Annotated in this window: 113 protein-coding genes (2 of these 113 cut by a window edge); 64 read left to right on the forward strand and 49 right to left on the reverse strand. The window is 55.9% G+C overall.

Translation table 11 applies throughout. The annotated features are described in order from the left end of the window. The 5 genes in view from H8K27_RS11015 to H8K27_RS11035 are tightly spaced (at most 5 nt apart) and all read right to left on the reverse strand, a layout consistent with a single transcriptional unit that may run on beyond the window. On the reverse strand, positions 1-187 hold the beginning of the coding sequence (locus H8K27_RS11015) for an SCO family protein (RefSeq protein WP_186863230.1). 398 nt of this gene lie to the left of the window's left edge; only the first 187 of its 585 coding nucleotides appear in the window; the start codon lies at positions 185-187; the stop codon falls past the left edge of the window. Then, a complete protein-coding gene (gene cyoE, locus H8K27_RS11020) occupies positions 184-1068 on the reverse strand; it encodes a heme o synthase (RefSeq protein WP_186863231.1) in 885 nt (294 codons plus the stop codon). The genes H8K27_RS11015 and cyoE overlap by 4 nt, the downstream gene beginning before the upstream one ends. Before the next feature lie 5 nt (positions 1069-1073). Then, positions 1074-2147, reverse strand: coding sequence for a COX15/CtaA family protein (locus H8K27_RS11025; RefSeq protein WP_186863456.1), 1074 nt, complete (start codon positions 2145-2147; stop codon positions 1074-1076). 2 nt (positions 2148-2149) lie between these two features. After that, a complete protein-coding gene (locus H8K27_RS11030; protein ID WP_186863232.1) occupies positions 2150-2749 on the reverse strand; it encodes an SCO family protein in 600 nt (199 codons plus the stop codon). Continuing rightward, positions 2721-3443, reverse strand: a complete 723-nt coding sequence (locus H8K27_RS11035) for an SURF1 family protein (RefSeq protein WP_230419204.1) — start codon at positions 3441-3443, stop codon at positions 2721-2723. The genes H8K27_RS11030 and H8K27_RS11035 overlap by 29 nt, the downstream gene beginning before the upstream one ends. A 68-nt stretch (positions 3444-3511) precedes the next feature. On the opposite strand from H8K27_RS11035, the gene H8K27_RS11040 reads away from it, so the two are divergent. Beyond that, on the forward strand, positions 3512-3712 hold the full coding sequence (locus H8K27_RS11040; RefSeq protein ID WP_186863234.1) for a twin transmembrane helix small protein: 201 nt from the start codon (positions 3512-3514) through the stop codon (positions 3710-3712). 191 nt (positions 3713-3903) lie between these two features. On the opposite strand, the gene H8K27_RS11045 is transcribed toward H8K27_RS11040, so the two are convergent. The 7 genes from H8K27_RS11045 to H8K27_RS11070 form a co-directional block, all read right to left on the reverse strand. After that, positions 3904-4764, reverse strand: a complete 861-nt coding sequence (locus tag H8K27_RS11045) for a cytochrome c oxidase subunit 3 (RefSeq protein WP_186863235.1) — start codon at positions 4762-4764, stop codon at positions 3904-3906. Positions 4765-4803: 39 nt separating this feature from the next. Further along, a complete protein-coding gene (locus H8K27_RS11050) occupies positions 4804-5019 on the reverse strand; it encodes a DUF2970 domain-containing protein (protein ID WP_186863236.1) in 216 nt (71 codons plus the stop codon). Next, a complete protein-coding gene (locus H8K27_RS11055; protein ID WP_186863237.1) occupies positions 5016-5606 on the reverse strand; it encodes a cytochrome c oxidase assembly protein in 591 nt (196 codons plus the stop codon). Before H8K27_RS11055 ends, H8K27_RS11050 begins: the two co-directional genes overlap by 4 nt. Before the next feature lie 12 nt (positions 5607-5618). Then, positions 5619-5726, reverse strand: a complete 108-nt coding sequence (locus H8K27_RS16395; protein ID WP_218131934.1) for a cytochrome oxidase small assembly protein — start codon at positions 5724-5726, stop codon at positions 5619-5621. Between the two features lie 48 nt (positions 5727-5774). Continuing rightward, a complete protein-coding gene (gene ctaD / locus H8K27_RS11060) occupies positions 5775-7370 on the reverse strand; it encodes a cytochrome c oxidase subunit I (RefSeq protein WP_186863238.1) in 1596 nt (531 codons plus the stop codon). A 23-nt stretch (positions 7371-7393) separates the two neighbouring features. Continuing rightward, positions 7394-8566: a cytochrome c oxidase subunit II gene (gene coxB, locus H8K27_RS11065; RefSeq protein ID WP_186863239.1), complete on the reverse strand. Its 1173-nt coding sequence runs from the start codon at positions 8564-8566 to the stop codon at positions 7394-7396. 233 nt (positions 8567-8799) lie between these two features. Further along, on the reverse strand, positions 8800-9714 hold the full coding sequence (locus H8K27_RS11070; protein ID WP_186863240.1) for a methyltransferase domain-containing protein: 915 nt from the start codon (positions 9712-9714) through the stop codon (positions 8800-8802). A gap of 80 nt (positions 9715-9794) precedes the next feature. Here H8K27_RS11070 and H8K27_RS11075 point away from each other — a divergent pair, with 80 nt between their 5' ends. The 3 genes from H8K27_RS11075 to H8K27_RS11085 all read left to right on the forward strand — a co-directional run bounded on the left by H8K27_RS11075 (position 9795) and on the right by H8K27_RS11085 (position 14042). After that, positions 9795-10553, forward strand: a complete 759-nt coding sequence (locus H8K27_RS11075) for a phosphoribosyltransferase family protein (protein WP_186863241.1) — start codon at positions 9795-9797, stop codon at positions 10551-10553. Positions 10554-10562: 9 nt separating this feature from the next. Continuing rightward, positions 10563-11033 (forward strand): tRNA (uridine(34)/cytosine(34)/5-carboxymethylaminomethyluridine(34)-2'-O)-methyltransferase TrmL, encoded by a 471-nt coding sequence (gene trmL, locus H8K27_RS11080; RefSeq protein WP_186863242.1) that lies wholly within the window; start codon positions 10563-10565, stop codon positions 11031-11033. Between the two features lie 192 nt (positions 11034-11225). Next, on the forward strand, positions 11226-14042 hold the full coding sequence (locus H8K27_RS11085) for a sensor domain-containing protein (RefSeq protein ID WP_186863243.1): 2817 nt from the start codon (positions 11226-11228) through the stop codon (positions 14040-14042). Positions 14043-14065: 23 nt separating this feature from the next. Here the strand turns inward: H8K27_RS11085 and rfaE2 are convergent, their stop codons facing one another. Next, positions 14066-14545 (reverse strand): D-glycero-beta-D-manno-heptose 1-phosphate adenylyltransferase, encoded by a 480-nt coding sequence (rfaE2, locus tag H8K27_RS11090; RefSeq protein ID WP_186863244.1) that lies wholly within the window; start codon positions 14543-14545, stop codon positions 14066-14068. 69 nt (positions 14546-14614) lie between these two features. After that, the gene (locus H8K27_RS11095) at positions 14615-15472 is read right to left on the reverse strand and encodes a ferritin-like domain-containing protein (RefSeq protein ID WP_186863245.1); all 858 of its coding nucleotides are present in this window, start codon (positions 15470-15472) and stop codon (positions 14615-14617) included. Positions 15473-15736: 264 nt separating this feature from the next. Between H8K27_RS11095 and H8K27_RS11100 the strand changes: the two genes are divergently transcribed. Next, positions 15737-16315, forward strand: coding sequence for a glutathione peroxidase (locus H8K27_RS11100; RefSeq protein ID WP_186863246.1), 579 nt, complete (start codon positions 15737-15739; stop codon positions 16313-16315). Between the two features lie 95 nt (positions 16316-16410). On the opposite strand, the gene H8K27_RS11105 is transcribed toward H8K27_RS11100, so the two are convergent. Further along, positions 16411-17034 carry a TetR/AcrR family transcriptional regulator gene (locus H8K27_RS11105; protein ID WP_186863247.1) on the reverse strand — a complete coding sequence of 208 codons (624 nt, stop codon included), beginning with the start codon at positions 17032-17034 and terminating at the stop codon, positions 16411-16413. A 38-nt stretch (positions 17035-17072) separates the two neighbouring features. Beyond that, positions 17073-17327 carry a hypothetical protein gene (locus tag H8K27_RS11110; RefSeq protein WP_186863248.1) on the reverse strand — a complete coding sequence of 85 codons (255 nt, stop codon included), beginning with the start codon at positions 17325-17327 and terminating at the stop codon, positions 17073-17075. On the opposite strand from H8K27_RS11110, the gene H8K27_RS11115 reads away from it, so the two are divergent. The 7 genes from H8K27_RS11115 to H8K27_RS11145 are packed head-to-tail and all read left to right on the forward strand — an operon-like array spanning position 17299 to position 23027. Continuing rightward, on the forward strand, positions 17299-18588 hold the full coding sequence (locus tag H8K27_RS11115; protein ID WP_186863249.1) for an NAD(P)/FAD-dependent oxidoreductase: 1290 nt from the start codon (positions 17299-17301) through the stop codon (positions 18586-18588). The two genes, H8K27_RS11110 and H8K27_RS11115, sit on opposite strands and share 29 nt — an antisense overlap. A 10-nt stretch (positions 18589-18598) precedes the next feature. After that, positions 18599-19438, forward strand: a complete 840-nt coding sequence (locus H8K27_RS11120) for a DUF1365 domain-containing protein (protein ID WP_186863250.1) — start codon at positions 18599-18601, stop codon at positions 19436-19438. After that, the gene (locus tag H8K27_RS11125; protein ID WP_186863251.1) at positions 19435-20679 is read left to right on the forward strand and encodes an SAM-dependent methyltransferase; all 1245 of its coding nucleotides are present in this window, start codon (positions 19435-19437) and stop codon (positions 20677-20679) included. Before H8K27_RS11120 ends, H8K27_RS11125 begins: the two co-directional genes overlap by 4 nt. Beyond that, positions 20676-21257, forward strand: a complete 582-nt coding sequence (locus H8K27_RS11130; RefSeq protein WP_186863252.1) for a chalcone isomerase family protein — start codon at positions 20676-20678, stop codon at positions 21255-21257. Before H8K27_RS11125 ends, H8K27_RS11130 begins: the two co-directional genes overlap by 4 nt. After that, positions 21254-21814: a DUF3833 domain-containing protein gene (locus H8K27_RS11135; protein ID WP_186863253.1), complete on the forward strand. Its 561-nt coding sequence runs from the start codon at positions 21254-21256 to the stop codon at positions 21812-21814. Before H8K27_RS11130 ends, H8K27_RS11135 begins: the two co-directional genes overlap by 4 nt. 1 nt (position 21815) lies before the next feature. Further along, positions 21816-22583 carry an SDR family NAD(P)-dependent oxidoreductase gene (locus H8K27_RS11140; RefSeq protein ID WP_186863254.1) on the forward strand — a complete coding sequence of 256 codons (768 nt, stop codon included), beginning with the start codon at positions 21816-21818 and terminating at the stop codon, positions 22581-22583. Between the two features lie 3 nt (positions 22584-22586). Beyond that, the gene (locus H8K27_RS11145; protein WP_186863255.1) at positions 22587-23027 is read left to right on the forward strand and encodes a nuclear transport factor 2 family protein; all 441 of its coding nucleotides are present in this window, start codon (positions 22587-22589) and stop codon (positions 23025-23027) included. Positions 23028-23069: 42 nt separating this feature from the next. Here H8K27_RS11145 and H8K27_RS11150 read toward each other — a convergent pair whose 3' ends face one another. After that, positions 23070-23504, reverse strand: coding sequence for a nuclear transport factor 2 family protein (locus H8K27_RS11150; protein ID WP_186863256.1), 435 nt, complete (start codon positions 23502-23504; stop codon positions 23070-23072). 42 nt (positions 23505-23546) lie between these two features. Then, a complete protein-coding gene (locus H8K27_RS11155) occupies positions 23547-25562 on the reverse strand; it encodes an NADPH-dependent 2,4-dienoyl-CoA reductase (RefSeq protein WP_186863257.1) in 2016 nt (671 codons plus the stop codon). Between the two features lie 228 nt (positions 25563-25790). Here H8K27_RS11155 and H8K27_RS11160 point away from each other — a divergent pair, with 228 nt between their 5' ends. The 3 genes from H8K27_RS11160 (at position 25791) to H8K27_RS11170 (ending at position 30077) form a co-directional block, all read left to right on the forward strand. After that, positions 25791-26336 carry a PadR family transcriptional regulator gene (locus tag H8K27_RS11160; protein ID WP_186863258.1) on the forward strand — a complete coding sequence of 182 codons (546 nt, stop codon included), beginning with the start codon at positions 25791-25793 and terminating at the stop codon, positions 26334-26336. Positions 26337-26487: 151 nt separating this feature from the next. Further along, positions 26488-27036, forward strand: coding sequence for an ECF-type sigma factor (locus H8K27_RS11165; protein WP_186863259.1), 549 nt, complete (start codon positions 26488-26490; stop codon positions 27034-27036). A gap of 80 nt (positions 27037-27116) precedes the next feature. After that, the gene (locus H8K27_RS11170) at positions 27117-30077 is read left to right on the forward strand and encodes a protein kinase domain-containing protein (protein WP_186863260.1); all 2961 of its coding nucleotides are present in this window, start codon (positions 27117-27119) and stop codon (positions 30075-30077) included. Here the strand turns inward: H8K27_RS11170 and H8K27_RS11175 are convergent. Then, positions 30042-30251: a hypothetical protein gene (locus H8K27_RS11175; protein ID WP_186863261.1), complete on the reverse strand. Its 210-nt coding sequence runs from the start codon at positions 30249-30251 to the stop codon at positions 30042-30044. The genes H8K27_RS11170 and H8K27_RS11175 overlap by 36 nt on opposite strands. Here H8K27_RS11175 and H8K27_RS11180 point away from each other — a divergent pair. Next, positions 30240-31142, forward strand: coding sequence for a hypothetical protein (locus tag H8K27_RS11180; protein ID WP_186863262.1), 903 nt, complete (start codon positions 30240-30242; stop codon positions 31140-31142). The two genes, H8K27_RS11175 and H8K27_RS11180, sit on opposite strands and share 12 nt — an antisense overlap. Before the next feature lie 127 nt (positions 31143-31269). On the opposite strand, the gene H8K27_RS11185 is transcribed toward H8K27_RS11180, so the two are convergent. Both H8K27_RS11185 and H8K27_RS11190 read right to left on the reverse strand, forming a co-directional pair. Further along, a complete protein-coding gene (locus tag H8K27_RS11185; RefSeq protein WP_186863263.1) occupies positions 31270-32115 on the reverse strand; it encodes a PhaM family polyhydroxyalkanoate granule multifunctional regulatory protein in 846 nt (281 codons plus the stop codon). Between the two features lie 63 nt (positions 32116-32178). Next, on the reverse strand, positions 32179-33459 hold the full coding sequence (locus tag H8K27_RS11190; protein ID WP_186863264.1) for a branched-chain amino acid ABC transporter substrate-binding protein: 1281 nt from the start codon (positions 33457-33459) through the stop codon (positions 32179-32181). 36 nt (positions 33460-33495) lie between these two features. On the opposite strand from H8K27_RS11190, the gene H8K27_RS11195 reads away from it, so the two are divergent. From H8K27_RS11195 to H8K27_RS11235, 9 genes are all read left to right on the forward strand, one after another. Beyond that, on the forward strand, positions 33496-34782 hold the full coding sequence (locus tag H8K27_RS11195) for a DUF3108 domain-containing protein (protein WP_186863265.1): 1287 nt from the start codon (positions 33496-33498) through the stop codon (positions 34780-34782). Continuing rightward, positions 34779-35540, forward strand: a complete 762-nt coding sequence (locus H8K27_RS11200; RefSeq protein ID WP_186863266.1) for a DUF3108 domain-containing protein — start codon at positions 34779-34781, stop codon at positions 35538-35540. The genes H8K27_RS11195 and H8K27_RS11200 overlap by 4 nt, the downstream gene beginning before the upstream one ends. 223 nt (positions 35541-35763) lie before the next feature. Beyond that, the gene (gene acpS, locus H8K27_RS11205; RefSeq protein ID WP_186863267.1) at positions 35764-36213 is read left to right on the forward strand and encodes a holo-ACP synthase; all 450 of its coding nucleotides are present in this window, start codon (positions 35764-35766) and stop codon (positions 36211-36213) included. A gap of 121 nt (positions 36214-36334) precedes the next feature. After that, positions 36335-36574, forward strand: coding sequence for an acyl carrier protein (locus H8K27_RS11210; RefSeq protein WP_186863268.1), 240 nt, complete (start codon positions 36335-36337; stop codon positions 36572-36574). Position 36575: 1 nt separating this feature from the next. After that, on the forward strand, positions 36576-37742 hold the full coding sequence (locus H8K27_RS11215) for an acyl-CoA dehydrogenase family protein (RefSeq protein WP_186863269.1): 1167 nt from the start codon (positions 36576-36578) through the stop codon (positions 37740-37742). Positions 37743-37753: 11 nt separating this feature from the next. Further along, positions 37754-38665 carry an amino acid--[acyl-carrier-protein] ligase gene (locus H8K27_RS11220; RefSeq protein ID WP_186863270.1) on the forward strand — a complete coding sequence of 304 codons (912 nt, stop codon included), beginning with the start codon at positions 37754-37756 and terminating at the stop codon, positions 38663-38665. Next, positions 38662-39654, forward strand: a complete 993-nt coding sequence (locus H8K27_RS11225) for a DUF1839 family protein (RefSeq protein ID WP_186863271.1) — start codon at positions 38662-38664, stop codon at positions 39652-39654. The genes H8K27_RS11220 and H8K27_RS11225 overlap by 4 nt, the downstream gene beginning before the upstream one ends. Further along, a complete protein-coding gene (locus H8K27_RS11230) occupies positions 39651-42170 on the forward strand; it encodes a glycoside hydrolase family 2 protein (protein WP_186863272.1) in 2520 nt (839 codons plus the stop codon). The genes H8K27_RS11225 and H8K27_RS11230 overlap by 4 nt, the downstream gene beginning before the upstream one ends. 25 nt (positions 42171-42195) lie before the next feature. Next, complete coding sequence (locus H8K27_RS11235) at positions 42196-44019, forward strand: alpha/beta fold hydrolase (RefSeq protein WP_186863273.1); 1824 nt, start codon at positions 42196-42198, stop codon at positions 44017-44019. On the opposite strand, the gene H8K27_RS11240 is transcribed toward H8K27_RS11235, so the two are convergent. Beyond that, positions 43961-45265 carry a lipopolysaccharide biosynthesis protein gene (locus H8K27_RS11240; protein WP_186863274.1) on the reverse strand — a complete coding sequence of 435 codons (1305 nt, stop codon included), beginning with the start codon at positions 45263-45265 and terminating at the stop codon, positions 43961-43963. The genes H8K27_RS11235 and H8K27_RS11240 overlap by 59 nt on opposite strands. Before the next feature lie 106 nt (positions 45266-45371). Here H8K27_RS11240 and queC point away from each other — a divergent pair, with 106 nt between their 5' ends. The 3 genes from queC to H8K27_RS11255 all read left to right on the forward strand — a co-directional run bounded on the left by queC (position 45372) and on the right by H8K27_RS11255 (position 48355). Beyond that, positions 45372-46088: a 7-cyano-7-deazaguanine synthase QueC gene (gene queC / locus H8K27_RS11245; protein WP_186863275.1), complete on the forward strand. Its 717-nt coding sequence runs from the start codon at positions 45372-45374 to the stop codon at positions 46086-46088. A gap of 94 nt (positions 46089-46182) precedes the next feature. After that, positions 46183-46926 (forward strand): metallophosphoesterase family protein, encoded by a 744-nt coding sequence (locus H8K27_RS11250; protein ID WP_186863276.1) that lies wholly within the window; start codon positions 46183-46185, stop codon positions 46924-46926. A gap of 1 nt (position 46927) precedes the next feature. Next, entirely contained in the window at positions 46928-48355 is a 1428-nt protein-coding gene (locus H8K27_RS11255) for a bifunctional serine/threonine-protein kinase/universal stress protein (RefSeq protein ID WP_186863277.1), read from the forward strand. A 21-nt stretch (positions 48356-48376) separates the two neighbouring features. On the opposite strand, the gene H8K27_RS11260 is transcribed toward H8K27_RS11255, so the two are convergent. Next, positions 48377-49597, reverse strand: a complete 1221-nt coding sequence (locus H8K27_RS11260) for an ABC transporter substrate-binding protein (protein WP_186863278.1) — start codon at positions 49595-49597, stop codon at positions 48377-48379. Between the two features lie 334 nt (positions 49598-49931). On the opposite strand from H8K27_RS11260, the gene H8K27_RS11265 reads away from it, so the two are divergent. Continuing rightward, positions 49932-50771 (forward strand): SIR2 family NAD-dependent protein deacylase, encoded by an 840-nt coding sequence (locus H8K27_RS11265; RefSeq protein ID WP_186863457.1) that lies wholly within the window; start codon positions 49932-49934, stop codon positions 50769-50771. A 30-nt stretch (positions 50772-50801) separates the two neighbouring features. Here the strand turns inward: H8K27_RS11265 and H8K27_RS11270 are convergent, their stop codons facing one another. Next, complete coding sequence (locus H8K27_RS11270) at positions 50802-51965, reverse strand: alpha-D-ribose 1-methylphosphonate 5-triphosphate diphosphatase (protein WP_186863279.1); 1164 nt, start codon at positions 51963-51965, stop codon at positions 50802-50804. 240 nt (positions 51966-52205) lie between these two features. Between H8K27_RS11270 and H8K27_RS11275 the strand changes: the two genes are divergently transcribed. Next, complete coding sequence (locus H8K27_RS11275; protein WP_186863280.1) at positions 52206-53009, forward strand: DUF1045 domain-containing protein; 804 nt, start codon at positions 52206-52208, stop codon at positions 53007-53009. A 98-nt stretch (positions 53010-53107) separates the two neighbouring features. Next, a complete protein-coding gene (locus H8K27_RS11280) occupies positions 53108-53836 on the forward strand; it encodes an alpha/beta fold hydrolase (protein WP_186863281.1) in 729 nt (242 codons plus the stop codon). 338 nt (positions 53837-54174) lie between these two features. Here the strand turns inward: H8K27_RS11280 and H8K27_RS11285 are convergent, their stop codons facing one another. Both H8K27_RS11285 and H8K27_RS11290 read right to left on the reverse strand, forming a co-directional pair. Next, on the reverse strand, positions 54175-55128 hold the full coding sequence (locus H8K27_RS11285) for an alpha/beta fold hydrolase (RefSeq protein ID WP_186863282.1): 954 nt from the start codon (positions 55126-55128) through the stop codon (positions 54175-54177). A gap of 101 nt (positions 55129-55229) precedes the next feature. Then, the gene (locus H8K27_RS11290) at positions 55230-55994 is read right to left on the reverse strand and encodes a head GIN domain-containing protein (protein WP_186863283.1); all 765 of its coding nucleotides are present in this window, start codon (positions 55992-55994) and stop codon (positions 55230-55232) included. 472 nt (positions 55995-56466) lie between these two features. On the opposite strand from H8K27_RS11290, the gene H8K27_RS11295 reads away from it, so the two are divergent. After that, entirely contained in the window at positions 56467-56877 is a 411-nt protein-coding gene (locus tag H8K27_RS11295) for a hypothetical protein (RefSeq protein WP_186863284.1), read from the forward strand. Between the two features lie 119 nt (positions 56878-56996). Here the strand turns inward: H8K27_RS11295 and H8K27_RS11300 are convergent, their stop codons facing one another. The 4 genes from H8K27_RS11300 to H8K27_RS11315 all read right to left on the reverse strand — a co-directional run bounded on the left by H8K27_RS11300 (position 56997) and on the right by H8K27_RS11315 (position 60978). Next, positions 56997-57224, reverse strand: a complete 228-nt coding sequence (locus H8K27_RS11300; protein WP_186863285.1) for a hypothetical protein — start codon at positions 57222-57224, stop codon at positions 56997-56999. Between the two features lie 231 nt (positions 57225-57455). Beyond that, positions 57456-58751: an acetyl-CoA hydrolase/transferase family protein gene (locus H8K27_RS11305; RefSeq protein WP_186863458.1), complete on the reverse strand. Its 1296-nt coding sequence runs from the start codon at positions 58749-58751 to the stop codon at positions 57456-57458. 174 nt (positions 58752-58925) lie between these two features. Then, positions 58926-60320: a sensor histidine kinase gene (locus H8K27_RS11310; protein WP_186863286.1), complete on the reverse strand. Its 1395-nt coding sequence runs from the start codon at positions 60318-60320 to the stop codon at positions 58926-58928. After that, on the reverse strand, positions 60304-60978 hold the full coding sequence (locus H8K27_RS11315) for a response regulator (protein WP_186863287.1): 675 nt from the start codon (positions 60976-60978) through the stop codon (positions 60304-60306). The genes H8K27_RS11310 and H8K27_RS11315 overlap by 17 nt, the downstream gene beginning before the upstream one ends. Before the next feature lie 181 nt (positions 60979-61159). On the opposite strand from H8K27_RS11315, the gene H8K27_RS11320 reads away from it, so the two are divergent. The 6 genes from H8K27_RS11320 (at position 61160) to H8K27_RS11345 (ending at position 67180) form a co-directional block, all read left to right on the forward strand. Beyond that, a complete protein-coding gene (locus H8K27_RS11320; protein ID WP_186863288.1) occupies positions 61160-62479 on the forward strand; it encodes a porin in 1320 nt (439 codons plus the stop codon). A 140-nt stretch (positions 62480-62619) separates the two neighbouring features. After that, the gene (locus tag H8K27_RS11325) at positions 62620-63636 is read left to right on the forward strand and encodes an ABC transporter substrate-binding protein (RefSeq protein ID WP_186863289.1); all 1017 of its coding nucleotides are present in this window, start codon (positions 62620-62622) and stop codon (positions 63634-63636) included. Next, positions 63636-64412, forward strand: coding sequence for an ABC transporter ATP-binding protein (locus H8K27_RS11330; protein WP_186863290.1), 777 nt, complete (start codon positions 63636-63638; stop codon positions 64410-64412). Before H8K27_RS11325 ends, H8K27_RS11330 begins: the two co-directional genes overlap by 1 nt. 13 nt (positions 64413-64425) lie before the next feature. Beyond that, positions 64426-65295 (forward strand): ABC transporter permease, encoded by an 870-nt coding sequence (locus tag H8K27_RS11335; protein WP_186863291.1) that lies wholly within the window; start codon positions 64426-64428, stop codon positions 65293-65295. A 203-nt stretch (positions 65296-65498) separates the two neighbouring features. Further along, a complete protein-coding gene (locus tag H8K27_RS11340) occupies positions 65499-66110 on the forward strand; it encodes a glutathione S-transferase family protein (protein WP_186863292.1) in 612 nt (203 codons plus the stop codon). Positions 66111-66376: 266 nt separating this feature from the next. Then, complete coding sequence (locus H8K27_RS11345) at positions 66377-67180, forward strand: hypothetical protein (protein ID WP_186863293.1); 804 nt, start codon at positions 66377-66379, stop codon at positions 67178-67180. A gap of 50 nt (positions 67181-67230) precedes the next feature. On the opposite strand, the gene H8K27_RS11350 is transcribed toward H8K27_RS11345, so the two are convergent. From H8K27_RS11350 to H8K27_RS11365, 4 genes are all read right to left on the reverse strand, one after another. Next, entirely contained in the window at positions 67231-67608 is a 378-nt protein-coding gene (locus H8K27_RS11350; RefSeq protein ID WP_186863294.1) for a DUF423 domain-containing protein, read from the reverse strand. Then, on the reverse strand, positions 67605-69080 hold the full coding sequence (locus tag H8K27_RS11355) for a peptide MFS transporter (protein ID WP_186863295.1): 1476 nt from the start codon (positions 69078-69080) through the stop codon (positions 67605-67607). Before H8K27_RS11355 ends, H8K27_RS11350 begins: the two co-directional genes overlap by 4 nt. 176 nt (positions 69081-69256) lie before the next feature. Beyond that, on the reverse strand, positions 69257-72856 hold the full coding sequence (locus H8K27_RS11360) for an indolepyruvate ferredoxin oxidoreductase family protein (protein ID WP_186863296.1): 3600 nt from the start codon (positions 72854-72856) through the stop codon (positions 69257-69259). Between the two features lie 294 nt (positions 72857-73150). Continuing rightward, positions 73151-73297 carry a hypothetical protein gene (locus H8K27_RS11365; protein WP_186863297.1) on the reverse strand — a complete coding sequence of 49 codons (147 nt, stop codon included), beginning with the start codon at positions 73295-73297 and terminating at the stop codon, positions 73151-73153. Here H8K27_RS11365 and H8K27_RS11370 point away from each other — a divergent pair. The 16 genes from H8K27_RS11370 (at position 73296) to H8K27_RS11445 (ending at position 92045) form a co-directional block, all read left to right on the forward strand. Beyond that, on the forward strand, positions 73296-75620 hold the full coding sequence (locus H8K27_RS11370) for a methyl-accepting chemotaxis protein (protein WP_186863298.1): 2325 nt from the start codon (positions 73296-73298) through the stop codon (positions 75618-75620). The genes H8K27_RS11365 and H8K27_RS11370 overlap by 2 nt on opposite strands. Positions 75621-75718: 98 nt before the next feature. Next, positions 75719-76570: a diaminopimelate epimerase gene (gene dapF, locus H8K27_RS11375; protein WP_186863299.1), complete on the forward strand. Its 852-nt coding sequence runs from the start codon at positions 75719-75721 to the stop codon at positions 76568-76570. Between the two features lie 8 nt (positions 76571-76578). Further along, on the forward strand, positions 76579-77238 hold the full coding sequence (locus tag H8K27_RS11380; RefSeq protein ID WP_408058443.1) for a DUF484 family protein: 660 nt from the start codon (positions 76579-76581) through the stop codon (positions 77236-77238). A 10-nt stretch (positions 77239-77248) separates the two neighbouring features. Beyond that, complete coding sequence (xerC, locus tag H8K27_RS11385; protein ID WP_186863300.1) at positions 77249-78250, forward strand: tyrosine recombinase XerC; 1002 nt, start codon at positions 77249-77251, stop codon at positions 78248-78250. Positions 78251-78514: 264 nt separating this feature from the next. Next, the gene (locus H8K27_RS11390) at positions 78515-79960 is read left to right on the forward strand and encodes an alkaline phosphatase (RefSeq protein WP_230419206.1); all 1446 of its coding nucleotides are present in this window, start codon (positions 78515-78517) and stop codon (positions 79958-79960) included. Positions 79961-79993: 33 nt separating this feature from the next. Next, positions 79994-81397 carry an alkaline phosphatase gene (locus H8K27_RS11395; RefSeq protein ID WP_186863460.1) on the forward strand — a complete coding sequence of 468 codons (1404 nt, stop codon included), beginning with the start codon at positions 79994-79996 and terminating at the stop codon, positions 81395-81397. A gap of 109 nt (positions 81398-81506) precedes the next feature. After that, the gene (locus tag H8K27_RS11400; protein ID WP_186863302.1) at positions 81507-82214 is read left to right on the forward strand and encodes a hypothetical protein; all 708 of its coding nucleotides are present in this window, start codon (positions 81507-81509) and stop codon (positions 82212-82214) included. A 258-nt stretch (positions 82215-82472) separates the two neighbouring features. Beyond that, positions 82473-82946 carry a Fur family transcriptional regulator gene (locus H8K27_RS11405; protein WP_186863303.1) on the forward strand — a complete coding sequence of 158 codons (474 nt, stop codon included), beginning with the start codon at positions 82473-82475 and terminating at the stop codon, positions 82944-82946. 16 nt (positions 82947-82962) lie between these two features. After that, positions 82963-84027 carry a CobW family GTP-binding protein gene (locus H8K27_RS11410; protein WP_186863304.1) on the forward strand — a complete coding sequence of 355 codons (1065 nt, stop codon included), beginning with the start codon at positions 82963-82965 and terminating at the stop codon, positions 84025-84027. A 196-nt stretch (positions 84028-84223) separates the two neighbouring features. Further along, a complete protein-coding gene (gene dksA, locus H8K27_RS11415; protein WP_176802073.1) occupies positions 84224-84628 on the forward strand; it encodes an RNA polymerase-binding protein DksA in 405 nt (134 codons plus the stop codon). Between the two features lie 277 nt (positions 84629-84905). Next, the gene (locus tag H8K27_RS11420; protein ID WP_186863305.1) at positions 84906-85292 is read left to right on the forward strand and encodes a hypothetical protein; all 387 of its coding nucleotides are present in this window, start codon (positions 84906-84908) and stop codon (positions 85290-85292) included. A gap of 105 nt (positions 85293-85397) precedes the next feature. Continuing rightward, entirely contained in the window at positions 85398-87398 is a 2001-nt protein-coding gene (locus H8K27_RS11425; RefSeq protein ID WP_186863306.1) for a TonB-dependent receptor, read from the forward strand. Between the two features lie 261 nt (positions 87399-87659). Continuing rightward, positions 87660-89090 carry an STAS domain-containing protein gene (locus H8K27_RS11430; protein WP_186863307.1) on the forward strand — a complete coding sequence of 477 codons (1431 nt, stop codon included), beginning with the start codon at positions 87660-87662 and terminating at the stop codon, positions 89088-89090. A gap of 247 nt (positions 89091-89337) precedes the next feature. After that, positions 89338-89874 carry an ATP-dependent protease subunit HslV gene (gene hslV, locus H8K27_RS11435; RefSeq protein WP_186863308.1) on the forward strand — a complete coding sequence of 179 codons (537 nt, stop codon included), beginning with the start codon at positions 89338-89340 and terminating at the stop codon, positions 89872-89874. Positions 89875-89931: 57 nt separating this feature from the next. Beyond that, the gene (gene hslU, locus H8K27_RS11440; RefSeq protein ID WP_186863461.1) at positions 89932-91269 is read left to right on the forward strand and encodes an ATP-dependent protease ATPase subunit HslU; all 1338 of its coding nucleotides are present in this window, start codon (positions 89932-89934) and stop codon (positions 91267-91269) included. Between the two features lie 269 nt (positions 91270-91538). Then, positions 91539-92045 (forward strand): GAF domain-containing protein, encoded by a 507-nt coding sequence (locus H8K27_RS11445; RefSeq protein ID WP_186863309.1) that lies wholly within the window; start codon positions 91539-91541, stop codon positions 92043-92045. Positions 92046-92137: 92 nt separating this feature from the next. Here H8K27_RS11445 and H8K27_RS11450 read toward each other — a convergent pair whose 3' ends face one another. From H8K27_RS11450 to H8K27_RS11470, 5 genes are all read right to left on the reverse strand, one after another. Further along, positions 92138-93136 (reverse strand): NAD(P)H-dependent glycerol-3-phosphate dehydrogenase, encoded by a 999-nt coding sequence (locus H8K27_RS11450; protein ID WP_186863310.1) that lies wholly within the window; start codon positions 93134-93136, stop codon positions 92138-92140. A 188-nt stretch (positions 93137-93324) separates the two neighbouring features. Beyond that, a complete protein-coding gene (locus H8K27_RS11455; RefSeq protein WP_186863311.1) occupies positions 93325-93774 on the reverse strand; it encodes an SH3 domain-containing protein in 450 nt (149 codons plus the stop codon). A gap of 73 nt (positions 93775-93847) precedes the next feature. Further along, the gene (secB, locus tag H8K27_RS11460; protein WP_176801700.1) at positions 93848-94333 is read right to left on the reverse strand and encodes a protein-export chaperone SecB; all 486 of its coding nucleotides are present in this window, start codon (positions 94331-94333) and stop codon (positions 93848-93850) included. 210 nt (positions 94334-94543) lie between these two features. Then, positions 94544-94810 carry a glutaredoxin 3 gene (gene grxC, locus H8K27_RS11465; protein ID WP_176801701.1) on the reverse strand — a complete coding sequence of 89 codons (267 nt, stop codon included), beginning with the start codon at positions 94808-94810 and terminating at the stop codon, positions 94544-94546. 12 nt (positions 94811-94822) lie between these two features. Next, the gene (locus tag H8K27_RS11470; protein WP_186863312.1) at positions 94823-95224 is read right to left on the reverse strand and encodes a rhodanese-like domain-containing protein; all 402 of its coding nucleotides are present in this window, start codon (positions 95222-95224) and stop codon (positions 94823-94825) included. Between the two features lie 181 nt (positions 95225-95405). On the opposite strand from H8K27_RS11470, the gene gpmA reads away from it, so the two are divergent. The 5 genes from gpmA to H8K27_RS11495 all read left to right on the forward strand — a co-directional run bounded on the left by gpmA (position 95406) and on the right by H8K27_RS11495 (position 100667). Continuing rightward, complete coding sequence (gene gpmA, locus H8K27_RS11475) at positions 95406-96152, forward strand: 2,3-diphosphoglycerate-dependent phosphoglycerate mutase (protein WP_186863313.1); 747 nt, start codon at positions 95406-95408, stop codon at positions 96150-96152. Positions 96153-96158: 6 nt separating this feature from the next. Continuing rightward, entirely contained in the window at positions 96159-97493 is a 1335-nt protein-coding gene (locus H8K27_RS11480) for a murein hydrolase activator EnvC family protein (RefSeq protein WP_186863314.1), read from the forward strand. Positions 97494-97507: 14 nt separating this feature from the next. Then, positions 97508-99019 carry a S41 family peptidase gene (locus H8K27_RS11485; protein WP_186863315.1) on the forward strand — a complete coding sequence of 504 codons (1512 nt, stop codon included), beginning with the start codon at positions 97508-97510 and terminating at the stop codon, positions 99017-99019. A gap of 37 nt (positions 99020-99056) precedes the next feature. Continuing rightward, positions 99057-99812: a HesA/MoeB/ThiF family protein gene (locus H8K27_RS11490; RefSeq protein WP_186863316.1), complete on the forward strand. Its 756-nt coding sequence runs from the start codon at positions 99057-99059 to the stop codon at positions 99810-99812. 69 nt (positions 99813-99881) lie between these two features. Continuing rightward, positions 99882-100667, forward strand: a complete 786-nt coding sequence (locus H8K27_RS11495) for a spermine/spermidine synthase domain-containing protein (RefSeq protein WP_186863317.1) — start codon at positions 99882-99884, stop codon at positions 100665-100667. A gap of 49 nt (positions 100668-100716) precedes the next feature. On the opposite strand, the gene H8K27_RS11500 is transcribed toward H8K27_RS11495, so the two are convergent. The 6 genes from H8K27_RS11500 to pabB form a co-directional block, all read right to left on the reverse strand. After that, entirely contained in the window at positions 100717-101115 is a 399-nt protein-coding gene (locus H8K27_RS11500; protein ID WP_186863318.1) for a VOC family protein, read from the reverse strand. Between the two features lie 12 nt (positions 101116-101127). Continuing rightward, a complete protein-coding gene (locus tag H8K27_RS11505) occupies positions 101128-101913 on the reverse strand; it encodes an ABC transporter ATP-binding protein (protein WP_186863319.1) in 786 nt (261 codons plus the stop codon). Next, positions 101910-103721: a branched-chain amino acid ABC transporter ATP-binding protein/permease gene (locus tag H8K27_RS11510; RefSeq protein WP_186863320.1), complete on the reverse strand. Its 1812-nt coding sequence runs from the start codon at positions 103719-103721 to the stop codon at positions 101910-101912. The genes H8K27_RS11505 and H8K27_RS11510 overlap by 4 nt, the downstream gene beginning before the upstream one ends. Beyond that, positions 103718-104779 carry a branched-chain amino acid ABC transporter permease gene (locus H8K27_RS11515; protein ID WP_186863321.1) on the reverse strand — a complete coding sequence of 354 codons (1062 nt, stop codon included), beginning with the start codon at positions 104777-104779 and terminating at the stop codon, positions 103718-103720. Before H8K27_RS11515 ends, H8K27_RS11510 begins: the two co-directional genes overlap by 4 nt. A 163-nt stretch (positions 104780-104942) precedes the next feature. Further along, positions 104943-106106 (reverse strand): ABC transporter substrate-binding protein, encoded by a 1164-nt coding sequence (locus H8K27_RS11520; protein ID WP_186863322.1) that lies wholly within the window; start codon positions 106104-106106, stop codon positions 104943-104945. A 228-nt stretch (positions 106107-106334) separates the two neighbouring features. Continuing rightward, positions 106335-108212: an aminodeoxychorismate synthase component I gene (gene pabB / locus H8K27_RS11525; protein WP_186863323.1), complete on the reverse strand. Its 1878-nt coding sequence runs from the start codon at positions 108210-108212 to the stop codon at positions 106335-106337. A 291-nt stretch (positions 108213-108503) separates the two neighbouring features. Between pabB and H8K27_RS11530 the strand changes: the two genes are divergently transcribed. Continuing rightward, positions 108504-109805 (forward strand): sensor domain-containing diguanylate cyclase, encoded by a 1302-nt coding sequence (locus H8K27_RS11530; protein ID WP_186863324.1) that lies wholly within the window; start codon positions 108504-108506, stop codon positions 109803-109805. A 29-nt stretch (positions 109806-109834) separates the two neighbouring features. Here the strand turns inward: H8K27_RS11530 and H8K27_RS11535 are convergent, their stop codons facing one another. The 4 genes from H8K27_RS11535 to argB all read right to left on the reverse strand — a co-directional run bounded on the left by H8K27_RS11535 (position 109835) and on the right by argB (position 112932). After that, positions 109835-110290, reverse strand: a complete 456-nt coding sequence (locus H8K27_RS11535; protein WP_186863325.1) for an Mpo1 family 2-hydroxy fatty acid dioxygenase — start codon at positions 110288-110290, stop codon at positions 109835-109837. A 163-nt stretch (positions 110291-110453) separates the two neighbouring features. After that, a complete protein-coding gene (gene slmA, locus H8K27_RS11540) occupies positions 110454-111029 on the reverse strand; it encodes a nucleoid occlusion factor SlmA (RefSeq protein WP_186863326.1) in 576 nt (191 codons plus the stop codon). Positions 111030-111246: 217 nt separating this feature from the next. Next, a complete protein-coding gene (locus H8K27_RS11545) occupies positions 111247-111942 on the reverse strand; it encodes a pyrimidine 5'-nucleotidase (protein ID WP_186863327.1) in 696 nt (231 codons plus the stop codon). Positions 111943-112008: 66 nt separating this feature from the next. Continuing rightward, on the reverse strand, positions 112009-112932 hold the full coding sequence (gene argB, locus H8K27_RS11550; RefSeq protein ID WP_230419210.1) for an acetylglutamate kinase: 924 nt from the start codon (positions 112930-112932) through the stop codon (positions 112009-112011). A 96-nt stretch (positions 112933-113028) separates the two neighbouring features. Here argB and H8K27_RS11555 point away from each other — a divergent pair, with 96 nt between their 5' ends. The 4 genes in view from H8K27_RS11555 to folE are tightly spaced (at most 52 nt apart) and all read left to right on the forward strand, a layout consistent with a single transcriptional unit that may run on beyond the window. Further along, complete coding sequence (locus H8K27_RS11555) at positions 113029-113607, forward strand: sigma-70 family RNA polymerase sigma factor (RefSeq protein WP_186863328.1); 579 nt, start codon at positions 113029-113031, stop codon at positions 113605-113607. Positions 113608-113610: 3 nt separating this feature from the next. Beyond that, the gene (locus H8K27_RS11560) at positions 113611-113835 is read left to right on the forward strand and encodes a zf-HC2 domain-containing protein (RefSeq protein ID WP_186863329.1); all 225 of its coding nucleotides are present in this window, start codon (positions 113611-113613) and stop codon (positions 113833-113835) included. Further along, positions 113832-114038: a cysteine-rich CWC family protein gene (locus H8K27_RS11565; protein WP_186863330.1), complete on the forward strand. Its 207-nt coding sequence runs from the start codon at positions 113832-113834 to the stop codon at positions 114036-114038. The genes H8K27_RS11560 and H8K27_RS11565 overlap by 4 nt, the downstream gene beginning before the upstream one ends. A 52-nt stretch (positions 114039-114090) precedes the next feature. Next, positions 114091-114147, forward strand: the beginning of a protein-coding gene (folE, locus tag H8K27_RS11570) for a GTP cyclohydrolase I (RefSeq protein ID WP_186863331.1). It continues 651 nt past the right edge of the window; 57 of the gene's 708 nt are visible here — the first part of the coding sequence; it begins with the start codon at positions 114091-114093; the stop codon falls past the right edge of the window.

A 114147-nucleotide genomic window follows, 5' to 3' on the forward strand; every position in this document is an offset into this window, starting at 1 on the left:
TTACGACCAGCTTGCCACGAAAATCCTGCAAGGTGCGCGGCTTTCCATAATGGTCGGTCAGGGCAAAGTCCTTGGCATAATCCAGACCGGTCAGATCAGTGTTGTTCCATTTTTCCGCCGGTTTGCCACAGGCAACCAGCATCACTGCGAGGGTTGCGATCAGGAATTTTGTGAGAAATTTCATCATTTTAAATAATGGTCGACCAACAGCGCGGCAAACAACAGCGACAGATAAATAATCGAATAAGCAAAAGTCTTACGGGCCAGAATGTCGTTATAGTGACGGTACATCTGCCAGGCATACCACAGGAAAATTGCTCCCAGAATCAGAGCGCTGATCAGGTAAATCAGTCCGCTCATATGCACTGCATAAGGCAGCATGGTCGTCGCCACCAGGGCAATCGTATACAGCCAGATATGGAAACGGGTGAATTCCGGGCCATGCGTCACCGGCAGCATCGGCAGACCGGAACGGGCATAGTCATCGCGCCGGTACATCGCGAGCGCCCAGAAGTGCGGTGGAGTCCAGACAAAAATAATCAGCACCAGCAGCCAGGCCTGCATCGGCACATCATTGGCGACCGCCGCCCAGCCCAGCGCCGGCGGCATGGCACCGGACAGACCACCAATCACGATATTCTGCGGCGTGGCTGGCTTCAGGATCACGGTATAAATCACGGCATAGCCAACAAACGTCACAAAGGTCAGCCACATGGTCAGGGGATTGACCAGCGTGTACAGCACCAGCATTCCCATGCCGCCAAGCACGCCGGAAAACACCAGCGTCTGCAAGGCACTGATTTCACCGGCTGCAGTGGCGCGGCGAGCCGTGCGGGCCATCCGGGAGTCGATCTCGCGCTCCACCAGGCAATTGACTGCAAATGCAGCGCTGGCCAGCAGCCAGATGCCGATCGTTGCAGCGATCAGAATGCGCCAGTCCGGCAAGTCGGGCGTCGCCAGAAACATGCCGATTACGGCGCAAAAGACCGCCAGCTGCGTCACGCGCGGCTTGGTCAGCGCCCAGTACTGCGCGAAACGGTTGGAGGGCAAACGGAGAGTAGTAGTCATAAGTATCAGTCATCAACGGCACGGCGTGCCTGCCGGACACGGTAGTTTAACATGCTCAGCAGCAGCACCAGTGCAGCAGCTCCGCCATTGTGCAAAACCGCCAGCAACAGTGGCCACGCAAAAAATACAGTGGAAATACCGATTGCCAGCTGAAGTCCGATCACTATTGCCAGATAACGGGCAAGGCGACTGAATTCAGCTACGCGAGCGGCGCCCCAGGCGGCATACAACACAGCAACCAGCACCAGTAAGGCGAAATTCCGGTGTACCCAGTGTATGGCCACCAGTGCGGCAAACGGCAAATATTCCCCACTGACCGTTTGTCCGAGTTGCCGCCAGAGACTGAAGCCATGTCCGAAATCCATGGCCGGCATCCAATTCCCCTGACACAGAGGATAGTCGTGACAGGCAAGTGCTGCATAGTTAGTGCTGACCCACCCGCCAAGGGCAATTTGCATAAATACCAGGATCAGCGCGATTCGTGCCGGCCAGGCCAGCGACACGGCCTTCGCTGCGGCAATCATTGTTCTGGGGCGTTGCTGCTCCAGCGCAGCAGCCAGCAATGCCAGCAAACCCATTGCCAACAGCAGGTGAGAAGTGACGATGACGGGCTGTAATTTCATCGTGACCGTCCATTTGCCGAATGCTCCTTGCAGGCAGACAAAGAAAAGCAGGAAAGTCGCTAACCACGGTGAGATTCCGGTTTCACGTCTTTTTTTCCATGCCAGCACGACCTGGGCAATAATCAGCAGCCCGACACTCATGGCCAGGTAACGGTGAATCATTTCTATCCATGCTTTCTGGACGGTGACCGGCCCGCTCGGCATCGCTATTTCAGCGGCCCGGATATCAGCATGTGATTGCAGCGGATTGGCCTGCCCGTAACAGCCCGGCCAGTCAGGACAACCCAGTCCGGAATCGGTGAGCCGGGTAAATGCCCCGAACATGATTAATTCAAACGTCAGGGCGACAGTAACGGCAACCAGCTTGCGATGTTTGCTGGGATCACGGGAAAAATAAACTATGGACAATGGCAGCAGGGCGACGCCGATTCCAATCAGAGCAAGTTGCAGCAGCATCATCAGCCTATCGCGGAAGCACGGAGTAATTTTGCCAGATCTTTTTTGATCTTATTCGGGTCTGCATCCTTTGGGAAACGCATCATCAGATTACCCAGCGGGTCAATCAGATAAATATGATCGCTGATCTGTGTACCGGTATCTGCTGGCAACCAGTGCTGCAATTCAGCAGGGGCAGTTTTCAGAATATGCATGCCATCGTATTCGCGCAGCAGGCTGGTGCTGACCGGCTGCTCATCCGTCACCATCCAGACGCGCTCGATGCGATCCATTTCTTTTCCCTGAGCCAGACGCAATTGCCGCATGTCGTACAGCCGCTTCTGACAGGTTTCCGTGCAATCGCCGGTACCGACAGTCAGCATGACCCATTTGCCCTGATAAGCGCTCAGTCCTTTCCCTGCATCCGCACTGCCAAGCAGCGTGGTCTGCATGAGCGGCATCGGATACTGACGCGGATCCAGTATGGTGCCGTAATTGGTGCGCCCGGCAGGTTTGATGATGTAATAAGCGAGATAGGAACAGATCATGGGTGCGGCGCAAATCGCCAGCACCAGAAACAATTTCCTGCGCCCGTTAATTTTTTGTTTGCTGTTTTCTTCCACGTCGGATTCCTGTCACCACAAAAAAAACCACTGTCATCACTGACAGCGCATACCACTGTAATGCATACGCCCGGTGTTTGCCGGCACCGGTATCCGGTCGCGGCCAGGTGCGCTCCAATCCGTCATCGGCCGCGGACGTCTGCATCACCAGCGCGGGAGAGAATGTCAGACCGGATGCGGCTGCCAGCGCTGGCAAATCAAGATTCTGCAATAACACTCCGGGGCGCACCACATCAGGCTGCCCCAGCTGCATCACATGATCGGGCTGCGTCCGGATGCTGCCTTCAATTTCCACCATCCCTGCCGGAGTCCGCAACGGCAACACGCGGTTACGATCCTGCGGGTCGCGCGGCTGCCAGCCCCGCATCACCACGACAGCCTGCTGACTGCCTTCCGGCAGGAAAGGCATCAGTACATAGCGGCCGGATACACCGTTCAACGGACGGTTATCCAGATACAACGGCCACTGGCTTATAAACTGACCGCGCAACAATACCTTACTGAACTGCGGCAGCTGGGCCAGCTCCGTCCATCGTTGCACTCTGGCCGCCGGCATCTGCTGGCGCAACGCCATCTGACGGGTGATGGCTTCTTTTTCCAGTGCGCGGCCAGTTTGCCATTGTCCCAGCCAAATACCCGCTGCTGTCAGCGCCAGAGTCAGGATCAGGGGAAGCAGTCGGAAGCGTTGGAACATGGGCATTCGCAGATTACTGTATTACAATGGGCTAATTATGAATTGTTTACCGGAGAGACAGGATCAGCATGAAAATTTTTGTTGCGATTGCATTTTTCCTCATTATTTTCAGCATGGGATCAGCACTGGTCTATCTGATGAAAGATAAGGGACGCAGTAACCGGACAGTCTGGGCACTGGCGTTCCGGGTCGGTTTTTCCATCACTTTATTTATCCTGATACTGCTTGCCAATCACTTTGGTCTGATACAACCGACCGGAATCCGCTGAACTCACTGACTCAACTGACACGGATACGGCACAGGCCCCATTCACCGGGCAGATGATTGTACTGTGAGATACCCCCCAGTACATCCACTGACCTCCGCTACATCTCTGACTGCCGGTGCAACTGCTCATTCAGGTCATAAGAAAAAGCCGCACTGATGTGCGGCTTTTTTATTCGTCAGTGTAGCGAGATCTTACAGCCAGTACACCACAACATACAGACCCAGCCAAACCACATCCACAAAGTGCCAGTACCATGCAGCACCTTCAAACGCAAAATGATGATCCGGAGTGAAATGGCCTTTCAACACACGGAACAGCACGACTGACAACATAATCGCCCCCATCGTGACATGGAAACCGTGGAAGCCGGTCAGCATGAAGAATGTAGAACCATAAATACCGGAAGTCAATTTCAGATTCAGCTCATGATACGCATGGATATACTCATAGGCTTGGAAGCCCATGAATACGGCACCCAGGACGATCGTGGCAAACAGCCAGAATGCCGTCTTGCCGCGCTGGCCGGCACGCAATGCATGATGCGCAATCGTCAGCGTGACGCCGGAAGTCAGCAATAATGCCGTATTGATCGTCGGAATAGGGAATGGCCCCATGGTCTTGAACGATTCAATCGTGCCTGCAGGACCGGCATTGCCCCACTGTCCGGAAAAATCCGGCCAGAGCACTTTGTGGTCCAGATCAGCCAGCCAGGGCATGGTGATGCTGCGCGCATAAAACAGTGCGCCGAAAAATGCAGCGAAAAACATGACTTCAGAAAAAATAAACCAGCTCATACTCCAGCGATAGGACACGTCAATCCGTGCGCTGTACTGACCGCTTTCAGATTCTGCAATCGCATCACCAAACCAGTTATACAACACCACCAGTGTCAGAAACACACCGGCCAGATTTGCGTAACTGCCCCAGCTCAGACCATTTACCCAGGCAGACGCGCCCAGCATGGTCAGCAATAAGGAAGAACCTGCCAGAACAGGCCACTTAGAAGGTCCTGGTACAAAATAATACGGTGCTTTAGCGTGCGAAGAACTCATTTCCATCTCCCGATGCATTTTAATGTACTGCTCAAATTGTTATTTTGCGACGACATACTTCACGATAAGCACCAGGGTTGAGACAAAAATCAACGCACCGATGATACCGGCAATAATGACGTGAACCGGATTCAGCTCGGCTGCATCCTGCTCATAGTCATTTTTCTTACGTATTCCCAGAAACGACCAGAACACGGCTTTGACTGTTGCGATAAAAGAAGCCTTGCGTTTTACCGCATCTTTCAATTCACTCATGTTTTACCCTGCTGTCCGGACTGCGCTACTCCGGTCTTATTGCCCACTTCAAAAAAAGTGTATGACAAAGTAATCGTTTTCACGTCTTTCGGTAACGCAGGGTCAATATAAAACACGACCGGCATCTGCCTGGCCTCGTTGGCCTCCAGCGTTTGCTGCTTGAAGCAAAAACATTCCATCTTTTTGAAGTAGCTGCTGGCTTGCTGAGGTGCATAGCTTGGTATTGCCTGCGCATCCATTTTGTAAGCCTGCTTGTTAACAACTTCATACACGATCTGCGTCATCTCACCGGGATGCACTTTCATACTGGACACCACCGGACGAAAACGCCAAGGCCCCTGCGTATTGGCATCAAATTCAATGGTCACTTCACGGCTGCGGTCTATCTGAGTATTCGAAATCTCTTTCGCCGAAATGTCTTTCGGTGTAAGGATATTAATGCCTGTGATTTCACAAATCTGCTTGTACACCGGCACCAATGCGTAGCCAAAGCCGAACATCATCACAGCTATGAGTACTAATTTAGACAGCAGCCTGGCATTGAGCTTCTGAATAAAACTTCCTGCGTTCTGCTTATTTTCCGACATCAGATTCTCAGTTCAACGCAGTAACGTCTGCTTGACAAACACACCAATGAAAAAAATCAGGGCGATCGATGCCAGTATCAATGCTGTTCTGGTGTTATCAGGTTTTTTATCGTTTTTCATAGTCGCACACTTGTCCGGAACAATGATTCCGGACAAGTGTTTCCAGAGTTATTTAACGACAGGCGGTTCTTCAAACGTATGGAATGGCGCAGGACTTGGTACAGTCCACTCCAGACCTTCCGCTCCGTCCCATGGCTTGGCAGGCGCAGGCTTGCCGCCCTTGATAGAAGGAATAACGACTGCCAGGATGAAATACACCTGCATCAGGCCAAACCAGAAAGCGCCAATTGTCGCTACCTGATTGAAGTCTGTGAACTGCGCCGGATAATCTGCATAACGGCGTGGCATCCCTGCAAGTCCGAGGAAGTGCATAGGGAAGAATGTGACGTTAAACGCAATCAGGGAGCCCCAGAAGTGAATCTTGCCACGGGTTTCGTTGTACATAAAACCGGTCCACTTCGGACTCCAGTAGTAATAGCCGGCAAACAGGGCAAACAGAGAGCCCGCCACCAGTACATAGTGGAAGTGCGCCACAACGTAATAGGTATCCTGCAACTGGATATCAATCGGCGTCACCGCCAGAATCAGTCCAGTGAAACCGCCCATGGTGAACACGAAAATAAAACCCACGGCAAACAGCATCGGTGTTTCGAAGGTCATCGAACCTTTCCACATGGTTGCAACCCAGTTAAACACTTTGACACCGGTTGGCACCGAAATCAGCATGGTGGCATACATGAAGAACAGTTGCGCCGTCACAGGCATACCGGTCGTGAACATGTGATGTGCCCAGACGATGAACGACAGAATCGCGATCGATGCCGTTGCATACACCATGGAGGCATAGCCAAACAAAGGCTTACGGGCAAAGGCAGGAACAATCTGGGAGACAATGCCGAACGCCGGCAGAATCATGATGTACACCTCAGGGTGCCCGAAGAACCAGAAGATGTGCTGATACATCACCGGATCGCCGCCACCGGCTGCATTGAAGAAGGAAGTGCCAAAATGACGGTCAGTCAGCGTCATCGTGATCGCACCGGCCAGCACAGGCATCACGGCTATCAGCAGATAGGCAGTGATCAGCCATGTCCAGCAGAACATCGGCATTTTCATCAGTGTCATGCCTGGTGCACGCATGTTCAGGATTGTTGTGATGATGTTGATCGAGCCCATGATGGAAGAGGCGCCCATGATGTGCACAGCAAAAATCGCCATGTCCATGCCAGGACCCATTTGTGTCGACAGCGGCGCATACAGCGTCCAGCCGGCAGCCGTTGCACCGCCTGGAACCCAGAAAGATGCAACCAGCAAAATCGCCGCTGGCGGCATCAGCCAGAATGAAAAGTTATTCATACGGGCAAACGCCATATCCGATGCGCCGATCTGCAGTGGAATCATCCAGTTCGCGAAACCGACGAAGGCTGGCATGATCGCACCGAACACCATGATCAGACCGTGCATGGTTGTCAGCTGGTTGAAGAATTCCGGCTGCACCAGTTGCAGGCCAGGCTGGAATAATTCGGCACGGATCATCAGCGCCAGCACACCGCCGGACAACAGCATCGTGAAGGCAAACCACAAATACAAGCTGCCGATATCTTTATGATTGGTAGCAAACAACCAGCGGCGGAAACCATGCGGATGGTCATGCGCGTGGTCGTGAGAGTGATCGTGAGCGTGATCAACGGTAGTAGAGCTCATCTTTTCTCCTGTTCTTCCTGTTATTACTTACGCGCAGCCAGAACTTCGGCTGGTTGAACGATATTTTCGGCCGACTTGTTAGACCAGTTGTTACGGGTATAAGTAATCACCGCAGCAATCTCTGTATCAGACAAAGTCGCCTTCCAGGATGGCATGCCATTCTTACCGTTCATCACAATTGCCATTTGTCCTGCCTTTTCACCAGCGACGACGGCAGAACCATCCAGCGCAGGGAACGCACCGGGAACGCCTTTACCGGAAGCCTGATGGCAGGCAACGCAATTTGCAGCATAGACTTTTTCACCGCGCTGCTTGAGTTCATCGACAGTCCAGACCTTGTTCGGATCATCTGCCTTGGCCGCCATTTCTTTCTTTTTGGTCTCTACCCATTTTTTGTAGTCTTCGTCGGACACGACATTGACGACGATCGGCATGAAGGCATGTTCCTTGCCGCACAGTTCCACGCACTGACCGCGGTAAGTACCAATTTTTTCTGCTTTGAACCAGGTATCGCGGACAAAGCCGGGAATCGCATCCTGTTTGACGCCGAAAGCAGGAATAGTCCAGGAGTGGATCACGTCATTTGCCGTCGTGATCATGCGGACTTTTTTATTCACAGGTACAACAACCTGATTATCCACTTCAAGCAGATAATTATCACCGCGGGCTTCTGTCGGTGCGACGCCCGGTGCGCCAACCTGTGTGCGTGGCGTTGCCAGCGTGGAGAGGAAAGAAATACCTTCGCCTTCGCCTTTCAGATAGTCATAGCCCCATTTCCATTGCATGCCGGTGACTTTGATCGTCAGATCGGCGTTCGAGGTGTCTTTCATGGCAACGACTGTTTTCGTGGCCGGCAATGCCATGCCGATCACGATCAGGAAGGGGACGACAGTCCATGCGATCTCGACGGCAGTGCTTTCATGAAAAGTGGCAGCTTCATGCCCCACTGATTTGCGGTGTTTGAGTATGGAGTAAAACATGACTCCGAATACTGCAATAAAAATCACCAGGCAGATAACCAGCATGAGGTTATGAATGGAATAAATCTGCTCGGCAATCTGTGTGACTGGTGTTTGCAAATTTAACTGACGTACAGCTGGACCACCCTGACTATCCACCACCGCCCAGGCCGGCAGGTTGGCAGCCAGGAGCGAGGCGCCCAGCATGAACGATTTGAATCGCTTTGCATGTTTCATGATATCCCCAAAACCCCGATTAGAATTCTTTTGAACTGTGCACCAGGACGCGGAATCATTGTTACAAAGTGCGTACTGGCAGCTTCTACAACCTCATGAGTATAAGGTGTAATGAAGCGGGATATCAAGCAGAATACAAATCAGAAATCAATGATCTGGCGCAAATGAAACATCGCTTACTGCGGATTTTCGCAGATTTTCCGATATTTCTTTGATCCAGATTAAACGTGACATCATGGCGATTTTTTAGGCAGATCGAAGCGGATAATCGATTCGCCGGCAGACGTCTTTCTGCTGACAGGACGGAATGCATGACCGTAAATCACTTCAAAAGTCAGCGCAATCCGTCCCTCTGCATTACGTTGCCGCTCCAGTGCCGCCAGCATTTTTCCGTGCGCCAGCCTGCCCATCAGTCCGGGACGGCGGCTTAGCAACGGATTGCCGCCCAGTGCCCGCACGTCGTCCAGTAATTTTGTTGTGTCCTGATAGGTCAGGGTGATTTTTTCCATATCCATGACCGGCGTTGAAAAGCCGGCGTTCACCAGCATATCGCCGAAATCATGCATATCAACAAATGGCAGTGTGTGTGGAAATTGGTCTGCTTCTGCATACGCCTGACGTAATTCGATCAGCGTATCCGGCCCGAAACAGGAAAACATCAGCAAACCTTCAGTGCGTAATATGCGCCGCCATTCGGCAAAAACCTGATCCGGCTGAGGATGCCAGTGCAGCGCGAGATTAGACCAGATCATGTCCACCGCCTGCGCCGCCAGCGGTGTTCTGGAAAAGTCCCCGCCGATCAGCGGATTTCCCTGCTCCTGCCTCAAAACGGCGGGCGTCCAGCGCGCCAGCAATTTACTCACGGCATTCATGCTGTTCTGTTGCTGCTGCCGGATCATGCCGAGCATGGCAGGCGCCGCATCCAGCCCCAGCAGCAGCGCATCGGGATAACAGCGCTGTAATTCCGGCAAGTCGGCACCGCTGCCGCAACCGGCATCCAGCACCCGCTGCGGTTGTATCCTGACCAGTTCCAGTTTTTCCCGCATTCGGGAAGCCACTTCCCGGCGCAGGAATTCCGCATGGGCCATTTTGTCTGGCCTTGAGAACAATCTTCTGACTAGTTGGGTATCAATGGGTGCGCTGAGCATAGAAAAAACAGCCGGATGCCGGAGGAATGAGATAATTCCCAGAGTTTACACGCTTGCGATACTGTCCGCAGAATTCAACAATGCCCGCATTCCGATCTCTGGCTGAAAAATCCCTGCAGCGCTTGCTGACGCACTGGCTGCCCTGCACCTGTGCGCTGTGCCGGCAAGAAAGCGCCGGAATTTTATGCGACGCCTGCCGGCATACTTATTTTCCGCCGGGTTTATCTCATTGTCCGCAATGCGGTCTGCATGTAACCGAACAGGAGCCCGGGCAAACACCTGTGCAGCGTTGCGGTGACTGTCTCAGGAATCCGCCGGCATTTGACCGCACCATTGCGGTCTGCGATTATGCGCCGCCACAGGATCAGCTGGTGCTGTCGCTGAAATTTGCACATCAGCTGGCACTGGCGCCATTGTTTGCCGGTTTGCTGCGCGATGCCATTCTGCGGCAAGCGGAACAGCACTTGCCGGACATGCTGCTGGCAGTACCGCTGGGACGCCAGCGTTTACAAGACCGTGGTTTTAATCAGGCGCTGGAGATTGCCAGACCGCTGGCGCATCAGCTCGGGATTGCGCTGTATCCGCGGGGACTGCAGCGGATCAGGGAAACCTTGCCGCAAACCAGCCTGACACCGGACGCCCGGATTCGTAACATGCGCAACGCTTTCATGCTCGATGAACGGATCACCGGCAGCCTGCGGGGAAAGCATGTCGGCATTGTGGACGACGTGATCACCACTGGCATGACCCTGCATGAAATCGCTACAATGCTGAAACGTTTCGGTGCAGCCACGGTCAGCAACTATGTGTTTGCACGCACCCAATATCACTCATCGTAAGGAAATACCTTGTTTCATGTCGTCCTGGTGGAGCCGGAAATCCCACCGAATACCGGTAACATTATCCGTCTGTGCGCCAATACAGGTGTTCAGCTGCATCTGATCGAGCCCCTGGGTTTTCCATTGGATGACAGCAAAATGAAGCGCGCCGGACTGGATTACCATGACTATGCGACCATGAAGGTGCATAAGAACTGGGAAGCATTCTGCGCCAGCGAACAGCCAGATCCGCACCGGATGTTTGCCATGACCACGCATGGCTCCGCTCCGTTTGCCAGCGTGCGTTTTGAGCCGGGAGATTATTTTATCTTCGGAGCAGAAACCCGCGGGCTGGCGCCGCAACTCAGGGAATCATTCCCGCCGGCACAGCGCATCCGCCTGCCGATGCGGCCGGATAACCGCAGCCTGAATCTCTCCAACACCGTCGCCATCGTAGTTTATGAGGCATGGCGGCAACATGGCTATGCCGGTGGCGCATAAGCACAGGCAAAGCAGCACGCAGTTCTTTTCTTGTTCCGGAAATTAGTTCAGAATGAACTGTAAGATGCAAAAATAGAAAGTTCGCATCTCGGCTGATGGTAAAGGTACAGGCAGGCATTGCCACCTGCGCCAGACCATCAGAGTGGCCGCAATCAGTGCATTCTCCTGTGATCAGCGCTGTCAATTGAGTTAATGAATAAATTTGGAACATGGACCTGGTTTGAGGAGACCGGTGAATTTCACTGGTCATCGGGTCTTTGTGCTTTATTCAACCGCGCTGACGATTCCAGCCGCATCCCGCTGCAGGAAGTGTGCGCCTGCCTGACACCGGATTCTGCACACAGCCTGCAGACAGCCTTACAGCAGGTCAGCCTATCCGGAGGCCAGTTTGAACTGGTCTGCAGCTTGCAAGACACGCGGTTGCCGGTACACTGCATCCGCTTTTGCGGCGAGTATTCGGCATCATCAACGCAGCCGCAATTACAGGGCTTTGCCGAGGGAATCGCTCCTCTGCCGGGACAGGCAGCCGCCATTCCGGACGCCCTGCCTGCCGTGGCTGCGGCGCTGCCGTTCGGTATTCTGATGCTGTCTTCACCACAACGGTTGGCGTGGATTAATCCATTGTTTTGCGACTGGCTGCAACTGCCGCAACAACCAGTCAAAACCGCTTTGCAGGCGAGACATCTTTTCGATTCTCCTTTGCTGGACATCATTGAAGCAGCCTTTCAGGGAACGCCGGCTTCCCTGACCCAGGTCTTTGCGCAACCTGACGGCAGCGAGCGCCTGCTGGCACTGGAACTGACCCCGCTCAGGGAATCAGCACAGCAGGCGGCGGCGCAAATCATGTCGCCAGTCACCGGCTGCCTGATGACGGCCACTGACGTAACCGCTTACCATCAGACCATCGCTCAACTGCGTGACCAGGAAAAACGCTGGCAAATGACGCTGGAAAGCTCCGGCGACGGCACCTGGGACTGGTATCCGCAAAGCGGCATCGAATATCTGTCCGACAAACTAAAAGCGATTTACGGCTACGCGCCGGAGGACATCGGCAATCTGCCGGAAGAACTCGATAGGCGCACCCACCCGGACGACAAATTACAGATGGAGCTGGACCGGCTCGCCCATTTTGAAGGCAGAACACCCGGCTACATCAACGAACACCGCGTGCAATGTAAAGACGGCAGCTGGAAATGGATACTCACACGCGGTATGGTCATCGAGCGCGACAGCGAAGGCCAGCCGCTGCGGGTCGTCGGCACCCATACCGACATCTCCGAGCGCAAACAGGCGGAAGTCGCCCTGCGCGAAAGCGAAGAACGGCTGCGGATGGCACTGTCAGCCACGCATCAGGGCCTGTTTGATATGAATCTGCATACCGGGATTGCGGTGGTGAATGCAGAATACGCCCACATGCTCGGTTATACCCTGCCGGATTTCCAAGAGAACCGGGCCCGCTGGTATAGCGGCCTGCATCCGGACGACCTCGAAAGAGCAGACCGGGCCTACTCCGATTATCTGAACGGGAAAACCGAGGAATACCGCGTCGAATTCCGCCAGCGGCATGCCAATGGTTCCTGGATATGGGTGCTGTCAGTCGGCGCGCTGGCAGAGTGGGATGAAAATGGCAATCCGCTGCGGATGCTGGGAACGGTGCTCGACATCACCGAACGAAAACAGTCGGAAGCACTGATCTGGACCCAGGCCAATATCGATCCGCTGACAGGTCTGCCCAACCGACGTATGTTTTACGACCGGCTGGAACAGGATATGCGGCGCAGCCGGCGCAGCCATCTGCCGCTGGCGGTTTTATTCATCGATCTGGATTTTTTCAAAGAGGTCAACGACACGCTCGGACATGCCAGCGGTGACGCCTTGCTGATTGAAGCGGCCGAGAGACTACGACGCTGCGTGCGCGACAGCGACACCGTGGCGCGGCTGGGCGGTGACGAGTTTACGATCGCCATGCCCGATCAGCACGATACCCTGCATGTGGAACAGATCGCACGCAATATCATCAGTGCCTTGTCTTCTCCATTCATGCTCGCTGAGCAGGAGATTTATCTGTCGGCCAGCGTCGGCATCACGATTTATCCGCGCGATGCCAGCACCCTGTCCGATCTGATCAAACATGCCGATCAGGCGATGTACGCTGCCAAGGATCAGGGGCGCAATCGCTTCAGTTATTTCACTCCCAACCTGCAGATCGCCGCCCAGTCAAGGCTGCGGCTCAGCAACGATCTGCGGCTGGCGGTGAATGAGCAGCAGCTGGAGGTATTTTTTCAGCCGGTCGTCGATCTGGCCAGCGGACGCATCCTCAAAGCGGAAGCCCTGATTCGCTGGCCGCATGCGCAGCTGGGCTATATCAGTCCGCTGGAATTCATCCCGATTGCAGAAAGCACCGGACTGATCTATCACATCGGGGAACAGGTATTCAAGGTCGCCACGTACTGGGTCAGGCGATGGCGCGATCTGGTGCATCCGGATTTCCAGATCAGTATCAATCAGTCACCGCTGGAATTTCAGAACGACCAGGGACGTTATGCAGACTGGCTGCAGCATTTGCGCCGGCATCAGCTACCGGGACAAGCCATCACGATTGAAATCACCGAGGGGCTGCTGCTGGATGCCAGCACCAAGGTCGCCACCCGTCTGCTGGAATTCCGCGATGCGGGGATACAGGTGGCGATTGATGATTTCGGTACCGGCTATTCTTCGCTGTCTTATCTGCAGAAATTCGACATTGATTATCTGAAGATTGACCAGTCATTCACACGCAATCTGACACCGTCCTCGAACGATCTCGCGCTGCCGGAGGCGATCATCATGATGGCGCACAAGCTGGGTTTAAGCGTGATTGCAGAGGGTGTGGAAACCGCATTGCAGCGCGATCTGCTGCGTCAGGCCGGTTGTGATTTCGCACAGGGCTACCTGTTTTCCAGGCCATTACCGCCAGAAGAATTTGAAGCGCTGTTGCTGGCACAGGAAGCAGGCCGTCACACCGGCTGACACCAGCACGTTTGCAAAACTGCTCAGCCCCGGGCTCTGACCTTTGTCAGTAATTGCGTGGTGGAACGGTCGTGTTCAAATGCAATCGCCGCCACTTTACCGCCATATGCCAGCACCGCCTGCCCTTCCGGTATGGCCTGCATATCGTAGTCGCCACCTTTGACATACACGTCCGGCTTGGCAATCAGCACTGCCTGCAAAGCCGTATCCTCCTCAAACTCCACCACCAGACTGACCGACTCCAGCGCTGCCAATACCGCCATGCGATCGGCACAGGTATTGACGGGGCGATCGTCTCCTTTACCGAGACGTCTGACCGAAGCATCGGTATTGACCGCCACAACCAGCGAAGCGCCGTGCTCCCTGGCCTGCGCCAGATAGCTCACATGCCCGCGATGCAGGATATCAAAGACGCCATTCGTCATCACGACCGGATGGGGTAATGCGGCAGCACGCTGCGCCAGTTCAGCCGGGGAACAGATTTTTTTTTCGAATTCAGGCATGGTCAACAATGGAAAATACCGCTGACAATCGCGGCAGGCAGCCGGATTGTACAACGGTTGGCGTTTTCCTCAGAGAGCCGCCGCCTGACCGGCAGCAGACAGGCGCTGTGCGACTTCCTTGCGATAACGGTTCAGGTCCTGCACGGTTTCAAAGCTGCGTTCGAACAACAGGGACAGATTGTGCAAAATCCGGTCCACCACTCTCTTTTCCCACACACCGTCAAACCTGATCTGCCCGTCCAGCCAGCGCTCCAGCCAGTCGGGGTCAGGCAGACGGCTTTGCACCGTGTCATTCGGAAACAAAGATTGATTCACATGCAGATTGGTCGGATGCAAAGGCTTTTCGGTGCGCCTTGCCGATGCCATGAGCACGCCGATTTTAGAAAATGCCGCCCGTGCCACATCGCCGACTTCCGCCAGTGATTTTTTCATGTAACGCAGATAAGCACCGCCATGACGTGCCTCGTCCTGACTGATGATTTTATAAATATGCTTGATCACCGGCTCGGAATGCCATTCGGATGCGCAACGGTACCAGTGGTTCAGGCGGATTTCGCCGCAGAAATGCAGCATCAGTGTTTCCAGTCGCGGTGCCGGATCGAATTCAAACCGGACCTGGTCGAGTTCCGCCTCAGTCGGCACCAGCTCAGGGTGAAAGCGGCGCAGATATTCCATCAGCACCAGCGAATGCTTTTGCTCCTCAAAAAACCAGATCGACATGAAAGCGGAGAAATCGCTGTCGTCGCGGTTATCGCGCAAGAACATTTCCGTCGCCGGCAAGGCCGACCATTCGGTGATCGCATTCATTTTGATGGTCTGCGCCTGTTCCGGCGTCAGCAGGGAAGCATCATATTGCTCCCACGGAATATCGGTATCCATATTCCAGCGCACCTGCTCCAGCGATTTAAACAATTCAGGATAAAGCATGGCTTACCTCGGCATCAGTTACAACTCACAAAATGTGTATTGATTGTAGCAGAGGCGTATGACTCCTTCACGACAGTACCCTGAAGGCTCATACCGCACCGGATACAGCATGCATCATCCTGTTTTGATGAAGTGCCTGCTCCCTTGGAAACAAGGTATTGTCTGTTTGCCTGCAGCATCCGGTAAAACATCCCTGTCAGCCCAGCGGCCTGCAACTTTTTTGCAGCTGGGCTACTATGTATTTCTTTCTTGAAGGAGTCAGCCATGCTGCTACGTACTGTCCTCATTTCCGCCATGCTTGCTGTCGTTTCTGCATTTTGCAGCGCGCCTGCTTTTGCGCAGTCACCGGAAGCCTGCCCTGCGATCCTGAATCACCAGTTCAACCGCCTGCAGGATGATGCGCCACAAAATCTCTGCCAGTACAAAGGCAAAGTCGCGCTGGTGGTGAACACTGCAAGTTACTGCGGCTTTACCAGCCAGTACGAAGGTCTGGAAAAAATGTATGCCAAGTACAGCAGCAAGGGGCTGGTCGTGCTTGGCTTCCCATCCAATGATTTCGGCCAGCAGGAACCGGGCAGCAGCAAGGAAATTGCCGATTTCTGTTTCAATACTTACGGCGTGAAATTTCCGATGTTTGCCAAATCTTCGGTGTCAGGCAAAGACATCAATCCGCTGCATGCGGAACTGGTGAAAGCCACCGGCACCACGCCGAAATGGAATTTCTACAAATATCTGATCGACCGCAAAGGCAACGTGGTTGCTGCGTACTCCAGCCTCACCACACCGGATAGTAAAAAGCTGGTGGCTGACGTCGAAAAAGCGCTGGCGGAAAAGGCGGAGTAAAGACGGAACCGGTACGTCCACTCTACGAAAATTCGGAAACCCTTATCAGCAATGGGTTTCCAGCCTGCGGCCATTCCGGCATCGGTATGAAAAACTTATGCCGGAATAGGGTTTGGTGCCGATAAAAAGCCGCCCATGGTCGCATGCACCATCGCATCGACAATCTGCTCGTGGCTGAGTCGCTGATCTCTCAACAGAAATTCCATGGTGGGGTCGCAGGCCCGTGAATACAGCGTATAGACCACCACATCATCCGGCACCAGCGCAGTCAGCGCGCCCTGCTCCCGCGCTTTTGCCACCAGCGCATAAAATCGCTTATTGACACGCAAAGCCACCATCACGTAATCCAGATTCAGCATCAGATTGCGCTGCAAAGTCCGGCTGGTCGATGGCAGATGCGGCACACCACCTTGCAGCCGCAAGCGCAGCGACCAGATCAGAATATGCCGGATATGGTCAATCGCGGGCATGTCTTCCGCCAGCGTATCCAGCTCTTCCTCGGTCGCCTTGAGCAAACGCGTCAGTGCAGCGGCGGCCAGCTTGTCCTTGGATGAAAAGTGCTTGTACAGGCTGCCTTTTGCAATACCGACAGCATCCGCCACATCGTCCATGGTCATCAGGTCATAGCCCTTTTCGGACAAAAGATGATTGACGGCATCGATGATCGCTTCTTCACGGGCATCGAACTGCTGCTTCTTGAAGGGGATTTTAAATTTCATGATCTTTTTCTGTACAAAATCAGACTTTGTAGTATATTTCATGACTGATGAGTCACAAAATATATTTTCCGGTCATTCTTTAATGAGGGCAGCAATGTACAGGAAGCAATCACCAGTGAATCCAAATGCTGCCCGCCTGCGTATATACCAGAGACATCGCGGCAGTTCTGCATATTTACCGGCATGGCATGGTGCACCCACAATGCTGCGGCGCTGTGAAAACTGTTTCCGGCATTCACACTTAACCCTGATGAATCAACAATCATGAAAATTGCGGTGATCGGTTCCGGCATCTCCGGCCTCTCCTGTGCTTACGAACTGTCGCGCGCCCGGCACGAAGTCACGCTGTTTGAGGCTGGCAGTTATTTCGGCGGACATACGCATACTGTGGATGTCACCCTGGAAGGACAAACTTACGGTGTCGACACCGGTTTTCTGGTGTTCAACCACAAAACGTATCCTCACCTGGTCAGGCTGTTTCAGGATCTGCAGATTGAAACCGTTGCGACAGACATGTCTTTTTCCGTCAAAATGCCCGTCGCAGGGCGAACCCTGGAATGGGCTGGCGCCAATCTCGACACGGTCTTTACTCAGCGGCGTAATCTGCTCAATCCGCGCTTCCTGCGCATGCTGCGTGACATCATGCGTTTCAATCAGCAAACCACCGCGCTGGCGCATGCGGAAACAGCGCATGACTTTCATACCCCACTGGGTATATTCCTGCAGCAGCACCGCTACAGCGAAGAATTCATCCACTGGTATTTACTGCCGATGGCTGCCTGCATCTGGTCTTGTCCGACGCAGACCATGCTGGCATTTCCCTTGTCGTCATTTGTGCGCTTCTGCCACAACCACGGTTTACTGCAGATCAACAATCGCCCGCAATGGCATACCGTCAAGGGCGGCGCAAAACACTATGTTGAGAAACTGCTGCCATACATTACCCACACTTTTTTAAACACGCCCGTCAGCGCCGTGCACAGCAGTCCCACGGGGCGGGTCAGTGTCAGCTCGGCAAGGGGTACGGAAGAATTTGACCATGTCGTCATGGCGACGCACAGCGATCAAACGCTGAAGATGCTGGGCGATATCACCGCCCCGGAACGGGACATTCTGGAAGCCATCAACTACCAGCCTAACCGTGCGGTATTACACACCGATTCCAGTTTCCTTCCTGATAAGCGCAAGGCCTGGTCTGCATGGAATTACCAGAGCGCCGATAGTAAAGAGCCACGAGTCTGCGTGCATTATCTGATCAATCAGTTGCAGCCCCTGCCATTTAAGACGCCCGTTATCGTCAGTCTGAATCCCATCGATGAGCCTGCCACCGAGAAAATCATTGCCAGTTTTGACTATGCCCACCCTGTGTTTGACACAGCGGCAGTCAAAGCACAAAGCATGTTGCATCAGATTCAGGGGAAGCGTCAGATCTGGTTTGCCGGTGCATGGACTGGATATGGCTTCCATGAAGATGGCCTGAAATCCGGTCTGCAAGCCGCCCGCAGCATCATCGCCGGCGCGGCACTGACTGAGCCCGCTGTTCTTGCCGCATAAAGCCTGCCAAATGAAAGCGATCAATCAGCAATCCGCCCCGGAACCGACAGCAAGCCCGACAGCGGCAGCGATACAGTTATGTACGGGCGAGGTCATGCACCGCCGGTTCCGCCCGGCAAAAAACACTTTCCGCTACGGAGTGTTTTTTATACGGATCCCCATACGCGCGCTGATGAACCGGCAAGCGGTGGCATGCAGCCGTTTTTTTTCACATAACCGTTTCAATCTACTGTCATTTTTTGATAGCGATCATGGCGACGGCCAGCAGACACCGACTGCCTGGCTGGACGGATTGTTGCGCAGCGAAGGGATCACCGACGCCTGCGGTGAAATCTGGCTCCAGTGTTTTCCCCGTGTGCTGGGCTATGTGTTTAATCCTGTGTCTTTTTGGTTCTGCCACCGCAGCGACGGCAGCCTGCGGGCTGTCGTCTGCGAAGTGCGCAACACCTTCGGGGAAAAGCATCTTTATCTACTGGAACACGGCGATACGCTGGAAAACGGACAGGAATTATATGCCCGGAAAATCTTCCATGTTTCACCGTTCTGCGAGGTCTGCGGAACTTACCGCTTCCGCTTTTTACAGCATCAGCAAACCATCAGCACCAGCACACACAAACGCCATATCGCCAGAATTGATTACGCGGATGAGCAGGGCATCGTCTTAATGACGTCGATCTCTGGTCTGGAACAGGCCATGACAGATCAACGGATATGGCAAGTGATGTTCCGTTATCCGCTGATGACCATCGCCGTTGTCTTCCGCATACATCTTCAGGCATTACGCCTGTGGCTGAAACGTGTTCCCTTTTTTTCCAAGCCCACTCCACCTTCCCAGGAGGTTAGCCGATGAGCACTTTCCACCCCACGCTGTCCACCGGCAGCAGTCAGGCCAGACAACTGGATACCAGGCATTTTCCTGCCGAAGCACGCTTTGTCACCGGTCTGCTCCATAAGCTGGAACATGGCAGTCTGACGATACATTTCCCGGATGGACAGATCGCGTGTTTTGGCAGAGCGGATGATGGTAACCGGCATGTGACGCTGAACCTGAGGAACTGGCAGTTATGCCGTGCCACGCTCAAATCCGGCGACATCGGTTTTGCTGAAAGCTATATTGCCGGTCACTGGACGACAACGCATCTCGCCGGACTGATTGAACTGATTACCCGCAACCGGCTTCAACTGGAATCAGTGATCTATGGAACATGGTGGGGCAATCTTCTATACCGGATCAAGCATCTGCTGAACCGTAATTCCAGATCCGGCAGTAAAAAAAATATCCATGCGCACTACGATATCGGGAATGATTTTTACCGTCTGTGGCTGGACCCCTCAATGACATATTCCAGCGCGCTGTTTTGCTCGGATCAGGTCGAGGACCTGCATGAGGCGCAGTTAATGAAATATCGCCGGATTTTGCAGCAACTCAATTTGCCGGCGGAGGCAAAAGTGCTGGAAATCGGATGCGGCTGGGGCGGTTTTGCAGAGATGGCCACGCGCGACGCACAGGCGCATGTGACGGGATTGACGCTGTCATCCGAACAGCTGCATTTCGCGCGTGACCGGCTGCAGCGTGCAGGGTTGCAGACACGCAGCAATTTGCAGATTCAGGATTATCGCGATGCGCATGGCGATTACGATGCGATCGCCTCGATCGAAATGTTCGAAGCGGTTGGTGAAGAATACTGGCCCGGCTACTTCGCCTGCCTGCAGCGCAATCTGAAGTCCGGCGGCCGCGCCTGCATACAAAGCATCGTGATTGCAGATGCCTTATTCGAACGCTACCGCAAAGGCACCGATTTTATCCAGCAATATATCTTCCCCGGCGGCATGCTTCCGTCAATAGAAAAATTCCATCAGCTTGCCGAAGCGCATGGTCTGCAGGTCATCGATACTTTTACCTTCGGTCTGGACTACGCACGTACCCTGCTCGAATGGCGCAAAGCATTTATGGAAAAATTACCCGAAATCAGGGCTCAGGGATTTGACGAAGAATTTTTACGTACCTGGGAATTTTATCTGGCGTACTGCGAAGCCGGGTTCCGTGCCGGGAATATCGACGTAGCGCAATTCACACTGGTCAAAAAATGAAATCGCCAGCCTCAGGCGCTCTCCGGCATATCGCACTGGCAGTTACCGTGCTGCTCTGTCTGGATGGTGCATTCGCCGGCAATGCACCGTCACCGGTCAGGGAAGAAATTCCGCAAGCCGTGCTGCGGGGCTCCGGCACTTATCGCTGGTTTGGCATGGTGATTTATGGTGCCGTTCTGTGGACCCTGCCGGATAGTGGAAGTGATTTCAGCCACCCTTTTGCGCTCGAACTCACGTATGCACGTGACCTGCAAGGCGGAAAAATTGCCGAAGCGAGCATAGAAGAAATCCGGAAACTGAAACTGGGAACAGCGGTAAAACAGCAGCTATGGCTGACGCAACTGAAAGCGATTTTTCCGGATGTCAAAGAAGGCAGCCGGCTGACCGGCATTCATATCCCGGGTGAAGCAATACGCTTTTATCTGAACGACAAATTTCTCGGCGAAATACGGGATCCGGAATTTGCGCGTTCTTTCTTTTCCATCTGGCTGGATGAAAACACATCGGCACCGGATCTGCGCAACAAGCTGATTGGCAAAACATCCTTTCTGACATCTTCTCTGCGGACAGCATCATGAAACCACTGCCTGTTTTCAAAAAGACGATGATGCTGATCATCTGCCTGCTGCTGGCTTCCTGCGCCAGTACGGATGATCCGTCATTGTATGCCCATGAAATGCCGCGGCTCGATTTACAGCGCTACTTCAGCGGCACGCTGGACGCCTGGGGTATGTTTCAGGACCGTTCCGGCAAAATCGTCAAGCGCTTCACCGTTGTCATTCAGTGTCGATGGAACGGTGACGTCGGCATACTTGATGAAAACTTTACTTATGCCGATGGCAGCAAACAAAAACGCATCTGGACGCTGACCAAGGTGGCACCGGATCGTTTTACCGGCAAGGCCGACGACGTCATCGGCGAAGCGCAGGGTATCCTTTCCGGTAATACCCTGCACTGGAAATACGTGCTCGCCCTGCCGGTTAACGATAGCGTGTATCACGTTGATTTTGATGACGTCATGGTGCTGATGAACGACAAGGTCATGCTGAACCGCGCGATCATGCGCAAGTTTGGCGTTGACCTTGGCAGTGTAACCCTGTCGTTCAGCAGACGCAGTGAGGCGACGGGTGGATAGCATGAATCCGCGCATTCGCGACTGGCATGGAAAACGCATCTGGATTATCGGCGCATCCACCGGAATCGGGGCTGAAGTTGCGCAACAATTGCTGGCAAAGGGAGCGCTCGTCGCACTGTCAGCCCGCAATCAGCAACAACTGTCCCGGATCGCGCAATCTCACCCACAGGCACTCACGCTGCCGCTGGACATCACCGATCATGCCAGCCTGCAGGCTGCTCACGACCAGTTGCTATTGATCTGGAAGCAGCTCGATCTGGTTCTGGTCGTTGCCGGAACCTATAATGCCATGCGCGCCACCAGCTTTAATCTGGCCGATGTCAATCATGTGCTGGATGTCAATGTACGCGGGGTTTATCAATGTCTGGCAGTGATTCTGCCGACTTTACTGCAGCAAGGTGCGGGCGGGATTGGGATCGTCGGCTCTGTTGCCGGTTATTCTGGTTTGCCAGAGGCACTGGCATACGGCCCGAGCAAAGCCGCTGTCATCAATCTGTGCGAATCACTGTACATAGATCTTCGTCCGCGAAATATTGCGGTGTATATGATTAATCCCGGTTTTGTCGCCACACCGATGACGGCAGACAATGATTTCAGGATGCCCGCCCTGATGACGGCACCGGCTGCCGCACAGGCAATGATAAAGGGCATCGAACAGGGACGGTTTCACATCCACTTCCCGGGGCGGTTCACCAACTGGCTGAGGCTGGCACGCCTTCTGCCGTATCGCAGCTATTTTTATCTGGTACATAAAGTCACAGGACTATAAACCATGAACACTCTTGACCATCAGGCCAGTCTGGATAAACTGGTCGCTTTTTTTGAATCCGTCAGTCTCGCCAGCGTGGAAAAAATTCATCACGTTTATACCGAGGATGCGTATTTCAAGGACCCATTCAATGAAGTGCATGGGATTGATCACGTCCGGCGAATTTTTGCGCATATGTTTGTGCAGGTCGGGCAGCCGCGCTTCGTGATTACCTCAACCGTGCTGCAAGGTGATGCGGCGTTTCTGTGCTGGGACTTCCTGTTCACTATGAAACGCTTTCATCCGGATGAACAATGCATACGCGGTGCAACCCATATCCGTTTTGCGGCAGATGGGCGGGTCATGATGCACAGGGATTACTGGGATGCCGCCGAGGAGCTGTATGAAAAATTACCGCTGCTCGGCAGTCTGATGCGCTTCCTGAAACGGACTGCAAACAAGTAGAACGCATTTCATCAACAGGGATGAAATGCGTTCTGGTCCGGGTCAGGCCGGCCCGGGAGTTTTATAAGCCGGCAAATACTGCGCCAGCCGCGTACCCATTTCCTGACCCAGCGCCTGCAAGCCGCTCATCGGTCTGACCATGACTTCAAATTCGACGATTTTTCCTGTCTCATCAAAACGGATCATGTCGATACCTTTGAGTTGCTTGTCGCCGACCCGGGCGCTGAACTCCAGCACGACGTTGAGTCCGTCATCACTGGCAAATTCACGATGGTAGGTGAAATCTTCGAATACATTGATCACCGTTGACAGAATCAGCACGACTGCCTGCGAACTGGCATACGGCTGATGCGCCATCGGCGAACGGAATACCGCAGCAGGATGCACCAGCCCCGGCAATGCCGTCAGATCACGGCTGGCGATCATGCTGTGCCAGTGTGCGAGCGAAGCAGCCGCCTGTGGATGCAGTGTCTTCATGTTATGGCTCCTTTGATGACCGGTGTCAGACTTGTCTCATCATCAGATGATGGCGGCCAGACGGGTTCCCTGATTGATCGCACGTTTAGCGTCGAGTTCGGCCGCCACATCGGCGCCACCGATCAGGTGCACCGTTTTCCCTGCGCTTTCCAGTGCTGCCTGCAGATCACGGCGCGGTTCCTGACCAGCACACAAAATCACATTATCGACCGGCAGGGTTTTCTGCTGGCCGTCGATCGTGACATGCAGGCCGGCATCGTCCACCTTGTTATACGTCACGCCGGCAATCATATGTACGCCGCGGTTTTTCAGACCAGTACGGTGAATCCAGCCTGTCGTTTTACCCAGGCCATCGCCGACCTTGGAGGTCTTGCGCTGTAACAGGAAAATCTCACGGGCCGGCGCCTCCACCTTGGCCTCAGTCAGGCCGCCGACACCCTGGTAGCTGGTGTCCACGCCCCACTCGGCAAAGAATTTTTCCGGGTCCAGACTCGGGCTGATACCGCTGTGACTCAGGTATTCGGCCACGTCAAAACCGATACCGCCAGCGCCGATAATGGCGACGGTTTTACCCACCGGCTTTTTATCGCGCAGCACATCCAGATAGTTCAACACCTTCGGATGGCTGACGCCTTCGATCTCCGGCACGCGCGGCGTGATGCCAGTTGCCAGCACCACTTCGTCGAAATCTTGCAGATCAGCCGCGCTGACCTTGCTGTTCAGTTTCAGCGTCACACCGCTTAATGGCAGCTGGCGGTCAAAATAGCGCAACGTTTCATAAAATTCTTCTTTGCCCGGCACCTGTTTGGCAATGTTGAACTGACCGCCGATTTCGGCTGCCGCATCAAACAGAGTCACGGCATGGCCGCGCTGGGCAGCGGTGGTGGCGAAGCTCAGGCCTGCCGGTCCGGCACCCACGACAGCAATGCGTTTGGCCTGACTCAGCGGGGCATTGACCAGTTCGGTTTCGTGGCAGGCACGCGGATTCACCAGACAGGATGTGATCTTGCCGCCGAAAGTATGATCCAGACAGGCCTGATTACAGCCGATGCAGGTATTGATCAGCTCGGCCCTGCCCTGTTCGGCCTTGCGCATAAACAATGGGTCGGCCAGCAAAGGACGCGCCATCGACACCATGTCGCAGAAATTATCTGCCAGCAATTGTTCCGCCACTTCCGGGGTGTTGATCCGGTTGGTCGCCACCAGCGGGATATTCACATGGCCTTTGAGTTTTTGCGTGACCCAGGCAAACGCGGCGCGCGGTACCTTGGTTGCAATGGTCGGAATACGCGCCTCATGCCAGCCGATACCGGTATTGATGATGGTGGCGCCCGCGGCTTCAATCGCTTTGGCGAGCTGAATCACTTCTTCCAGTGTCGAGCCACCTTCCACCAGATCGAGCATCGACAGACGATAGATGATGATGAAATTGGTGCCGACTTTTTCGCGGATGCGACGCACGATTTCGACCGGAAAGCGGATGCGGTTTTCATACGCGCCGCCCCATTCGTCGTCACGCTGATTGGTGCGTGCGGCGATGAATTCATTGATCAGGTAGCCCTCAGAACCCATGACTTCGACGCCATCGTATCCAGCCGACTGCGCCAGACCGGCACAGCGCACGAAGTCGTCAATCGTCTGGCCGACTTCTTCCGTAGTCAGCGCATGCGGTTTGAACGGATTGATCGGCGCCTTGATCGCGCTCGGCGCCACCAGCGTAGGCTGATAGGAATAGCGGCCAAAATGCAGAATCTGCATCGCGATTTTGCCGCCTTCACGATGGACGGCATCGGTCACGATACGGTGATGCGCCGCTTCTTCCTCGGTCGTCAGCATCGCGCCGCCGTGCATAGGGCGCGCACGCTCGTTCGGCGCAATGCCGCCGGTCACGATCAGCGCAACACCGCCACGCGCACGTTCGGCATAGAACGCCGCCATCCGCTCAAAACCATGATCGACCTCCTCCAGACCAACGTGCATGGAGCCCATCAGCAGGCGGTTTGGCAGAGTCGTGAAGCCGAGGTCAAGCGGCTGGGTCAGATGAGGATAAAAAGACATCGCAATTTCCTTTTTCGTGAGTCGGGACAAATCGGGGGAAAGGCATGCACATCGCAGCGCATTGCCAGTTTCTATCAACAGCTCAGCCGACCGGACGATGGAATGAGGCAGCTGAATGATGCAACTAAATATGCAACTAAGTGCATATCAGCATAATGAAATGCCTTTATTTATGCAACCAGTTGCATATAAAATTGAGACAAATTTTCCTGAGCATCCCTTCTATTCATGTCTCTACAACACGCCCTGCTGACCTCCATCGTTGAGAAACCCTGTTCCGGCTACGATCTGGCGCGGCGTTTTGACAAATCCATCGGCTATTTCTGGCATGCCACCCATCAGCAGATTTACCGTGAACTGGCACGTATGGAAGAACAGGGCTGGGTCAGCTCCAGCGAGGTGGAAGGCGGTCGTGCGGGGAAAAAACGCTTCGACATCCTGCCCGCTGGCCGGATGGAACTGCAGCGCTGGGCGGCTGAGAGCGCTGCCCCAATGCGCCTTCGCGACGACATGCTGGTGCGCCTGCGCGCCGATGCCGCCGTCGGACCACTGGGTCTGACCGGAGAACTGGAACGCCGTCTGGCGCTGCATGAGCAAGAGTTAGCAACCTATCGTGCCATTGAGCAACGCGACTTCAGCCGCCAGCCGCTGTCGCGCGAGGCAGAGATTCACTACCTGATACTGAAAGCCGGCATCAGCTTTGAAGAAGGCCGCGTGCAGTGGACAAAAGAAGCGCTTGCGATACTGCAGAAAAAGCAGCCCCCGGCGCGATAATCCACCGCTCTTCCCCGGGCAGTTCCGCCGATGTTGTTTTCTGACGCAAAGGAACAGACGCGAATTACAAAAGACTATTTGTTTTTTTAGCATGAGCAATATCTGCTCTATTAAAATACGTACTTTTGCGAACTCACTGAAAATCTTGCCTATGGATGATTTTGCCTCCTTGTGTATGCTGGCACGCGCAGGTGACGCGCATGCGGCGGAGCAGCTGATGCAAAGGATCTATCCTGAATTACGCCAGATGGCGCGCTCACGCCTGCGTCACAGCGGGCATCTGACCCTGCTCGACACCACCGCACTGATCAATGAAATGTGGCTGCGCCTGAATGCCGTCACGCAAATGCAGGCTGCCGATAAACATTATTTTCTCGGTTATGCGGCGCGCGCGATGCGTTCTATCGTGATCGACTATGCACGCCGTCGCAAAGCGGAACGCCACGGCGGTGATGCCGAGCATGTGGAACTCGAATCGCAGCTGGATCTGTCGAATCCGGATGAATCTGAACTGCTGCGGGTGCATGATGCGCTGAACGAACTGGAGCAGCTCGATCCGCGCCTCGCGCAAGTGGTCGAACTGCGTTATTTTGCCGGGCTGAGCGAAGAACAGACTGCCGATTTTCTCGGCATCGCCAGACGTACGGTACAGCGCGACTGGCTCAAGGCGCGGGCATTGCTGTTTGAGGCACTGTGCTGAACCGCCATCGCAAAGCGGATGGCGCTTTCGCTGTGTTTTTTTCGTTCTGAATGCATCCCCTTTCATCACGGAGCAACGCAGTGGAACTGAGCGGCAGCGACTGGCAGCAGCTTTCCGGCCTGTTTGATGAGGCAATGGATCTCGACCCGGCGCAAAGGCAGCGATGGCTGGAGCGTCTGGCGGCTGACCATCCTCCGCTGCATTCGCGCCTGTGCCAGCTGCTGGCAGCCCATCAGCAGGCCGAAGAACATGCCTTCCTGCTGACTGCCCCGAAAATCACGCTGCATGATGGCGCGCACCGTGCAGCGCAAACTGCGTATGCGCCGGGCATGCATGTCGGTCCGTGGGAATTAAAACAAGAACTGGGCAAAGGTGGCATGGCCAGCGTCTGGCTGGCTGTGCGGAAAAACGGCGAATTCAAACGTGAAATCGCGCTGAAACTGCCTTTTCCGGACGCGCTGAACGGCACGATCGTGTCGCGCTTCATCCGCGAACGCGATATTCTTTCGCAACTGACGCATCCGTATATCGCCCGTTTATACGATGCCGGCATCAGCGCTGAACAGCAGGCCTGGCTGGCGCTCGAATATGTCAGGGGTGAACACATCATCGATTGGTGTCAGAACAGGCAGCTCGGGCTGAAAGCGCGCCTGCAACTGATGATACAGGTCTGCTCTGCAGTGCAATATGCCCATTCGCATCTGGTCGTACACCGGGATCTGAAACCCGGCAATATCCTGGTCACGGAAGAGGGTGACGTGCGTCTGCTTGATTTCGGCATTGCGCAGATTTTGCAGGGTGCGCATAGTCCCGGCGTCGCGCAGGAGTCCGCACTGCCGGAAGACGGCACGCAGCCGATCACCTGGCGTTACGCGTCCCCCGAACAGATACGCGGCGAAGCGCCGGGCATCGCCAGCGACGTATATTCGCTGGGCGTGGTGTTTTATGAATTGCTGACCGGCAGCACTCCCTATCAACCGGCCGACCGTTCCCGCAGAGCACTGGAACAGGCGATCCTGCATGATGCGGTGGCGGTGCCGTCTTCCCGCGTACGGGAAAAAAAATCACGCCGGGCATTACGTGGCGATCTGGATGCCATCATACAAAAAGCGCTCAAGAAAACTCCGCAGGAGCGCTATGCCACCGTCGATGCCTTTGCCGATGACCTGAAACGCTATCTGAGCGGCGACCCGGTTCGTGCAAGACCGGACAGTCTGTGGTACCGCAGCAGCCGCCTGCTGCGCAAGCACCGCTGGATCGCTGCCGGCAGTCTGCTGTTCACCCTGTCGCTGTTCATCGCCACCGCCGTGTCGCTGCATCAGGCGCGTATCGCGCAGGCTGAAACCATCAAGGCCAAAGCGATGTACCAGTTTGTCGTCAGCCTGTTCAATCCGGACCAAAAACCGGATCTCGATCTGGCGCGACGCCAGATGACCCTGAAGGAGCTGGTCAGTCACGGCGTCGATCAGCTCATGAATGAACTGCATGAGCATCCCGACGAACGCGCCAGACTGCTGCACGACCTAGGGCAGTTGTCGGTACAGCTCGGACTGCAGGAAGAAGCCGCACGCATCTACACCGTCAGTCTGCAGCAGGCAAAACACCACTACGGTTCCGGCAGTAACGAATATGCGTCGGTGCTGCTGGATGCCGTCGAATGGCTGAGCGGCAATAACCGCAGCCGCGAAGCCTGTCAGTATGCCGATCAGGCGCTGGCTATTTATCAGCACAATCAGGCTGCCGCTGAAAAACTCGCGGTCGCTTACCGCAAGGCCGGCCATTGCGGCGTCAATCTGCATCCTGCCGGCTTTCCGCAGGATATTCATTATCTGGAAATGGCGGTGCAGCTGGCACGTTCTGCCGCAGATCAGGCCGAACTCTCCACCGCACTGGAAAATTTGGGACTGGCTTATCTGAACTCAGACCGGCCCGATGCCGCTTTGCAGACTTTCAGCGAATCCCTGGCGTTGCGGCAGCGCCTGTACGGTCCGCATGCCTGGCAAACGGCAGAATCACAACAAAGCGTGGCGATCAGCCTGGACAGTCTGGGAAGAACCGGAGAATCTGAAGCAGCCCGCCTGCAGGCGCTGCAAAGCATGCAAGAGATCTGGGGCAGAAATCATTATTTCGTGTCTGAAAGCAAAGCCTATCTGGCAGATATGCTGGTCGATGCTGCACGCCGCCCCGAAGGTCTGGCTTACGCACGCTCCGCCTATGACATCATGCTGCTGCCGGACTGGCGCCATCAGAAACTCGATTATCTGGAAAATGCCAGCGCCAGCTATCTGAAAATCCTGATCCGCAGCGGCAGCCTGGCTGAAGCACGCAAAGTCTGCGATCAGTTTCCCTGGAAAACGCCGGTCAGTTATCCGATCCTGCGCAATATCCTGTTGAATCATTGCGGTACCGCGTACCTGCATTTTGGCGATATCGACACCGCACGCCGGTTTGCAGATGACAATCTCCGGCTCTGGCAGCAACACTGGCCAAACCAGCCCAGCCGCGCCAGCGGCATTTATCTGCTGAAGGCTGACATTGCCCGCGCCGGGCAACATCATGTGGAAGCGATCCGGGAATACCAGCGGGCACTGCACAGCGCCGGACAAAAGAATCACTACGCCCAGACCGAAGCCTGGCTTGGGCTGGCACGGCTCGCCGGAGCAGACCAGACACTGCTGCCGCTAACGCAGATGCAAGCCGAACTGAACACCTTTCTGCAACCCGGTCAGCGTGAATACTGGGCCGGCTTTGAAGCCAGCATGCGCGAAGCGCTGGGCAATGTGTATCTGGCACGCGGTGAAACGCAGACTGCGCGAGCCGAACTGGAGGCCGCGCTCGCCATCCGCGAAAAGGCCGACGATACGCGCAATGGCCTGTGGTATGCGCTGACATTGCGCAGCCTTGCCAGCATTCTGCAATCTGACAACCCGCAACGGGCCAGACAGCTGAGGCAACAGGCCGCCGGTATCTGCCGCCAGTATCCCTCCTGCCAATGGGAGGCGATGTCACGCCCTGCCAGCCATCACATCAAGCACCCCTGAACGCCCTGCTGCGACCTGTTTTTCCTGAATCTTTAAAAAAATAATTTTACCGGTGGCGCTTTCCGGCATCCGATTTCGTTTGAACCGGGGAAGCACTCCAATGCTTGCTGCCACAACCGGGCTGGCGGTGAAATTTCTCAATTTTACAGATAAGGATTCAGTATGAAAAAACATCTTCTGGCGATCAGCCTGATCGCTGCACTCAGCGCTTGCGGTGGCGGCGGATCAACGGCCGGCAGCACCGGAAATTCAGGAAATACGGGCACCGGCGGCACGGGTGGGACCGGCGGAACAGGGAGCACCGGAAGCAGTTCATCCGGCATGACAGAGGCACTGAAAGTCTTTGCAGAGAGCTGGATCAGCGTACAAACCGTACTGAATCTGCATGACCTGGTCGTCATCGCGGGTAACAGCGGTAACTGCCCAAAGGGCGGCAGCGTGAGTTTTACCGGCTCCACCACTACGGCGAATAACTGCGTGCGCCGCTTCCCGGCAGATAATGCTTATCTGGGCAGCTTCAGTGGCGCGCCGGTACCAAACGGAACGGTCAAAACCCTGAATTTTCAGAGTTCCGGCAACCTGAGCGTGAATGTCGGCAATAATCCTGCAGTGACCGAATATGTGATGAGCAACGCCAGTTTCAACAGTACCGACAGCGATGGCGGCAGCAGTGAAACCACCCAGATCGGCAACGGCAGCGCGACCTTCACCATGAGTGCGGCCACCAGTTACAGCACGACCAGTATCGGCAGCACGGTCATCAATACCGGCAGCAGCCTGACCAGCAATGCCGGATTTTTCTACAGCAAAAACAAGGCAGCGGCGAACCGCGTCGTCACCACCCAGAATCTGGTTTTCACCAGCGACAGCAGCAGCATGACGAACCGTCCGGCAAGCGGCACTTACAACGTCGCCGTCGGCGGCACCACCGCCTGTGTGAATGTGGGTGTGCAGATGCTGGCAAATAATCAGGTGCAGATCAGTTGCAGTGCGACGAATGAGACCCGCACGGCGAACTGGAGTGATGCCGATGTCAAAGCTGCGCTGAGCGCCGCCAGCAATTAACGCAGGGAACAGGGCGGCGCAAGACAGCTTGCCGCCCGTTCAGCGCGGGGCCAATACTCGTCTGCCCAGACGGGTAATCCCGCACTAGGGCTGATGCAGACAGCCTGCCCGGCTGATGTCGCCGATGTTACCGACTGGTTTTTTTAGGTACTGGTTTGCCGTCTCCGGCTGCTGTCTTTGTGCCGGTCTTTGTGCCGGTCTTTGTGCCGGTCTTTGCGTTTGTCTTTGCAGACGCTTTCGCTGCGGTCTTGCGGATGGCGCCGGCAGACGCCGGTTTGGCCGGGCGGGCTGCGGTTCTGGCGGCACCAGCCGGTTTGCGGGCAGTCTTTTGGGCTGCCGGCTGATCGGTTCCGGCGGATTCCGGCTTGCTGCCCGCCATAAAGACCGGTTCATTTTCCATCGCCTTGCTGACAGCCTGTTTAAACTGATCCTGCAGCAAATTCCACCATGCGGCCGGATTGGCAAATGCGCCGCCGGTAACTGCTTCCGGTTTCTCTGCGGTGGCGGCGCTGGCAGCAGAGTCAGACTCAGGGGTCGTCTTGACGGATTCCGGTTCAGCGGGGGCTTCTGCTGGTGTTGCGGCATCCTCGGGAACAGCCGCGCTGGCGGCCTTGCCGGTTGGCGGCATCGGCCAGTCTGCATGCTGATTCGGCGATGCTTCCGTCTTGCTGTCCGGCGCTTTGCCGGCTTGCTGCACATGCTGGGAAAAACTCTCGCCGATCGACTGCAAAGCAGCAATGGTGGCTCGCTGGACTTCCAGTGCCTGTATCGTGCCGCGCAGCATATTCATGTTCACACTCAGCCAGGATTCGACCGTTTTCAGATCCTGGATTTTTTTATCCAGTTCATCAACCGTCATCGGCGGCGCCACCATGCCCGGCACATTCATGCTGCCCCAGAGTTTTTTGATGAACGCCAGCGGATCGCCGATGGAATTCATGCCAGGGATTTCCGTTCCGAAGGGATTACTCATCCTTGCAGCTCCTCATGAGATCATGTGTGTGATGACTGATGCGTGCGGTCCGTGCACCAGCGGCTATTTGCGCTCCATCTTGCATGAGCTGAGTAATGCCGTCAATCCGCCCGCAAAAAAGCGTTCGGTGCGAAAGCCATATCCGCTGCCTTCATTATCAAACTGCGTTCCGGGCTCTCCTTTTTTCTGCATCACCGAAACATACAGAGGCTGTATCAGCTGGTGATCCTGCGGCCGCATCCATGCCTCGTGAAAGCCGTTTGAAAAGCGGGCATTTTCCAGTGCATGCGCCACCCGGACGGCATCCGTCGTGCCGGCTTTTTCGATGGCCGTCACGAGCATCTCCAGCATCAGATGCATGCGCAGATGCACGTAGTCGTCGCGCGACTGCGGATAACGCTGGCGAAACGCGCGGTAAAAAGCATCGCTGGCCTGGCCGCCGACATTCGGATGCCATTCCGCCACAGCCCGGACCCTGCCCACACCGGCATCTCCGATGGCTGCAGGTGCGCCCAGTGCGTTGGCATAGAAAGTATAAAATTTGAGCTGCATACCGGCGTCCCGGGCGGCCTTGATCAGCAAAGTCAGGTCATTGCCCCAGTTGCCGGTGATGACGGTATCGGCACCGCTGGCCTTGATTTTGGCGAGATACGGGGAAAAATCCTTGACCTTGCCGACCGGATGCAGATCATCGCCGACAATCTGGATATCCGGCCGTTTGGCAGCCAGCATCGTCCGCGCGGAATGCGCAACCTGCCGTCCGAAACTGTAGTCCTGTCCGATCAGATACACTTTGCTGGCGCGGCTATCGTCACGGATCACGTCGGTCAGCACCTGCATGCGCATGTCGGCATGGGCATCAAAACGGAAATGCCAGAAACTGCATTTCTCATTGGTCAGCGCCGGGTCAACTGCCGAATAATTCAGAAACAGAATGCGATGCTCCGGAACCCGCTGGTTATGCCGGTTAATCGCTTCGGTCAGCGCCAGCGCTACGGCGGAACTGTTGCCCTGCACGACGAAAGGAATATGCTGATCAGTCACCTGTTTCAGCAGCAGCAACGATTCTTCCACGCCCTGTTTATTGTCCAGCACGGTCAGGCTCAGCGGATGATTGCCATCTGGCAGATGAACGCCACCGCGCGCGTTGATACGCTCAACGGCGAATTGCAGATTGCGCTGCACCACTTCTCCGGCATTGGTAAAGGCCGCGCTCATGCCGTCGATCATGGCAATTCTGACCGGTGCTGGCGCGGTGTCCTGTGCAGCATGCGCCGCGGTTGCCAGCAACATGCACGTGGCGGCAGATGCCGCCGCAAATAATATCGAGATACGTTGTTTCATAAAATAAAAAATGATGTGGAAAGGCCGGCGCTACCGATGCCAGCTGTTTCCGGTGTGCGGCATTGTACGCCGGTTGCTGGCGACAGATTTTTTCTGTCTGTCAGCGCAGCCAGCCATGACTGCGTTTACACTGATGCCATGACCACACCTGTACTCCAGATTGCACACAGACACACCACACGGCCAGCCTCAGCGCGGATGCCGGCTTACCGCTATCTGCTGTTTGCCGGTCTGGCGCTGCTGTTGCACGCCGGCGTCTGGAAATGGGCCGAAGTGCCGGCACTCAAAACCGTCCCGGCACCGCTGACACCGCGGGAAATGCAAGTCAGTCTGAAAACTGCGCCGCCTGCCGCCTCCCCGGCAGCGATCCGGCCAGCGCCGGCAGCTGCGTCCAAAACCACGACAAAACCTGTTGTCAGCGCAGTCCGGCGGCCATCGCATCCGTCACTGGACACACCGGCGCTGCAAAGCGGCGAGCCAGCCGCCGCACCGGTCGCCACGCTGTTGCAAGAATTACCTGCCGCAGCGATCGCGGTGCCAGATGTGGCAGACAATCCCGCTGACACCAGCGCTGCCAAAGCAGCCCCTGATAGCGCCAGCAACGCGTCAGCGGCAAACGTCGCGACCCCGCTGGCTGAACTCAGCACCCTGCCGCCGCCTTCGGGGACAATGCAGATGAAAGTGATCCGCACCACGCCTGACCGCAACCCGGTGTACGGTATCGGCGAAATCAGCTGGACGGTGCAGGATCAGCAATACCAGATGCAAGTCAGCGCTTCGCTCGATTTATTGCTGACCAGCCTGAATCTGTACACCCTGCGCAGTGAAGGCATTATTGGCGAACACGGCATACAGCCGCGCATCATGAGCGAAACACGGCGCGGCCGCAGTGAGACCGCGACCCATTTTGACTACAACAGCCAGACCGTGATTTTTTCCGCCACCACCAAGACAGCGACGCTGGAAAATGGCGCGCAGGACAGAGCGAGCATTTTTATGCAACTGGCAGGGCTGGGGCTGGCTGCAGAAAACCAGTTTCAGGCGGGCAAACAACTGACCGTGCAGGTCGCCGAAGACCGGGAAGCAAATCAGTTCACCTTTGTGATTACCGGCCAGGAAGAGATCACGACACCGCTCGGCAAGCTCATGACCTGGCATGTGATCCGTCCGCCACGGCCCGGCTTTTATAATTCGGTGCTGGAACTCTGGTTTGCGCCAGCCATGCACTGGTATCCGGTGCAGATACGCAATACAGAAACCAACGGTGCAGTCACCACCCAGACCGCAACCCGGATTCATTTCACCACCACGGAATCAAAATGACATTCTCTCTACGCCTGCATTCCCTTCTGCCAGCCATCCTGCTGTCGCTGCTTTCCCAGAGCGCGTTCTGTGCCGACCATGCGGCCAGCGTCGCCGCAAAATCGGCCTTCAGCCTGCCGCCTCCGGTTGAACTGCAATACAGCATCCGCGCCCGGCAAAGCGGGATTCCACTCAGCGGTTCCGCCAGCGTGAAATGGCAATGGCATGACAAAAGCTACCAGATCCAGACCGAGACACGCGCCATGCTGCTGGGAAAAATCCTGGATGCCAGCAGTCAGGGCACGATCGACGAATACGGGCTGGCGCCTGAAAAATTTATCGAAAAACGGCTCGGCAAACCACCCACCACCACCAGTTTTGAGCGGGACAGCAAAACCCTGCGCTTCTCGGCTTCGGAAGCCAGCTATGCGTTAAAGGGCGGAGAGCAGGACCGCACCAGCGCCACCTGGCAACTGGTCGCGCTGGCACGCGCAGCAGGAGACAAATTCCGTCCCGGCAGCGAATGGAAAATGTTTGTCGCCGGACGGCGCGATGCCGAGCCGTGGAGCTTTAAAGTGATCGCCACCGAAAATCTGAGCACGGCGCTCGGCGACTTCAGCACCGTGCATATCACCAAAGCGCCGCCGCCGGACTCCAAAGACCAGCAGCTCGATATCTGGCTGGCGCCGGCGCTGGACTGGTATCCGGTCAGGCTGAAATTCAGCGATGCCAGCGGCGAATTTGTGGATCAGCTGATCGAAAGCAAACATCCGCTCTGACACCGGCATCACAGACGCTCCGGGCACACGCCGCACCGCTTTCCGGCACAACACTGCGCAACAGTGTTGTGTTCCGCCAACTGATTTCCTTCAACCATTTCCATGCGGAAAATTAATGCCCCGATTTTATTCTGACTTGTCAAAAATTAACTATTTTTAACGCTCGCCTGATAGCGTTCCGTTATCCTAGAAACCTCTCATTTTTTCCAGCAGATCAGGTCACATGCATCAGGTTAAGAGGTTTTCCGCATTCACAGTCCGCCGCAGGCGGTGCCTGAACGACATTCCCCAACACCATCTGGCCATCGGCACCGATCTGGTCTGGATACCTGAGATCCGTCAATCCATGTTGCAATTCGGCGCACGTTACCTGAACCGCCTGTTTACACCGGATGAATTGAACGATTGCCAGGGCAGCGAGGAAAGCATGACTGCCAGTCTGGCGGCACGGATCGCGGCGAAGGAAGCGGTGATGAAACTGCTCGGTGTGCCTGCCGCCACGGCATTACCCTGGAAAACCATCGAAGTCCGGCGCATGGCTTCCGGACAACCGCGGCTGCAGCTATATGGCGCAGCGCGCCGGCTGGCCCGGCAAGCCGGGATCACACTCCATGCAATCAGCCTGAGTCATGAAAAAGACTATGCGACAGCGACCGTGATCGGCAGCCATTAATCGCATCAAGGCTGACGATATGCAGACAGACGGTGCGATCAGGAAAGCACCGTCCTGCAATCTGTCATCGCCGGATTCCAGGAATTTCCCAACACACAGACAACTAACCATCAGGTGCTCTATGACAAAACAAAAAATCCGGCAGGTTCTGAAAGAACAGGGAAAATTTCCTGCCGATATTGACACGCTGGCCGATGACGCCGATCTGTATGCCGCCGGCATGACATCTCATGCCAGTGTGAATGTCATGCTGGCACTGGAAGATGCCTTCGATCTTGAATTTCCAGACCGTATGCTCAAACGCAGTGTATTTGAAAGCATTAACGCCATTCATGACGCCATTCAGGAACTGACTGCCTGATATGAAAACCGAATCTCCGCTGATCCAGCTTGCCAGAAGCATTGCCCTTGAGGATGTCGCGCCGTATGCAGATGCGGTTGACCGGGAGGCGCGCTTCCCGGCAGAAGCGATCGCCGCACTGAAACGGCATAGTCTGCTGAGCGCTGCTGTTCCCGCCGCGCTGGGCGGTACCGGCGCCAGCCTGAGCGAGCTGGTCACGATCGCTGAAATACTCGGCCGGCAGTGCGCCTCGACTGCCATGATTTTTGCCATGCACCAGATTCAGGTGCTCACGCTGGTCAGGCATGGGCTCAGTGAAACCCGGTTTGACAATTACTTGCGCGAACTGGTGAGTCATCAGTATCTGATCGCGTCGGTCACTTCCGAAGCTGGTGTCGGCGGTGAAATGCGGCGCAGCCTGTGCGCGCTCGAACGCGATGGCAACGACGTTGAACTGATCAAGGATGCCACCACGATTTCCTATGGCGCCCAGGCGGATGATCTGCTGGTCACTGCACGCCGTTCACCGGATGCGGCCAACAGCGATCAGTCTCTGATCCTGTTGCGTAAGGGCAGTTACACGCTGGAACAGAAAGGTGTCTGGGACACCATGGGAATGCGCGGCACCTGCAGCCCACCGTTTCTGCTCAAGGCAAAGGGACATGCGGATCAGGTTATGGCGACACCGTTTGGCGATATGTCGGCCCAGACCGTGGTGCCGGTCTCGCATCTGCTGTGGGGCGGATGCTGGCTCGGCTGCGCCACCGCCGCAGTCAATAAAGCGCGGGCCTTTGTCCGTGCTCAGGCCAGAACCAATCCGGGCACGGTGCCGCCAACGGCATTGCGGCTGGCGGAAGCAGTCAGCATGTTGCAGGGCTTGCGCAGCGCGGTGCAGGCCTGCCTGACTGAATACGAAATCCTGTCGCAGGCAGAAGATGCTGCCAGTGGCGCATTGTCCTCGATCGCCTATGCGGTCAGGATGAACAACCTGAAAGTGGAGGCCACCCAGATGCTGCCCCAGATCGTGCTCAAAGCATTATCCATCTGCGGTATTCTGGCCTATAAAAACGATAGTCCGTACAGCATGAGCCGCCATCTGCGCGACAGCCTGTCCGCACCGCTGATGGTGGGTAATGACCGGATACTGGCCACCAATGCCAACCTCCTGCTGGTTCTGAAAGACGACTGAAAAGGCTGATCATGTCCATCGATTTTTCCCCTGAATTACTTACCGATGACCTGGTTGCTGCCGGTCATATCATTCCGGTCGGCGTTCCCGGCATTTTCGGCCGCGGTCCGGTGTTTGAAGACGTTTTGCGCCGCTTTGACGATTATGTTTCACGCGTCGCCGCACCCGATCAGGCAACCCGCATGTCCTTCCCGCCCTGCCTTGATCGCAAAGTATTGGAGCGCAGTGAATATCTCGATTCTTTTCCGCATCTGGCAGGAACTATCTTCAGTTTCAACGGCACGGAAGCGCAGCACAAAGAACTGATCGAAAACGTGCATGAGGGTCGGCCGTGGACACATCTGCAAACCATGACCGCCGTCTGCCTGACGCCTGCCGCCTGCTATCCGGTCTATCCGAGTTTCACCGGCACGCTGCCCGAGGGAGGCCGCCTCGTCGATATGCAGAACTGGGTATTCCGTCACGAACCATCGGCCGAGCCGACCCGCATGCAATCGTTCCGCGTGCGCGAATTCGTGCGCGTCGGCACGCCGGACATGGTGGTCGCCTGGCGCGATCTGTGGCTGCAGCGCGGTCTGGAAATTTTACAATCGCTGGAACTGCCGGCGCATACGGAAGTCGCCTCCGACCCGTTTTTCGGTCGCGGCGGACGCATGCTGGCAGCCAACCAGCGTGAACAGCAGCTCAAATTTGAAGTGGTGGTACCGGTGATTTCTGCCGACAAACCGACTGCAGTCTGCTCCTTCAATTATCATCAGGATCATTTCGGCAAACTGTTCGATATCCGGACTGCAGTCGGCGAAGTGGCGCATACCGCCTGCCTCGGCTTCGGTCTGGAACGCATCGTCATGGCATTATTCCGGACGCACGGGATGCAGCCTACTGGCTGGCCACAAGCCACACGCACCCAGCTTGGTCTATGAGTATTTCTGCATTACCGCACATTGATCCCGGCAGCTACCAGCCGCATGCACTGCATGCCAGCGACAGCGCCTGGCCGGAAACCAACTGCTATATCGATGTCTGGATCGAAGTGTTGCACGCCCAGCAGCTTAATCCGCTGGCCTGCCTGCCGGTCGTGTTTGCGAATGATTTCGATGGTGATCAGTGGACGTTTTACAAACCCGCGCATGAAGACCTGTTTCAGCTCTACGGCATGGATGTGCAGGAACTGAATGTCTGGCGCGGCTTGCTGGAAAACGCCAGCGAACAGTTGCGCCGTGGCCGGCTGGTGCTGAGTGAAACGGATTCCTTCTATCTGCCGGATACTGCCGGCACCGATTACCGGACCAATCATGTGAAAACCACGATTGCGATGCAGGAAATCGACATCAGTGCGCAGCGGCTCGGTTATTTCCACAACAGCCGCTATCATGAACTGGCGGGAGAAGACTTTCGTGCCATCTTCCGCTGCGGGCAAGCGCATGATCCGGCATTCATGCCCTTGTTTGCCGAATTTGTGCGCCTCGACCGCGTGCGGCCTTCAGCAGAGCGCGAACTTGCCGTTATTTCACGCACCTTGCTCAGCAAATATGTGGCACGGCGACCAGCCCATAATCCGGTCCGTGCATTTGCACCGGTTTTATTACGGGAAACAGAAAGACTGAAAGCAGAAGGGATGCCCGCCTATCACGCCTTTGCGTTTGCCACACTGCGCCAGCTCGGTGCCGGATACAGCCTGGGCGCAAGCTGCCTGCGCTGGCTGGAACAGCATCAGCAAGGAAATTTTTCAGATGCAGCAATGGCTTTCGAGACCATTTCCAGCCTCAGTAAAACCTTGCTGCTGAAACTTGCGCGGACAGTAATGAGTAAAAAGACTGTGGATCTGACGCCGCTGCTGCAGGACATGGCAGAACAATGGGACCGGGGAATGTCGCAGCTGGTACAGGCATTACAGAAACCACATTCATGACTGCCGTGACCACGCATGCTGACACTGGACAGTCCGTGCAAGACGGATGGACCATGTTCCTGCTGCCGCCGGAATCCGGCTCCTGCCTGCCATCTGCGGCACTCGCGCAAGCCGCTGTACACTGGCCTGCCAGCCTGCCTTGTACCGCTGCGTCGGTACTGCGGGATCACAACCAGCCGGTGACGGATCTTCAATATCTGGATCAGAACGATATCTGGTTCAGCCGGCTTCTCAGCATCGGCAGCGGGCAGCACTTCCTGCACTTTGAAGGACTGGCAGGTCATACAGAAATTTTCTGGAACGATCGCCTGATCCTGCGCACCGCCAATATGTTTGTCGCATACTGCATTGATCTGGATCAGCAGCAAATGCGCGGCTCCGGCAGGCTCAGCCTGCGCTTTCCTGCGCTCGACAGCCTGTTGGCGCAGCGCCGCCCGCGACCACGCTGGAAAACCCGGCTGGTTGCGCAACAACAGCTGCGCTGGCTGCGCACCAGCCTGCTCGGGCGAATGCCCGGCTGGTCGCCGCCGGTGCCGCCAGTCGGCCCCTACCGTGCGGTGCGGCTGGAAACATGCCCCCCAGTCCGGTTGGCTGAACATCAGCTGCACAGCAAACTGATGGGTGGCGAAGGCATCGTCAACGGACATTTTCACCTGAGTGCAGAGCATGCTGTGACACAGGTGAATCTGCATGTCGGCGATCAGGTACAGGAATTGTTGCTGCATTCAAATGGCACCGAAACCGTGGCGCAGGGTGAACTGGTTTTTGAAGAACCGCAATGCTGGTGGCCGCATACGCATGGTCAGCCGCATCTGTACAGCGCTTTTCTGGAAGTCAGCACCAGCCACGGAAAACATTTTCTGCCGCTGCATGATGTCGGTTTCCGCAGTATTCATGTGCAGCAAAATGACGGCGACTTCCATCTGCATCTGAATGGCGTTCCGGTCTTTTGCCGCGGCGCCTGCTGGACACCGGCTGATCTGTTCTCCCTGAATGCAGATAACGCAACGCTGCGCGCGATGCTGCAGCTGGTACGCGACGCCGGCATGAATATGCTGCGTCTGCCCGGCACCATGCTGTACGAAAGCGATGCCTTTTATCAGCTGTGTGATGAAATGGGCATCCTGATCTGGCAGGATTTTATGTTTGCCAACATGGATTATCCGGTTGCGGATCTGGAATTCGCGCTGAATATTCAGCATGAGGCGGAGTCGTTTTTACGGCGCACGCAAAACCGGCCATGCCTTGCTGTCCTGTGCGGCAATAGTGAAGTCGAGCAGCAGGCTGCGATGCTGGGCATTGCACGGGAATGGTGGCGCAATCCGTTTTTTTCGGACACGCTGCCGCAGCTCTGCCACACCCTACGGCCGGACGTGCTTTACTGGCCGTCCAGCCCGGCTGGCGGCGTGATGCCCTTCCACACGGACAGCGGGATTGCGCATTATTTCGGCGTCGGCGCCTATCTGCGCCCGGTTGACGATGCGCGCCGCAGCCATGTGCGGTTTACGACCGAATGTCTCGGCTTTTCCAATATGCCGGATGAGCAGCAGATCGAAACCGTGCTGCCGGACGGTGAAAAACCCGGGCCGCACCCGCGCTGGAAACAACGGATTCCACGCGACAACGGCACCAGCTGGGATTTTGAGGATGTGCGCGATCATTACCTCTCCGCGCTTTACCAAACTGATGCCAGTCGCCTGCGGGCAACCGACAGCGAGCGCTACACCGAACTGGCGCGCACCGTCAGCGGCGACATCATGGCGCAGACACTGCATGAATGGCGCCGGTATGGATCGTCCTGTCGCGGAGCGCTGATCTGGTTCTGGCGCGACCTGTGGGCAGGCGCAGGCTGGGGTGTCATCGATGCCGCAGGACGTCCGAAGGCAGCCTATTATTTTCTGAAACGCGCCATGGCGCCGCTGGCGGTATTTTTCAGCGATGAAGGATTAAACGGGCTGACGATTCATATCGTGAATGACCGGCCAGCGGTGTTTACCGGCTGGCTGGAACTGCATCTGTACCGAAATGGCAGCCAACGCACCGCCAGCCAGCGGATTGCGATACAGCTGTCCGGACACAGCAGCCAGATGCTGTCTGCCGACGCGCTGTTGCCGCATTTTTCGGATACCGCTTATGCATACCGTTTCGGACCGGCGGGGCATGATCTTGCGAGCACCCATCTGTACCCTGCCGATGCCGGCAGTCCGGTCAGCAGCGATTACCATTTCTGCCTGGGACAACAGGCTTTTCTGGAAACCGACCCCGGACTCAGCGCGGAATTCACGCCCGACGATGCACATTCCGGCATCCTGACGCTGGAAACCAGACGTGTTGCACTCGCAGTCTGCATCAGCGCCGCAGGAGCAACCGCCGATCATAATTTTTTCCATCTGGCGCCCGGCATCCGGCAAAGCGTACGGCTGACCACGACAGCGGATACGCTGCCCGCTGCGGTCACGCTGAAAGCGCTGAACATGCCGGTCAGACTGCGTTGTCCGCTGACTGATTTTTCATAACTTTTATACCTCTGCAGACGCTATCTTGAGCCGCACTTCCTTTCCCAGCACCGACCTTCTGTACACGCCTCAACCCTGCTGGTTCGGCGACGCACAGGCGCCAATGACAGGCTGGTATCATCCGGCACGGCGGCGCGATGCGGGCGGTGTGCGGCATTGCGGTGTACTGCTGTGTCCGCCATACGGACATGAATACATGGTCAGCTACCTGTCATACAGGCATCTGGCCACCGAACTGGCAAGCGCCGGTTTTGATGTGCTGTTTTTTGACTACAACAACACCGGCGACGCTGCCGACCACCCGGCGGCGCAGACCGGTCAGGTCGCACTCTGGCAGACCAATATCCGCGATGCGGCGCAGTATCTGCGTTCGCTGATCCAAAGCGAAACACTGGTGCTGTTCGGTACCAGACTGGGTGCGCTGCTGGCTGCCAGTGTTGCCCGCGAGACTGGCGCGGCTGCGCTGATGCTACTGGCGCCGGTCGTGTCAGGCCGCAGCTACAGCCGGGAATTGCAGATTCTGAGCCAGACCGGCGGCCCGGCATCGCCGGCCAGTCATCATGCAGGTACAGAACAGGCGCAGGTGGCCGGCTATCCGTGGAATGAGGCGCTGCGCCAGCAGATCAGCGGCCTGGATATGCTGAACATGCCTGCGCCGGAAATACCGGTGCTGATTCTGGAACGGGATGACGTGACAGGACAAGAGCAAAAAATCCTGCAGGCATGGCAGGATACCGTCCCGCTGCCGCATCTGAGCACCACACCCGGTTATGCCGCGATGATGACTGCCGATGCGCATGAAACCACCGTGCCAGCCGCATTGTGGCAGGATATCCTGACCTGGCTACAACCGCAGTTCTGTCTGCGCGACACCGGCGTTGCCAGCCTGCCGGCGTTTCAGACCGAAACCGTGTTGCCGCTGCCGCGCGCTGCCATTACTGAAAAGCTGGTGAAATTCGATGATCTGACCGGCGTCCTGAGCAGCCCGGCCAGCCCCGATACTGCACGCCCCGCAGTCATCATCGCCAATACCGGCGCCAATCACCGGGTTGGTAATCACCGGCTGTCGGTGCAGCTGGCGCGTGAACTGGCGCAGGCAGGTTTTACCGTGTTGCGTTTCGACAAGGCGGGCATAGGCTATAGCAAGGCAACACCGGATGACCTGACCAATCAGGTCTATGCCGCCTGCGGATTGGATGACCTGCGGGCTGCCCAGGCTTTTTTGCTGCATACGGAACAGATCGGCACCACGATCCTGTGCGGACTTTGTTCGGGGGCGTATTTCGCCTCACTGGCTGCCGCCGACGACCCTCAGGTGCGCGGCGTGGTGCTGATGAATCAGCTGGTCTATCGCTGGCGCGAGGGCGATACGCTGGAATCCCGGAAAAACGACTCCATCAAGTCCACCCATTTTTATGTCAAGGCGATCCGCAGCCTGCACACCTGGAAACGTCTGTTGCGCGGTCAGATCGCATTCCGCCAGATCGTGCGCAAACTGTCGCAACGGACGGCCAGACGGCTTCAGCTGCTGACTCAGCATATCATCACGCGATGGATCGACAGCCCGCATTTCCTGGGACGGATCGCACGGCAATTCCGCCAGATGGAAGCACGGGGCACGGAAATTCTGATGATCATGGATGCAGCCGACAGCAGCGTGGATCAGATGACCGAAAATTTTGGCCGCCACGGCGCCCTGCTGGGCGGAAGCCGGCGCATCCGGCTCGAAATTACCCGGAACGCTGACCACACTTTCACGCCATTATGGTCGCAGCGTTATGTCACGCAACTCATTGCGTCACATCTGTCTGAGCGTTTTGGTGGTGGCGCTGCAAACGCGGCAAAATAAAGCGCCAGACCACGACCGTTTCAAATAACTCGACCGCAATCAGTGCCATGATGGCGCCCGCCGCTGCCCAGTAAGGAATGGCTGCGTAAGTAATCGCTATCACCAGTACCAGCGTCACGCTGCCCAGAAAAAACATGGCGCGAAAAGCACCGCCGCTCATCAGCCAGGAGGTGCCGATAATCCGCACCGCATTGGTGGCGAAGTAAATTCCCCACAGCAGGATCAGCGGGTCCAGGCCGCTGTATTTACTGCCGATGACGCGCGCTTCCAGCCAGGGCAGCGTCAGCAGCAGCAGGCCGACATACGCCAGCACCACCAGTTCGATTCCGGCAATCGATGCCAGCGTCAGCTTGCGCAGTCCGCTCCAGTTATGTTCAGCCATCAGACGGCTGGCCTCAGGCCGCGCGACCCGCGACCAGGCAGCCACAGCCAGCGGAATCGGCATCAGCAGCAGGCGCGAGGCATTCAGATCGGCAATCGCCGCCAACCCCAGCCAGGCGCCGGACAGATAGACATAGCTGTAATTGGACAGCCAGCCCACCACCACGCCCAGCACCGCCCACTGACCATGTCCGCGAATGGTTTCATGATGTGCCTCCAGCACTTCGGCATCGCCTGCCTCCATCTGGGTATCGGTCGCCGTTCTTGCCAGCAGGCGCGCGCGCCCCGCCAGCGTACACAGGACGGAAGCCGCAGACAGCAACAGAAACAGATATTCAAGCGCGATCTGCTGCCACAAGTAAAGAGCGACCAGCCCCGCCACCACAGTCGCCACGTAAATGGCATCCTGGCGTAACACGCTGACGAGATCAGACTGGATAAAACCGACGGTGCGGCCATATTCGCGCAGGCCATTGCCGATCACATACGCGCCGAATGCGCCGGCCAGCAGCCAGCTGCGTTCCTGCAAATGAGTCGCTGCCGGCACCCATTTCACCACCAGCAATACCAGTGTGCCGGACATCAGCGTCCAGAATATCTGCCGCTCCCAGTAACGGCGCAGCAGGATTTTCCGCGTGTTGTCATGCACCGCGCTGGCCACCGTGGTCAGCGGCCCGGAAATCCATGAATCCACGACCAGCCCCGCCAGCAGGCCGCCCGCGTACAATTGGCCATACAGACCATAGACATCTTTGTCCACCATGCGAATCAGCAAAGCGCCGATCGCAAAATTGAGGGCGCTTAACATCGCCTGGTCAATCACCGACAGCAGGGATGACGACAGAAATTTTTTAGAAAAACTCATGGGCTTGCGTTAACATTCATCTCAACCGAACATTACCATCCTGACTGCAGAATGCACAAAGACTTTCATCACCTGCATTCCTGATCTTTTGATGACATTTTCAACTATGACCCTTTCAAATCAGCAAGACCGCGCCCTGGTACTTTTCAGCGGCGGACAAGATTCCACCACCTGCCTGGCCTGGGCGCTGTCGCGCTACGCGCGGGTCGAGACTATAGGCTTTGATTATGGGCAGCGCCATGCCATCGAGCTGACGGTGCGGCCTGCGCTGCTAGAAAAAATGCGCCGTTTTTCACCGGAATGGCAGGCGCGGCTGGGCGAAGACCACATGATCGACCTGTCACTGATTTCGCAGCTGTCCCATACCGCCATGACGGAAAACATCGCGATTGAAATGCAGGAAAACGGCTTGCCGAATACCTTTGTGCCGGGCCGCAACCTGATGTTCATGATGGTGGCGGCGACGCTGGCTTACCGGCGCGGCCTGAATGTGCTGGTCGGCGGCATGTGCGAAACCGATTTTTCAGGTTATCCGGATTGCCGTGACGACACCATGAAAGCATTACAGGTAGCGCTGAATCTGGGCATGGCAACCCGGCTGAAGCTGGAAACACCGCTGATGTGGATAGACAAGGCCCAGACCTGGGAACTGGCAGCGCAACTGGGCGGCAACATGCTGATCGACCTGATCCGTGCCGGCACGCATACCTGTTACCTGGGTGAACGCGGCCAGCTGCACGACTGGGGCTATGGCTGCGGCAGTTGCCCGGCCTGTGAACTGCGGGCGCGCGGCTATCTGCAATACCGCCAGCAGCACGGATGATTTTTCCGGATTTTTAAATCTGTTGCGCCCTGTAAGCCCTGTGTTAGGCTGATGGCTTAGGATTCATGTAAACGATTTTGATCACGGATTAACCATGTTGCTTGCCCTGATGACCGATCTGCACGCCAACCGGGAGGCTGTTTCAGCCTGTCTGGCACATGCGCAGCAGCAAAATGTGTCCCGCTATGTGTTTTTGGGAGACCTGATCGGTTATGGCGCCGATCCGGGCTGGGTGTTGCAGACCGTGATGGCGCATGTTGACCAGGGTAGCTGGGCTGTCATGGGCAACCACGACATCGCCGTCTTGCAGGACGACCGGCAAAACATGAATCCGGTCGCCCGCCAGGTCGTCGACTGGACGCGCGAGCAGCTGAATGCCGGTCAGCTCGATTTCATCCGCAAGCTGCCTTACCGCATCGAATGGCAGGATCTGCTGTTCGTTCATGCCAATGCCTGGGCGCCGGATAAATGGGAATACATCGATGGCGTCATGGAGGCCATGCGCAGCATGCACGCCACCAAGGCAGCCATCACCTTTTGCGGTCATGTGCATCTGCCGACGCTGTACCACATGACGCTGACCGGCAAAACCGGCGAATTCCTGCCGACGCCAGAAAACAGCATTCCGCTCAGTAAGCAACGACGCTGGCTGGTCATCCCCGGCTCCACCGGCCAGCCGCGCGACGGTAATCCGGCGGCCTGCTATGCCACGTTCGACACCGAGACACAGGACCTGACTTACTTCCGCGTCCCCTACGACCATGAAACCGCGGCAAAAAAAATTCTGGATGCCGGTCTGCCGGCCGCGCTGGCATCGCGCTTACTGACAGGGAATTAGCATGAGTCCGCACAGCCTGCAAACCGGAATGGAATTCGACGGCTACCGGCTGGAAGAAAAACTGCATACCGGCGGCATGGCGGCATTATGGCTGGTCACCGATCTGCGCCTGCGGCATGTCGGCAAACCGGGTCTGGAAAACGGCGTCCCGCCGCTGATCATGAAAGTGCCGTTGCTGTACTCAACGGACGATCCGACCGCGATCGTGGCATTTGAAGTCGAACAGATGATCATGCCCAAGCTGAAGGGACCGCATGTGCCGCGCTACTTCGGCTCCGGCGATTTCGATGCGCAACCGTATATCGTGATGGAACAGATTGCCGGAGAATCGCTGCGCAGCCGCTTTGAACAGGCGCCGCTGCCGGTCAGCGAGGTCGTCAGCGTCGGCATCAAGGTGGCCAATGCGCTGCAGGACCTGCACCGCCAGCATGTGATTCATCTCGATATCAAACCCAGCAACATCATGTTCCGCGACGGACTGGCTGTGCTGATTGATTTCGGTCTGTCGCGCCACGACCGCCTGCCGGATTTGCTGGATGAGGAATTCCGCCTGCCGATGGGCACCGGCCCCTATATTTCGCCGGAACAGGTACTCGGGATACGCAATGAGCCGCGCAGCGATCTGTTTTCACTCGGTGTGTTGCTGTACCACCTCGCGACCGGCGAACGGCCTTTCGGTCACCCGACATCGGTCTCCGGCCTGAAAAAACGTCTGTACCGCGACCCGGTGCCGCCCCGCAGTCATCGCCCCGACCTGCCGGGCTGGCTGCAGGAAATTATCCTGCGCTGCCTGGAAGTGGAGCCGGCAGCGCGCTTCGATACGGCGGCCCAGCTGGCGTTTCTGCTGCAGCATCCGGATCAGCTGACCTTGACCGCAAGGGCTGAAAAAAGCCAGCAGGACGGCTATCTGTCCGTCATCAAAAGAAGACTGAAGGCGTCCGGGATTGAACCTGTGGCGCAACAAAGCGTCTCGGAACAGCTGGCGAAAGCGCCGATCATCGTGGCGGCGCTGGATCTGACGCGCGGTTCGGAATCGCTGGCGGAAAATCTGCGCAACATTGCCCGCCGCATGTTGCAGACCGAGCCGGGCGCGCGGCTGGCCTGCCTGACCATCCGCAAGGTCAGCCGCATCGGCATGGATGAAAGCCTGATCCAGCAGGGCGAAAATATTCATGTGAAACAGCTGGTGGACCTGAAGCACTGGGCGCGGCCGCTGAACATGCGTTCCGATAAAATTACCTTCCATGTGCTGGAGGCTTCCGATCCGGCGACAGCCATCATCGAATACGCGCATAACAACGACGTCGATCACATCATTATCGGTTCGCGCGGCACTTCGGCGCTGCGCCGCTATCTCGGCAGCGTGTCGGCACAAGTGGTGGCAGAGGCCAGCTGCACGGTTACGGTGGTCAAGAGCAGCGACAAATAGCTGCCCCTGCGCCGGAAACGCTTACTTGGTTCTGACCATCAGGCTGCTGTTGGCATCTTCACGATAGGCGAAAGACACCCGGCCTTTGCGGATTTCCCCGGTAAACACCATGTTCTGCGCAATCGCTTCATGGTCATTTTTGGAAAATGGCTTTTTGTAGCGGGAAATCACGGTGGAAGTAGCTTCGTATTTCATGTCCTCCAGCGCATCCCGGATCTTGTCCGGCTCGGTGGAATTCGCCTGCATGATGGCCAGGCTTAAGATGCGCAGCGCATCGTAAGTCTGCGCTGCCGACACGGCAGACGGAATATGTTTGACATTATTGAGACGCAGATAAGACAGCGAAAAACTGCTGCTCCGGCTGGAATCATTTTCGATGAACGTCACCGGCATACGCGCACCATCGACGTTGGTGCTCGCCATGTCGGCAAAGCTGCGCTGCGACAGCGTCCATGACCCCGCCAGCGGCAGGCTGACTTTGGCCTTGCTCATGCTGTTGGCCACCATCGCCGCTTCCGTGGACAGGCAATACAGCATGATCATCTGCGCGCCGGACTGTTTGGCATGCATGACCTGGGTCGTCATGTCCTGATCGCCGACCTTGAAACTGCCGATGCTGACTGGTGTCATTTTACGTTTCTGCATTTCCGCCACCAGACTGTCTTTGCCGAACTGACCGTAAGGGCTGTCATCATGCAGGATGGCGATCTGGGTCAGCTTGCGCTTGTCAATCGCATCATTCAGCATCGCCACCGGCTGCAGGTTATCGCTGGCCGCGAGCCGGAAAATATAGCTGTTCGGCACTGCAGGCGGCATGAATTGTCTGGTGATCGCAGCGCCGGTTGCCACGCTGATAATCAACGGGATATGAGCTTCCTGAAAAACTTTGGCGGCAGGCAGCGCCACGCCGGTATTGGCAAAGCCGACAACCGCCACGACTTTTTCCTTTTCGATGAGTTCTTTCGCCATCGCCACACCGACTTCCGGCCTGGCCTGATCATCACGCTCCACCAGTTCGATTTTCCGGCCCAGCACGCCGCCGATCTGGTTCAGGTCGCTCTGGAACACCCGCGCACCGCCGCGCAGACTCTCTCCCATATCGGTGGACGATTTCCCGGTGAAAGGCCCGATCACACCGATACGGATCGTCGCCTCTTCCGCCCGCGCCGCATTCAGCGGACTCCACAGCATAGCGGATAAGGTTGCCACTCCCGCCACTGACATCAAAACTCGCTTGCGCATGGGTATCTCCCTCTCAATTTGAATGAATTCTGTTTTCTGTCCGGTCAGTGGCGATATGTTTTTTTTCGATGCCATACCAGCGTCAAATGCCAGAGTAAGCTAACCGCGCCCTATAGTGTTGTCAATTGGAAATGATAATTAAAAAATATTTCATCATTTTGATTTCAGGCAAAAAACATCCTGACTGGCAAGAAAATCGTGCAATGCACCGCACACGCGCATCAACAGGCACAAAAAACGGGCATTCCATGCAACGCCCTGTCATGCGATTGCCAGTGGCAGGAAAGGGTGGCAAAGTGTTGTAATCACACACTACTGCGAGTAAGCCGTGTCCATGATTCCGGAAATTCAGCTGCAACGGGCAGTCCGGCTGCTGCTGCAAGCCGATGCGCTGGTGATCGCTGCCGGGGCTGGCATGGGCGTTGATTCAGGCTTGCCGGATTTCCGTGGCGACCAGGGTTTCTGGACCCATTATCCGGCGCTCGGACGACAACAGATACCGTTTTATGCGATTGCCTCGCCACAAGCGTTCCGGCAAGCGCCGGAGCTGGCCTGGGGATTTTACGGCCATCGTCTGCAACTGTACCGGAACACCAGGCCGCATGCGGGTTTCGGGATACTCAGGGAATGGGCGGCGCAGATGCCCGGCGCATGTTCGGTGTTCACCAGCAATGTCGATGGCCAGTTTCAGAAAGCAGGCTTTGAAGAACAGCAGATGCACGAATGCCACGGTTCGGTTCATTACCTGCAATGCCTGTTGCCGTGCCGCGATGCCATCTGGCCAGCCAGTGACATCACGCCGGAAGTGGATGTCGCGGCCTGCCGTCTGCTCAGCCCGCTGCCGCGCTGCCCGCACTGCGGCGGCATCGCACGGCCCAATATTCTGATGTTTAACGACAGCCAGTGGCTGGAGCAGCGTTGTCAGCAACAGCAGGCACGCCAGCAGCGCTGGCTGGCCGCAGCAAGACGACCGCTGGTGATTGAAATCGGTGCCGGTACGGCGATTCCCTCGGTCCGGCATTTCAGCCTGCAGACCGTGCAGCGGCACCATGGGCATCTGTTGCGCATCAATCTGCGCGAACCGTCCGTAGAACGGGAATCCGATACCGGCATTGCAGCACCGGCGGCGGCCGCATTACAGGTGATTCACGAGGCATGGCAAGCCAGCCGGTAGCGGTCTGCCATACCGGAAGACACGGCGCCATCAGGCGATCTGGCGTCCCTGTTTCCAGACGCCGAGCACCACCGGAACCTCGTCGATGCAGCGGACCCGCAAAAAATCTGCCCGCAGGCCGGTGGCGATTTCGCCGCGATCATGCAGTCCGATCTGACGCGCCGGAGTGCGGCTGACGGCAGCAATCGCCTGCGGCAGCGTGTAGCCGTCCTGTTGCAACAGAAATGCGCCGTGCAGCAGGCTCGAAGGCACATAATCGGACGACAGCATGTCCAGCAGACCATGTCTGGCAAGTTCGCTGGCCGACACATTGCCGGAATGCGAACCGCCGCGCACCCGGTTCGGCGCCCCCATCACGATCGCCAGTCCGTGTTCGCGCGCAGAACGGGCCGCCTGCAGCGTGGTCGGAAATTCGGAAATGCAGACGCCGTCCCGCACCCCTTCGAGCACATGGTCGGATGTCGTGTCGTCATGCGCGGCCAGCGGCACCGGATACGGCTGCTGGCGGCACAGGCGCACCACAGCGCTGCGGTTGTGCGCAGCATGTTGCTGCTGGCGTTCATACAGCACACCGAGCATCTGCTCGACCTTCTGCTCGCTCCAGCCGCGCTTGCCGGTCACATAGGTGCGGTAATGTTCCAGATCGGCCCATTGCCGCTGCCCCGGTGTATGGTCCATCAGCGACACCAGCCGCAGCCGGTCGTCCTGTAAAAACGGGGTGAACAGGCTGAGCAGATCGGCCTCGGCCAGCTCCAGCCGCAAATGCAGATAGTGGTCGGCGCGCAGCAATCCGGCCTGCCGTGCTGAACGCAGTCCCTGCACGCAGGCATGCAGCGTCTGGGTGCGCACGCTCTCCGGATCGATATCGCCGACCCCGATCGCGTCGAGCACCGTGGTAATCCCTGCCGCCACAATCTGCGCATCATGCGCCAGAATCGCCGGCAGCACCGGCCATTGCACTTTCGGGCGCGGCATCAGATGCTTTTCCAGATTATCGGTATGCAGCTCCACCATGCCCGGCAACAGATAATCCCCCTGCCAGTCATCGGCGTTGCTGCCATTTGCCGCGGGCGAAAGCCCCGCAAACAGGCCGTCACGCACGCTGAGCGTGCCATGCAATACCTGATCTGCAGTGACGATGCGGGCATTACAGATTGAAAATCCGGGACTAGCCGGTGAATGGATGGATAACATCGTGGTCGCAATACGGGAAAAAACAGTCGGTTTGCATCAGTCTGGCTGATACAGGCAACAGCTTACCATCAGATAGCGGGCAGACCACTTATTTGCAAAATAAACAATCTTAAATCTGCTTCCGGCTTGCACTGCATCAATCTCCTGAGACGCACTGTGAAACAAAGCGAACAAAATATTCTTCCGGAATATGCAGATACTCCGTTTTTTGTATTGAGTGCAGGCTGTTAAAGTCTTTGAATGCTGCATAATCCGTCCAATACTATTCCAGGCATCCTGCCGCCCGCTGCCAGTCCGGTGCGGCTGCGGACGCCCCGTGTGACCGTTGCAGCCTCCAGTTCACCGACTCAGTTCATGACACGTTACGCCCTGTATTTTGCGCCTGCTGCAGACAGCCTCTGGTGGCAGGCCGGCTGCCGCTGGCTGGGACGCGATCCATCGTCCGGGCAGGAGGTGGAGCAAGTGCAGATCGCGGATATCGCGCCGCGCGTCCTGCATACGCTGACGGCGGATGCGCGCCGTTACGGTTTTCATGCCACGCTGAAAGCGCCGTTCCGGCTGGCGGATGGCTGTGATGCCGATCAGCTGGATGCGGCGCTCAAAGATTTCTGCCGCCGGCAACAGGTGATTGAGATTCCTGCGCCGCGCGTGGAATGGCTGGGTTCCTTTCTGGCATTGCGCCCGGGCGGCGACAGCAGCGCGATTGACCGGCTGGCGATGCAGTGCGTGAGCGAATTTGACCACCTGCGCGCACCGTTGCGCCCAGAAGAACTGGCGCGCCGCCAGCAACAGCAACTCAGTGCACGTCAACTGCGCCTGTTGCAGCACTGGGGCTATCCCTACACGGCGGAGGAGTTCCGCTTTCACATGACGCTGACCGATGGTCTGCATAACTCCGATTCCGCCGCCGCCATTGCCGCCGCCGCACAGGCTTATTTTGCGATTGACGCGCCCTTGCTGATCCAGGATCTGGCGCTGTTTGTGGAAACAACGCCCGGTGCGCCCTTTGAACTGATCCGGCGCTACCCGTTCCTGCCGGACTGATCGCCGCTGGCGGTTCGCTACTTGTCGTGGCAGTCAGCGGCGCCTAAAATCGGCGCTCCTGCTGCGGGAAAATCCGCGCCACCTGTGAACGCTGAACCATGATTCCTGAACATGCTCCCGCTGCGGCAACCGCACCGGTACATACCATCCTGATCCCCGGGTTCATGTGCGACCACACCCTATGGCAAGCCATACAGCCGGAATTACAACAATGGGGGCCGCTGCAATTCGCCAGCATCACGCAGGACAGCGATATCGGTGCGATGGCGGAACGCATCCTGCCGCAATTGCCGGCGCGTTGCGACCTGATCGGATTTTCACTGGGCGGCTATGTGGCACGCCGCATCGCGGTGCTGGCACCGGAACGGGTGCGGCGGCTGGTGCTGCTGAACACGTCGGCACGCGCCAGCACAGCCGCTGAACTGGCCGCCAACCAGCAGCAAATCCGGATGCTGCAAACGTTTCCCTTCCGGGGCCAGACCCGCAACGCAATGATGCGGGCACTGCATCCGCAACGGCCAGACGCCGCTCTGCTGGACCATCTGCAGCAGATGTCGCTGTCGCTGGGGGCGAAGGTATTCATACGCCAGCTCAGCATCGTGCGCGCCGACGGGCACGACGAGCTGCGCCGCATCACCTGCCCGGTGCTGGTGATTGCCAGCCGCGACGATCAAATGCGCAGCCTGCAAGAGGCAGACAACATGCTGGCAGCCCTACCCAACGGCAGGCTGCGCATCATCGGCGATTGTGGTCATATGTCGCCGCTGGAACGGCCTGTGCAGCTGTTGCAACTGCTGCAGGTGTTTTTACAGGCTGAATCCGCTTAAATATACTGGCAGGGAGTATATTTAAACAGCCTTGCTTCACGATGACAATCAGCCATTTTTTACTGATACTCCCCGGATTTTTTATTTTCCCCCGAAAAAAACCGGGCAACACACCCGGTTTTTCCTGTGGCGCCGGTCAAGCCATTATCAGGAGTAGGCGGCCTTGGCATAGACATGGCATAGCGACCATTGAAACCATCAGGCAAAAAGATGTGGCAAGGAAAGGTACCTGGCAAAATGCGCAAAGCAAGCAGCAGGTGTTGCCGGAAAAACGCAGCGCCGGATGCGCATTATTCAATCGTTGGCTGTCGGCACAGCAGGCGTCATCAGCCGGAAATTTATTGCAGGAAAATCCTGACTGCCGCCAGTGTGACCACCGGGCCTTCTTCTTGCGGCACGTGACCGAGTTCATCGAACATAATCAGCTTGCTGCCGCTGATCTCCTGCTGGAATCGCAGTGCGTTTTCCGGCGGAATCAGGCGGTCTTTGCCGCCCCATAAAATCAGGGTCGGGATATGAATCTGCCGGATCTGCGACGCATCCGCACCGGTATTGAGCTGGCTGAGACGCTGGCGCAACGCCCGGCGATTACCGGCACGCAGCAGCATCGCTTCGTAACGGTCGACCAGCGCAGGACTGACTTTTTCGGGGTGACCGAACACGTCGCGCACACTGCGCTCAATCGTGGAGCGCGGCAGGCAATAATCCATCAGCCAGGCCAGCGCCGGCATACGGGCAATGCGGAATCCCAGCGGCACCGACACCGGCGTGAACGGATAGCCTGCGGCATCGACCAGAATCAGCTTTTCCACCCGTTGCGGTGCAGCGGCAGCCACCTGCCATGCAATCTCGCCGCCGAGCGAATTGCCGCCCAGAATCACCCGTTTCAGGTGCAGCGCATCCATCAGGTTCAGAATGAAACGGGTATAGGCTGCATCGCTGTAATCGCCATCGGCATTCGGCCCGGTCAGACCAAAGCCCGGCAAATCCATCGTAATGACGCGGTGCTCGTTTTTGAGTCCGGCCACCCAGGGCTCCCAGGTATGCAGGCTGGATGATGTGCCGTGGATCAGCAGCATCGGCACCGGGTCCTGCTGCCAGCCCTCGTCCCGCACATGCACGGACTGTCCCTGCAGCTGGATGAATTGTGAAGGCGGCGGCGCCCATTTCGGCTTCAGCTCTTCCACGCTTTTGTCCGGCGCCCATACCACCGCCAGCGTCAGGAACAGCCCCCCCATCAGCAACATCAGCAAACACAGCAGGATCAGGGAAAGTCTTGGACGCAAACGCATGGTTCAGAAACACAGGTGAATCTTGGAAAAGCCGGAATTATAGGGCGGAGACAGCGCCTGCGGACAATTTTCTGCCGGAACAGCGCTGTCCTGCCGGAGATTTACTGTGGTGCAGCCCCCAGTGACTGGAGTTTTCCGGAGCCGCCTATGGCTTTGCTGATTTTCGGCTCACCATAATACTGTACCTCGCCCGAGCCGCCGATAGTCACGTCCAGCCGGTTTTTAGCCCAGGTCTGCACATAGCCCGAACCACCGATCCGCAGACTGACGTCACTGGCTTCCAGCCGACCCATCTGCAAGGCGCCGGAGCCGCCGATTTTTCCGTGGATCACCGGCACCGCGCCGGATGCTTCAAAATGACCGCTGCCGCCGATATCAATGTCCAGCGCTTCGGCGCGCAGTTCCGGTAACTTGACATTGCCGGAGCCGCTGATCGCCACATGCAGCCCCGGCGTCTGCAAATGATCGGCATGCACTTTACCCCAGCCCGAAATCCGCAGCTCTGCCAGATTTTTCAGATACACCGTGATGCGCAGCTGTTTGCTGTAAGGAATACTGTTTTTCAACGCCGGACGGATCTGCAAGGTTCCGTGATCGACTGCCACTTCGATCAGGCTCAGCAAATTATCATCGGCCTCGATCTCGGCATGTTCGCTGTCTCCCTGCCGCAGTTCGATCTGTGCCGGCAGACTGATATCAACTTCATTGAATGCATCCAGATTTTTACTCTGCTTTTGCAGCCTGCCCGATCCGGCCACCGTTTTCACCCTGCCAAAAAAATCAAACCAGCCAGCTTGCGCCGGAGCGCTGGACATCATCAGTAACACACAACTGAGACAGACAGGACGGATCAGGGTATGGAACATGGCGTGCTCTGCAAAGATGAAAGAGATACTGAGTGTAACAAGGCGTCACCGCTTGTGGGCAACAAATACCGATTAAATTTCCGCTTCCGGTATCAGACACCCGCTGCTGGCCAGTGTGATTGATGATACAGGTCAGAATTATTTTTTGCTTTTACTATTAATTGCACTAATGCAATTGAGCTTTTAACTATTTTTATCTCTCCCTCTGCCCGGCTCCGGCCTTTCCACCACCAGCAACACTGGCAGCACCAGGCAGCTCCTGCCGTCATCCTTGTTTTTTCCACCCAAATGCAACTGCTGCGTTTTTATACTTGTTACAGGTGCGGTTACGCTTCTACACAACGTTACACATTGACTAGGCAGCCTGTCATCGCAAGTCAAAAGCATCGCGTTATCAGACACAGAGACGACATGATGTCTCGAAAAAAACATCACTGATATCAACATACCCGCTAAAACAAAGGACCAGATCATGAAAGCTAAATTTATTCTCGCTGCCATCGCTACCGTTTTCTCTGTGGGTGCGTTTGCCCAGACATCCGCCAGCAACGCTGCCGTGACACAGGTTAAACAGGACAACAAGGAAATCCGTCAGGAAAACCGTGAAATCCGCCGCGACAAACGCGACATCTCTCAGGACAAAAAGGAAATCGGACAAGACCGTAAAGCACGCAATGCCGACCAGCGTGCAGAAGATGCCGATATCAAAAAAGGCGACATGACCGACGCGCAGAAAATGGAAAAACGCCGCGAACATGAGCAGCACGAAATCAACAAGGAAAAACGCGATCTGAACAAAGACCGCAAAGATTTACATCATGACCGTCACGAACGCAATGCCGACGTCAAAGAACGTAATCATGATGCAGCGAAGATCAAATAATCCGGCAGCTTGCTTTATTCCTGCTGAGCAGAGAGTAGCAACAGCTAACAAAAAATGGCCTGTGTAAGCAGGCCATTTTTTTATTGGGCTTCAATGTTATCCCGCTGCGAATCCCCGGCTTATTTCCGGTTGCCTGCAGCAGGTGGCAATCTCTTGTCCTGCGGATCGGCTCCCTCTTTTTTCTGTCCTGGTAAGGCTTTCACGGTAACAACTTTACCGGCTCCTTTGCACGGGCTGTCCGACCAGACGGTACGGCCATCCACTTCGCATTTGAATACCGGGGTCTGTGCTGCAGCCAGTAATGGCAACAGTAGCGGCAGCGCTGCTAGTGTGTGTGGCAATTTCATGAGTAACTTTTTGACAATTTAAAGTGCCATTATGGCACGATTAAATAGATTTTCATGAAATTTTGCTCATTTTTATCTGAACGAAAATTCTAAACTCTTAGTGATAAAACATCGCGGGAAGAAAATCACACACGGCTTCAGCGGCACATATGCGCGACGAAATACCATGCAGTCGCTAACATGCTTTAGTCTTCATGGGTGGAAAAATCCGGCCAGCCGGGCCGGATTGTTTTACATCAGTTGCAGCCGTTTTGCCTCTGCCATCAGCTCCGCCCTGAAATCCGGATGCGCAATGGCAATCAGTTCCTGAACGCGCTGTTTGGCAGATTTTCCGCGCAGCTGCGCTACGCCGTATTCGGTCACGACGTAATTGATATCGTTTTTCCCGGTCGTCACGTGAGTGCCTGGCGTCAGGGTTGGCACGATGCGGCTGATGCTGTCATTCTTGGCTGTGGAGGGTAGCACGATAAATGCCTTGCCATCACGGGAACGGTTGGCGGCCCGCACAAAATCCACCTGCCCGCCGGTGCCGGAATACGGCAGATGTCCCAGGCTTTCCGAGCCGCACTGACCGAGCAGATCAATCTGCAGCGTGGCATTGATCGCGACCAGCTTGTCATTTTTGGCTGCCAGACAGGGATCATTGGTAAAATCAACCGGATGCATTTCCAGCGCAGGATTTCTGTGCATGAACTGGTACAGTTTTCTGGAACCGAGCGCGAATGTCGCAATCATTTTGCCCGGCAAATAATTCTTCTTGCGATTAGTGACGGCGCCGCTTTCCACCAGGGTCAGGATGCCATCGCCGATCATTTCTGTATGCACGCCCAGGTCGTGCTTATTGGTCAGTTGCATGACGACGGCATCGGGAATCCCGCCATATCCGATCTGTAAGGTGGAACCATCGTCGATCATGTCCGCCACGTATTTGCCAATCGCTTCCTGTACCGGACCGATGACCGGCAAGCCCACTTCCGCGACTGCCTCATTATTTTCAATCAGGGCGCTGACCTGAGAAATATGCACGTGGCACTGACCGTTGGCAAACGGCACATTCGGATTGACTTCGAGGATCACGGCACGCGCCCTGGCAATCGCTGCCATGGTGTAATCTGCGGCCAGACTGAGTGCAAAATAACCGTGCTCATCCATCGGCGAGGCCAGCGCAAACACCACATCGGAGGGAATCAGGCCGCGTTCAATGAGCATCGGCATTTCGGAAAAATAACTCGGGATAAAATCGGTCTGTCCGCACTGGCCACCGGCACGGGAAGCAGCGCCAAAAAAGAAAGCCACATGCCGCACATGGGCTGCGGTATCCGGATCGAAATAGCCGTATTTCCGGACTGCCAGAATCTGCGCGACCTTGACATCCTGAAACTGGCGGCGCTGTTCCGATAAGGCGGTCAGTAAAGCCGGCGGCTCGCCGACACCGGTGGGCACAATGATGAAATCACCATTCCGGATTTCTTGCAAAGCTTCCTCCGCAGTGCGGAGTTTCTGGCAGTACAGTTCCTGAGCAGACATCATGATTATTGTTCTTCCATACGAGTGAATACAGGCAAATCAACATTTCACTCAGATGGTAAGGCCGGAGCAGTAAAAGCGCAGTCATGCAAATGACATTTGCAACGCGTGTCCGTATCTTGTCTGATGCAGATCAAACAGCATCCCGGTGCGGGAAATGGCGATGCCGGCCGATCAGTTTTGCGCAGCAGGAAAACGGACTTCGACCAGCAATCCCTGACCGCCTGCCGGTGTCTTGAGGGCAATCGCGGCACCCAGCACTTCGCAGATTTCCCTGACAATCGCCAGCCCCAGACCAGAGCTGTTGGGTTTGGCCGGATTCAGACGATAAAAGCGCTCAAAAACTTTTTCCCGTTCCGCTTCGGGAATTCCCGGCCCGGTATCTTCCACCTGCAACACGGAGTCTCCATTGTCTGACAGCAGATTCACGGTCACGCTTCCCGCCGCCTGCAGGTGCTCGATGGCGTTGTCGATCAGATTGAACACCAGTTCCCGCAGCAGCGTGGCGGAGCCCTGAATCAGGATATGTTCATCCAGCACATCGATACCGAGATCAATATTTTTCTGGTGTGCCAGCGGAGCCAGTTCTTCCATCGCGGTCTGGATAATTTCAGCAAAACCGACCGCCACAAAGCTCTGCTGTGTCTGCCGGTTTTGCTCCACAGCGGCCAGAATCAGCATCTGGTTAATCACTTTGGTGGAGCGGACCACCGTTTTCTGGATCGCCTGCAGCAAATCTTTTTGCTGCGCATCCATTTCCGGCTGGCGCATGCCGAAATTGATTTGCGAAGTGATGATGGCAAAGGAAGTCCTGAGCTGGTGCGCCGTATTGGCGACAAAAGTTTCATACGAAACCAGTGTCTGATTCAGGCGAAACACATAATTATTCAAAGCAGCAATCACCGGACGCAGTTCACTGGGTGCCTGGTTTTCATCGACCTGTTCCAGCAGCCCCGGCTGGCGGCGCGATAAACTTTCTCCGAAGCGGATCAGCGGGGAAAGCGTCCAGCCAAATGCGATAAACAGACCAACGGTGACAATCACGACCAGGATGAATTTTTCGCGGATCGCCAAAAAAAACAGCTGCTCGCGGAACGCATGATGCCCCTGCAATGTCTGCGCCACCTGCGTGACGGCAAACTCACTGGGATTGGCGCTCGGAATCGCATGGGCATAGGCAATCACGCGCACCGGTTCACCGCGCACTGTGGCGAGGAAATAGCGCTCCTGCTCAACGCCCAGTGTCGGTGCCTGATTACCGAGTTCTTCGTCACCCGCGATCAGTTGGCCGCTTTTACTGCGCACCGAATAAAACACATGATCCTGATACTGGTTTGCAAACAGTTCAAATGCAGCGGGTGGAATGCTGATTTCATAGCCATCTTCCTGCGCCACCAGTTGCTCGGCAATGATGCGCGCAGAGCCTTTGAGCAATTGTTCCTGCACCAGCGTGGCGATATGTCCCGTGGCCCGGTAAGTGAAGTACAGGTCGATGGCAGAGATCAGCAAGGTCGGTAAAAACACCCACAGGATCAGTCTGCTTTTCAGGCTTTTATTCAGGGGCAACATAAGTCAGCATGTATCCTAATCCGCGCAACGTGATGATCTGCGCTCCGGAAGTTTCAATTTTTTTCCTGAGCCGCAAAATGTAGATTTCCAGCGCCTTTGGGGTCACCGTATCGTTCAGGGTGAACAGACCATCGGTCAGCTCTTTTTTGGAAACAGTTTTTCCTGCCTTGCGTATCAGTGCTTCGAGCACCGCATGTTCACGCGGCGTCAGGCTCAGCACATGACCGTGGCTGAAAAACTGCTTGGAATTGCTGTCGTACATGATGCCGCCGCATGTCATCACTGGGTTGATCTGGCCGCTGGAACGGCGCAGCAATGAGCGCAGCCTGGCTTCCAGCTCCTGAATATCAAAAGGCTTGGCAAGGTAGTCATCGGCACCCAGATTAAGATGTTCAATCACATCCGACAGGGAATCGAGTGCGCTGATAATCAGCACCGGCACTGCGTTATTTTTGGAACGCAGGTTTTTCAGCACGGCCTGCCCTTGAATGCCCGGCAAGGTCAGATCCAGCAAAATTGCATCATAAGTCTGCGTCCGCAGCAGATGAATCGCATCTTCCCCGCTCTGCGCCTGCTCAATCGCATAGCCTGACTGGGTCAGCAGGCGTGTCAGCCAGGAGGACAGTTCGCGGTTGTCTTCAACTAAAAGTATCTTCATACGCCGAAGGCTAAAGGATTTTCAGGCGCGGCAAAACAGGAAGCGGCGCCGCGTTACATTTCTCCAACACATGCCCGACTGTAGGCTGATTGAAGGTTTCACCTGATTACAGTGCGCTGGTGCACACACAAAAAAGCAAAACAGTGCTGCATACACTTTCTACAATCATGGAGACAAAGCAATGAAAAAGAAATTAGTGGCATTGGCCATTATGGCCGTGTTCGGCTCTGCAGCGCAGGCACAATCGGTTCAGGAATTGCAGCAGGCACTGATTCAGGCACAAAAAGCCGCCGCCGAAGCCCAGAAAGCGGCACAACAGGCGCAGGATGCCCTGATGCAAATTCAGCAGGCGACCGCCGAAGCCAAACAAAAAGTCGCCGAAGCCGAAAAAATCAAAGGTGAAGTATCGCAGAATGCCGGTGAAGGCCTGGTATATAAGCACGGCGACGACAGCATTCGTCTGTATGGCCTGATCGATCTCAGCATGAGCAATAAATCTAATGCCGACAAAGCTGGCAACACACAAAAAGATATGTCGGTCGCATGGTTCAGCGGTAATCGCTGGGGTATCGAGGGTGAGCATGGCCTGAAAGGCACCGACGGTCTGAAAGCGATCTTCCGGCTCGAAAGCGAATATGAACTGCCTACCGGCAGCATGGATACGCCGGGCGTGCTGTTCAACCGCGATGCCTGGCTCGGTGTGGAGAGCGAATCGCTCGGCAAGCTGACTTTTGGCCGCCAGAACACGCTGGCCCGTGAATTTTCCAAAACCTATGGCGATCCGTATGGCTCAGCCGGCGTGACGCTGGAAGAAGGCGGCTACACCAATAACAACGACTTCAAACAGCTTATTTTTTACTCCGGCAGCGCCACCGGCACCCGCTACGATAAAGGCATTGTCTGGAAGAAAAAAATCGGTGATTTCGTGGCCGGTGCCGGCTATCAGGTCGGCGGCAATCCCGGTGACAATTCCACCGGCACCACGAAATCTGTCGGTGTTGCCTATAACGGCGGCATGACCAATGTTTCCGCTTTCTACAACACGGCCAATGTGAATGGCTACACCCACACCTCCTACTCACTCGGCGGCAACGTCACCATGGGCATGGTGCGTCTGAACGCCGGTTACTTCAACTACACTGCCGATCAGCCGCTGGCACTGGGCAACCGCAGCGACAAGGCCTACACCGTCTCTGCCCGTTTTGCACCGGGCGGCGCATTCGATTATGAACTCGGCTGGCAAACCATGAATGCCACGAATGCCGCGGTCAACGGCAGCCATTATGTGCTGAATGCCTTTGCCAACACCGCCAATGCCACCGCCACAGCAACCGGCAAGCGCAAGACCTGGTACGGCTCGGTGTTCTATCATTTCGACAAACGCACCGAACTGTATCTTGCCTTTGACCGCCTGAGCACAGACGGCACGTATCTGGCAGCGCAGGCAAACGGCTTCACATCACAGAACGAGATGGCCGCAGGGATGCGTTTCAAATTCTGAAAAAACTCTGGTCTGACCTGAACAAACCGGCGTATCGGCATTAAGATAGATGCTGCTCTTAGCAGCATCGCATCTCTTCATGCCTGTCCGCACGCCGGACGCTTTTTGGTACAGACCACTCACATCATACGGAGACCTTCATGCAATCCACGATCAAACCATTGCTGCGCCCCATGTTCCAATCCATCGCTGCGGCACTGTTACTGACAGCCAGCGTGCATGCCGCTGCGGCCGACAAGATCACCATCATGGTCGGCGGCATCGAAAAACAGATTTACCTGCCGGCGAAACTGGCTGAACAATTAGGCTATCTGAAAGAAACCGGACTGGACATTGAACTGCTCAGCGAACCCGCCGGCGTCAATGCTGAAACAGAAATGCTGTCCGGCGCAGCGCAGGGCGTGGTCGGATTTTACGATCACACTATCGACCTGCAGGCGCGCGGCAAACTGGTTCAGTCTGTCGTGCAATTCAGCGAAGCGCCCGGCGAAGTCATCCTGGTATCGAAGACCGCAAAAAACATCCAGTCTCCGGCTGATTTCAAAGGCAAAACGCTGGGCGTGACCGGCCTGGGTTCTTCCACCAACTTCCTGACGCAATATCTGGCTGCCAAAGCCGGTGTCAAAAACAGTGAATTCACCACCTTGCCGGTTGGCGCCGGGTCCACCTTCATCGCTGCCATGGCGCAAGGAAAAATTGATGCGGGCATGACCACCGAACCGACCATTTCCCGCCTCACCAGCAGCGGTGCGGCATCGATCCTGGTCGATCTGCGCTCCGTCAAAAGCACCGAGGCTGCGCTCGGCGGCGCCTATCCTGCTGCCTGTCTGTACATGCCGACTGCCTGGGTGAATTCGCACAAGGAACAGGTCCAGAAAATCGTCACGGCATTTGTCAAAACACTGCGCTTCATCAAGACCCACAGCGCAAAGGAAATCGCCGAAAAAATGCCGGCGGATTACTATGCCTCGAACAAACAGATGTACATCGATGCGCTCGATGGCAGCAAGCAGATGTTTACCGCCGACGGCGTGATGCCGGAAAACGGCCCGGCGACTGTGCTGAAAGTATTAAATGGTTTTGATAAGGCGGTTCAGGGTAAATCCATCAATCTGGCCAACACCTATACGACCGAGTTTGTGAAAGCAGTGAAATAATGAAAAATGTTGCGATTGAAATGAAAAATGTCAGTCGGAAATTTGTGAGTCCGACTGGCAAGATTACCCTGGCATTACGTGATTTCAGCCTGACGGTGCACGAAGGCGATTTTATCGCCATCGTCGGCCCGACAGGCTGCGGCAAGTCCACCACGCTGGGCATGATTACCGGGCTCAATCCGCCGTCCTCCGGCAGCGTGAAGGTATTTGGCAAATCGGTGCAGGGCATTGATCCGAACATCGGTTTCGTGTTTCAGGCGGATGCGGTTTTTCCGTGGAAAAGCGTGATCGACAATGTCGCCATCGGCCCGATATTTCGCGGCACGGACCCGAAAATCGCGCATGACATGGCGGCAGACTGGATTCGCCGGGTCGGACTGACAGGCTTTGAACATCACTATCCGCACCAGCTGTCCGGCGGTATGCGCAAGCGGGTGGCGCTGGCGCAGACCTTCATCAACGAACCAAAAATTCTGCTGATGGATGAACCTTTTTCAGCGCTGGACGTGCAAACCCGTGCGCTGATGCAGGAAGAGCTGCTGGGACTATGGTCGGAAAAAAAAGCTTCCGTGATTTTTGTCACCCACGATATTGAAGAGGCGATTGCGCTGGCTGACCGCGTGATTGTTCTTTCCAAAGGTCCGGGCTCCGTCAAAAGCAGTTATGAAATTCCGCTGGCAAGGCCGCGGGACATCTCTGAAGCGCGCTACAGCGATGAATTCGTTCATCTGTCCAAGCAGATCTGGTCAGATCTGAAAGATGAAGTTCAAATTTAATCTGGAACGAAGTATGAACAGCACAACACATCAACACATGTCCCCGCCAGCCGCCATCAGCGACGAAGAACGCAAGGCCATGCGCGCAGCCCACCGGCATTATTATCTGGTGATTTTCTTACGGATTGCACTGGCAGTCTTGATGCTGGCGGCATGGGAAACGGTGGTCGAAATCGGCTGGATTGACGCCTTTTTCTTTTCGCGACCATCTGCCATCTATGAACAGCTCAAGATCTGGATCGTGGAAGGCACGGCACAGGGCCCGCTGTGGAGCGAATTACTGGTGACCATGGAAGAAACCGTGCTCGGCTTCCTGATCGGCAGTGTGCTCGGCATTATCTGCGGCATTGCCCTCGGCAGAAATAAACTGGCTTCCGATGTCTTCAGCATTTACATCAAAATCGCCAACGCCATTCCGCGTGTGGTGCTGGGATCGATTTTCATCATCATGTTCGGTCTGGGTATGGGTTCCAAGATTGCGCTGGCTGTGGTCATGGTATTTTTCGTCGTCTTCGGCAACGCTTTTCAGGGCGTGCGCGAAGCTGATAAAAACCTGATCGCCAATGCCTATATCCTGGGCGCCAGCAAGCGCCAGGTCACTTTTTCCGTAGTCTTCCCGTCGGCACTGAGCTGGATTCTGGCCAGCCTGCATGTCAGCTTTGGTTTCGCACTGGTCGGCGCAGTGGTCGGTGAATTTCTCGGCGCGCGGCATGGCATCGGCCTGCTGATCGCAACTGCCCAGGGCACCTTCAATGCGGCCGGTGTGTTTGCCGCGATGATCGTACTGGCAGTGGTGGCACTGGCGGCAGAATACCTGCTGACAGCGGCAGAAAACCGCCTGCTCAAATGGCGCCCTGCACAATTTGTAGAAAAAGGCATGTGACATTCCGGCGAATGTCTTCAGTATGCCGTTGAGCGACGGCATGCTGCTGGCCATCAGGTAATCTGTCTGATGGCCTTTTTTCATGGCGTCATCACTGTCGCCGCAGGTCAGCACAGAGCCGTCAACACAAACAGTAAAAAGTGGGCATAATCGGGTTTCCTTTTTTCCCATGAATCCGATTGTTGACTGTTACGAGGCCCGCGATGATAGAAATCCACCACCTGAAAGAATCCCGCTCACGCCGCATCACCTGGATGCTGGAAGAGCTGGGACAGGAATACCACGTCGTCAGCTATGACCGCGATGCCACCACCCGGCTGGCACCGCCGGAATTAAAGAAAATCCATCCGCTCGGTAAAGCGCCGGTGCTGAAAGACAAGGATCTGGTGCTGATCGAGTCCGGTGCCATCTTGGAATATCTGATTGCCGAATACGGTCAGGGCCAGTTCATTCCTGCACGCGGCACAGCAGATTACTACCGCTATCTGCAATTCATGCACTATGCCGAAGGCTCAGCCATGCTGCCGCTGCTGCTGCGGCTGTATGTCGGACGTCTGGGCGAGGCAGGAGCGCCGCTGCATCCGCGGATCAACGGCGAAATCGCCAACCATCTCGGCTACCTGAATGCGGAACTGAACGGGCGGGATTATTTTGTCGGCAACGGACTGACTGGCGCAGACGTACAGCTGTCGTTTGTCATCCAGGCCGGTGTGCGCAATATCGGACGCGACACCTTCCCGAACCTGACCCGTTTTACCGATATGATCGAAGCACGTCCGGCTTATCAACGTGCTGTGCAGAGAAGCGGCGAATAAATTTTCCCCGCCTTGCAAGCTGTACAACAGTCCCGGCATGCGAGCCGGGATTGTTTTATCCGCACTTATCATTCCGAGCGGGGAAAATCTTGTTTTTTCTGGCACAGAAAGTCATTAAGACATTCTTGCTATTTGCGTGCAGACCGTCCTGCACCTCAATCCTTGAGCATCCCACCAATAATCCATAATTCAATCCAGGGATTTATCTTTCTGAATCCGCGTTATCATTCATGAAATAAAATCACATCTCTTGGGAATGTATATCTATGGTTTTTTTAGTGGAAATTCACAAATACCTCCGCATATCCACCTTACTGTTATGCAGCAGCATTCTATCCGCATGCTCTTTTTTCCAGCCTCCGACAATCAATGAATCTTGTGGTGCATGGACATTTGGAATTGCCAAGCCCTCGAAGCAGGACAAACAATTCATCAACAACGTAGAACATGAAGCGGAAACTGTTCGCTGCCTACAAACACATTATGCAAATGGCTTTGCCTTGTTTGATAGCAGTTCTGCCCAAAATATAAATAAAAGCGATTCAGAAAATTCGATCCCAGTAGTCTCATTGTCCCAAGAACTGCCGTCCGCAAACAAGGAGGAAAATGTTCAGCTACGAAGCGCACATCTCGGTTCGTATGAATTACTGTTTCTCACTGGCTCGGATTGGAAACCTGCAAAATCACCCTCGCCGATGTACCAATATTTTGCAAAAAATACCCAAGGCGGAGCAGGTCTTTTTATCAGTGTATTTGACGCCAACCCTTTTATGATCTGGTCAGATGTACGAGATTCTGTTCTTAGCAGATTTATCGAAAAATTCGATCAGCCGTACACATCCAAAATCGACGAAATTCAACTTAATGGAAGGGATGCTTTTCAAGCTGAACTATGGGGGAAAACTAAAGACGGCGCACCATTACATTTCCTTTCCACGCTGATTAAATATGAACATGGAAAAGAAAAAAAACTAATTTATCTGGCAACCTGGTGCTTTGAGATTGACTACAAAAAAAATCAGCACGATTTCAAAAAAATCGCAGAAACAATCTCACTACGTTCTCATTGAATTTTCCGGTTCTATGTAACCATCAGGAATAATAAAAAAAAAGAAATCGCTTATCCGCACCGCCGATAAGCGCACCACGCCAGCAAGGCCCAGCCCAGCAAAAATGCGAGACCGCCAAGCGGGGTGACTGCACCCAGCAGCCGAACACCGGTCAGCGCCAGCGCATACAGACTGCCGCTGAATACCACGATGCCGGACAACATCGCATATGCCGATTTTCTCAGCAGTGCATCGTTCCATTGCTGCGCCAGGATTCCCAGCGCCAGCAACGCCAGCGCATGCACCATCTGATAATGCACGGCGGTCTGCCAGACTGCCAGCATATCGGCGTCCAGCACGGTTTTTAAAGCATGCGCGCCGAATGCGCCAGCGGCGACGGCGATCAGCATATTCAGCGCACCGGCAGCAATCAGGCTGGCAGGTTTCATGCCGCCTGCTCCTGTGCAGCACCGCTGGTAATCAGCTTGCGCAGGAAAGGGATCATCACCACCAGCACGATGCCGACCGCCATGCTGCCCCAGCCCAGCATGGAGAAAATATGGTGGTAAGTCGGGTTGGTGGCGCTCGCCATACCCTCAGTCGCTTCCGGAATCATGCCGGAAAAATAGCTGGCAAGAATGGATGCGGTGCCGGTCATCAGCATCCAGCTGCCCATCATGATGCCCTGGTATTTGGCCGGTGCCAGCTTGCCGATCATGGCGTAGCCGACCGGAGAGATCAGCAGCTCACCGATACTTTGCAGAATGTAGCTGATAAAAATCCATTTGAACGCAACCAGACCATTTTGCGCCGCGAAACCAATTCCCAGCGGCAGCACCAGAAAACCGAGCGCAATCAGAATCAGCGCGGCAGAGAACTGCACCGGAATATCGAAATTCAGGCCGCGCTTACGCAATGCGGCGAATACGAAAGTCATCAGCGGACCGCCTATCATGATCACAAAACTGTTGATGTTCTGTATCCATTGCGGCGCGATTTCGGTACCCCAGACAATGCGGTCGACATTATTCACTGCGAACAATTGCAGGCCCATCGGCGCCATCTGATACAGGGTCCAGAACACCAGCGAACCCAGCGTCAGCATCAGATAGGCCGTCATATTGCGCCGTTCGCGCCGGTCCTGATGCATCAGGGTCAGCGACAGCAGCACAATCCCGACCAGCACACTGATGATCAGCACCAGACTGCCTGTAGTACCGGCCTGATGCAGCATGAAATACACCACCGGCACCAGTCCCACCAGAATCGCCAGTCCCACCGCCAGTCGCTTCCTGAACTCGGCCGGACCAGCCTGCAGCAAAGGTGTGTTGAGATCAGAAATGCGCTTCCAGTTAAATACCGCCAGCACGATCGCCATGAAATTCCCGATCGTCGCAAAGATAAACAAGCCCGGATAATCCTGCTGCAGCTGGAAATGGCCCGCGGCGGTAAAGCCGATGAAAAAACCGAGATTCATGCCTGCGTAATTCCACAGGAATGCGCTTTCGCGTCTTTCATCTTCCGGCTTGAAACGCTGGGTCAGCATCATGTTGAGGCAAGTCACGTTCAGGCCGCTGCCGGTCAGGAACAGGCCCAGTCCCCAGTACAGCTGCTCGGTGCCGCCAAGCGAAATGATGCCGCAGCCAAGCACCTGCAAAACCATGCCGCCGACAAACAGATTGCGGTTGCTGATGAAGCGGCCGCCGAGGTAGCCGCCAAACAAATGCAGGCCGTAGTTGAACGCGCCAAACACACCCATGATCGCCGTCGCATCGGCAACGCTGAAATGCAGTTTTTTCGTGGCGTACAGCACCAGCGTCGAATACAGCACGGCAAAACCGAGGGTGGCAAAGATCTGGATAAAAAACAAGGCCGCCGAACCTTCCGGGATATGGGCGATTTTTTCTTTTAAGCTGGACACAATGAACTCCTGTTAATGTGGCGTGCATTGTAATGCACAGACCTGCCGGCACTGTGTCTTTATGTACTGCAGTGCAAAACGGAATGGTCCGGCAAAACCCGGCGCACGCGCATTGGAATACGGGGATAAAAAATGACCGGCATTGCCGGTCATTTTCAGGATGCAGCATGCAAAAATTACGCTGCCTGTTGTGCTGGCGGTTTCTGCGGGGCAGGCTGCCGGGTATTGAATTCAGCGATCAGACTCGCCTCCTTGCTTTTAGCAGCAGCCAGATAACGTTCCTTCACATGCCCGTAACCACGGATATCTTCCGGAATGGCGGCAATCGCCACCGCTTTCGCCAGATTATCCGCATTCAACAACGGCAACAGGCGATTGATGGTCTGCTGATATTCCACCGGCAAGGCGCGCTCTGTTTTGCGCTCTTCGGTATAACCAAAAATATCGAATGCCGTGCCGCGCAAGGATTTGAAGCCAGCCAGCAAACCGAACGCTTTCATCATCCACGGGCCATACTGTTTTTTGACCAGATGCCCCTGCGTATCGCGCTTGGCAAACAATGGCGGCGCCAGATGGAAATGGATCGCATAATCGCCTTCAAACATATCGGCGATCTTTTTCTGGAATTTGCCATCGCTGTACAAACGCGCGACTTCGTATTCGTCCTTGTACGCCATCAGCTTGAACAGATATTTCGCCACCGCTTCTGTCAGGCGCAAAGCCTTGCCATCGGCAATGCGGGTCTCCGCCGCCCTGACCTGATTCACAAAATCCAGATACTGCTGCGCATAGGCGGCGTTCTGATAATCGGTCAGGAAGTTAACCCGCCGGTTGATTGTTTCTTCCAGTGTCGGTGCGCGTTTCAGTTCCACCACCTGCGCCGGTGCCGCCAGGCGTTTGACGGCAGCCAGATCGTGCGCTGCCAGCCGGCCCCAGTTGAACGCCTGCTTATTGAAATCAATCGACACGGCATTTAACTCAATCGCCCGCATCAGCGCCGCGATTTCCAGTGGTACCCAGCCTTTTTGCCAGGCGTAGCCGAGGATGAACATATTGGTCGCAATATTGTCCCCCATCAGCGCTGTCGCAATCGATGCAGCATCCACCATATCGACACGGCCTTCACCGCAGGCTTTGCGGATATCCTGTTCGGCGGACGTACCGGGGAATTGCCAGTCCGGATTTTTGATGAAGGTCGAAGTCGGTGTGCCGTTCGCATTGATCGCGGCATAAGTGCGGCCTTCGCCCATGCGTGATAACGCATCCTTGCCAGCGGTCACGATCAGATCGCAACCGATGACCAGATCGGCCATGCCGGTACCAACGCGGGTCGACTGGATGTCGTCGGCTTTATCAGCCAGACGCACATGCGACATCACCGCGCCGCCTTTTTGCGCGAGACCAGTCATGTCCAATACCGAACACGCCTTGCCTTGCAAATGCGCCGCCATCGCCATGATCTGACCGATAGTGATTACGCCAGTACCACCAACGCCGGTCACCAGCACGCCGAACGGCACTTTGGTGTCAGGCAGCGTCGGATACGGTAAAGTATTCACGTCGAGCGCGTTACCCGCCTCGATTTTCATCTTCGCCGGTTTCTTCAGCTTGCCGCCTTCGACCGTCACAAAGCTCGGGCAGAAGCCGGTCACGCAAGAAAAATCCTTGTTGCACGACGATTGATTGATCTGACGCTTGCGGCCGAATTCGGTTTCCAGCGGCTCGACCGATAAACAGTTGGACTGCACCGAACAATCGCCGCAGCCTTCACAGACCGCTTCGTTGATCACTGCGCGCTTGGCCGGGTCGGGAAAACCAGGTTTGCCGTTCTTGTCGATTTTTTTCCGGCGGCGGCGTTTTTCGGAAGCGCAGGTCTGGTCGTAAATCATGGCCGACACACCTTTGCATTCGCGCAGCTCGCGCTGTACCGCATCGAGTTCGGAACGGTGACGCACCGTGACGCCCGGCGCCCACGGATAAGCAGCACCGTACTTTTCCGGCTCATCAGTGACGACGATAATCGGGTTCACGCCTTCAGCGGCGATCTGACGCGAAATCATGCCGGGATCGAGCGGGCCGTCGAATTCCTGACCGCCGGTCATCGCGACGGCATCATTGAACAGAATTTTGTAAGTGATATTCACGTCACCAGATACTGCTGCGCGAATGGCGAGCAGGCCGGAGTGGTAATAAGTACCGTCGCCAAGGTTACAGAACACATGCTTTTCATTGGTGAACGGCGCAGCACCGACCCAGGTCACGCCTTCACCGCCCATGTGGGTGAAGGTCGATGTTTCGCGGTCCATCCAGGTCACCATGTAATGGCAACCGATACCGGCCAGCGCTCGGCTGCCCTGCGGTACTTTGGTGGACGTGTTGTGCGGGCAGCCTGAGCAGAAATGCGGGATACGGTCTTTGTTCGCATCCGGTTTGCCGACATTGGCCAGCGCATTTTCTTTGGCTTCGAGATAGGCAACACGCTCTTTGACGCGCTGTTCTACCGGATGTCCGGCAAAGTAGCGGGTAATACGGGAAGCAATCGCCCGTGCGATCTGTGCCGGGCTCAGTTCATAGGTCGCAGGCAGCAGCCATTCACCGTGACCAGAACCATGCAGATTGCTCCATTCACCCGAATCGTCGAACTTGCCGACCACACGCGGACGCACGCTGTCTTCCCAGTTGTACAGCTCTTCTTTCAGCGCGTATTCCAGAATCTGGCGCTTTTCTTCCACCACCAAAATTTCTTCCAGCCCGGTCGCAAATTCGCGCACACCTTCGGACTCCAGCGGCCAGGTCATGCCGATTTTGTACAGACGGATGCCGATGTCTTTCGCCACCTGTTCATCAATGCCAAGATCGGCCAGTGCCTGACGGGTATCGAGATAGGATTTACCAGCGGTAATGATACCGATTTTGGCATGCGGGCTGTCCCAGATGATCTGGTTCAGCTTGTTGGCACGTGCATAAGCGAGCGCGGCATACCATTTGTAATTGTTCATCCGGGTTTCCTGCGCCAGCACAGGGTCCGGTGTGCGGATGCTGACGCCGTCTGCCGGCAGCACAAAATCTTCAGGAATCACCGGTTTAACGCGATCCGGATCAATCTCCACCACGGCCCCGGATTCAACGATATCAGTCACGCATTTCATCGATACCCACAGACCTGTATAGCGTGACAGCGCGATGCCGTGCAGGCCGTAATCCAGATACTCTTGCACCGTGGACGGATACAGCACCGGGATGCCGCAGGCTTTCAGGATATGTTCGGACTGATGCGCGGCAGTCGATGATTTCGCTGCATGATCGTCACCTGCCACCACCAGTACGCCGCCGTGCGGGGAAGTACCGGCCAGATTCGCATGTTTAAACACGTCGCCACAACGGTCCACGCCCGGCCCTTTGCCGTACCACATCGCAAATACGCCATCGTATTTCGCACCGGGGAACATATTGACCTGCTGCGTGCCCCAGACCGAGGTGGCAGCTAGGTCTTCATTCACGCCGGGGTGAAATTTAACGTGGTGTTTTTCCAGATGTTTTTTGGCTTTGGCGGCGGTCAGATCGACATTACCCAGCGGGGAACCGCGGTAGCCGCTGATGAAACCGGCGGTGTTCAGACCCGCTTTTTCATCGGCCTGACGCTGCAGCATCATCAGACGGATCAGCGCCTGGGTGCCGGTCATGAAGGCGCGGCCGCGCGGGAGGGTGAATTTGTCGTCGAGCGTGACAGATGTGTCGATCAGCGCATGCTGCCCGGGTGTGAGGGGTGCGTTCATGGGGTCTCCGTGTTTTTATTTGTACAGCGAGGATATTCGCTGCAAAACAGAATCACCTTGTGAGTGAATCATATACTTTTTCATTCTGGCCGCACATTAACATGCGGTATGGCTCTGCCCCATGTACAGGGTTCCACAAAAATACCGGTACAGTATGACTGACACATCCTCAAAGTGTACTGGTATATTTGATAATATTTTCAGCCAATCTGCTGTTCCCGCGCCGTTCCGTCCATCCGGCGGGACTGAAAACGATTTAGTTGATTACCGACAGGAAACAAACTTGCAGGAGGCTTACGCCGGTGCTAACTTGAAACGAAATTTGGAAAATTGTTGTTTTCCAATTTCATTTAGGAAAGTACCCTGCTTTTCTGGGAAAATCGTTGCTGATATTTCTTTTTCCACCGTTACCAAGACAGGAACCATGATGTCTGTTTCCATGGATACCATCATAAAAAAACTGCTGTCGCCCAGCGCTGCCCTGATGAACCGGCTGGGGCTGCGCACCAAGCTGCTGGCGATGTTCGTGACCCTGATGCTGCCGACACTGCTGCTCGTGCTGTACATGGTTTCCCGCATGCAGGCCGATGTCAGCATGGCCGACCATGAATTGCGCGGCATACAGATCAACCGTCAGGTCATGGATGTGCTGTTACAGACGCAAAAACACCGCGGTCAGGTGAATCTGAAACTCTCGGGCGAAAACAACGACAGTGCGCTGGAACAGACCCGGAAGGCGCTGGCCGGCCATCTCAGCCTGCTGAATCAGAATATCCGGACCAACAGCGAATTTGGACTGGAGCAGGACTGGAAAACACTGGAAGCCGATTTACAGCAGCTGACTGCCGGACAAATTGCCGCCACCGCAGCAGCCAATATGCAGCAGCACAATGCATTGATCGCCCGCCTGCTCCGTTTTTCGCAATATGCCAGTGAGAAAACCGGATTACTGCTGGACCCGGAAGCCTCCACCTATTTTCTGATGGATGCCTCGATTTCCCGCATCCCGCACTGGACCGAACAGATCGCCCAATTACGCGGTGCCGGTGCAGGTCTGATCCGCTCCGGCACGATCAGCCCAGAAGACAAGGCAGCGATTCTGGCCCGCATAGAAATCCTGCAAGCCAGCGTTGGTGCCTTTGTGCAGACTGCCGATGCGCTGCAACGCGCCGGCGAACAGCTGCAAGGCCAGGAAACAGAAGCGCTGCAGGCAACGCAGCAGTTCGTCGCGCTGGCGCGGCAAAATCTGCTGGGCGATGCCATCAGCGGCGACGCCGGCGGCTACTTTGCAGAAGGCACGCAGGCCATCGAAAAAACTGTGGCATTGCAAAAGCGCTTGCATCAGCGTCTGACCGATATCCTCGAACAGCGTCTCAGCAGCCAGAGCTGGCAACGCAATCTGATCGTCGCCGTCATGTCGCTGTTGTTTATCGTCAGTGCTTATCTGCTGCTGGGTTTTTACCGCGGCTTCATGCAATCCCTGATGTCAGTACGCGAATCCGCCGTGGCGGTCGCCGCCGGCGATCTGACGCGCCAGATCCACCTGAACGGCAGCGATGAGCTGGCCGAAACCGGCAACACGCTGGAACAGATGAATCTGAACCTGTCGAAACTGGTTGCCAATGTGCGCACCAATGCCAACATGGTGTCGCAGCTGGGGGAGAGTCTGGCCAGCGGCATCAGCGATTTATCCGAGCGGACCGAGCAGCAGGCATCCAGCCTGGAACAAACGTCGGCCAGCGTCGAGGACCTCGCTGATACCGTCCGGAAAAATGCCGATAGTGCCCGCAGCGTCAGCACGCTCGCAGGCAGCCTGAGCCAGATCGCCGAGTCCGGCGGCGTCACCATGCACGCAGCGGTGGATTCCATGCAGGGTATCCAGCAAGGTGCGCTGAAGGTGCAGGAAATCATCGGCATCATCGACGGCATTGCGTTCCAGACCAATATTCTGGCGCTGAATGCGGCGGTGGAAGCCGCGCGTGCCGGTGAACAGGGACGCGGCTTTGCCGTGGTCGCCACCGAGGTCAGAAATCTGGCGCAACGCAGCGCCGAATCGGCACGCCAGATCCGCACGCTGATCGACAATTCGGTCACGCAGGTCCGGCACGGCGTCGGGCAAATCAATGACGTGAACCAGACTCTCGATCAGATCGTCAGCGGCATCCGTGAACTGGCAACCAGCATCCACGCCATTTCCACCGCTTCCGATGAACAGAGCAACGGGCTGGCACAAATTTCAGAGGCGATTCATCATCTGGACCAGATCACCCAGAGCAATGGCCAGATGGCCGATCAGGCCCGCATTACTTCCGTGAATCTGGAAGAACGCGCCAGCCATCTGACCAGGGCGGTGTCGAGCTTCAACCTGCGTCAGGGCACCGCCGACGAAGCGCATGCAATGGTCAAACAGGCGGTGGCACTGTTCCGCGCCTCCGGCCGCAGCGCGCTGTCAGCCATCACCGCCGACCGCGAGCATCGCTTCAGCAAAAAGGATATGTATGTGTTTGCCTTTAACCGGCAAGGTCAGTATCTGGCATTCGGCGGTAATGCGGACAAGCTGAAAGTGAATCTGCTGCAGGTCAGCGGACTCAATGGTCGCCAGCTGATCAGCGATGCGTTTGCACTGCCGGCGTCCGGCGGCTGGATAAATTATTCGATCGTCAATCCGGTATCGCACAAGGTTGAAAACAAAACGTCTTACATTGAGGCAGTGACGGAAGACATCGTGCTCGGCTGCGGTGTCTACCGGCTCGAAGGCGCCTGAGACGCCGGCTTTGGAACGGCAGGCGACAGCGATGTCGCCGCCGCGTCTGACGCAATCCTGTTCACTGCGGTTTCTGTTTCCCGCGATATAATGACCAGATGAAACTCAAATTCACCAAAATGCATGGCGCCGGCAATGATTTCGTCGTCATCGACGGCATACATCAGCAGGTGCAGCTGACTCCTGCGCAATGGCAGCGCATTGCCGACCGCCGCTTCGGCATCGGTGCCGACCAGATTCTGGTGGTCGAGCCATCCGAGACTGCCGGCGTTGATTTCCGCTACCGCATCTACAACGCTGATGGCGGCGAAGTCGAGCAATGCGGCAACGGCTCGCGCGCTTTTGTCCGCTTTGTGACGGAAAAAAAACTGACCGACAAAACCGCCATCCGGGTCGAGACAATGTCCGGCATCATTGAACCGCGCATGGAAACCGATGGCAGCATCACGGTGGACATGGGCGCACCGGTGCTGGAACCTGCCCGCGTGCCGTTTGATGCCAACGGTCTGCAAGCCGTCACTGAGGGCCGCGACCAGTTGTGGCCGCTGGATATCCACGGCAGGCAAAGCCTGTTTTCCGTTGTCTCAATGGGTAATCCCCACGCCGTTCAGGTGGTGCCGGATGCAGAAGCCTTTCCGGTGCTGGCAGACGGCCCGGTGATTGAGCATCATCCGCGTTTTCCGAAACGGGTGAATGCCGGTTTCATGCAAATTATCAATCGCGGACACATCCGTTTGCGCGTATTTGAACGCGGTGCCGGTGAAACGCTGGCCTGCGGCACCGGCGCCTGTGCTGCCGTCGTGGCAGGCATCCGGCGCGGCCTGCTCGACAGCCCGGTGCAAGTCAGTACCCACGGCGGTAAATTATCTATCGCGTGGCAGGGCGAAGGACAATCCGTGATGCTGACCGGCCCGGCCGTCACCGTCTTCGAAGGCGAAATTAACCTCTGATCAAAGTAATGAATTCCACAGACATCGCAACTTATCTGGTTCAGCATCCGCATTTTTTTGAAGAGCATGCCGAATTACTGAGCTCCATCAAACTGACCAGTCCGGTGATGGGCCGCGCCATCTCGCTGCAGGAAAGACAAATGGAAGTGGTGCGGGAAAAATACCGTGCACTGGAACTGCGGCTGGCCGAACTGATGCGCATTGCCGAAGATAATCACATCATCACAGGCCGCTTCCAGAGCTGGACCCGTTCCCTGCTGCTGGCGCGCAATGATGTCGATCTGCCGCATATCCTGACGCAGGGTTTGCAGGATATTTTCGATCTGCCGCACGCCACGCTGCGGCTGTGGAATGTCGCTGCCGATTTTTCGCATACCTGGTTTTCCGGCTCGGTCAGCGAAGATGCCATGCTGTTTGCCAAAGGACTCAGCGCGCCGTTTTGCGGCCCGAATCAGGACTTTGAAGCTGCAGGCTGGATCGAAGCTGCCGAACCGCTGCAATCCATCGCCATGCTGCCGTTGCGGCAGGCGCCGGGTGCCATGACCTTCGGCCTGCTGGTGCTGGGCTCTCCCGATCCGGCGCGCTACACCAAGGACATGGCAACCGACTTCCTGGTGCAGATTGCCGATACCAGCAGCGCAGCCCTGAGCTGCCTGATCGATCAGTAAGCGCCCCGCCATGGCGCAGTCCGACACCACTTCTGCGCCCGCCACGCCGCCAGCCGCATCGGCAGGCACATTGACTAACGACCCCGCTGCGCCGGAAGCGTATCTGGCGCATCTGCGCCACGAGCGCCGCCTGTCGGAACACACGCTCAGCGGTTATGCGCAGGACCTGAAGGAATTACAGCAGTTTGCTGCCGCGCAGTCCGGTTTGCCGCCACTGGCACAATTGACTTTCCAGCATATCCGCCGCCTGACTTCGCAGCTGCACGGGCAGGGACTCAACCCGCGCAGCATTGCCCGTAAATTGTCGAGCTGGCGCGGTTTTTATCGCTGGCTGGCAGAAATGCACGGGCTGGAGAATAATCCGGTGGAAGGCATCCGCGCACCGAAAAAATCAAAACCGCTGCCGAAAGCACTCAGCACCGATGATGCCGTCCAGCTGGTGGCCCAAAGCAGTGGTAATGCCTCTGCCGAACCGGCATTACGGGCTGACCGCGCGATGTTTGAGCTGCTGTATTCCAGTGGCTTGCGGGTCTCTGAACTGGTCGGACTGGATCTGCTGCCGGTCAGGGAAGGCGGCTATGAATCCAGCGGCTGGGTCGATCTGGAACAGAATGAAGTCCACGTCACCGGCAAAGGCAACAAGCAGCGGATTGTGCCGGTCGGGCGTCATGCAATGGCAGCGTTGCGCGACTGGCTGGCGGTGCGCGGTAGTCTGGTGAAAGCCGATCCGCATCCCTTGTTCCTGAGCGCGCGCGGCAGCCGTATTTCTGCCCGGCTGGTACAACTGCGGCTAAAGGCGCATGCCCTGAGCCTGGATATCCCGGCCAATGTGCATCCTCACATGCTGCGCCATTCCTTTGCATCACATGTGCTGCAGTCTTCCGGCGACCTGCGGGCGGTGCAGGAAATGCTGGGGCACAGCTCGGTATCCGCTACCCAGGTCTACACCGCGCTCGACTTCCAGCATCTGGCCAAAGTCTATGACCAGACCCATCCCCGCGCCAAAAAATAGCATACTCCCCTGCTTTTTTTCATTTACCTTCTGATTCCCCTCGAAAACAAAAGGTTTCAAAATATACTCCCCCTCAGTATATTTTGAGCGCTGGCTAAAGCATATTGCGCCTGATGCCGCCCGGTCAGTCATGTCACACCCTTGCGCATCTGTTGATATCCGGTTTTCGGCATCTCAGAATTTTTTACTCCACTGAGGGACGTCACTTCGTCGTCATAAACCGTTGTTACATTACGATACTTTCAACAAGTTGGATGGATGACAATGAAACGTACTTCCCTCTGCGTCGCTGTGCTCGGCGCCGCCCTCTCCCTGACTGTTGCCGGGTGCAGCAATATCAGCAATCCAAGCGTGATTGCCGATGCTCCGCAAAACGTCATTTTTTTCCTAGGTGACGGCATGGGCATGACCACCATGACCGCAGCCCGCATCTACGCCGTCGGCGAAGATGGCGACCTGACCATGGATACGCTGCCGGAAACTGCCTTCGTCAAAACCTTTTCCAACGATGCGCAGGTCACCGACAGCGCTCCTTCCATGTCGGCCTACATGACCGGCGTCAAAATGAATAATGAAGTCATTTCCATGACTTCCGACACCCAGGCGATTGATCCGGGCACAGACGCCAACGGCAACAAGCTGGTGAATAACTGCGGCAGCAAAAACGGCAGCAGCACACCGACTTTGCTGGAGCTGGCCAAAGTTAAAGGCCTCGCGACCGGCGTGGTCACCACCACCCGCGTCACCCATGCGACGCCGGCAGCCACGTATTCCCACATCTGCCACCGCGATCTGGAAAACGACATCGCCGCTGCAGCCGTTCCCGGCGGTAACGGCTACAACAGCGCGCTCGGCAGCACCGGTCTGGATGTCCTGATGGGCGGCGGCCGGCAGTTTTTCACACCATTCCAGAATGGCGGCAAGCGCTCTGATGGCCGCGACCTGATCGCTGAAATGAAAGCAAAGAACTACGCTTACGCCAGCAACGCGACCGAATTCAACGCGATCGACGGCACCAAGACCGACCGCCTGCTCGGCTTGTTCACCTCCAGCCACATGAGCTACGACCTTGACCGCGACCCGGCCAAAGAACCGAGCCTGGCCGACATGACGACCAAGGCAATGGATGTGCTGTCCAAAAATTCCAAAGGCTATTTCCTGATGGTCGAAGGCGGCCGCATCGATCACGCGCTGCATGAAACCACCGCGAAAAAAGCGCTGCAGGATACACTCGCATTCGACAATGCCATCAAGGCAGCCATTGCCAAGGCGCGTATCAGCGACCCGGACCTGAAAAACACCCTGATCGTCGTCACTGCCGACCACGACCATACGCTGGTACTGAACGGCTATGCCAAGCGCACCGGTAAAACAGCAGCAGGCAACCCTGGTGTGCTCGGCGTCGTCAAAAACTATGTCACCGGCGCAGTGGAAAAAGACCTGGACGGCGCACCGTATTCGATTATCGGCTTCGGTACCGGTGAAAACCGCACACAGGGCAACCGCAGCAGCATGGCCAGCCTCGACGAAAACACCACCAGCGCCAACACCTATCACCAGGAAGCTGTGGTGCGGGTGGCTGCGGGCAGCGAAACCCACGGCGGCACCGACGTGTTCCTCGGCGCGATCGGCAAAGGTTCGGAAACCTTCCTCGGCACGATCGATAACACCAAAGTATTCGGTCTGGTCAAAACAGCTGCCGGCCTGTGATTGTTCAATCTTGCTGAAAACGGATAAATGATGATGAAACGTACACTGTTAGCTGCCGCAATGGCACTGTCTTTCGCCCAGGCTGCCAACGCAGCAGGCGAAGCCAAAAATATTATTTTCTTCCTGGGCGATGGCATGGGCCCTTCCACCATCACCGCTTCCCGTATCTACAAATACGGCGAAGACGGCAGCCTGAACATGGACAAGCTGGAACGCACGGCCCGCATCAAGACGTATTCCAACGATGCCCAGACCACCGACAGCGCGCCCTCCATGGCCGCCTACATGACCGGCGTGAAGATGAACAATGAAGTCATCTCCATGTCTTCCGACACCGTCGCGACCAATCCCAGCAAAGATGCCAACGGCAATCTCGGCATCAACAACTGCGCAACAGGCAACGGCAGCAGCGTGCCGACAATTCTCGAACTCGCCAAGGCCAAAGGCAAGGCAGTCGGCTCCATCACCACCACCGAGCTGACCCATGCCACGCCGGCAGCCACCTTCTCGCACATCTGCAACCGTAATGCGCAGTATGCGATTGCAGCGCAGATCGTGCCGGGCGGCGCGGGCTATAACAGTGCGCTAAACGATGGCGTCGATGTCCTGATGGGCGGCGGCCGCAATCACTTCCTGCCTTACGATGCCACCACCAGCATCGGTAAGCTGGGTCGCGCCGATGGCCGCAACCTGCTGACCGAAATGGCAGCCAAAGGCTATATCGTGGCAGCCACCAGATCAGACATGCTGGCAGCACCGCTGAATAAAAAATTCATCGGCCTGTACAGCAGCAAGAGTCATCTGGAATACGAACTGGACCGCACCGCCACGCCGCCTGCCGGCGAAGGCGCGACCCAGCCCAGCCTGGCCGAAATGACGACCAAGGCAATGGATATTCTGTCGCAAAACAGCAATGGCTATTTCCTGATGGTCGAGGGTGGCCGTATTGATCATGCACTGCACGGCACCAACGCCAAGCGCGCACTGACCGACACCATTGCCTTTGACGATGCCGTTAAAGCCGCGCTGGACAAAGCGAGAACGACAGACCCGACCCTGGCAAACACCCTGATCGTGGTTACCGCCGACCATGACCATACGCTGGCCTTCAACGGTTACGGCAAACGCGGCAACCCGATTCTGGATATCAACCGCAGCTACCGTGACGGCAAACCAAGTCTGGATGCCGACGGCAATACCTACACCACACTGGTATTCGGCAACGGCCCTAACCGTCCTAACCTGCGTGCCAATCTGGACAGCACCGCCGTGCTGGCCGATAACTACCAGCAGGAAACCGGCGTGCGTCTGAATAGTGAGACGCACGGCGGCGGTGACGTCAAACTGTTCGCCATCGGTGCCGGTGCCAAGATATTCAAAGGCACGCTCGACAATACCAAGGTATTCGGTCTGCTGAAGTCTGCCTTCGGTTTCTGAAGCACTGACCACTAAGCAACCCTGTCCGGATAAACCAGAGGGCATCCTCTGGTTTATCTTTTCCGTTTTTTAAGATCTGATTTTTTGGTCGCCTGACAACCTCTTTTCAATGAAAATTTTTTCTGCCCTGATTTTGCTGACTGCCATCGCCCAAACCGGCGCCGTGGCCGCACCGGCACAGAGCGCTGCTGCGGCCAGCGCGGCACCTGATCTCGATCTGCGCGTGCAGTACTACAGCAAAGTGCTGACCCCGGAAGGCGTCACGCGCGAAGCCAGCTATGAAGAAGCCCTGTCGCGCCGCCCGCGCCATGTCCTGATCGCCCGTGTGCTGCCCAAAAACGTCAGCGATATCCACGACGACGATGCCAAGGGCACACAGCACAAGCACTTCAATCACGTACTGATTCCTCGCCATATTTTTCTGGACAATCAGAAAACGCGGATTGAATTCATCGACACCATCCACAAAGAAGTCATCGCCATTCCTGCTTCGGAATACAACAACGTGAATTTCGACGGTTCCTGGGAAAATGCGTTTTACCTGCTGGACCCGCAACTGGTGAAAAGCATCCCGCTTTCTTCCCGCACATCTGCTGTTCCCGGCGCACGCTGGCGTGAGCGTGAAAACAATGCCAATTTCCAGCGCATTTTGTGGGATGAGCAAAAGCAGATTCCGCTGATCGTCGAAAGCGGTGACAAGGCCGGAACTTTTTTCCGGCGTATGGAAGTCCGCCTGCAAAATACACTGCGCAGCGACCTGCCGTGGCTGAATACCAAGGGCTATGCGCAGAAAGAATACGCCGACTTTTTAGACTGACGACAGCGTTCCCGATACGCAGAAACAAGCCCGTCATCACAGGCGGACAATCTGCGGCACGGAATGTCTCACGGAAATGGCTGGTGCGCGAAATACCCGCCAGCCTGCAAAAGTGTTTTTTTCAGAACCGGTAATGCACCGATTCGCTGATGACCAGCTTTCTCAGTATTTCTCAGTCCCCAGGTAAAACATAGTTTTGCAACTCAATTGCATTTTCAGGCATAATACCCATTCCAGCGACTTGCTTGTGAATGATTCATGCCTGCTGACTTACCTCTGTTATCTGCCGCCGACCTGCTGCGCGACGCCGGCGTGCGCCCGACCGGAGCTCGGCAAAAAGTGCTCGGCGTCCTGCTGCACAGCCAGCGCGCCCTGACGCATCTGGATGTGCAGGATGCTCTGCCGGACATGGACCGCGTCACACTGTACCGGGCGCTTGACTGCCTGACCGATGCCCGCCTGGCGCACAAGATTTCCGGTGATGACAGGGTATTTCGTTACAGCATCGGTCACGAACAGGTCAACGGTAACAAGCACGGCAGCAGCCAGCATCAGCACGGGCATTTCAAATGCACACGCTGCGCCAAAGTATTCTGCATGCAGGATACGCAGCAGCCGGCAGCGCTGCGCCGGCAATTGCAGATCAACCTGGAAAGCACGCTCGGCCAGGGTTTCCAGAGTCACGATATTGAGCTGACCATCAAGGGCTGGTGCCCGGATTGTTCCCATTAATTTTTCCCGGATCGTTATGGCATTGATACCTACCACCATCCTCACCGGCTTTCTCGGCGCAGGAAAAACCACGTTACTGAACCGCATACTGCAGGAAAATCACGGCTATCAGATTGCGGTGATTGAAAATGAATTCGGCCAGGAAAACATCGATAATGAAATCCTGGTGCAGGACAGTAACGAGCAGATCGTCGAAATGAATAACGGCTGCATCTGCTGTACTGTGCGCGGCGACCTGATCATCGCCCTGAGCCGGCTGATCCAGCAGAAAAATGAAGGAAAAATTCATTTTGACCGCGTCGTGATTGAAACCACCGGCCTGGCCAATCCCGGCCCGGTGGCCCAGACCTTTTTTGTGGATGAAGAAATCGGCATGCATTACATGCTGGATGCCGTCGTTACCGTGGTGGATGCGCGGCACGCCATGCAGCAGCTGGATGAACACGAAGAAGCGCAGCGTCAGGTCGGTTTCGCCGATAAAATCCTGTTGTCCAAAACCGATCTGGTGACGCCTGCCGAAGTAGCAGCATTGCGCACCCGCTTAAGCCGCATCAATCCCAGAGCGCCGGTGGCCATCGCCGATTTCGGCAAGATTGCCATTGCTGAAGTGCTGGATCTGAAAGGCTTTCACCTGAACGCCAAGCTGGAACTGGATCCGGATTTCCTGCAGGCGGAAGAACAGGAACAGGCCGCCCACGACCATGACGAACACTGCGGCGAACACTGTGATCATGCACATCACACCCACGATCACAAGCACGATCATCACCATCCGCACCATTCGGATGAGATTGCCGCGTTCACCTTCAAAAGCACACGTCCGTTCAACACCGGACAGCTGGATGAATTCCTTGGCGGGCTGGTGCAGGTATTCGGTCCGCGCATGTTGCGCTACAAAGGTGTGCTGTATATGGAAGGCGCTGACCGCAAGGTGATTTTTCAGGGTGTGCACCAGATTATGGGCACGGATATCGGCGTTGCGTGGGCAGAAAACGAAACCAGAGAAAGTAAAATGGTGTTTATTGGCAAAAATCTACCAAAAGACATATTTATTCAAGGTTTGGAGCATTGTTTGGTATAAACTATCGGGCTACTGATATCAGGCCTATCCGTCAGGCAACCCGCCACAGATCAGCCGGTATAAGTAAGGGGAGGATCATCATCTGCGCACCAAACCGTGACGGATATTTTCTACGTATTAACCCGTTGTATCGAAAGTAAGCGAAGTGGCAACTAAATCACCTAAATCGACTGCTACAGTCAGCGCCCCCGAAGCTCTGCTCACCGAGGAACAAATCCTTGCCATGAGTGAGAAGGACTATATGAACGCTGCCCAACTGGCCTTTTTCAAAGCCCGTTTGCAGCAGCTTGAAAAAGATTTGCTGAAGAATGCCGACGAAACAACCGAGCATCTCCGTGAAACCGTGCTGGTGCCCGATCCCGCAGACCGTGCGACGATTGAGGAAGAACATGCGCTCGAATTACGTACCCGTGATCGCGAACGGAAATTGCTGAAGAAAGTACAGCAAGCCATTATCAGTATTGATGAAGGCGACTATGGCTGGTGTGAAGAAACCGGGGAACCGATCGGCGTACCACGCCTCCTGGCCCGCCCGACAGCCACCCTGTCACTGGAAGCGCAGCAACGGCGTGAAATGAAACAGAAGCTGTACGGCGATTAATCCGGCTGTCATATCAACGCGTTATACTGAAAATGCGTGCTCATCATCTGCACGCTTTTTTCACGCCGGAAACTGCAACTTTGTTGCAATTGATGGAACTTTACCATGATCATTCCGGTCAGATCGCCTGGCACCATGTCAGTCTAACCTGACCGAAATCAAATTGACGTTGGCTTTTCACCACAGTTTTTACGTACATTGCAGTGAGTCCGGCAGCATCGAGGGCGCCATCCGGTTCGCGATATAAAAAAAGATTATTCCTGACATTACCGATTTCATGAGACTGTCCGCCCCGCTCCGCTCCAAACAGGCACGCCACTGGCTGCTTTGTTTGCTGCTGCCTGCGCTGTTGCTGGCGCAGTGGGTCGGCTTATCGCACAAACTGTCCCATTTCGGCTGGGCGGGCGGCAAAACCCGGATCAGCATCAGCGCTGAGAATCCGGTTTTTTCGTTCTGGCAATCCGGTCAGGCTGACAACGACGAAAGCGTACTGCACTCATGCGCACTGTTTGATGCCACTGTCAGCGCAGATTATCTGCAGGCAGTCATCCCTGCGCTGCCAGCCGTTTCCAAAGCACGGTTTGACGCCGTCTCCGAATCCTTCCTGGTCTGGCTGGCAAAACTGATTCCGGCCTTTGCTCCGCGCGCACCACCACTTTCCTGAACCACAATCACCGCCGGCACGGCTGGCGCTATCTGGTATCGATGACTGCGGCAACCGCCGGTCATCGTCATCTGTGTTTGTTATTTTTGTGTTTCGGGAATTCTTATGTCTTTTCAACGTACCGCGATGGCGATGGCCGTCCTCTCCGCGCTAGCCTGCGCCCATTCATCCGCCTTTGCACAGGCAATCAGCACCGTGACCGTCTCTTCCAATCCACTGGGAAATGATGAAGACATGCAGGTATTAACACCGGCAAAAATTCTGGCAGGCCCTGAGCTGCGCGCCAAAATCGGTACATCTCTGGGGGACACGCTGGGAGGCGAGCTGGGCGTCTCCGCTTCCGGCTTCGGAGCCGGCGCCTCCCGTCCGATTATCCGCGGCCTGGAAGGGCCGCGCGTCAAAATCCTGCAAAACGGCATGGGCGTGGCGGATATTTCCAGCCTATCCAATGACCATGCGGTCGCCAGCGAAAGTGCGACTGCGCAGCAAATCGAAATCCTGCGCGGACCGGCAGCACTGCTGTATGGCAGCGGCGCCATCGGCGGACTGGTGAATGTGATTGATAACCGGATTCCGACCGTACTGAATAAGCAGTGGGGTGGTGAAGCCGAACTGCGCAGCGGCAGCGTCAATCAGGAAAAAGGCGCTTCTTTTTCGATTGACGGCTCCAGCGGTAACATCGGCCTGCATGCCGACGGCAATGCCCGTGAAACCGCGGATTATCAAATCCCCGGCCATGCCAGTCTCATCGACAGCAGCTCTGCCACCGGCAGATTGCCATCCAGCTTTACCCGTGAACACAGCCTGAGCCTGGGCGCATCCCTCATCGAACAATGGGGCTATCTGGGTGCAGCAGTGCAAAATCTGAATGACCATTACGGCATTCCCACCGCAGAAAAATCGTATATCGACCTGGAGCAAAACCGGCTGGATCTGGAAGGTCTGCTGAAATCGCCGCTGACGGGATTTGACAGCCTGCAATTCAAACTCAGCGGCACGGATTATCAACACACCGAAAAAGCCGAAAATGGCGCGCCTGCGACTTATTTCAAAAATAAAATGCTGGAAAGCCGTCTGGTACTGAACCATCCTGCGTGGGCAGGCTGGCAGGGCAGCTGGGGATTGCAGACCGAGCAGGTGCGTTTTTCCGCCTTGTCCGCAGCCACTGGTCGCGCAGATACCGTGCCGCAAACCCGCTCCAGTTCAGTTGCCGCCTTTGTACTGGAACAGCGCCAGTTTGGCACCGTTCTCGGCAGCGCGGGCCTGCGGCTGGAAAATGTGCGCCGTACGCCGGACGCTGTCAGCAATCTGCCGGGCAGGAGTTTTAGCCTGTATTCGGCTTCCGCAGGCGGCCTGTGGGAATTTACCCCCGGCTACAGCGCCGGACTCAGCCTGTCGCTGGCGCAACGCGCCCCGGCAACGGAAGAACTGTATTCTGAAGGCCCGCATGAATCAACCGCAACCTTCGATATCGGTAATCCGAATATGAAAAAAGAGAGTTCGCATAATCTCGAATTCAGCCTGCAAAAAACACATGGCCTGCTGCGCTGGAAAATCAATGCCTTCCTGAATCAGATCAGCAACTATATCTACGGCCATACCGATGGCACCAAAGTCAATGCCGAAGGTATCGCGGCAGCAGACGGCGAGTTTACCCAGCGTTACTGGTCGCAGGCCTCGGCACAGATTCACGGCGGCGAGGCGGAGCTCAGTTATAACCATACGGGGGAAGGTTTTTCTGCCCGCGTCTTTGCCGATTTGTCACGCGGCACATTGACAGACATTGGTAATCTGCCGCTGCAACCGGCAGTCCGTACCGGTATCGATCTGGGCTATAAAATGAATGGCTGGCGCACCGGCCTGAATATCCTGCACGCCAGCCAGCAGGACCGGCTGGCCAGTTTTGAGAGCTTCGTCACACCGTCTTACACCAGGGTCGACGCCAGCCTCAGCTACTCGCATCCGTATGCGCGCAGCCAGATGACCTGGTTCCTGATGGCCAAAAACCTGCTGAATCAGGATATCCGGCTCTCCACATCGATCCTCAGAGAAACAGTTCCGCAACCTGGAAGAAACGTGATTGCCGGGGTCAGGGTCAGTTTTTAATGCAGCGAAGTTGTTACCAAATGTAATAACGAACTGGAAAGAAATATTTACAATTCGAAATGGGAGGTGCAACTCCTCCCATTTTCATTGATCTGACGCAAAATTTAGCATTTCTCCTGGCATTATCATTCAATTTGTTTTTATTTTAAGCAAAATCAGTATTACATTCTCCGGGCAGGCTCCCCATTCATCCTGAATTCAGAATATACTTAAAACCCGTAGGTGTTTGTTTGCGCATTAATGTAATTTCTTGGGAATAGCGTGGGGATTTTCTCTCTTTTCAACAAAAAAGGCGGCAAAAAAGAAGATCGTTCCACAGAGAAATCTTCTTCTAAGAAAACTCGTTCGCAATCTGGGAATACCGTCATCACTGGTTTCCAGAACAGCGAGATTTTCAGCAATTCGGTTATTGCCCAACGCCATGTCGCTCGCGCCACCGAACGCAAGATTGATGCGATCGAATTCGAAATGTCGCGCGACATCGTCAAGACCCGGCCACCGGCCCGACATAAACCCGATCTCGCAACAAACACGCAACAAGAAACATCATCTGAGCTGTCAGCAGACACTCAGCCGCTGACTGTGCATACAGATGCACCGGCCTTCGCCTCTACGATGCCGATGACCATGCCCGCAGATTACCTGCTGGGTCAGAATACAGAGATTCCCAGAGCCGCACTGGCATACAGCGAATCGGTGCCGGTACTGGAAGAGGCTGCGATCCTGTTTGCGAGCGGCCAGACAGAAGTCGCCGAACAAATGCTGGATGCGGCAGTTCATCATCAGCAACTGGGGCCAGCGACCGAAATTGGCTGGCAGATGTTATTCGATTTATACCGTATTACCAATAACCAGTATAAATTTGAAAGCCTGTCGCTGGATTACGCCAACAAATTTGAGACCTCGCCGCCGCTCTGGCCGGAAGACCAGAATGATGAGCAGCAGGAAAAAGTTGCTGGCAATGTCGCCACGCCCAGCATTATCTTTCCCAACAGGCTCGACAATGGCATCGTCAAGGTTTTGGCGAAAATGCGCGAAGCCAGCGCAAAAACCGATACCTTGCGGCTGGACTTTTCCCGCGTCAAGGAAGTTGATCCGGTCGGTTGCGGCCTGCTGCTGCGCTCCCTGAAAAACCTGAGGAAAACCCGGCACGACCTGATGCTGGTCGGTGCTCAGGATCTGGCAGAAAAAATCCGCGCCATCCTGCAAGTCGGCCGTCGCGATGAAACCGAGGCGCCCTGGCTACTGTTGCTGGAAATCCTGCAATTGCTGCATTTCCAAAATGCGTTTGAAGAAGCCAGCATTGATTACTGCATTACCTTTGAAGTATCGCCACCTTCGTTTGAAGCGCCAAAAATGAATGTGACCAGCGCATTCCCAGAATTGCTCAACGCAGACGATGACTTGCCTTCAGACCGGTTCATGATGCCGGCGGTAGTTGAATCCAGCGTTGATCCGCTGATCAAAGATATTGCGGAAAAAGCAGCACATCAATCAGTGCTGATCATCGACTGCAGCAAATTGAAACGGGTTGAGTTCAGTGCGTCAGCGGAATTACTGAGCGGCCTGGCTCCGATCGTCAGCAAACCGGGCAAATCCATCCGCTTTGAAGAAGTGAATTATCTGGTGATGATGCTGTTTAATGCGATGGGTCTGAAAAATATCGCCAGCATTTCCCTGCGCAAGCACTAGACTTCTCCCCGGACCTGCTTGTAAATCCGGGAACACGCCCCATTTTCTATGCCATCCGGATTCGACCTGAGTCCCTGTCTGCCGGTCAGCTTTTCACTTTGCAAAATCGAATCCATACTTCTTTATTTTTCAAAGCTTTGAATGCTAGTAAGCACTGACATAATTCTTCTGCGCCAGCCCGTCATCCGGACCATCGCGACGACAGCGCAGAACTCAGGACATCCTTCAATTTAATACGGGATACTCTATGGAACAATTTCACGGCACCACCATTCTGACCGTTCGCCGCGGCAACAGCGTCGCTTTGGGCGGAGATGGACAGGTCACGCTTGGCAATATTGTCATGAAAGGCACAGCCCGCAAAGTGCGCAAGCTGTATCACAACAAAGTGCTGGCCGGTTTTGCCGGCGGGACGGCAGATGCCTTCACGCTGATTGAACGCTTCGAATCCAAACTTGAAAAGCATCAGGGGCATCTGATGCGCGCATCGGTCGAGCTGGCCAAGGACTGGCGCACTGACCGCATGCTGCGCCGCCTCGAAGCCATGCTGCTGGTCGCTGACAAAGACAGCACGCTGGTCATCACCGGCAATGGCGATGTACTGGAACCGAATCAGGGTATCGGCGCGATCGGCTCGGGCGGGACTTATGCGCAATCCGCTGCGATTGCCCTGTTTGAGAATACCGATTTATCCCCGGTGGAGATTGTGAAAAAGTCGCTGACCATCGCCGGTGAACTGTGCATTTACACCAATCTGTCCCACACAATAGAAACACTGGAATAAAGGTAATTCGTCGCCGCATTCAACAAGATGGCGATGAACCAAAGCAGAAAGAATATGATGAATATGACCCCGCAGGAAATCGTTTCCGAACTGGATAAACATGTTGTCGGCCAGGGCAAAGCCAAGCGTGCCGTCGCTATTGCCTTGCGTAACCGCTGGCGGCGCCAGCAGGTGCAGGAACCACTGCGCCATGAAATCACACCGAAAAATATTCTGATGATCGGCCCGACCGGCGTTGGTAAAACCGAAATTGCGCGCCGGCTGGCAAAGCTGGCGGATGCGCCGTTCATCAAAATCGAAGCCACCAAATTCACAGAAGTCGGCTATGTCGGCCGCGATGTCGATACAATTATCCGCGATCTGATTGACATCGGCATCAAACAAACCCGGGAAGCCGCCACCCTCAAAGTCCGCATCCGTGCGGAAGATGCGGCGGAAGACCGTATCCTCGACATCCTGCTGCCGCCGGCGCGTGATTTCGGCATTCATCCGGAAGGGGAAACCCAGCCTGCGGCCGACAATACCACCCGCCAGACGTTCCGCAAACGTCTGCGCGAAGGTGCACTGGATGACAAGGAAATTGATATCGAAGTCGCCGAAGCGTTGCCGCAGATGGAAATCATGGCGCCGCCGGGCATGGAAGAAATGACCGAACAGATCAAATCCATGTTCAGCGGCATGGGCAGCGGACGCAAAAAATCGCGCAAAATGAAAATCCGCGAAGCCTTCAAACTGCTGATCGAGGAAGAGGCCGCCAAGCTGGTGAATGAGGAAGATCTGAAGCAGGAAGCGATCCGCAATGTCGAACAGAACGGGATTGTGTTTCTGGATGAAATCGACAAGATTGCCTCACGTTCCGAAGTCGGCGGCGGCGAAGTATCGCGCGCCGGCGTGCAACGCGACCTGCTGCCGCTGGTGGAAGGCACGACCGTGAACACCAAATACGGCATGATCAAAACCGATCACATCCTGTTCATTGCTTCCGGCGCTTTCCATCTGGCGAAACCGTCGGACCTGATTCCGGAACTGCAAGGCCGCTTTCCGATCCGCGTGGAACTGGAATCGCTGTCTATTGCAGACTTTGAGCGTATTCTGACCAGCACCGATGCCTGCCTGACACGTCAATACCAGGCCTTGCTGGCAACCGAAGGAGTCGCCGTCGATTTTACGCCGGAAGGCATAGAGAAACTGGCCGGCATTGCGTTTTCGGTCAATGAAACCACCGAAAATATCGGTGCCCGCAGGCTGTACACGGTGATGGAAAAATTGCTGGAGGAAATCTCCTTCGATGCGCATCAGAACAGCGGTCATACCGTCACCATAGATGCCGCCTATGTCGATGCCCGGCTCGGCGCCTTGTCGGTGAACGAAGATTTGTCGCGTTATGTGCTGTAAAGCCGCATAAGGATTTTCCCGGAACCGCACAAGCATCATGGCAAACAAGGCATTGGCAACCCGGCAGCGCATGCAGTTCCGTACCGAACCATCGCAGATGCCGGCACACCGGAATCAGGGCAGTAAACGGGCCACCGTCCCGCCCTTTTTCCGTTCCGCAACTGCCCGCACTGCGACCGCATCTGTACGAACGGAGCCACCGGTTGCTGAAGCAGAAAGCGGGCAATCCGTTCCGTCCGCCACATCCTCACTTCGGAGTAAAAAGCATCATGTTTGATACAGCCAGCGCCAGCGCGCATCCTGATTACGCTCTGCTGGGTAAGCAGCTCAGCAGCATTCTGGGCAATGAGCGGGGACTGATCGTCAATACGGCACAGTTTTCTGCCCTGATTTATCACAGCCTCAGCCATCTGAACTGGGCGGGATTTTATCTGACCGTGCCAGGCAGCCAGTCTGGCAGCAATCCGGTGCAAGAGTTATTGCTGGGCCCGTTTCAGGGTAAAGTCGCCTGCACCCGCATCCCTTTCGGGCGCGGCGTCTGCGGTACGGCGGCGGCAGAAAAACGGACTGTGGTGGTAGCGGATGTCCATGCTTTTCCGGGGCATATTGCCTGCGACAGCGCTTCTAATTCGGAAATCGTGATTCCGCTGCTGAAAGACGGCGCGGTACTCGGCGTATTCGATATTGACAGCCCAGAGCTCAATCGTTTCAGTGCAGAAGACCAGCAAGGTCTGGAGTCGTTGTTGCAGATTCTGATGGCTGCCACCGATTTCTGAAACCGGCTTTCTGCTGCCGGAAACAGCATTCTGTTTTTGATGGCAGTATCCGGCGCATATATCGGATACTGCCGGCGACCTGCTAATGGTTTTTAGTGATTTTCCTGTTTGGAATCGCGTGCCAGCAGGCGCGCAATCATGTCCCGCGCCGGCACGCCGTCAAACAGAACGCCAGCCACGGCATTGGTGATCGGCATGTCCACGCCCAGTCTGGCGGCCAGCGTCCGTACGGCCTGCGCGCAGCGCACACCTTCTGCGACATGACCGAGTTCGCTGACGATGGTATCCAGATTTTTCCCCTGCGCCAGCGCCAGTCCGACCTTGCGGTTGCGGGATAAATCTCCGGTACAGGTCAGGATCAGGTCACCCACACCGGTCAGTCCCATCAGGGTTTCCACCCGCGCACCCAGCGCCACACCGAGCCGGCTGATCTCCGCCAGGCCGCGGGTCATCAGTGCCGCACGGGCATTCAACCCCAGACCCAGACCATCGGCCACGCCGGTCGCAATCGCCAGAATGTTTTTGACTGCGCCGCCCACTTCCACGCCGACCACATCATCACTGGAATACACCCGGATCGCATTGCCATGCAGCGCCTGCACCACACGCTGGCAGAGTTCCGGCGATGCCGAAGCCACCGTCAGCGCACAAGGCAGTCCCTGCGCCACTTCCAGCGCAAAAGACGGGCCGGACAAAGCGCCGATCGCCGCATCCTGCCCCAGAATGTCGCGTGCGACCTGATGCGGCAACAGCTGCGTGCCTTCTTCAAATCCTTTGCACAGCCAGATCACCCGGCGCGGCTGATACGGCAGGCAAGCCTGCAAAGTCGGACGTAAACCCGAAACCGACGTTGCAATGATTAGCAGGCTGTCGTCCGCCGCCACATGCTGCATGGCTTCAGAAAAATCGGAAGTCAGCTGTAGGTTTGCCGGTAATGGAATACCCGGCAGGTAGGCGGTATTTTGCCGCTGCAGCTGCATGCCGGCGATCGCGGCCTGATTCCGGCCCCACATCAGGACATGGTTTTTCGCGGCCAGCGCGATCGCCACTGCGGTTCCCCAGGCACCTGCGCCCAATATGCTGACATTCATGCTGATTTCACTTTCCTGCTTTCTGGCATTAAATATACTCCCCCCAGTATGCTAAAAAGCCCAGTATTGATCGGGACGATCAGGCTTTTTTCTGGTTTTCAGGGGGGAGTATCCACATACAACAAGAGGACAGCATGCTGTCCTCTGTCTCTGGCAAATCTCGCTCCATGCAGTCCGGAGCAACATCGTCACAATCCCCAGACTTCATTGGCCTTCACATAACCCAGCTGACCGTCACGGTGCTTAACCTTGACCCAGCCGCCTGCTGCGGGTTCTGCCATTTCCAGCAGCACGAATTTGTCGGCGCTGAAAACCAGTGCCGCACTGTCATCGGCAGCGGCGCGGATTCTGGCACCGGCAACCCGGACGATCAGTGTGCGCCGGGTAATCAGGTCTTTCGACTCGACCCAGCTCAGATCGCCCGTCATATCCCGCACCTTGCTCCAGGCGCCGGAGGTAAACACCACCTCGACCGGCATGCCGCGCGGGGCGATATACAGCTTGCCACCTTTGAGCGAGGGCGCGTCATACATGATGACCGGATTGGCACCAACGGCGCGGAATTCCAGCGCCTGCGCCGGTGCGGCAACGACCAGCGCCGGTACGCTCAGAATGCAGGCAGAAATCAGTGTGCGCATAATGGGATAGTTGGGATATTGCATTCAGCAGGCAGACTGTTGCGCCCGCTGAATACCGTCAAAGGACGATCAATTACTGAATCGTGGCAGGTGCTTCAGCCGTTGCTTCTGCTGTTTTTGCCTGTTCCGCAGCGAGTTGCAGACGCTGTGCGTAGAACGCTTCAAAATTGATTTCGGACAGATGAATCGGCGGGAAACCGGCGCGGGTAATGGCATCTGCCACATTGGAGCGCAGGTAAGGATAGATGATGTTCGGGCAGCCGATGCCGAGCAGCGGATCGATCTGGTCTTCCGGAATATTGCGTGCCTCGAAAATACCTGCCTGTTTGCCTTCGACCAGGAATGCCACTTTGTCAGCGATTTTTGCAGTCACGGTGACTGTCACGGTTGCTTCGAAAATACCGTCAGCCAGCTTTTCAGAGCCAACATCGAGAGAAACTTCGATTGCAGGAGCTTGCTGTTCCAGGAAGATCGCTGGGGAATTTGGCTGTTCAAGCGACAAATCTTTCAGATAAACGCGTTGAATTTGGAATACGGGCTGCAGATTTTCGTCAGACATGTGAGGCTTTCTTAATTTCTAAAAGATTAATAATGAACAGCAAGACGATCAGCGTCTGCTCTGGTCCAACGCTCCGATTGGCGCCACAGCACACGGCAGATAAGGCCGTTTCCGGTCTTTTCAAGATCGTGCGGCCATATTGTAGCAAGGACACTGCAAAAATCCTCATTTTTGCAGCAAGCCCGTATAAAATCCGGCAAAACCAGCTTTTTATGCGTCTGGATTCAACAAACCATCCAGCTTGCCAGCACGATCTAAGGCGGATAAATCATCAAAACCGCCTACATGCGTCTCGCCGATATAAATCTGCGGCACGGTGCGGCGGCCGGTTTTCTGCATCATCGCTTCCCGTATCGCCGGGTCGAGATCAACACGGATTTTTTCTATCTCGTCCACACCTTTGGATTTCAGCAAACGTTCTGCCATGGTGCAGTAAGGGCATACCGCTGTGCTGTACATCGTGACTTGAGGTTTCATAACGACTCCTGCTTACTTGATAACGGGCATGCCCTGTGTTTTCCAGGCATCCATGCCGCCATCCAGGCTGAACGCCTGTGCAAAACCGGCTTTGTTCAACAGGGACACCGCGCTGGCAGAGCGCACCCCTCTTGCACATACCGCCAGCACCACGCCGGCTTTGGACTTCTCGATTTCCTTCAGGCGCGAATTCAGGTCGGCCAGAGGAATGTTCTTCGCATTCGGCAAATGACCGGTCGCAAACTCCTCCGGACTGCGCACATCCAGAATCAGCGTCTTGCCCTGATTCATGTACTGCGTTGCCTGCAACTGGGAGACTTTTGCCCCGCGCCGCTGCAACATCGGGAACAACAGGGCACCGCCAGAAATCAGGGCAATAGCGATGAGAAAAATATTATCTAAAATGAATTTCACAGGTTTCCAGTAGTAAAAATGGTTATCGTAAGCGGGTCATTATAAAATAGATGCCGTTGTTCCATATTATGCCTGATCAGAACTGACGACAGACCATTCCGGCTTCCCCGCCCAAATGCAGGAAGGCGCCGGAGAGTGATTTTTCGCCATTTCTGATTAACCACGACTCTGACTCATCATCATGTACAAAATCGTTTTAATGCGCCACGGCGAATCTACCTGGAATCTGGACAACCGCTTTACTGGCTGGACTGACGTCGATCTGACCCCGAAAGGCGTGGCCGAAGCGGCACAGGCAGGCCAGTTGCTGAAAGAAGCCGGCTTTACTTTCGACCTCGCCTACACCTCTGTGCTGAAGCGCGCGATCCGCACCTTGTGGGGCACGCTCGACGCCATGGATCTGATGTGGCTGCCGGTGATCCATGACTGGCGTCTGAACGAGCGTCATTACGGTGCGCTGCAAGGCCTGAACAAAGCAGAAACTGCCGCCAAATATGGCGATGAGCAGGTACTGGTCTGGCGCCGCAGCTATGACACCCCGCCTAATCCGCTGGCTGAAGACGACGATCGCACCTCTTTCAATGACCCGCGCTATGCCGGGCTGGACCGCAAGCAGATTCCGCTGACCGAGTGTCTGAAGGACACCGTTGCCCGCGTCGTGCCGGCCTGGGAAGATTCGATTGCGCCGGCGATCCGCTCCGGCAAGCGCATCCTGATCTCCGCCCACGGCAACAGTCTGCGCGCGCTGATCAAAATGCTCGACGGCATCAGCGACGACGACATCGTGAACCTGAATATTCCAAATGGCCAACCACTGGTGTATGAGCTTGATGCCGATCTCAAGCCGATCCGTCACTACTATCTCGGTGATCAGTCTGCGATTGAAGCGGCGCTGAAAGCGGTCGCCAGCCAGGGCAAAGCCAAGTAAGCCCGGATGCCGCGTCGTCTCCGTCTTTTACTGACCCCGCTGCTGTGCCTGTCTCTGGCAGGTACAGCCGGGCTGGTGACGGCTGCCAGCAACGTCCGCATACAGCAAAAATCCAAAGCAGAAGCAGAACGGGCGGAGTTGCAGCAAAAGCTCAAAGCCCTGAAAACCGATATCAGCAAAACCGAAAATGCCAAGGATCAGGCCAGTGACGCGCTGGCTGAATCGGAAAAGGCAATTTCCGAAGCCAACCGTTCTTTGCGCGACCTGCAGCAGGAGCAGGCACAAACCGAGGATAAGCTGCGGCAACTGCTGGCACAGCAGGAAATCCTGCGCAGCAAAGTCGAACAGCAGAAAACACAGCTTTCGAAATTTCTGCAGCGGCAGTATATGCACGGTGACAGCGACCGCATCAAATTACTGCTGTCCGGCGATAATCCCAACCGGATCAACCGCGATCTGCAGTACATGGGCTATGTCTCCCAGACCCAGGCAAAAATGATAGAAAGCCTGCGCAGCAGTCTGCGGGCCGTGGAACAAAATACCCGGGAAGCCCAGGAAGCCAAAGAAGAACTCGACGATATCGCGGCCGAGGAAAAAGATCACAAGACCGCGCTGGAAAAAGAGAAGAAAAAACATGCGACTCTGGTCAGCCAGTTGTCAGATAAATTATATGCACAAAAAAAACAGGCGGATAATCTCCAAAAAGATGAACAAAGGCTGACAAATCTGGTCTCACGTCTGAATCAGCTGATTGAAGAACAGATCAGGGCAGACAAGCTGCGCGCGGAGCAGGAAGAAAAGCAGCGGCAGGAAAGAATCGCCGCGCAAAAGGAAAAAGCCAGACAGGCAGCGCTGGACAAAAAAGCCGGGAAAAAACCTAACCCGAATGCGATTGACGATGACGAACCACCGAAGCAGGCCAGAGCGGAAATCCCGCCGCCCGGTGAGTTTGACAAACTCAAAGGACAGCTGCGCTTACCGGTCAAAGGCGACATCCTGGCCCGCTTCGGCACCCGCCGCGGCGATGGCCCCAGCTGGAAAGGCCTGTTCATCAAAGCCGCCGAAGGTGCCGAGGTCAGGGCGGTTGCGCCGGGCCGGGTCATCTTCGCGGATTGGTATAAAGGCTACGGAAATATGATTATTGTCGGCCATGGCGATCAGTACATGAGCATTTACGGTAATAATCAGGCAGTATTGAAGCATGTCGGCGATAACGTGAAAGCCGGCGATGTGATTGCCAGTGCCGGGAACAGCGGCGGCAATGAAGAATCAGGTTTATACTTTGAAATCCGTCATCAGGGACGGGCATTTGATCCTTTAAACTGGATCCTTGTTAAATAGGCTTTAGGTGAATCATGGGTAGTAAATTCAAGAATTTTGGTTTGATCGGCCTCGGCATGGTGGCAGGTATTGCCGCATCCATGCAGTTTTCGGCACTGGCACAGAAAAATGCCGGCAGCCCGCTACCCGTCGAAGAATTACGTCAGCTGGCCGATGTCTTCGGTCTGATCAAATCCGATTATGTCGAACCAGTCGAGGACAACAAACTGCTGACCGAAGCCATTTCCGGCATGGTGGCATCGCTCGATCCGCATTCCGCCTATCTGGATAAAAAAGCGTTTAAAGAACTCAAAGAAGGCACCCAGGGCAAATTTGTCGGACTGGGTATCGAGGTCGGCATGGAAGACGGCTACGTCAAAATCGTCTCTCCGATTGAAGATTCGCCGGCCTACCGCGCCGGCCTGAAACCAGGCGACCTGATCACGCGGCTTGATTCCCAGCCGGTAAAAGGCATGACGCTGGATGAAGCCGTGAAAAAAATGCGCGGTGAGCCGAACACCAAAATCACGCTGACGATTGCCCGCAAAAACGAAGATAAACCCATCATCGTCACCATTACCCGTGAGCTGATCAAACAGCAGAGCGTGAAGGCAAAAATCGTCGAGCCGGGTTATGCCTGGTTGCGTATTTCCCAGTTCCAGGAACCGACTGTGGAAGACATGGCGAAAAAAGTGCAGACACTGTATGCACAAGATCCGAACATCAAAGGCCTGGTGCTGGATTTGCGCAATGATCCGGGCGGCGTCCTGCCCGGTGCGATTGGCGTGTCGGCGGCTTTCCTGCCTAAAGACGTGGCAGTGGTCTCGACCAATGGCCAGCTGGCTGACTCCAAGGCGACGTTTTATGCCAAGCGCGAATTTTATGCAGGGCGCACTTCTGGCGACCCGCTGGCCAAGCTGCCGGAAGCCATCAAAAACGTACCGATGGTCGTGCTGATCAATACCGGTTCGGCATCGGCTTCTGAAATCGTGGCCGGCGCCTTGCAGGACTACAAGCGGGCCACGATCATCGGCACCCAGAGTTTCGGCAAAGGCTCGGTACAAACCATCCGCCAGATTTCTGCCGACACCGCCGTCAAACTCACCACTGCGCGCTATTACACGCCAAATGGCCGCTCCATCCAGGCAAAAGGCATCGTTCCTGATTTGAATGTCGAAGAAACAGCCGATGGCGATGGCTTCAACAGCTTCCGCGCCCGTGAATCCGACTTGCAGAAACATCTGGTCAACGATAAGGAAAAAGAGCCGGTCCGTCCTAAGGTCGATGAACTGGAAGAAGAGCAGCGTCTGCTGGCACTGGCAAAGAAAAGCAAACCGTTGGAATACGGCAGCAAGGAAGACTTCCAGTTAGCCCAGGCACTGAATCATCTGAAAGGTCTGCCAGTCAAAGTCACCGATCCGAAAGACAGCAAAGACGGCGACAATAAGGATAAGGCTGACAAGACTGAAAAAACGGATAAAGCGGATAAGTCAGACAAATCCGATAAGTCCGACAAAGACGGCAAATCCGAATCCAAGAAAAAATAACACGCCAAGGCCGCTTCCCGCGGCCTTTTTTCTCCTCATGAACGATCAACAGCTTCTCCGTTATTCCCGCCATATCCTGCTGGACCAGATCGGCATCGAAGGCCAGCAAAAAGTGACTGAAGCCCGTGTGCTCATCATCGGTGCCGGCGGTCTGGGTTCTCCCGCAGCGCTGTATCTGGCAAGCGCCGGTGCAGGCCAGATCACGCTGGTGGATCACGATCAGGTTGACCTGACGAATCTGCAGCGTCAGATACTGCACACCACAGAGCGGGTGGGCATGCCAAAAGTGCTGTCGGCACAGGTGGCATTACAGCAGATTAATCCTGAAATCAGAATTATCACCGTGCAGGAAAAGGCCGATGACGCACTGCTGGCCCAGCTGGTCGCCGGGGCAGATGTGGTGCTGGATTGCTGTGATAATTTTGCCACCCGGCACGCCGTCAATGCGGCCTGCGTCCGCCACAAAGTGCCGCTGGTCTCAGGCGCAGCCATTGGTTTTGACGGCCAGATCAGCGTGTTCAATACCCGTGATCCGCATTCACCTTGCTATGCCTGCCTGTTTCCTCCGGAACAGAAAATGGAAGAAGTCCTGTGCTCCACCATGGGGGTGTTCGCACCGCTGGTCGGCATCATCGGCACCATGCAGGCAGCAGAAGCGCTGAAGCTGCTGATGCAGACTGGCCGCGTACTGCAGGGACGCCTGCTGATCCTGGATGCCATGACCATGGAATGGCATCAGATCGGCATTCAGCGCAATCCACAGTGCAGTGCATGCGGCACCGCGCATCACTGAATCAGCGAGACAACGCGATGCAGCGGCATTCCAGGCTTCAGTCCTGCCGGTGCCACCGGCACATCCGGCATGAATAGTCATCTCACACCCTATTTGCACATGCAGGCTGACACACTGCCTGAAGTCACGATTTCCGAACATCTGGGTGTGCGGTCGCTGCATCTGTCGTCCGATGCCATTCAGGGATCAATGCGCATGGCGATGCCGGATCAGATCGAGCTGGAATATGTGCAACAGATGATGATGTGGCTGCTGTTTCTGCAAGAGCCCCGGCATGTGGTGCAACTCGGCCTAGGCGCGGCGGCACTGACCAAATTCTGTTACCGTCAGTTTCCCCGCAGCCGGGTCACGGCGGTGGAGCTGAACCCGCACGTCATCCACGCTTGTCATCAACATTTCCGGCTGCCGGACAATGACGAACGCTTGCAGGTACTGAACATGGATGCACTGGATTTTGTGCACGATACGGCGCGGCAAGGCAGCATCGATGTGATGCAGGTGGATTTATACGATGCCGCGGCGGAGGCACCGGCGTTGAGCAGCCGCGCTTTTTATCAGGCTTGCGCAGACTGCCTGACGGCGGAGGGCATACTGACCGTGAATCTGTTCGGAAACGCACAGAATTATGCAGCTAACTGCGATGCTAATCTGGCAGCGCTGCAGGACGCTTTCGATGCGGTGGTATGGCTGCCGCTGGTACATGATGCGAATACGGTGGTCATGGCATTCAAGCAGGCGCCGGTAGTGGATTTTGAAGTGCTGTATCAGCGTGCGACGGAAATCCGGCTGCAAATGAAATTGCCTGCCGCCAAATGGGTCAACGGGCTGAAAGCGTGGATGCAACAGCAATGCTGATCACTGCGCAGCCTGCCGGCTCAACCAATAGCATCCAACGGAAAAAGTATCATTCCGGTTCCGGCTGATGGCAGCAGATGCAGAGTTTGTTGCCGTCCGGATCCCGGAAATAAGCACCGTAATAATGTTCGTGATAATGCGCCCGCAGGCCGGGCGCGCCTTCGCACAGGGCGCCAGCCGCCAGCGCGCGGTCGTACACCCTGCGCACGGTAGCGCGGTCTTCTGCCAGTAACGCGGTCATCTGGCCGTTACCGGCGGTTGCAGATCCATGATCGTAAGGAGCGCCGATCAGCAACAGGGGGCGCGGCTGTTCAGGCCGCATCCAGCCAGCCCAGGGTTTATCCTGATCCACAAATTTCAGCTGCAGGCCGAGTTCCTGCAGCACCGCTGCATAAAAACCGAATGCCCGCGGAAAATCATTCACACCGATAAAAATATGCGAAATCATTGTGCCGGCTCCTTACTCTGTATGGGCTCGGCTGAGGCCGAGATAAGTATCGATGACGCGCTGGTCATGCGCCAGCTCTGCTGCCGCGCCTTCCAGCGTCACCAGCCCGCCTTCCAGCACATACGCATAAGTCGCCACCTGCAGCGCCGCACGGGCATTTTGCTCCACCAGTAAAATCGCAACACCGGTCTGCTGCAGCCGCTGGATGATGTGGAAAATCTCTTTCACAATCAGCGGTGCCAGCCCGAGACTGGGTTCATCCAGCATCAGCAATGCGGGCTTTGCCATCAGCGCCCTTCCCAGCGCCAGCATCTGACGCTCGCCGCCGGACAAAGTCCCGGTCAGCTGGGTACGGCGTTGCTTCAGGCGCGGAAACAGATCAAAAACAATACTGAGCTGATCTGCATAATGGCGCTCGCCGGCCTGATAGCGGCGGTAACTGCCCAGCAGCAGGTTATCCTCCACCTTCATGGAGGCAAACAACTCCCGCTTTTCCGGAACCAGCGACATGCCCAGCGCCACTCTTTGTTCCACACTCAGGGTGCTGATATCCTGCCCTGCCAGCATCACGCTGCCGTGTTGCCTGCCAACCGGCGGCAAAGCGCCGGCAAGCGCATTGAGCATGGTGGATTTACCAGCACCGTTCGGGCCGATCACCGTCACGATTTGTCCGGCACGCACCTGCATCGTCACGCTCTGCACGGCCTCGACTTTGCCATACAGAACCTGCAATCCCTTCACATCCAGCAAAGCAGCAGTTTGTTCGTTAATGTGGTGATTGAAATTGGTCTGGCTCATGCGTCGATCCCGCCCAGATACGCTTCCAGCACTGCCGGATGCTGCCGGATATATTGCGGCAAGCCTTCGGCAATGTTGGTGCCGAACTCCATCACAACCAGATGGTCGGTCAGATTCATGACGAAATCCATATCGTGCTCCACCAATAAGATGCTCATTCCTTCTGCCCGCAATTGCCGCAGCAGCGATGCCAGCTGCTGCTTTTCCTGATAACGCAGACCGGCAGCCGGCTCATCGAGGAGCAGCAGTACCGGGTCCGCGCACAGGGCGCGGGCAATCTCCACGATGCGCTGCTGCCCCAGCGACAGACTGCCGGCCTCGGCACCGGCCATGTCCGCCAGACCAACACGCTGCAATTGCCGGTATGCCTCTGCCAGCAGGCGTGTTTCGATGCGCCGGTCCAGATGTAGCAAACCAGCCAGCACGGCCTGAACATCGTTGCCCTTGTGCCGCAAATGGGCGCCGATCGCCACATTTTCCAGCACGCTCATCTCGGCCAGTAAACGGACATGCTGAAAAGTGCGTGCCATACCCAGTGCGGCAATATCCCGCGACGGCAAACCACTGATGACGCGCATCTGTCCCTGGTGATGGAAATGCACGCTGCCGGCAGTCAGTGGCAGCACACCGGTCAGCAAATTGAACATCGTCGATTTACCGGCGCCGTTAGGGCCAATCAGACCAACGATCTGCGCGGCATGCACGCTGAACGCCATATCGTTGACCGCCACCAGCCCGCCAAACTGTTTGCGCGCCTGCTGCACCTGTAACACCAGTGTGCCTGCCGCTGGCTGGCTGCGCTGCTCCAGCGGCAGGGCATCTGCCAGCTGTACCGTATGCAGAGGACGGGATGCGGGCAGCAATGGCTTCAGTATCCCGGTCAGCAGCGGCCAGACGCCGTTGCGGCTGGTTTGCAGCAGCAACACCAGCAGCACGCCGAAAACAATCACCTCAAAATTTCCATTGCTGCCCAACAAGGCGGGCAGCAATGTCTGCAACTGGTCTTTCAGCAAGGTCAGCAGTGCCGATCCCAGCAAGGCACCCCAGATGTGCGCCACCCCGCCGACCACCGCCATGAACAGATATTCAATCCCGGCATTCAGCCCGAACGGTGTCGGATTCACCGAGCGCTGCATATGCGCATACAGCCAGCCGGAAACGCTGGCGAGCATGGCAGCCATGACGAAAATAATCACTTTCAACCTGACGGTGTGCACCCCCATGGCTTCCGCCATCACCACGCCACCTTTGAGCGCGCGGATGGCACGTCCCGGACGGGAGTGCAGCAAGGCGCCGAGCGCTGCCACCATCAGCAGCAGCCAGCCCCAGATCAGGAAATAGATGCTGCGGGCGCTGTCGAGACTGAAATGCCCGATACGGATCGGTGGAATGCCATTAATGCCGTCGTATTTGCCGAGCAACTCCAGATTGCCGAACAGGAAAAACAGCGACAAACCCCAGGCAATCGTCCCCAGCGGCAGATAATGTCCGGACAAACGCATGGTGATCATGCCGATCGCCCATGCCGCCAGCATCGTCAGCAGCACGCCGGCAAACAACCCGGCCCACGGCGAGCAGCCTTGCGCCGTGCTCAGATAAGCCGTGGCATAGGCACCGATACCGACAAAAGCAGCCTGTCCGAAAGAGGTCAGTCCGCCGACGCCGGTCAGCAGCACCAGTCCGAGCGCGACCATCGCTGACAAGCCGATGTAATTGCTCAGCGTCACCCAGAATTCCGGCACCGGCAGCAAGGGAAATGCGAGCACCAGCAGCAACAGGCTCCATGAAACAGGGGACAGACGCTTCATGCTTCGTCCTCCTCGTCATGGGCGGCGGTATGTAAAGAACGCCACAGCAAGACCGGGATGATGAGCGTGAAAACAATCACTTCCTTGTACGCACTCGCCCAGAACGAAGAATACGATTCCAGCAATCCCACCAGCAGCGCGCCGCCAGCTGCCAGCGGATAACTGACCAGCCCGCCGACAATCGCGCCGACAAAACCTTTCAGCCCGATCAGAAATCCGCTGTCGTAATACACGGTCGTCATCGGCGCGATCAGCACGCCGCATAATGCACCCAGCGCGGCAGCCAGCGTCAGAGCGAGCCGGCCTGCCTGGCGGGTGCCGATGCCGACCAGTTGCGCGCCCAGCCGGTTCACCGCCGTCGCCCGCAATGCCTTGCCTTGCAGGCTGCGCTCAAAATACAGCGACAAGGCCACGATCAGCAGCAAAGCCGCCAGGATCACCACCAGACTCTGACCGGAAATCATCAGCCCGTCGATGATCTGCCATTGCGCTTCGCTGTACGCACGCGTGCGTACTCCTTCGGCACCGAACATCAGCAAACCGATTCCGCTCAGTGCCAGATGCACCCCGACCGACACAATCAGCAGCACCAGCGTACTGGCTTCCGCCAGCGGCTGATACGCCAGCCGGTACAACATCGGCCCAAGCGGAATGATCAGGACCAGCGCCAGCATCACCTGCAGCGGCAATGCCAGCGCCTGCAACGGCAGCCAGCGGCACAGCAGGATCAGGCAAACCGGAAACAGCACCAGCCGGGCGGCATCGGACAACAGTTTTCGCCATGCGGCAGCCGTGTGCTGCGATGCCCGCCAGAATGCCGGCAACTCTTTCAGCAGGCACAGGATGCCGGCGATCAGCAACAGCATCGCCACCGGAGGAAATTGTCCGGCCTGGATATTCGCCAGACTCAGTGCGGCAAAAGCGACAAATTCCCCCTGAGGGATGAAAATAATCCGTGTTACAGAAAACACCAGTACCAGTGCCAGCGCCAGCAGCGCATACATGGCGCCGTTGGTCATACCATCCTGCGCCAGAATGGCCGCAATCGAAAAATCCATGCAATGTCACTTTCAGAAAATCGGTAAAACTCCCGGTTCGCCGCGTCGGCAGTCCACCGTTGCCTGTCTGCAGATAACAGGATCAGCCGGTGCGGGATCTGGACTCTGGAAAAAAACCGAATAAAAAGGGAGCCTGCGCTCCCTTTTCAAACTTCAGACATACTCAGTTTGCTTGTCCGGCCCATTTCCATTTTCCGCCAACGATCTGCACCATCACGCGCGAACGCTGATCCAGCCCGAGATGGTCATTGGCGTTCATGTTCACGATGCCATGCGATACCGGCAGATTGGTGGTGCCCTCCAGCGCGGTACGCAGCGCTGCACGGAATTCCCTGGTGCCCGGCTGGGCTTTTTTCAACGCTGTTGCTGCCGCATTTTCAAGCAGCAGACCAGCATCCCATGCATGACCGCCGAATGTGGATACCGTGCCGGCGCCATAGGCTTTTTCATAGGCGGCTGCATAACGCAGTGCCGATTTTTTCACCGGATTATCGGCGGGCAGCTGCTCGGCCACCAGCAAAGGTCCGGCGGGCAGCCAGGTGCCTTCGCAATCCTTGCCGCATACCCGCAGGAAATCATTATTGGCAACGCCGTGCGTCTGATAAATCTTGCCTTTATAGCCGCGCTCTTTCAGGGTTTTCTGAGGCAGCGCAGCAGGTGTTCCGGCACCGGCAATGAACACCGCGTCCGGATTGGCTGCCATGATTTTCAGGATCTGTCCGGTCACAGACGTGTCGGGGCGGGCAAAACGCTCATTGGCAACGATCCTGATTTTCCGCAATTCCGCGAGTTTGGAAAATTCCTTGTACCAGCCTTCGCCATAGGCATCATTGAATCCGATGAAACCAACTGTCCTGATGCCGGCATCGCTCATGTGGCTGATAATCGCGGTCGACATATGTGAATCATTTTGCGGGGTTTTGAACACCCACTGACGGCGCGCATCCGGCGGCGCGATGATGGATGACGAGGCAGCCATCGAAATCATCGGCGTTTCGGTTTCTGCAGCCACATCAATCATGGCCAGCGATGGCGGAGTGATGGTGGAGCCGATCAGGATATCGACCTTGTCTTCGGACACCATTTTGCGGGCATTTTTGACGGCCGTCGTGGTGTCGGAGGCATCATCGAGAATGATGTATTCGACTTTTTTGCCGCCAATTTCTTTCGGCAGCAAGGCGAAGGTGTTTTTTTCCGGTATCCCCATGGAAGCACCGGCACCGGTGGCCGATACGTTCACGCCCACCCTGATCTGCGCCAGCACCGGCGCACTCAGCAGCAATGACAGCAAGGCAGGTAAAACAGCAAGGGTGTAGTTCTTTTTCATCAGATAGTCTCCTGTGTCGGTCAGTCAATCCTGCTGGCAGCAGCCTGCGGCGCTTTCTGGTGAAACGCTGTTTCCGGGTCTTGCATCTGTATCGGACAAGGCTGCCCCGATCGGGCATGGCACGCTGACAGATTCCGGCGCATTACTACTGCAGATTACCGAGTGTAACCCGCGCACTGTCCGTCGCACAACGTACGCACCGCTTTCCGGTGCCGCTGTTGCATCCGGTCACACTGGCTGCGGCAACAGACGCACGGTGAAGGCGCCGCGCAAAGCATTGCACAACATGATCTGTTCGGCCTGCAGCAGATCAGCGCGTGTCAGCGATTGTTCCTGCACCTGCAACCCGGCGTCTTCCAGCAACACCGACCGCATCACGCCCGGCAGTACGCCATCGGTCAGCGGCGGCGTCAGCCAGCGCCCCTGCCGGCGGATAAACACATTGCTGCGTCCGCCTTCCGTCAGATGTCCCTGCTCGTTAAAAAACAGCATGTCAAATGCGCCCTGTGCTTCTGCCGCCTTCCAGGCTGCGTCGTAACGCTGGCGGATGCTGGTCTTGTGCCGCAAAAACAGGTCTGCGCTGCAAGTTGTTTCCGGCGCCAACACGACTGACGGTAAATCGGCTAAGGGGTTGAGAACACCGCTGCTGATCTGGATACTGCCTGATGGCTGCAATGCCAGCCGCAGGCGGCAGGGCGTTGCCGCCGGCAAGCCAGCGCAGGCGCGCTGCACTTCATCGTGCAGCACCGCTTCATCCCAGCAAAAACCAAAATACAGGGCCGACGCCCGCAAACGCTGCAAGTGACGCGGCCAGTGACGGCAGCCTTGTTCACGCGTTGCATACATGGTTTCAAACAGTTCAAATCCAGCTGTCAGCCCGGTCAAAAATCCTGCCTTTAAACGGCATTCCGCCAGCTCGTCTGCAGCAACACTGTCATACACGATTCCGGCCCCAACGCCCATGACACCCTGCCAGAAAGGCAGTGCCGGCGCTGATGAGGAAGCCCGTTGCAATTGCAGAGTGCGTATCGGCACTGACAAACAAAAATCGCCCGGCACATCCACCAGCTGCGGCGGATCAAACCAACCGATAGCACCGGTATACAGACCACGCAGACTGCTCTCCACTTCATGGATAATTTCCATCGTTCGCCGCTTCGGTGCACCGGTAATTGAACCGCAGGGAAACAAGGCTGTCAGGATTTCTCCCAGCCCCAGCCCGCTGCGCAAACGGGCATGAATCGTGGAAGTCATCTGCAGCACGCTGGAAAAACGGCTGACCTCAAACAGCTGCGGCACCTGTACGCTGCCGGTTTCAGCAATGCGGCCAAGATCGTTGCGCAGAAGATCAACGATCATCAGATTTTCAGCCCGGTTTTTAGGATCGGCAGCGAGTTGCCGCGCCGTTTCACGGTCATGCTCTGCGTCACCGCTGGCAGCAGCCGTCCCCTTCATCGGTCTGGCCTGCAACTGACCGGCATGGTGACGGACAAACAGTTCCGGCGACATGGACAGCACTGCTTCATTGCTGTCGAGGCAGATCAGCGCACCGTACGGCACCGGCTGGCGGGCGCGCAGACGGCGGTACAGCGCCACCGGATCGCCGTAAGCATCAAAATGCAGGCGGTAGGTGTAATTTACCTGATAGGTATCGCCGGCAGCGATGTAAGACTGAATGCGGGCGATGGCGCTGTGAAACTGCTGCGCATCGACACTGCTGCGCAATCCGGCAACGCCGGCTGGCGGTGTGTCGGCCGCATTGCTGTCCGCACCGGCCAGCAATGCCCCCACCTCCGTTGCTGTCAGATGATGGCAACTGCGAAACAGCGCGACACGCGAAACTGCCGTTGCTGCTTCCACTGCGATGCCCTGGTTTTGCGCACCGCTTTCGTAGGACAGCAGCGCCAGCGCATACAGCCCATCCTGCACGGCGCGTTCCAATCCGGCCATCCAGTCCGGCCATTCCGCAGCACTGCGGCAGACCCGTATTTCCTGCAAGTCCAGATACAGTCTGGATTGCGCCGTCGCGGCATGGGCATCATCCAGCAAAGCAAATGCCTGGCCGGAATGCCATATTTCAGTAAGGGACAAGGAAGCAGCAGCCATATTGATACAGTGTAACCCGGACATCGGAGAGACCCGGAGTTTACTCCCGGAGACCGGATTTTGCAGCCCGCATCCGGCGCGGCATATTTCCCTGAAGCTACAGCAAAATGTAACAACAGTAGCGCAGCACGCCTGATCCGGAGTAAAAAGGATACCGAATAGATGACAAACATGCATCATCTCGCAGAGATGCATACAATGGCACCTTTACATCAGGCTGGCAGGACTGTGCTAACAGCAGCACAGTCCTGACAACGATGTTCCGATCAACGCGGTTACTTTTTCAGGCACATGGATTTACGTTTTCTTAAACAGCCTCAGGCCAGGTCTATTTTTTTGGGGCATCTGCGCCTCGTCGGTTTTTGTCTGACGGCAGGCCTGCTGCTGACGCTGGCGCTCTCTTACGTACTGTCACGCATCAGCGCCAGTCATGAGACAGTGCTGAGAACAAGCATACTGGCACGCAATCTGTCAGACAGCCTGCTCAGCGGCGACCAGCGCGCCACGCAGAATATGATTCTCAACAGCGGTCAGGATAAAAACCTGCGCTCACTGACCGTCTTCAACCAGCTGGGTAATGCCATCTATTCCTGGGAAAACGGTAACCTGATCAACACTGAGCATATCGCCCCGGTCGTGCCGGCAGCGCATACCTGGCAACGGTTTCATCTGAACAGCCTGGAAACCAGCGTCCCGATTCTGGACAGAGAAACGCTGAAGGGTGAAGTCATACTGCGTGAGTCACTCACCCCACTGCATGATCGCCTGCTGCTGCAATTGATGCTGGGACTGCTGGCAAGCATATTCATCGCACTACCCGCAGCGCTGGTACTGACCCGCAGGCGTATGGCGCTTCTCGACCCGGTTCTTGAGCTGGCAACAGTGGCGGAGCAGGCAGCGACACTCGGTGATTACAGCCTGCGCGCCGCGACCGACAGTGAAAAGCAACTGGGCAATCTGACCATGCACTTCAACCTGATGCTGGCACGTATGGAAGCATGGGAAAACGACATGCGCAGCGAATCGGTCGAACAGCGCGCCGCCGAAAGCCGCCTCAGTATTCTGGACAACCATGACAGCGTGACCAAACTCCCGAACCGGCATTACTTTCACCGCCTCATCACGCACAGTGTCGAAGATGCGGTCGAACGGCAGGAGCTGATGGCGCTGATGTTCATTGATCTGGACCATTTCCGGCGGATCAGTGACCGTTACGGCTACGATGTCTGTGACCAGCTGCTGGCCAGTCTGGCACTGCGCCTGTCCGAAGTCCTGCGCAGCACGGATACTTTATGCCGGGTCGGTGCCGATGAATTTGCGGCGGTATTGCCCGATATCGATCATCTGGATACGGTCAGAAAGCTCGCCGAGCGCCTGATCGTGGCGATGCAGCAGCCATTCAACGCCAACGGCAGGCAGCACGCCATTACCTGCAGCATCGGCATCGCCTGCTGTCCGCTGCACACCCACGAGCAGCGTCTGCTGCTGCAACATGCAGACCAGGCGCTGAAAGCCGCCAAACTGGCAGGACGCAATGTCTGGCGTCTGTATGACCCGAACCAGATGAGCCGGCCACAATTGCAGGCCAGCTGATCCCGGCCGGCACAAGAATCAATCCCTGTTCAGTAGGCCAGATTCAGCCGCCGGTACAAAAATCCCAGCACAAACAGTGGGCCGATCAGCAGAAAGCGGATGTCATCAAAAAATGAAGGCTTCTTTCCTTCGATTTTGTGACCGATGAACTGGCCTATCCATGCCACGACAAACACGGCCAGGGCAATCTGCCAGATATGCGTCTGCGGCAGCAGCGGAAATACTGCCAGCATCGCAGCCGACATCAGCAGCATTCCGGCAGCGAATCTGGGCGACAGAAAAAAATAATAAATCAGGCTGGTCATCACGGCAGCATAGGCGGCCAGCGGATGGGCGCTCCAGATCAGCCCCAGAAAAGAAAACACAATTGCAGGCACACAGACACAATGGATGATCTCATTGACCGGGTGCTGATGACTTTCCGCGTATTTGTTCAGTAAAACGTCGATTTGCCGACGTCGTTGATGCGTCTGAATCTGTTCCATACTGTCTCCGGTATCGCTGCATCCGGGCTGGCCGGGATGACATCGTTTCCGGTCAGGCAGGTGACGCGATGATTTTTTTATGATGAATGCACCGCCCTGTTGTCAGAAGCCGGGCAGCGTCAATTATCATACTTTGGAAACGGGCGAATACCAAGTAAAAGACTCAGCGCAGCAGAATGGCGATCTGCAGTTGCGCCTGATCGCCTGGCAGATATTTAAAGCTGGTCTTGGCAAAACGCAGCCAGCGACCCAGAATGAAACTGCACAGCAAAGAGGCTCTGGCCGCAGCTTCATTTTCCGGCAGATTTCCCTGACTCGCCGCCAGTCGTAAAGATTGCCGGAAAGCCATTTCCAGACGTTCCGCCAGCTGGTTCATGCGCAATTGCAGACGTTCATCCTCATTCACCAGCGCATCGCCCGTCAGCACCCGGGTCATGCCCGGATTTTTTTCTGCGAAATTCAGCAGCATCTGGGCAATCGCCTGCGCCTGCAACAGGCCATCCGTCTGCTGTTCGCTGATCTGGTTAATCAGGCCGAATACCGAAGATTCGATGAACTCGATCAGACCCTCAAACATCTGTGCCTTGCTGGCGAAATGGCGATACAGCGCGGCTTCAGAAACCTCGACTCTGGCAGCCAGCGCAGCGGTCGTGATTTTTTCCCCTTTGGGGTTTTCCAGCATTGCGGCAAGAGTCTGCAATATCTGTAATTTACGTTCGCCGGGTTTGGTACTAGCCATGTTCTGTGTTCTGCAGTATTCGGTTGATGAGGGATGTGAGATGCGGCGGTGACGACCAGCGCAGGTCGGCCATAAGGCATCTCCTGAAAAACGGCTGTCCCATATCGCCAGCCATCTCCCTGAATTTCGATTCTATGTGAAACTCCGGCAGGATGTGAAGCGCTTCAGTGAACTTTATATTTCACGCAAAGACTTGACAGACTGGAAAGCAATCGGTTTATGCCAGGCTGCGGTAACGCCGTACCAGCGCCGATACTGATCTGACCCGGACATCGACACTGGCAGTTCCGCGCCCGCGCTGGCTCAGCGGCAGATAGCCCCGAACCCAGACGGTACGCAAGCCTTCATGCCGGGCAGCGCGTAAATTGTCGAGACTGTCTTCCACCAGAATGCAGCGGCTGGCCGCAACGCGATGCTGCGACAGCCATTTGCGCAAAAACGGACGCGAAGGCTTGGGTTGCAACCGGCCATGCACCCGCATCTCCTCAACCGGAATATGATCGTCAAAATGCCGGTGCAGGTTCAGGTGCCGCATTACGCGGTGCGAATAATGGCGCGGCGCATTGGTCAGCAGAATTTTTTTCCCGGGCAGACGGCGCAGGATATGCGATAAGCCGCGCTCGGCGCGGATCATCGCAGGCAGGTCATCAAAAGCATGCGCCTGCTGTAAAAATTCTTCTGCCTTCACACCATGATGCCTGACCATGCCGATCATCGTCACGCCGTAGCGCAGATAATATTCCTGCCGCACTGCATTCACCGTGGCCTCGTCCGCCGGTGTGGTGCCGTCACCGAGAATGCGCGCGATATACGCATTCATGTTGCGGTTGATTGCCGGAAAAATCGCATGCGACGCGTTGTGCAGCGTGTTGTCCAGATCAAACAGCCAGACTGGCGCTGCGGTTTTACGCATCCGCAACCACCAGAATCTGACCGCTGTGCTGCTGATGCGGCATAGTCTGCTCCGGGATAAGCAGGTTTAATGGCTGCGGATCATGGTGCCGAATGCCTGTTCGGTCAGCACTTCCAGCAACAGCGAATGTTCGATGCGGCCATCAATGATATGAACCGTATTCACGCCGGATTTGGCGGCATCCAGCGCAGAAGAAATCTTCGGCAGCATACCGCCGGAAATCGTGCCGTCGGCAAACATTTCATCGATTTCGCGCGCCGACAGATCCGTGACCAGATTCCCCTCTTTGTCGAGCACGCCGGGAATATTGGTCATCATAATCAGCTTCTCGGCTTTCAGGATTTCAGCGATCTTGCCCGCCACCAGATCGGCATTGATGTTATAGGCCTGACCATCTTCACCAAAACCGATCGGGGAGATAATCGGGATGAAGGCATCGTCCTGCAATGCCTTGACCACCGCCGGATTGATCGCATCGATTTCACCGACAAAGCCGATATCGAGCATTTCACCCGGATTTTCGCGGTCCGGCATCATCATTTTGCGGGCACGGATCAGGCCGCCGTCTTTGCCGGTCAGACCCACTGCCTGACCGCCATAGTGATTGATCAGCATCACGATGTCCTGCTGGACTTCACCGCCCAGCACCCATTCGACGACTTCCATCGTTTCGTCGTCCGTGATGCGCATCCCCTGCACAAACGTCCCCTGTTTTCCCATTTTCTTGAGCGCATTGTCAATCTGCGGGCCGCCGCCATGCACCACGACAGGATTCATACCGACCAGCTTGAGCAAAATCACGTCACGGGCAAAGCCATGTTTCAGGCTTTCTTCCGTCATGGCGTTGCCGCCGTATTTGACGACGATGGTCTTACCGTGGAATTTACGGATATAGGGCAATGCCTGCGCCAGAATCTCCGCTTTGATGACAGGTTCGACACCCGCCAATTTATCTTCGCTTACTGCTGTATGGATGTTCAAATCGCTCATAATGACGGTATCCTGAAGGTATCATGAAGTTTTTTCGATAAGCCGGATTTTACAGGAAACTTTCCTGAACGCCTTTGCCAATTCTGCCTTAAATTTATGACATCACTGACCGATCTGCACCGGCAACTGGAAATCATGCGACCGCTTCTGCTGCGCTTTGCCCTGCTGCAATTGCGGAACAAAACCACTGCGGAAGATGCCGTGCAGGAAACCCTGCTGGCAATCCTTGAAAAGCCGGACAGTTTTGCGGGGCAATCCAGTTTCCGCACCTACGTCACCGGCATTCTGAAATACAAGATCATCGATCACCTGCGTGCGCAGAAACGCGAAACTCCGTTGACCGTGAACGACGGCGATTCCGAAGCCGAGCTGATTGATCATTTATTCACCGCCGATGGTCACACCGTCAGCCCGCCCGCCGCCTGGGGCGAGCCGGAATCTGTTTTGCAGCAAAAAGATTTTTTCCGTATCCTGCAGTTATGTCTGGAAAATCTGCCGGAAAAAACCGCACAGGTTTTCATGATGCGGGAATGGCTGGAACTCGACGCTGAAGATATCTGTAAGGAACTCGGGGTCAGCGCGTCTAATCTGTGGGTGATCCTGTACCGTGCCCGCCTGCGTTTGCGGGAATGCCTCGATATCCACTGGTTTGTTCACCGTCAGCCTGGAAAATGACTTATGCGATTCTTATACACGTGCAAACAGGCACATCAGAAAATATCAGAAAACCTAGACCGGCCGCTGAATTTCAGCGAACGCGCGCATCTGAAGCTGCACCTGTCGCTGTGCGATGCCTGTTCCCGGTTCCGGCAGCAAATGCAACTGTTACGCCATTCCATGCAGCAGATTTCCGATCTGCCCGCAGAAATGGATGAACAGACCCGGTCGGGGCCATCGACATGAGCCGCTGCCCACGCTGTCAGGCCGAGTTTTTGTGCGCAATGGCCGACCAGACAGGTAAGCCTTGCTGGTGCACGGCCTTGCCGCCGGTCGATTTTTCTTTATTACCGGAAGGAAAGCTGAATATGGATGCAAGTTGTTTTTGCCCGGCCTGTCTACCCGCATGGAAAGCCAGCCTAGAAGCCGGTCGCAACAAGCCGGAGTAATTTCGGTTACCATACGCGACCTGATAATCAGCCTTTCTGATAGGAAATCAGTATGCCGAATGATACCCCCGTCAATTACAAAGCCGTCCAGATTCCGGTTTCGCAGCGG

The organism is Cognatundibacterium griseum, assembly GCF_014284195.1.
Taxonomy (GTDB): domain Bacteria; phylum Pseudomonadota; class Gammaproteobacteria; order Burkholderiales; family Burkholderiaceae_D; genus Undibacterium; species Undibacterium griseum.

Excerpts from the sequence above, each read along its gene's own strand:
- H8K27_RS11040 (WP_186863234.1), top strand. The coding sequence starts at position 3,512 with ATGAAAATTTTTGTTGCGATTGCATTTTTCCTCATTATTTTCAGCATG.
- H8K27_RS11250 (WP_186863276.1), top strand. The coding sequence starts at position 46,183 with ATGTTGCTTGCCCTGATGACCGATCTGCACGCCAACCGGGAGGCTGTT.
- H8K27_RS11420 (WP_186863305.1), top strand. The coding sequence starts at position 84,906 with ATGAGACTGTCCGCCCCGCTCCGCTCCAAACAGGCACGCCACTGGCTG.
- H8K27_RS11410 (WP_186863304.1), top strand. The coding sequence starts at position 82,963 with ATGGCATTGATACCTACCACCATCCTCACCGGCTTTCTCGGCGCAGGA.
- H8K27_RS11145 (WP_186863255.1), top strand. The coding sequence starts at position 22,587 with ATGAACACTCTTGACCATCAGGCCAGTCTGGATAAACTGGTCGCTTTT.
- H8K27_RS11085 (WP_186863243.1), top strand. The coding sequence starts at position 11,226 with ATGAATAAATTTGGAACATGGACCTGGTTTGAGGAGACCGGTGAATTT.
- H8K27_RS11240 (WP_186863274.1), bottom strand. The coding sequence starts at position 45,265 with ATGAGTTTTTCTAAAAAATTTCTGTCGTCATCCCTGCTGTCGGTGATT.
- ctaD (WP_186863238.1), bottom strand. The coding sequence starts at position 7,370 with ATGAGCTCTACTACCGTTGATCACGCTCACGATCACTCTCACGACCAC.
- H8K27_RS11295 (WP_186863284.1), top strand. The coding sequence starts at position 56,467 with ATGAAAGCTAAATTTATTCTCGCTGCCATCGCTACCGTTTTCTCTGTG.
- H8K27_RS11405 (WP_186863303.1), top strand. The coding sequence starts at position 82,473 with ATGCCTGCTGACTTACCTCTGTTATCTGCCGCCGACCTGCTGCGCGAC.
- H8K27_RS11305 (WP_186863458.1), bottom strand. The coding sequence starts at position 58,751 with ATGTCTGCTCAGGAACTGTACTGCCAGAAACTCCGCACTGCGGAGGAA.
- H8K27_RS11255 (WP_186863277.1), top strand. The coding sequence starts at position 46,928 with ATGAGTCCGCACAGCCTGCAAACCGGAATGGAATTCGACGGCTACCGG.
- hslU (WP_186863461.1), top strand. The coding sequence starts at position 89,932 with ATGAATATGACCCCGCAGGAAATCGTTTCCGAACTGGATAAACATGTT.
- H8K27_RS11330 (WP_186863290.1), top strand. The coding sequence starts at position 63,636 with ATGAAAAATGTTGCGATTGAAATGAAAAATGTCAGTCGGAAATTTGTG.
- H8K27_RS11520 (WP_186863322.1), bottom strand. The coding sequence starts at position 106,106 with ATGAAAAAGAACTACACCCTTGCTGTTTTACCTGCCTTGCTGTCATTG.
- H8K27_RS11265 (WP_186863457.1), top strand. The coding sequence starts at position 49,932 with ATGATTCCGGAAATTCAGCTGCAACGGGCAGTCCGGCTGCTGCTGCAA.
- H8K27_RS11315 (WP_186863287.1), bottom strand. The coding sequence starts at position 60,978 with ATGAAGATACTTTTAGTTGAAGACAACCGCGAACTGTCCTCCTGGCTG.
- H8K27_RS11070 (WP_186863240.1), bottom strand. The coding sequence starts at position 9,714 with ATGCTCAGCGCACCCATTGATACCCAACTAGTCAGAAGATTGTTCTCA.
- xerC (WP_186863300.1), top strand. The coding sequence starts at position 77,249 with ATGGCGCAGTCCGACACCACTTCTGCGCCCGCCACGCCGCCAGCCGCA.
- H8K27_RS11185 (WP_186863263.1), bottom strand. The coding sequence starts at position 32,115 with ATGAGTAATCCCTTCGGAACGGAAATCCCTGGCATGAATTCCATCGGC.
- H8K27_RS11210 (WP_186863268.1), top strand. The coding sequence starts at position 36,335 with ATGACAAAACAAAAAATCCGGCAGGTTCTGAAAGAACAGGGAAAATTT.
- H8K27_RS11120 (WP_186863250.1), top strand. The coding sequence starts at position 18,599 with ATGAAAGCGATCAATCAGCAATCCGCCCCGGAACCGACAGCAAGCCCG.
- H8K27_RS11535 (WP_186863325.1), bottom strand. The coding sequence starts at position 110,290 with ATGGAACAGATTCAGACGCATCAACGACGTCGGCAAATCGACGTTTTA.
- H8K27_RS11325 (WP_186863289.1), top strand. The coding sequence starts at position 62,620 with ATGCAATCCACGATCAAACCATTGCTGCGCCCCATGTTCCAATCCATC.
- H8K27_RS11395 (WP_186863460.1), top strand. The coding sequence starts at position 79,994 with ATGAAACGTACACTGTTAGCTGCCGCAATGGCACTGTCTTTCGCCCAG.
- coxB (WP_186863239.1), bottom strand. The coding sequence starts at position 8,566 with ATGAAACATGCAAAGCGATTCAAATCGTTCATGCTGGGCGCCTCGCTC.
- H8K27_RS11530 (WP_186863324.1), top strand. The coding sequence starts at position 108,504 with ATGGATTTACGTTTTCTTAAACAGCCTCAGGCCAGGTCTATTTTTTTG.
- H8K27_RS11510 (WP_186863320.1), bottom strand. The coding sequence starts at position 103,721 with ATGAAGCGTCTGTCCCCTGTTTCATGGAGCCTGTTGCTGCTGGTGCTC.
- H8K27_RS11230 (WP_186863272.1), top strand. The coding sequence starts at position 39,651 with ATGACTGCCGTGACCACGCATGCTGACACTGGACAGTCCGTGCAAGAC.
- H8K27_RS11280 (WP_186863281.1), top strand. The coding sequence starts at position 53,108 with ATGATTCCTGAACATGCTCCCGCTGCGGCAACCGCACCGGTACATACC.
- H8K27_RS11135 (WP_186863253.1), top strand. The coding sequence starts at position 21,254 with ATGAAACCACTGCCTGTTTTCAAAAAGACGATGATGCTGATCATCTGC.
- H8K27_RS11360 (WP_186863296.1), bottom strand. The coding sequence starts at position 72,856 with ATGAACGCACCCCTCACACCCGGGCAGCATGCGCTGATCGACACATCT.
- H8K27_RS11130 (WP_186863252.1), top strand. The coding sequence starts at position 20,676 with ATGAAATCGCCAGCCTCAGGCGCTCTCCGGCATATCGCACTGGCAGTT.
- H8K27_RS11500 (WP_186863318.1), bottom strand. The coding sequence starts at position 101,115 with ATGATTTCGCATATTTTTATCGGTGTGAATGATTTTCCGCGGGCATTC.
- H8K27_RS11445 (WP_186863309.1), top strand. The coding sequence starts at position 91,539 with ATGTTTGATACAGCCAGCGCCAGCGCGCATCCTGATTACGCTCTGCTG.
- H8K27_RS11560 (WP_186863329.1), top strand. The coding sequence starts at position 113,611 with ATGCGATTCTTATACACGTGCAAACAGGCACATCAGAAAATATCAGAA.
- H8K27_RS11190 (WP_186863264.1), bottom strand. The coding sequence starts at position 33,459 with ATGAAACAACGTATCTCGATATTATTTGCGGCGGCATCTGCCGCCACG.
- H8K27_RS11515 (WP_186863321.1), bottom strand. The coding sequence starts at position 104,779 with ATGGATTTTTCGATTGCGGCCATTCTGGCGCAGGATGGTATGACCAAC.
- H8K27_RS11075 (WP_186863241.1), top strand. The coding sequence starts at position 9,795 with ATGCCCGCATTCCGATCTCTGGCTGAAAAATCCCTGCAGCGCTTGCTG.
- grxC (WP_176801701.1), bottom strand. The coding sequence starts at position 94,810 with ATGAAACCTCAAGTCACGATGTACAGCACAGCGGTATGCCCTTACTGC.
- H8K27_RS11180 (WP_186863262.1), top strand. The coding sequence starts at position 30,240 with ATGAAAAAACATCTTCTGGCGATCAGCCTGATCGCTGCACTCAGCGCT.
- H8K27_RS11125 (WP_186863251.1), top strand. The coding sequence starts at position 19,435 with ATGAGCACTTTCCACCCCACGCTGTCCACCGGCAGCAGTCAGGCCAGA.
- gpmA (WP_186863313.1), top strand. The coding sequence starts at position 95,406 with ATGTACAAAATCGTTTTAATGCGCCACGGCGAATCTACCTGGAATCTG.
- H8K27_RS16395 (WP_218131934.1), bottom strand. The coding sequence starts at position 5,726 with ATGAAAAACGATAAAAAACCTGATAACACCAGAACAGCATTGATACTG.
- H8K27_RS11165 (WP_186863259.1), top strand. The coding sequence starts at position 26,488 with ATGGATGATTTTGCCTCCTTGTGTATGCTGGCACGCGCAGGTGACGCG.
- H8K27_RS11175 (WP_186863261.1), bottom strand. The coding sequence starts at position 30,251 with ATGTTTTTTCATACTGAATCCTTATCTGTAAAATTGAGAAATTTCACC.
- H8K27_RS11055 (WP_186863237.1), bottom strand. The coding sequence starts at position 5,606 with ATGTCGGAAAATAAGCAGAACGCAGGAAGTTTTATTCAGAAGCTCAAT.
- H8K27_RS11505 (WP_186863319.1), bottom strand. The coding sequence starts at position 101,913 with ATGAGCCAGACCAATTTCAATCACCACATTAACGAACAAACTGCTGCT.
- H8K27_RS11095 (WP_186863245.1), bottom strand. The coding sequence starts at position 15,472 with ATGCTTTATCCTGAATTGTTTAAATCGCTGGAGCAGGTGCGCTGGAAT.
- H8K27_RS11275 (WP_186863280.1), top strand. The coding sequence starts at position 52,206 with ATGCTGCATAATCCGTCCAATACTATTCCAGGCATCCTGCCGCCCGCT.
- H8K27_RS11270 (WP_186863279.1), bottom strand. The coding sequence starts at position 51,965 with ATGTTATCCATCCATTCACCGGCTAGTCCCGGATTTTCAATCTGTAAT.
- H8K27_RS11045 (WP_186863235.1), bottom strand. The coding sequence starts at position 4,764 with ATGAGTTCTTCGCACGCTAAAGCACCGTATTATTTTGTACCAGGACCT.
- H8K27_RS11050 (WP_186863236.1), bottom strand. The coding sequence starts at position 5,019 with ATGAGTGAATTGAAAGATGCGGTAAAACGCAAGGCTTCTTTTATCGCA.
- H8K27_RS11160 (WP_186863258.1), top strand. The coding sequence starts at position 25,791 with ATGTCTCTACAACACGCCCTGCTGACCTCCATCGTTGAGAAACCCTGT.
- H8K27_RS11155 (WP_186863257.1), bottom strand. The coding sequence starts at position 25,562 with ATGTCTTTTTATCCTCATCTGACCCAGCCGCTTGACCTCGGCTTCACG.
- H8K27_RS11400 (WP_186863302.1), top strand. The coding sequence starts at position 81,507 with ATGAAAATTTTTTCTGCCCTGATTTTGCTGACTGCCATCGCCCAAACC.
- H8K27_RS11380 (WP_408058443.1), top strand. The coding sequence starts at position 76,579 with ATGAATTCCACAGACATCGCAACTTATCTGGTTCAGCATCCGCATTTT.
- H8K27_RS11310 (WP_186863286.1), bottom strand. The coding sequence starts at position 60,320 with ATGTTGCCCCTGAATAAAAGCCTGAAAAGCAGACTGATCCTGTGGGTG.
- secB (WP_176801700.1), bottom strand. The coding sequence starts at position 94,333 with ATGTCTGACGAAAATCTGCAGCCCGTATTCCAAATTCAACGCGTTTAT.
- H8K27_RS11100 (WP_186863246.1), top strand. The coding sequence starts at position 15,737 with ATGCTGCTACGTACTGTCCTCATTTCCGCCATGCTTGCTGTCGTTTCT.
- H8K27_RS11285 (WP_186863282.1), bottom strand. The coding sequence starts at position 55,128 with ATGCGTTTGCGTCCAAGACTTTCCCTGATCCTGCTGTGTTTGCTGATG.
- H8K27_RS11260 (WP_186863278.1), bottom strand. The coding sequence starts at position 49,597 with ATGCGCAAGCGAGTTTTGATGTCAGTGGCGGGAGTGGCAACCTTATCC.
- H8K27_RS11485 (WP_186863315.1), top strand. The coding sequence starts at position 97,508 with ATGGGTAGTAAATTCAAGAATTTTGGTTTGATCGGCCTCGGCATGGTG.
- H8K27_RS11450 (WP_186863310.1), bottom strand. The coding sequence starts at position 93,136 with ATGAATGTCAGCATATTGGGCGCAGGTGCCTGGGGAACCGCAGTGGCG.
- H8K27_RS11200 (WP_186863266.1), top strand. The coding sequence starts at position 34,779 with ATGACATTCTCTCTACGCCTGCATTCCCTTCTGCCAGCCATCCTGCTG.
- H8K27_RS11195 (WP_186863265.1), top strand. The coding sequence starts at position 33,496 with ATGCCAGCTGTTTCCGGTGTGCGGCATTGTACGCCGGTTGCTGGCGAC.
- H8K27_RS11115 (WP_186863249.1), top strand. The coding sequence starts at position 17,299 with ATGAAAATTGCGGTGATCGGTTCCGGCATCTCCGGCCTCTCCTGTGCT.
- dapF (WP_186863299.1), top strand. The coding sequence starts at position 75,719 with ATGAAACTCAAATTCACCAAAATGCATGGCGCCGGCAATGATTTCGTC.
- acpS (WP_186863267.1), top strand. The coding sequence starts at position 35,764 with ATGCATCAGGTTAAGAGGTTTTCCGCATTCACAGTCCGCCGCAGGCGG.
- H8K27_RS11300 (WP_186863285.1), bottom strand. The coding sequence starts at position 57,224 with ATGAAATTGCCACACACACTAGCAGCGCTGCCGCTACTGTTGCCATTA.
- H8K27_RS11225 (WP_186863271.1), top strand. The coding sequence starts at position 38,662 with ATGAGTATTTCTGCATTACCGCACATTGATCCCGGCAGCTACCAGCCG.
- cyoE (WP_186863231.1), bottom strand. The coding sequence starts at position 1,068 with ATGACTACTACTCTCCGTTTGCCCTCCAACCGTTTCGCGCAGTACTGG.
- slmA (WP_186863326.1), bottom strand. The coding sequence starts at position 111,029 with ATGGCTAGTACCAAACCCGGCGAACGTAAATTACAGATATTGCAGACT.
- H8K27_RS11150 (WP_186863256.1), bottom strand. The coding sequence starts at position 23,504 with ATGAAGACACTGCATCCACAGGCGGCTGCTTCGCTCGCACACTGGCAC.
- H8K27_RS11345 (WP_186863293.1), top strand. The coding sequence starts at position 66,377 with ATGGTTTTTTTAGTGGAAATTCACAAATACCTCCGCATATCCACCTTA.
- H8K27_RS11340 (WP_186863292.1), top strand. The coding sequence starts at position 65,499 with ATGATAGAAATCCACCACCTGAAAGAATCCCGCTCACGCCGCATCACC.
- pabB (WP_186863323.1), bottom strand. The coding sequence starts at position 108,212 with ATGGCTGCTGCTTCCTTGTCCCTTACTGAAATATGGCATTCCGGCCAG.
- H8K27_RS11290 (WP_186863283.1), bottom strand. The coding sequence starts at position 55,994 with ATGTTCCATACCCTGATCCGTCCTGTCTGTCTCAGTTGTGTGTTACTG.
- queC (WP_186863275.1), top strand. The coding sequence starts at position 45,372 with ATGACCCTTTCAAATCAGCAAGACCGCGCCCTGGTACTTTTCAGCGGC.
- H8K27_RS11555 (WP_186863328.1), top strand. The coding sequence starts at position 113,029 with ATGACATCACTGACCGATCTGCACCGGCAACTGGAAATCATGCGACCG.
- H8K27_RS11565 (WP_186863330.1), top strand. The coding sequence starts at position 113,832 with ATGAGCCGCTGCCCACGCTGTCAGGCCGAGTTTTTGTGCGCAATGGCC.
- H8K27_RS11320 (WP_186863288.1), top strand. The coding sequence starts at position 61,160 with ATGAAAAAGAAATTAGTGGCATTGGCCATTATGGCCGTGTTCGGCTCT.
- H8K27_RS11140 (WP_186863254.1), top strand. The coding sequence starts at position 21,816 with ATGAATCCGCGCATTCGCGACTGGCATGGAAAACGCATCTGGATTATC.
- H8K27_RS11390 (WP_230419206.1), top strand. The coding sequence starts at position 78,515 with ATGAAACGTACTTCCCTCTGCGTCGCTGTGCTCGGCGCCGCCCTCTCC.
- rfaE2 (WP_186863244.1), bottom strand. The coding sequence starts at position 14,545 with ATGCCTGAATTCGAAAAAAAAATCTGTTCCCCGGCTGAACTGGCGCAG.
- H8K27_RS11545 (WP_186863327.1), bottom strand. The coding sequence starts at position 111,942 with ATGCGTAAAACCGCAGCGCCAGTCTGGCTGTTTGATCTGGACAACACG.
- H8K27_RS11220 (WP_186863270.1), top strand. The coding sequence starts at position 37,754 with ATGTCCATCGATTTTTCCCCTGAATTACTTACCGATGACCTGGTTGCT.
- H8K27_RS11365 (WP_186863297.1), bottom strand. The coding sequence starts at position 73,297 with ATGGAAACAGACATCATGGTTCCTGTCTTGGTAACGGTGGAAAAAGAA.
- H8K27_RS11335 (WP_186863291.1), top strand. The coding sequence starts at position 64,426 with ATGAACAGCACAACACATCAACACATGTCCCCGCCAGCCGCCATCAGC.
- H8K27_RS11350 (WP_186863294.1), bottom strand. The coding sequence starts at position 67,608 with ATGAAACCTGCCAGCCTGATTGCTGCCGGTGCGCTGAATATGCTGATC.
- H8K27_RS11110 (WP_186863248.1), bottom strand. The coding sequence starts at position 17,327 with ATGCCGGAACCGATCACCGCAATTTTCATGATTGTTGATTCATCAGGG.
- H8K27_RS11455 (WP_186863311.1), bottom strand. The coding sequence starts at position 93,774 with ATGCGCACACTGATTTCTGCCTGCATTCTGAGCGTACCGGCGCTGGTC.
- hslV (WP_186863308.1), top strand. The coding sequence starts at position 89,338 with ATGGAACAATTTCACGGCACCACCATTCTGACCGTTCGCCGCGGCAAC.
- H8K27_RS11480 (WP_186863314.1), top strand. The coding sequence starts at position 96,159 with ATGCCGCGTCGTCTCCGTCTTTTACTGACCCCGCTGCTGTGCCTGTCT.
- H8K27_RS11035 (WP_230419204.1), bottom strand. The coding sequence starts at position 3,443 with ATGTTCCAACGCTTCCGACTGCTTCCCCTGATCCTGACTCTGGCGCTG.
- H8K27_RS11105 (WP_186863247.1), bottom strand. The coding sequence starts at position 17,034 with ATGAAATTTAAAATCCCCTTCAAGAAGCAGCAGTTCGATGCCCGTGAA.
- H8K27_RS11495 (WP_186863317.1), top strand. The coding sequence starts at position 99,882 with ATGAATAGTCATCTCACACCCTATTTGCACATGCAGGCTGACACACTG.
- H8K27_RS11025 (WP_186863456.1), bottom strand. The coding sequence starts at position 2,147 with ATGCTGCTGCAACTTGCTCTGATTGGAATCGGCGTCGCCCTGCTGCCA.
- H8K27_RS11490 (WP_186863316.1), top strand. The coding sequence starts at position 99,057 with ATGAACGATCAACAGCTTCTCCGTTATTCCCGCCATATCCTGCTGGAC.
- H8K27_RS11370 (WP_186863298.1), top strand. The coding sequence starts at position 73,296 with ATGGATACCATCATAAAAAAACTGCTGTCGCCCAGCGCTGCCCTGATG.
- H8K27_RS11425 (WP_186863306.1), top strand. The coding sequence starts at position 85,398 with ATGTCTTTTCAACGTACCGCGATGGCGATGGCCGTCCTCTCCGCGCTA.
- argB (WP_230419210.1), bottom strand. The coding sequence starts at position 112,932 with ATGAGCGATTTGAACATCCATACAGCAGTAAGCGAAGATAAATTGGCG.
- H8K27_RS11215 (WP_186863269.1), top strand. The coding sequence starts at position 36,576 with ATGAAAACCGAATCTCCGCTGATCCAGCTTGCCAGAAGCATTGCCCTT.